Source organism: Vicinamibacterales bacterium, from assembly GCA_041659285.1.
Classification (GTDB): Bacteria; Acidobacteriota; Vicinamibacteria; order Vicinamibacterales; family UBA2999; genus 12-FULL-67-14b.
In genome coordinates this window covers 229441-344783 of record JBAZYO010000002.1, presented here as the reverse complement: position 1 = coordinate 344783, position 115343 = coordinate 229441, and the positions used below count along the sequence as shown (strand labels likewise).

88 protein-coding genes, 1 tRNA gene and 2 other RNA genes (2 of these 91 only partly in view) are annotated in these 115343 nt (G+C 63.5%); 50 read left to right on the top strand and 41 right to left on the bottom strand.

All coding sequences use genetic code 11. The annotated features are described in order from the left end of the window. Both WC815_04135 and WC815_04130 read right to left on the bottom strand, forming a co-directional pair. On the bottom strand, window positions 1-457 hold the 5' portion of the coding sequence (locus tag WC815_04135; protein ID MFA5907947.1) for a hypothetical protein. The gene continues 41 nt to the left of window position 1, outside the view; only the first 457 of its 498 coding nucleotides appear in the window; its start codon is at window positions 455-457; its stop codon lies off the left edge, out of view. Window positions 458-618: 161 nt separating this feature from the next. Next, window positions 619-1905 carry a hypothetical protein gene (locus WC815_04130; protein MFA5907946.1) on the bottom strand — a complete coding sequence of 429 codons (1287 nt, stop codon included), beginning with the start codon at window positions 1903-1905 and terminating at the stop codon, window positions 619-621. A 110-nt stretch (window positions 1906-2015) separates the two neighbouring features. Here WC815_04130 and WC815_04125 point away from each other — a divergent pair, with 110 nt between their 5' ends. The 14 genes from WC815_04125 to WC815_04060 all read left to right on the top strand — a co-directional run bounded on the left by WC815_04125 (window position 2016) and on the right by WC815_04060 (window position 23971). After that, window positions 2016-2492 (top strand): hypothetical protein, encoded by a 477-nt coding sequence (locus tag WC815_04125; protein ID MFA5907945.1) that lies wholly within the window; start codon window positions 2016-2018, stop codon window positions 2490-2492. Between the two features lie 1884 nt (window positions 2493-4376). Next, a complete protein-coding gene (locus WC815_04120) occupies window positions 4377-5288 on the top strand; it encodes a hypothetical protein (GenBank protein ID MFA5907944.1) in 912 nt (303 codons plus the stop codon). Between the two features lie 237 nt (window positions 5289-5525). Then, window positions 5526-6911, top strand: coding sequence for a hypothetical protein (locus WC815_04115; GenBank protein ID MFA5907943.1), 1386 nt, complete (start codon window positions 5526-5528; stop codon window positions 6909-6911). Further along, complete coding sequence (locus tag WC815_04110) at window positions 6911-9943, top strand: hypothetical protein (protein ID MFA5907942.1); 3033 nt, start codon at window positions 6911-6913, stop codon at window positions 9941-9943. The genes WC815_04115 and WC815_04110 overlap by 1 nt, the downstream gene beginning before the upstream one ends. A 956-nt stretch (window positions 9944-10899) precedes the next feature. After that, entirely contained in the window at window positions 10900-12234 is a 1335-nt protein-coding gene (locus WC815_04105) for a hypothetical protein (GenBank protein MFA5907941.1), read from the top strand. Further along, entirely contained in the window at window positions 12231-12944 is a 714-nt protein-coding gene (locus tag WC815_04100; GenBank protein MFA5907940.1) for a hypothetical protein, read from the top strand. The genes WC815_04105 and WC815_04100 overlap by 4 nt, the downstream gene beginning before the upstream one ends. Before the next feature lie 236 nt (window positions 12945-13180). Then, entirely contained in the window at window positions 13181-15436 is a 2256-nt protein-coding gene (locus WC815_04095; GenBank protein ID MFA5907939.1) for a hypothetical protein, read from the top strand. Between the two features lie 419 nt (window positions 15437-15855). After that, window positions 15856-17025, top strand: a complete 1170-nt coding sequence (locus WC815_04090) for a hypothetical protein (GenBank protein MFA5907938.1) — start codon at window positions 15856-15858, stop codon at window positions 17023-17025. Then, window positions 17025-17471, top strand: a complete 447-nt coding sequence (locus tag WC815_04085; GenBank protein ID MFA5907937.1) for a hypothetical protein — start codon at window positions 17025-17027, stop codon at window positions 17469-17471. Before WC815_04090 ends, WC815_04085 begins: the two co-directional genes overlap by 1 nt. Further along, window positions 17437-18213 (top strand): hypothetical protein, encoded by a 777-nt coding sequence (locus WC815_04080; GenBank protein ID MFA5907936.1) that lies wholly within the window; start codon window positions 17437-17439, stop codon window positions 18211-18213. The genes WC815_04085 and WC815_04080 overlap by 35 nt, the downstream gene beginning before the upstream one ends. Window positions 18214-18701: 488 nt before the next feature. Next, window positions 18702-19940, top strand: coding sequence for a hypothetical protein (locus WC815_04075; protein ID MFA5907935.1), 1239 nt, complete (start codon window positions 18702-18704; stop codon window positions 19938-19940). Then, entirely contained in the window at window positions 19937-21226 is a 1290-nt protein-coding gene (locus tag WC815_04070) for a hypothetical protein (protein ID MFA5907934.1), read from the top strand. The genes WC815_04075 and WC815_04070 overlap by 4 nt, the downstream gene beginning before the upstream one ends. 62 nt (window positions 21227-21288) lie before the next feature. After that, the gene (locus WC815_04065) at window positions 21289-23238 is read left to right on the top strand and encodes a hypothetical protein (protein MFA5907933.1); all 1950 of its coding nucleotides are present in this window, start codon (window positions 21289-21291) and stop codon (window positions 23236-23238) included. Window positions 23239-23344: 106 nt separating this feature from the next. After that, window positions 23345-23971, top strand: coding sequence for a 4Fe-4S single cluster domain-containing protein (locus tag WC815_04060; protein MFA5907932.1), 627 nt, complete (start codon window positions 23345-23347; stop codon window positions 23969-23971). 329 nt (window positions 23972-24300) lie between these two features. Here WC815_04060 and WC815_04055 read toward each other — a convergent pair whose 3' ends face one another. The 3 genes from WC815_04055 to WC815_04045 are packed head-to-tail and all read right to left on the bottom strand — an operon-like array spanning window position 24301 to window position 27679. Further along, on the bottom strand, window positions 24301-24810 hold the full coding sequence (locus tag WC815_04055; protein ID MFA5907931.1) for a hypothetical protein: 510 nt from the start codon (window positions 24808-24810) through the stop codon (window positions 24301-24303). Then, window positions 24777-25247 (bottom strand): hypothetical protein, encoded by a 471-nt coding sequence (locus WC815_04050; protein ID MFA5907930.1) that lies wholly within the window; start codon window positions 25245-25247, stop codon window positions 24777-24779. The genes WC815_04055 and WC815_04050 overlap by 34 nt, the downstream gene beginning before the upstream one ends. Then, window positions 25244-27679, bottom strand: a complete 2436-nt coding sequence (locus WC815_04045) for a DUF87 domain-containing protein (protein ID MFA5907929.1) — start codon at window positions 27677-27679, stop codon at window positions 25244-25246. Before WC815_04045 ends, WC815_04050 begins: the two co-directional genes overlap by 4 nt. Window positions 27680-30155: 2476 nt before the next feature. Between WC815_04045 and WC815_04040 the strand changes: the two genes are divergently transcribed. From WC815_04040 to WC815_03970, 15 genes are all read left to right on the top strand, one after another. After that, window positions 30156-30383: a hypothetical protein gene (locus WC815_04040; GenBank protein MFA5907928.1), complete on the top strand. Its 228-nt coding sequence runs from the start codon at window positions 30156-30158 to the stop codon at window positions 30381-30383. A gap of 661 nt (window positions 30384-31044) precedes the next feature. Then, window positions 31045-31299 carry a hypothetical protein gene (locus WC815_04035; protein ID MFA5907927.1) on the top strand — a complete coding sequence of 85 codons (255 nt, stop codon included), beginning with the start codon at window positions 31045-31047 and terminating at the stop codon, window positions 31297-31299. A 15-nt stretch (window positions 31300-31314) separates the two neighbouring features. Continuing rightward, window positions 31315-31986, top strand: coding sequence for a VWA domain-containing protein (locus tag WC815_04030; GenBank protein MFA5907926.1), 672 nt, complete (start codon window positions 31315-31317; stop codon window positions 31984-31986). Between the two features lie 3 nt (window positions 31987-31989). Continuing rightward, the gene (locus WC815_04025) at window positions 31990-32736 is read left to right on the top strand and encodes a PP2C family serine/threonine-protein phosphatase (GenBank protein MFA5907925.1); all 747 of its coding nucleotides are present in this window, start codon (window positions 31990-31992) and stop codon (window positions 32734-32736) included. A gap of 111 nt (window positions 32737-32847) precedes the next feature. Beyond that, on the top strand, window positions 32848-35517 hold the full coding sequence (locus WC815_04020) for a PEGA domain-containing protein (protein MFA5907924.1): 2670 nt from the start codon (window positions 32848-32850) through the stop codon (window positions 35515-35517). A 306-nt stretch (window positions 35518-35823) separates the two neighbouring features. Then, the gene (locus WC815_04015; protein MFA5907923.1) at window positions 35824-36711 is read left to right on the top strand and encodes an MBL fold metallo-hydrolase; all 888 of its coding nucleotides are present in this window, start codon (window positions 35824-35826) and stop codon (window positions 36709-36711) included. A 19-nt stretch (window positions 36712-36730) separates the two neighbouring features. Further along, on the top strand, window positions 36731-37408 hold the full coding sequence (locus WC815_04010; protein ID MFA5907922.1) for a hypothetical protein: 678 nt from the start codon (window positions 36731-36733) through the stop codon (window positions 37406-37408). Next, window positions 37345-37794 carry a His-Xaa-Ser system protein HxsD gene (hxsD, locus tag WC815_04005; protein MFA5907921.1) on the top strand — a complete coding sequence of 150 codons (450 nt, stop codon included), beginning with the start codon at window positions 37345-37347 and terminating at the stop codon, window positions 37792-37794. The genes WC815_04010 and hxsD overlap by 64 nt, the downstream gene beginning before the upstream one ends. Before the next feature lie 189 nt (window positions 37795-37983). After that, window positions 37984-39438 (top strand): His-Xaa-Ser system radical SAM maturase HxsB, encoded by a 1455-nt coding sequence (gene hxsB / locus WC815_04000; protein MFA5907920.1) that lies wholly within the window; start codon window positions 37984-37986, stop codon window positions 39436-39438. Between the two features lie 117 nt (window positions 39439-39555). After that, the gene (gene hxsC / locus WC815_03995) at window positions 39556-40611 is read left to right on the top strand and encodes a His-Xaa-Ser system radical SAM maturase HxsC (protein MFA5907919.1); all 1056 of its coding nucleotides are present in this window, start codon (window positions 39556-39558) and stop codon (window positions 40609-40611) included. An 84-nt stretch (window positions 40612-40695) separates the two neighbouring features. Further along, a complete protein-coding gene (locus WC815_03990; GenBank protein ID MFA5907918.1) occupies window positions 40696-42684 on the top strand; it encodes a GDSL-type esterase/lipase family protein in 1989 nt (662 codons plus the stop codon). A 301-nt stretch (window positions 42685-42985) separates the two neighbouring features. Next, window positions 42986-43885 (top strand): hypothetical protein, encoded by a 900-nt coding sequence (locus WC815_03985; GenBank protein ID MFA5907917.1) that lies wholly within the window; start codon window positions 42986-42988, stop codon window positions 43883-43885. Next, window positions 43885-44907, top strand: a complete 1023-nt coding sequence (locus WC815_03980) for a hypothetical protein (protein MFA5907916.1) — start codon at window positions 43885-43887, stop codon at window positions 44905-44907. The genes WC815_03985 and WC815_03980 overlap by 1 nt, the downstream gene beginning before the upstream one ends. 890 nt (window positions 44908-45797) lie before the next feature. Continuing rightward, window positions 45798-46016: a helix-turn-helix domain-containing protein gene (locus tag WC815_03975; protein ID MFA5907915.1), complete on the top strand. Its 219-nt coding sequence runs from the start codon at window positions 45798-45800 to the stop codon at window positions 46014-46016. Then, entirely contained in the window at window positions 46013-47125 is a 1113-nt protein-coding gene (locus WC815_03970) for a tyrosine-type recombinase/integrase (GenBank protein ID MFA5907914.1), read from the top strand. Before WC815_03975 ends, WC815_03970 begins: the two co-directional genes overlap by 4 nt. 24 nt (window positions 47126-47149) lie before the next feature. On the opposite strand, the gene ssrA is transcribed toward WC815_03970, so the two are convergent. Next, window positions 47150-47501, bottom strand: a transfer-messenger RNA (tmRNA) gene (gene ssrA, locus WC815_03965). Window positions 47502-47624: 123 nt separating this feature from the next. On the opposite strand from ssrA, the gene WC815_03960 reads away from it, so the two are divergent. Together WC815_03960 and WC815_03955 are read left to right on the top strand one after the other, a co-directional pair. After that, the gene (locus WC815_03960) at window positions 47625-47828 is read left to right on the top strand and encodes a type II toxin-antitoxin system VapB family antitoxin (GenBank protein ID MFA5907913.1); all 204 of its coding nucleotides are present in this window, start codon (window positions 47625-47627) and stop codon (window positions 47826-47828) included. 6 nt (window positions 47829-47834) lie between these two features. After that, window positions 47835-48230, top strand: a complete 396-nt coding sequence (locus tag WC815_03955; protein MFA5907912.1) for a PIN domain nuclease — start codon at window positions 47835-47837, stop codon at window positions 48228-48230. Here the strand turns inward: WC815_03955 and WC815_03950 are convergent. Next, on the bottom strand, window positions 48201-49304 hold the full coding sequence (locus tag WC815_03950; protein MFA5907911.1) for a hypothetical protein: 1104 nt from the start codon (window positions 49302-49304) through the stop codon (window positions 48201-48203). The two genes, WC815_03955 and WC815_03950, sit on opposite strands and share 30 nt — an antisense overlap. 21 nt (window positions 49305-49325) lie before the next feature. Beyond that, window positions 49326-49988: a hypothetical protein gene (locus WC815_03945; GenBank protein MFA5907910.1), complete on the bottom strand. Its 663-nt coding sequence runs from the start codon at window positions 49986-49988 to the stop codon at window positions 49326-49328. Window positions 49989-50207: 219 nt separating this feature from the next. Here WC815_03945 and WC815_03940 point away from each other — a divergent pair, with 219 nt between their 5' ends. From WC815_03940 to WC815_03930, 3 genes are all read left to right on the top strand, one after another. Beyond that, window positions 50208-51479, top strand: coding sequence for a hypothetical protein (locus WC815_03940; GenBank protein MFA5907909.1), 1272 nt, complete (start codon window positions 50208-50210; stop codon window positions 51477-51479). Then, the gene (locus WC815_03935; GenBank protein MFA5907908.1) at window positions 51476-53638 is read left to right on the top strand and encodes a transglycosylase SLT domain-containing protein; all 2163 of its coding nucleotides are present in this window, start codon (window positions 51476-51478) and stop codon (window positions 53636-53638) included. Before WC815_03940 ends, WC815_03935 begins: the two co-directional genes overlap by 4 nt. Window positions 53639-53916: 278 nt before the next feature. Further along, complete coding sequence (locus tag WC815_03930) at window positions 53917-55098, top strand: aminotransferase class I/II-fold pyridoxal phosphate-dependent enzyme (protein MFA5907907.1); 1182 nt, start codon at window positions 53917-53919, stop codon at window positions 55096-55098. Here WC815_03930 and WC815_03925 read toward each other — a convergent pair. After that, window positions 55076-56566, bottom strand: coding sequence for a hypothetical protein (locus WC815_03925; protein ID MFA5907906.1), 1491 nt, complete (start codon window positions 56564-56566; stop codon window positions 55076-55078). The genes WC815_03930 and WC815_03925 overlap by 23 nt on opposite strands. A 113-nt stretch (window positions 56567-56679) precedes the next feature. Then, window positions 56680-58401: a hypothetical protein gene (locus WC815_03920; protein MFA5907905.1), complete on the bottom strand. Its 1722-nt coding sequence runs from the start codon at window positions 58399-58401 to the stop codon at window positions 56680-56682. A gap of 17 nt (window positions 58402-58418) precedes the next feature. Between WC815_03920 and WC815_03915 the strand changes: the two genes are divergently transcribed. Beyond that, window positions 58419-59189 (top strand): class I SAM-dependent methyltransferase, encoded by a 771-nt coding sequence (locus tag WC815_03915; protein MFA5907904.1) that lies wholly within the window; start codon window positions 58419-58421, stop codon window positions 59187-59189. 2 nt (window positions 59190-59191) lie between these two features. After that, window positions 59192-61846, top strand: coding sequence for a hypothetical protein (locus WC815_03910; protein ID MFA5907903.1), 2655 nt, complete (start codon window positions 59192-59194; stop codon window positions 61844-61846). Window positions 61847-61901: 55 nt separating this feature from the next. On the opposite strand, the gene WC815_03905 is transcribed toward WC815_03910, so the two are convergent. From WC815_03905 to WC815_03825, 17 genes are all read right to left on the bottom strand, one after another. Next, complete coding sequence (locus tag WC815_03905) at window positions 61902-62726, bottom strand: hypothetical protein (protein MFA5907902.1); 825 nt, start codon at window positions 62724-62726, stop codon at window positions 61902-61904. Window positions 62727-63036: 310 nt separating this feature from the next. Continuing rightward, window positions 63037-64875, bottom strand: a complete 1839-nt coding sequence (locus tag WC815_03900; protein MFA5907901.1) for a carbon starvation protein A — start codon at window positions 64873-64875, stop codon at window positions 63037-63039. Window positions 64876-64986: 111 nt separating this feature from the next. Beyond that, a complete protein-coding gene (locus WC815_03895) occupies window positions 64987-65562 on the bottom strand; it encodes a 3D domain-containing protein (GenBank protein ID MFA5907900.1) in 576 nt (191 codons plus the stop codon). Further along, the gene (gene thiL / locus WC815_03890) at window positions 65549-66541 is read right to left on the bottom strand and encodes a thiamine-phosphate kinase (GenBank protein ID MFA5907899.1); all 993 of its coding nucleotides are present in this window, start codon (window positions 66539-66541) and stop codon (window positions 65549-65551) included. The genes WC815_03895 and thiL overlap by 14 nt, the downstream gene beginning before the upstream one ends. 111 nt (window positions 66542-66652) lie before the next feature. Further along, window positions 66653-66836, bottom strand: a non-coding RNA gene (gene ssrS, locus WC815_03885) — 6S RNA. Window positions 66837-66960: 124 nt separating this feature from the next. Continuing rightward, window positions 66961-67257, bottom strand: coding sequence for a cell division protein ZapA (locus WC815_03880; protein MFA5907898.1), 297 nt, complete (start codon window positions 67255-67257; stop codon window positions 66961-66963). A gap of 2 nt (window positions 67258-67259) precedes the next feature. Beyond that, window positions 67260-67535, bottom strand: a complete 276-nt coding sequence (gene zapB, locus WC815_03875; protein ID MFA5907897.1) for a cell division protein ZapB — start codon at window positions 67533-67535, stop codon at window positions 67260-67262. Between the two features lie 3 nt (window positions 67536-67538). Next, a complete protein-coding gene (gene pheT / locus WC815_03870) occupies window positions 67539-69614 on the bottom strand; it encodes a phenylalanine--tRNA ligase subunit beta (protein MFA5907896.1) in 2076 nt (691 codons plus the stop codon). Continuing rightward, window positions 69611-70669, bottom strand: coding sequence for a phenylalanine--tRNA ligase subunit alpha (gene pheS / locus WC815_03865; protein ID MFA5907895.1), 1059 nt, complete (start codon window positions 70667-70669; stop codon window positions 69611-69613). Before pheS ends, pheT begins: the two co-directional genes overlap by 4 nt. Window positions 70670-70708: 39 nt before the next feature. Further along, window positions 70709-71071 (bottom strand): 50S ribosomal protein L20, encoded by a 363-nt coding sequence (gene rplT / locus WC815_03860; GenBank protein MFA5907894.1) that lies wholly within the window; start codon window positions 71069-71071, stop codon window positions 70709-70711. A gap of 205 nt (window positions 71072-71276) precedes the next feature. Beyond that, window positions 71277-71483, bottom strand: a complete 207-nt coding sequence (rpmI, locus tag WC815_03855) for a 50S ribosomal protein L35 (GenBank protein ID MFA5907893.1) — start codon at window positions 71481-71483, stop codon at window positions 71277-71279. 57 nt (window positions 71484-71540) lie between these two features. Continuing rightward, on the bottom strand, window positions 71541-72194 hold the full coding sequence (gene infC, locus WC815_03850) for a translation initiation factor IF-3 (GenBank protein MFA5907892.1): 654 nt from the start codon (window positions 72192-72194) through the stop codon (window positions 71541-71543). Further along, window positions 72163-74094 carry a threonine--tRNA ligase gene (gene thrS, locus WC815_03845; protein ID MFA5907891.1) on the bottom strand — a complete coding sequence of 644 codons (1932 nt, stop codon included), beginning with the start codon at window positions 74092-74094 and terminating at the stop codon, window positions 72163-72165. The genes infC and thrS overlap by 32 nt, the downstream gene beginning before the upstream one ends. 122 nt (window positions 74095-74216) lie before the next feature. Continuing rightward, window positions 74217-74293 (bottom strand) — tRNA-Val (locus tag WC815_03840). Window positions 74294-74406: 113 nt separating this feature from the next. Next, window positions 74407-74679, bottom strand: a complete 273-nt coding sequence (locus WC815_03835) for an HU family DNA-binding protein (protein MFA5907890.1) — start codon at window positions 74677-74679, stop codon at window positions 74407-74409. Next, window positions 74679-75848, bottom strand: coding sequence for a S41 family peptidase (locus WC815_03830; protein ID MFA5907889.1), 1170 nt, complete (start codon window positions 75846-75848; stop codon window positions 74679-74681). Before WC815_03830 ends, WC815_03835 begins: the two co-directional genes overlap by 1 nt. A 41-nt stretch (window positions 75849-75889) precedes the next feature. Beyond that, window positions 75890-76999, bottom strand: a complete 1110-nt coding sequence (locus tag WC815_03825; protein ID MFA5907888.1) for a peptidoglycan DD-metalloendopeptidase family protein — start codon at window positions 76997-76999, stop codon at window positions 75890-75892. Window positions 77000-77071: 72 nt separating this feature from the next. Between WC815_03825 and ruvX the strand changes: the two genes are divergently transcribed. Further along, window positions 77072-77527, top strand: a complete 456-nt coding sequence (gene ruvX, locus WC815_03820) for a Holliday junction resolvase RuvX (protein ID MFA5907887.1) — start codon at window positions 77072-77074, stop codon at window positions 77525-77527. An 8-nt stretch (window positions 77528-77535) separates the two neighbouring features. Continuing rightward, entirely contained in the window at window positions 77536-78567 is a 1032-nt protein-coding gene (gene mltG, locus WC815_03815; protein MFA5907886.1) for an endolytic transglycosylase MltG, read from the top strand. Between the two features lie 91 nt (window positions 78568-78658). On the opposite strand, the gene WC815_03810 is transcribed toward mltG, so the two are convergent. Genes WC815_03810 through WC815_03780 form a run of 7 tightly spaced genes read right to left on the bottom strand, consistent with a single transcriptional unit; the run spans window position 78659 to window position 84250 of the window. Then, window positions 78659-79522 (bottom strand): NAD(+)/NADH kinase, encoded by an 864-nt coding sequence (locus tag WC815_03810; GenBank protein MFA5907885.1) that lies wholly within the window; start codon window positions 79520-79522, stop codon window positions 78659-78661. Then, window positions 79507-80256: a TlyA family RNA methyltransferase gene (locus WC815_03805; GenBank protein MFA5907884.1), complete on the bottom strand. Its 750-nt coding sequence runs from the start codon at window positions 80254-80256 to the stop codon at window positions 79507-79509. Before WC815_03805 ends, WC815_03810 begins: the two co-directional genes overlap by 16 nt. 33 nt (window positions 80257-80289) lie before the next feature. Next, window positions 80290-81228 carry a polyprenyl synthetase family protein gene (locus WC815_03800; protein MFA5907883.1) on the bottom strand — a complete coding sequence of 313 codons (939 nt, stop codon included), beginning with the start codon at window positions 81226-81228 and terminating at the stop codon, window positions 80290-80292. Further along, the gene (gene xseB / locus WC815_03795; GenBank protein MFA5907882.1) at window positions 81225-81473 is read right to left on the bottom strand and encodes an exodeoxyribonuclease VII small subunit; all 249 of its coding nucleotides are present in this window, start codon (window positions 81471-81473) and stop codon (window positions 81225-81227) included. Before xseB ends, WC815_03800 begins: the two co-directional genes overlap by 4 nt. Continuing rightward, a complete protein-coding gene (gene xseA, locus WC815_03790) occupies window positions 81457-82899 on the bottom strand; it encodes an exodeoxyribonuclease VII large subunit (GenBank protein ID MFA5907881.1) in 1443 nt (480 codons plus the stop codon). Before xseA ends, xseB begins: the two co-directional genes overlap by 17 nt. A 47-nt stretch (window positions 82900-82946) precedes the next feature. Beyond that, window positions 82947-83777 carry a TIGR00282 family metallophosphoesterase gene (locus WC815_03785; protein MFA5907880.1) on the bottom strand — a complete coding sequence of 277 codons (831 nt, stop codon included), beginning with the start codon at window positions 83775-83777 and terminating at the stop codon, window positions 82947-82949. Next, complete coding sequence (locus WC815_03780; GenBank protein MFA5907879.1) at window positions 83774-84250, bottom strand: Hsp20/alpha crystallin family protein; 477 nt, start codon at window positions 84248-84250, stop codon at window positions 83774-83776. Before WC815_03780 ends, WC815_03785 begins: the two co-directional genes overlap by 4 nt. A gap of 140 nt (window positions 84251-84390) precedes the next feature. Between WC815_03780 and dnaK the strand changes: the two genes are divergently transcribed. The 5 genes from dnaK to WC815_03755 all read left to right on the top strand — a co-directional run bounded on the left by dnaK (window position 84391) and on the right by WC815_03755 (window position 89024). After that, window positions 84391-86121, top strand: coding sequence for a molecular chaperone DnaK (gene dnaK, locus WC815_03775; protein ID MFA5907878.1), 1731 nt, complete (start codon window positions 84391-84393; stop codon window positions 86119-86121). Window positions 86122-86182: 61 nt separating this feature from the next. Then, window positions 86183-86566, top strand: coding sequence for an Hsp20/alpha crystallin family protein (locus WC815_03770; GenBank protein ID MFA5907877.1), 384 nt, complete (start codon window positions 86183-86185; stop codon window positions 86564-86566). A 91-nt stretch (window positions 86567-86657) separates the two neighbouring features. Continuing rightward, entirely contained in the window at window positions 86658-86921 is a 264-nt protein-coding gene (locus WC815_03765; GenBank protein MFA5907876.1) for a DNA-directed RNA polymerase subunit omega, read from the top strand. Between the two features lie 91 nt (window positions 86922-87012). After that, window positions 87013-87360, top strand: a complete 348-nt coding sequence (locus WC815_03760; GenBank protein ID MFA5907875.1) for a hypothetical protein — start codon at window positions 87013-87015, stop codon at window positions 87358-87360. An 83-nt stretch (window positions 87361-87443) separates the two neighbouring features. After that, complete coding sequence (locus tag WC815_03755) at window positions 87444-89024, top strand: long-chain-fatty-acid--CoA ligase (GenBank protein ID MFA5907874.1); 1581 nt, start codon at window positions 87444-87446, stop codon at window positions 89022-89024. Between the two features lie 48 nt (window positions 89025-89072). Here WC815_03755 and gatA read toward each other — a convergent pair whose 3' ends face one another. The 3 genes from gatA to WC815_03740 are packed head-to-tail and all read right to left on the bottom strand — an operon-like array spanning window position 89073 to window position 91684. Next, window positions 89073-90527 (bottom strand): Asp-tRNA(Asn)/Glu-tRNA(Gln) amidotransferase subunit GatA, encoded by a 1455-nt coding sequence (gatA, locus tag WC815_03750; protein ID MFA5907873.1) that lies wholly within the window; start codon window positions 90525-90527, stop codon window positions 89073-89075. A gap of 4 nt (window positions 90528-90531) precedes the next feature. Beyond that, the gene (gene gatC, locus WC815_03745; GenBank protein ID MFA5907872.1) at window positions 90532-90825 is read right to left on the bottom strand and encodes an Asp-tRNA(Asn)/Glu-tRNA(Gln) amidotransferase subunit GatC; all 294 of its coding nucleotides are present in this window, start codon (window positions 90823-90825) and stop codon (window positions 90532-90534) included. A 13-nt stretch (window positions 90826-90838) separates the two neighbouring features. Next, entirely contained in the window at window positions 90839-91684 is an 846-nt protein-coding gene (locus tag WC815_03740; GenBank protein ID MFA5907871.1) for an MBL fold metallo-hydrolase, read from the bottom strand. 252 nt (window positions 91685-91936) lie between these two features. On the opposite strand from WC815_03740, the gene WC815_03735 reads away from it, so the two are divergent. Beyond that, on the top strand, window positions 91937-92950 hold the full coding sequence (locus tag WC815_03735) for an efflux RND transporter periplasmic adaptor subunit (GenBank protein ID MFA5907870.1): 1014 nt from the start codon (window positions 91937-91939) through the stop codon (window positions 92948-92950). A 1-nt stretch (window position 92951) separates the two neighbouring features. Next, window positions 92952-97367 carry a multidrug efflux RND transporter permease subunit gene (locus tag WC815_03730; GenBank protein ID MFA5907869.1) on the top strand — a complete coding sequence of 1472 codons (4416 nt, stop codon included), beginning with the start codon at window positions 92952-92954 and terminating at the stop codon, window positions 97365-97367. Between the two features lie 20 nt (window positions 97368-97387). Here WC815_03730 and WC815_03725 read toward each other — a convergent pair whose 3' ends face one another. After that, window positions 97388-97825, bottom strand: coding sequence for an FKBP-type peptidyl-prolyl cis-trans isomerase (locus WC815_03725; GenBank protein ID MFA5907868.1), 438 nt, complete (start codon window positions 97823-97825; stop codon window positions 97388-97390). 328 nt (window positions 97826-98153) lie between these two features. Between WC815_03725 and WC815_03720 the strand changes: the two genes are divergently transcribed. Next, complete coding sequence (locus WC815_03720) at window positions 98154-101102, top strand: carboxypeptidase regulatory-like domain-containing protein (GenBank protein MFA5907867.1); 2949 nt, start codon at window positions 98154-98156, stop codon at window positions 101100-101102. 146 nt (window positions 101103-101248) lie between these two features. Further along, the gene (locus tag WC815_03715) at window positions 101249-104134 is read left to right on the top strand and encodes a carboxypeptidase regulatory-like domain-containing protein (protein MFA5907866.1); all 2886 of its coding nucleotides are present in this window, start codon (window positions 101249-101251) and stop codon (window positions 104132-104134) included. Window positions 104135-104216: 82 nt separating this feature from the next. Here WC815_03715 and WC815_03710 read toward each other — a convergent pair whose 3' ends face one another. From WC815_03710 to WC815_03700, 3 genes are all read right to left on the bottom strand, one after another. Then, window positions 104217-106367, bottom strand: coding sequence for a tetratricopeptide repeat protein (locus WC815_03710; protein MFA5907865.1), 2151 nt, complete (start codon window positions 106365-106367; stop codon window positions 104217-104219). Between the two features lie 63 nt (window positions 106368-106430). Beyond that, window positions 106431-108608: a glutamine synthetase III gene (locus tag WC815_03705; GenBank protein ID MFA5907864.1), complete on the bottom strand. Its 2178-nt coding sequence runs from the start codon at window positions 108606-108608 to the stop codon at window positions 106431-106433. Window positions 108609-108884: 276 nt separating this feature from the next. Beyond that, a complete protein-coding gene (locus WC815_03700; protein ID MFA5907863.1) occupies window positions 108885-109760 on the bottom strand; it encodes an SGNH/GDSL hydrolase family protein in 876 nt (291 codons plus the stop codon). A 40-nt stretch (window positions 109761-109800) separates the two neighbouring features. On the opposite strand from WC815_03700, the gene WC815_03695 reads away from it, so the two are divergent. From WC815_03695 to WC815_03685, 3 genes are all read left to right on the top strand, one after another. Then, complete coding sequence (locus WC815_03695) at window positions 109801-111528, top strand: AMP-binding protein (protein ID MFA5907862.1); 1728 nt, start codon at window positions 109801-109803, stop codon at window positions 111526-111528. After that, the gene (locus WC815_03690; protein MFA5907861.1) at window positions 111521-112471 is read left to right on the top strand and encodes a metal-dependent hydrolase; all 951 of its coding nucleotides are present in this window, start codon (window positions 111521-111523) and stop codon (window positions 112469-112471) included. Before WC815_03695 ends, WC815_03690 begins: the two co-directional genes overlap by 8 nt. A gap of 186 nt (window positions 112472-112657) precedes the next feature. Beyond that, window positions 112658-115343, top strand: partial view of a TonB-dependent receptor gene (locus WC815_03685; GenBank protein MFA5907860.1) — the 5' portion only. The gene runs 206 nt beyond the window's last position; 2686 of the gene's 2892 nt are visible here — the first part of the coding sequence; the start codon lies at window positions 112658-112660; its stop codon lies off the right edge, out of view.

The following is a 115343-nucleotide window of genomic DNA, read 5'->3' as shown; positions in this document are numbered from 1 at the left end:
TGATCTTGCCTTCCTTGTCCATGCGGATGTACTCGTTGCTGATGGTGTTGAGGTCGTCAGACAACGTGTTGATCACCACCTGGTAGACGAGGCCATCGCGCTTGTTCAGGACGCGGATGCTCTTCGGGTTGATGATCTCAACGGCCGTCTCGGAGCCCGGCTGGCCGGTGACGGGCATGAACTTGCCGTCGAACATCGTCACGTAGCTCCAATCCTGCGCCGGATTGCTGGGGTTGCTCACGGTGAGCTTGCTGCCGCCCTTCTCGTGGCCCTCGTAGGTCATGACGTTGTTGGGATTGGTCGTGTTATCCCAAACGCCGAATCGCGCCGTTCTCGGATCGGTTTTGTCTTCGACCTTGGGCTTGGCCCCCGCCTGGCCCTGGGCGAAGCTCGGGGCGGCGGCGACGAGGGCGGCGGTGAAGATGGCAGTGCAAACGAGCAGGCTTCGGTATCGCATCGATTCAATCCTCTTTCTGGAGCGTCGGGCTCGGAAAAACTAGGCCAGCATACTCATTGCGGCAAGGGGCTGCAAAGCGCAACGTTTAGACCTCCTCGTCGGCTGGTCCTGCTGATGTTCCTCGATGGCACGATGCCGCAACAGCTCGCGAGCCTGGCCTGTCAATCCGGACTCTTGTAGCGATCCGCCATGAACGAGTAGTAGATGTAGCCGAATCGCCCGTACCAGTCGCGCTCGTTGAAGTGCTCTTCCTCGCACTTGCCCAGCTCTTGTAGCGACGCCTCCAAGCCCGCGATCCACTCTTCGTATTTGCTCTTATAGGTCTTGCGCAGCCTGGTCGTCACCTTCTCAATGTCGGGCTTCGCATCGAGCGACCACGCCAGCCCGCCCACGCCGAACGACGCCGATGCCGTGTCACCGAAGGCGATCGCCTTCTTCGCGTAGTCCAACGTGCCTCGTGCGATGCCCTGACCTTTGTCGAGCGAGAAACGATAGAAGTTGATGTCCTTTACCGCCTTGTCGTAGCACGCCTTGCACTCCTCGGATTCCGCACAGGCCGACGGAATCTCCGGCGACCCCGGTGGGCTGTAGTCCGGGTCGAATTGGCGGTCGTCGGGCGTCAGGGCGTCGTGCGCGTTGCTGAACTCCTCCCAGGTCTCGTAGATGTGGACGATGTCTCCGCCCAGTTTGGTGCCTGTCTCAACACCTTCTTCGAGCTGCTTGCCGAGTTCCTCGGACAACATGGCGCGGCCGATGGACTCCATTGTTTGGGCAGACGCTGTGGCCGGAGCCAAACCCGTAACACCGCACACCAGGACGACGACTCCTGCTTTCTTGCGCAGCAGGGCAAACAACAATCCGGCGATCACGACGAGCAGGCCGGCAATCAACCAGATGGCGAGCGATCCGCCAGGGCTGGTGCTGGCACCGGGAGCGCCTGCCGTGGCATCCGGTTGAGCGGCGGTCCGGCCGCTGTCGGGCACAGCCGCGGCTGCAGGGCCGGGCTTCCACTTCGATTTCGGCACGACCACCGACGGCATCGGGCGCTTCACTTCGTCGCCGATCCAGACCGTCATGCGGTAGGGTTTGCCGGCGCCGGCGCCGGACACGGCCAAGCCGAATTCGCCCTGGGTTCGAAAGGCCACTTGGACGCGGCCGGCGGCTCCGGTCGAAACCTCGCGCTCAGTTTTCGACCACTGCGTCTTCGTGACGCGGAGCTGGATCTCGTCCTTGGGATCGTCGGCCTTCAATGTGACGAGCACTGGCTGGGTCACCAGGAGGTTGCTCGCGTAGTAGCGGCTGCCATCCGGGGCCGTCGTGCCGACGACATAGGCGAGCCGGCCATTCGTCAGCCCGGCCACCTTCTTCAATGCCAGCGGTTTGGCCGGCGGTTCTTTCGGCGCGCCGAAGGCGGTGACACCGCAGGCGAGACCGATGGCGACCAGCATCGCGCCGGTTCGATTTCTTGTTCTTGTCTGCATTGCCGAGTGCTCCTTAGAGACTCAAGACTCGAAACTCCACGCGTCGATTGAGCGCGCGGCCACGGCAGGGCACATCCTTGGCCCATCTTAGTCTGGCGACCCGCTCGCTGCTGTCAATTCGTGGGACCCGAGCGCTGACAAAACCGCCGCGCGAGCGTGGTTACGTTGTCGGCAGCTTCCTGCTCGAGCTGGCCGGCAGTTCTGGGGGAGTCATCAAGAGCGTTGACGACGAAGGCGTGACGGCCGAGATTGTAAATGAGGTGTCGCCCAATTCGCTTATTGGTGACGTGTCATGCAACGTCTGCGTTACGTGTTTCAATGGTGAAGGGCTGGTCCTGTTCGCGTCGGAGCTCAGGGTGGGACCTGGCCAGATCGGCTCGGTCGAGTTGCCCCCAGTGAACTTCCCCAAGGGTGGGCCGTTCCACATTACTTTCCAGGTACTCGACGAGAAGAAGAACGGCAATGTCCGTCCCTGCAGTGCCGTTCCGTCCGCGCGCGTCTTCGACAGGAAGTCAGGGAAGACCGCGTACTACCTCCCCATCGTCACCAATTGATGGCGACATGTCGCTACATGGCAGGATGTAGGCGGGGCATGGGACGACGATGCCATCGTCGGAAGGATGGAGTCTAGACGGCAGAAACTGCGCCGCCGTGTGGCCCTTCGACTCGGCCTGAGCGAAGTCGAAGGCCTCGCTCAGGGCATTCTCCCTGAAGGTGGCTTGGCATGAGCGAACGCCCTTCGACTCGGCCTGAGCGAAGTCGAAGGCCTCGCTCAGGGCACTCTCCCTGAAGGTGGCTTGCCACGAGCGAACCTAACGGTTCGCCGGAGGCGAAGCGTTAGGTGAGTCGAGTGGTGGAGGCGGCGGGAGTTGAATTTGAAATCAGCGGTTTTCGTAACTTGCTGATGGCGCTCGGCTTCTGATGCTAACGCGTTGATACGGCGGTGTTTGCCACCGCTCGCCGCTTCCACTGCCGTCCTCAGGAATCCTCGGAAATCGACCCACATCTTGGAGGTATTTTGGAGGCGGCGGGACACCGTGCCCGCCGCCGAGATCGGGACAGGTGTCCCGCCGCCAATTTGGAAGAAGGAAACGCCGAATCACGTTCCCGCCGCCCGGCGCGCGGGAAGGTTCCCGCCGCCTCCAAGTTGGAGAAATCGTGGAGGCGGCGCGCGTCAGTCTACGTGGTTCTGCCTCTCTAGATCACGAACGGCTGCATGCAGGACGGCGAGGGTCGGTAGGCCAGCTACTTTTCGCTCAAGTAGGCCATCGCTTCGTACGTCTTTGATTCACCGCACTTCGGACATGATGACCCTTTCCAACAGCCTACACCGCTGAAAACGAGGTTCCCTTTGAAGCAACCCTTATGTCCACAGTTCTTGCATTTGTAGTAGGTGCCTTCGGTTCTTCCGCACCTTGGGCAGGGACCTATGGAGTCCATTCGAGCCGTCCGATCTTCTTTAATTGGTCCGTTTTCCTTACCGTGGCACCGCGGCCAAGTTCGATGGAGTCGTTGGCCACGGGATAGCGAGACTGCTCGATCCTTCACCTACGGCACGCCGAAGCCGCATCGCGCTGGTGGTGTGACGGGACGGCCCGAAGTGAACGCGCCTTCGAGAAAACACCGAGCCCGTCACCGTCACTACCGTCGGCACTATTACTGATTAGGCTAATTCAGTCCAGCCAGACAACAGACGCGCTGATTCCAGTTCGGCGTAACCATTTCTGAAGAAGGTATCCTTCTCTCTAGCTGCCGTCAGGAGTCCTGACGTTCACTGCGGAAGCTCAAAAGCGCAAAGCTCATGCAGTACAATAGACGGCCAAGCCCTCAAGATTTCTCACATAGTTGGGGAATCGGCTGTCGTTAGCTCAGCCACAGCGGGTCTCGCCAGACATACGCTTTCCCCTTTCGTCATCCGTCTTACCGGTCTTGTGGCAGGTCAAAACACTAAGGGTCACTAGTGGGCGGAAGCGGGGCGAGGTTGCAACTTACATTTCGCGCTGGTTATCGACAAAACCGTAGATAGCCAGTTCTTCCATATGGTAGCTTTTGCGTAAAGCGAGACCCATCATATGGCCGAAAACTCTTCCGCTCGCGCCGGCCCGCAGCCTCTGCCCGATTCATCTTTCCGCCCTGGCGATACGTCGGGCGGTGCTCCACCAGAAGGGTCGCTCTTTGATGAGTCTGTGGGCGGGTCGCAGGAGAGCGCCCCCGAGACTTCCGAACCTGTTTCGGCTCAACCTGCCAGCTCTGGTATGCGGTGTGTCTTCATGGGCCCGTCGAAGGTTGGGAAGACTACCTTGCTTGCCTCAATCGACCAAGCCGCGCATACGAGGTCTCCCTGGAGCGAGGCACCCAAGCTGACTGTTGTGCCAGGCGCATCAGACGCTGATCCACAAAAGCGCCGTTACTCGCTGGCTGACGCGGTTAAGAGAGCTGTGCAAACAATCCTGACGCCGAGCGCCTACATGTCCGCTACCGATCAGGCGTGCACCTACGAGTTCACCATGACAGCGACTGTTGGCCAGCGCACATACGGAGCTGACGTTGTGACGCACGATGGTCCTGGCGGGGCTCTCTTCCCGCCGATAGACGGCGAGCCCAATGCGCAGTTGGCGGACTGGGAGATGGAGCTGATTGAAGGCGCGAAGACCGCGGATGCGATCGGTTTGTGTCTCGATCCAACCGATATGGATCATCTTGCCGCCTGCCATCTCTATCTGCCGAGTCTATTAGGAAGGATTAGCTCATCCTTTGAGCCTCAACCCCGGCTCCCGTCTACGATCTTCGAACGGATTCTCGAGCGATTTGGAATTGAAAGGCCGATCGATTTTACTGAAACCGCGCGGCGGCACATGCGAGCAAGGCGTTTCATTCTTCTCTTCACGAAGGCAGACCTCATGGTCGAGCAGCACTTGCAAAGCAAGGTTGGCGTTGGCTGGGTCGACGTTGACGAACGCCCGGTCAGGCTGGTCGAAATGATCGACGCTACTCGGCAGGCTTGCGAACTTCTGGGCGAGGGTGTCCTTCATCGAATTCTCGACGCGCTTCCTCCCGACGGCCAACTAGGCGTTGCTTTCACTAGCGCTTGGGGTTTCGACCCATTGACTGGGTACCCATTCATGGAGCCACGAGGAAACGAGCCGCTACTCACCGAGGGAACCGATCGTCACGAACGTCTGCGGGACTGGACGCCGTACGGCGTGAGGGAAGCCATGGTTTTCATGTTGACTGGAGAAGCGCATGCGCCGGTTTCGCTCGTTACAGCCGAAGCCCTCGACCAGCAACTTCGGACGCGAGCCATCGCGGTTCGCAAGAACTGGCCCTGGTTCAAGGCCGCTACTCAGTAACTCCTTCATGAGAAAGATCGGTATCTAAAGATGTCGTTTTTGATAGAGCAGTCATTGCCTGCCGAGGCGTCTCCGCTTGACGACGTGTTTGGGCGATCCCCGGACGGCGACAACTCCAGCCGATCGCAGGACGTGAGGCGAACCGTCCGACTTTTTACTGCGGCTCCCCAGCGTCGGCACATGCGGGAGGTCCCCGTTCTGGCTCGATGGTTCCAACTGGCCGTCTGGAATACTTCTTTGCTGACGACGAACGCCAGCGTGCAGATGTCTCACGCTGCGGACTTGCTCTTGGTCGTGTTTATCTTCGAATGGGCGATGTGGTCGTTGCTTTTCAACTCCGTCATCTATTTTCGACCGCTCCATCTCGGCTGGTTGTCTCCGGGCGCAGCCGGCCTCGGTTTACTCTTTGCTTGGGCGGTGTTTGTTTGGGAAAAGAGCGTTATTACGGCCGATCTCCCATCAAGTCGCTTACGGCGGGCCATGCCACACAGCTTGCGCCCGGCAGCGTGGCGAAAAGTGACAGCACTTGGGACTCGATGCGCGCTGATCATTGCGTCGGCGATGGCCACCGCGCAATCGCTCGAGCTGTTCATTTTTAACGGCGCTATTGAAAATCGCCTACGGGATGAGTCGGTGCTTGCGGAGTCCATACGCCAAGCGGAATCTCAAGCACATGATCGAGCTCAGACGGCGTTCAAGTCGCTCGGCGCGGTTGAGCAAACGCTACAGGGCGCTGAGGTTGCTCAGGCGAAAACAACAGCAAGCAGCGAGTTCGAGGTCGCCAAGAGTCAACTTGAAGCCGCTAATTCCGCGAAGCAGCTGGCGCAGGACCGCCTCAACGCTGCAGACAACAACTACGCATTCTGGGACCGCGAGTTTCAAGCAAGACAGAGGGCTGCGAATTCAGCACCGGCCGACTTGCAGATAGCGACAAGACTTGCCGCTAACGATGCGGCAACAAGACGCGACAGCGCAGCCGAGATTCTAAGGACCCGACGGACTGTGCTTGACGGTGCTTCGCGACGACTGTCTGACGCGCAAGCAGTCGTCAACGCGGCGGCATCAAAAAAGACAGATACATCGAATAGGTTTCAGAAGGCGGTAGAAGCGGAACGCGCGATTGAGGACTCCCGGAGCAAAGAACACCAGGCGGCAGCCGATAGGCGAAAAGCGTGGCTTGACACTCTCCAAGCGGCCAAATACGGCTCGGAGTTGAACAACCCAACGGCATCGGGCGCCGCAACTGCTTTCGCTTGGAAAGAAGCTGATTTTCTCGACCGACTGAGAATCCTTAGCGATCTCACGGAAGGTATTCCGCCGCAGTGGCCATTTGCGAGTGATGACCTCCGGAAATCTGCCGTTCAGCTATTTCAAATCCCCGATCCGGGTGCGAGCCAGAATGCGGTCGCCGACTCGGCAAGGCAAGCGTCGCTATTCCAAACAGCGTACTTGCTTTCCTACATCGTCGCATTGATCATCCCTCTTCTGGCTCTGGGCTTCAAACTCGTACTCATTGGCCCTGAATTGGAGGCCTATTACTCTTGTTGGAGCCAAGCCCGCTCTGGAAATGTAGAAGCACTGCGTGTCTTGAATGCCCAGGGCTTCGATCTTGACGACCTCTGATGTCCTCGCGTCTTGCTCCCTTCGTGGCCTCGCTAAGGACGATTGAGTTTGCTCGGCTTGAGTACGGAAAGCCATGCGAGTCTTCGAGCGGGCCGATTAAGAAACTTGAGGAGTGCCGCACGCTTGCTCAGTCTGCCACCTTTCCCGAATGGATAACGGCCCTCTGCCGTCCGGTGGACCTCGGTCTCGGATTGCAGGAGGGAGCGGAGGTTGCTGCCGAACGTTTTGGGCATGGCACTGTGGTGCGACCTGTAAAGACCCCTCAAGGGGCTATCGCTCAAGTTGCGTATCGCCTGCGCCGCCGTTCGGAGGACGGTGAATCAAGACCTGGCCGCCGCTACTGGCTGGGTCGCTACCTCTACAGCGCTGAGATAACAACTCCACTGACGGCGCTGACAGCTCTCGATTGCAATCCTTTGATTGCACTGACCGACTACGCGCAGCAAGCTTCGTCTGTTTCAGTGGACGAATCTCATGCACCCATTCCACCCCATACAGAATTTCTTGAGCAGGCCATCGTGTTCTGCCTCGCTGGAATCCCCATCGGCGTGCAGGCGCCCCTCGATGAGAAGGAGTTCTTCGAACTTGCGGCGTTCCTAAGATTCTGTTTGCCACCCACCCTGCAACCGTTGTTCTCGACCGGTTGGGGCGTATCCCGCGATTTGTCCCAGGAACTTCACTGCTCAATTGCTTTGAGTTTTCCGGATACGGTGGCCGTCTATCAACCAGAAAGGCGTGCGTGGATCCCACCGAAGACCTCGCCGCCGAATCATGGGTCTGGCGCGGGCAAACGACCGTCTCTACGTGACGAACACCTGATGTCGGGTCACATGTATTTGCGCGAAGCTTTCGAATGGAGCCCGCAGGGAAGGCCGCTCACGGAGAACGGTCCGCAACGGTTGGATTCATTTGGTATCTTCGACTTCAGTCCGAGCCTCGCCGATCTTGTTACCACGCCTGGGCTGCAAACTCCGGTGATTGCGAGCGCGTTTCAATCAGCCGGCCTGCGCGCACTAGACTTCGCGAGACTGACTGAGCTGTCGCGATGGCTTGACGGAGAGCTCGTGGATGAAGGACGCCTTTGTCGAGCCCCAGATGACTATTTCTTTCACGATTATCGAGAGCGCGTGGTCAAATTGGCGGTTTCTGCACTAAGTCAGGATAACCAGCGAGCAAAGGGCGATCTGATGGTCTGGGGGGCAGCTGAAGGCCCTTCCGCATCCTATTTGACGAACCTCCTCGTCGGTTGTGACGAACGCACGAACACTCGCGCAAAGCTTCTCTTGGCGATTTCCAGGGACGCGCCCGCTGCTATGTTGCAAACACTCGGCGAGGCTGCGGCGGTTGGTGAGGTGGCGGATCTTCCCGATCTTGCGCAACTGAAGTTTGAAAAAAAGCTAGATCTTACGCTGCGCGACTTTTCGAGGCTTGATGTTCACATCGAACTGCTGACCGGCGCTCGAGCTCTCCCTTACACAAAATGGGCGCAGAGACGTATGGGACTACTGGCGCTCGTGCTTGGCAGTTCCTACCCTGATGAAATCCACCAATACATAAGCAGACTCGACACAGACCACGGTCCCCTCTGGAAGCTCGCCGCGCGACTGACCCGACGCGAGCAGCCAATCGAGACCGATGTCGGCCTACTAGTAAAGCTTAACCCGACCCAGCGGGAGATGATTGAACGCTCCATCCGTGAATATTGGCTACGAGGCGAAGCAGTAGTGCGAACGAAGCTGCTCCCTTGGGTTGCGCTGGCTACGGTCCGATCTGATGATGAGCCGATTTGGCAGCTGGCACACGGGCGCGACCCGAGAAATCATCGCCCTGCCACGGAAATCGCCAGACTGATCGACCCTGAGCGAATTCCGGCGTCGTTGCTGTTTCGTGTCGCTGAACTCGCATTAAGTGAGTGGCAGTTTTTCGAGCCCATCGTTCGACAGGCGCCCGGCGGTTGGGCGAGGGTGTTCGAGCATTGGCCCGCTGAGGTTCGCCATCTTCTGTTGGTTCAATCGCTCGGATCGTCGTCGGTCGATTCTGTGCCTAGTTTCTTACCGGAAATGTCCCTCGCCCAGTTTGATCAACTTCTGGCCGACTGGTCGCACTCGAGACTTCCAGCAGACGTTGTCGCGAATGCACTCTCCACGATTCTCAGGTCCGGGACACCTACTCCGTTGCCGGGACGGAGTGTCATTCCACCTTCGGTACTTGGAATTTGTCGGCAACTGCGGCAAGGAGTGTGGTGGTTCGGTCAAACGCCGTCCGACGGGATAACCGACATCGCAGCCGCAGTAGTGAGGAGGCTGGGTCTGCAGTGGCCGAAGAACACGATTACCACTCTATGGAGAGAGGCGAATTCCGGCTGGCGCGTTCGATCGATGCTTCAACTGTTTCCTACGACGGAACTGCGTCCCTCAGCCAAGCATCTTGAACATCTCATTCCGCATCGAACATGGCTGATTGAGCATCTTCAGAGACTGCCAGCTAGACGGGAAGACTACGGGATCGCTACCGTCGGTTTTCATGCGTTGACTTTCGACACTCAGAATGGCCGTTACGCGTGGAAACAGGAATACAGCACTAGTGCGATTTGGGCCGCTTTCGCAGGCGTACCGACCCAGCAGCAGGGTTCGCTGGCTCATGCAATCAGCGCGTACGGCAATCGCGATATTCCTTCGAGCCTCGGCTTGGCCCACCGCTATCTGGAAGGCTCACGATTACAGGCTGACAGATCCATTCAGTTTGCGGCACGACGAGTGTTGGACGCTGTCGTTCGTCCACTCCTTCACGCCAGGCTTGGTTCCGCGCAGTCCGCTGATCTGCTTGAGGTTTATGGCCTTAAGTCCGAGTGGACTCTGCAAGAACGATTATCGTTCGGGCTCGGAGCTATGGAGATTGTGCTTGATAAGCAAGCGGCCGACACCGATGGCGTTGCTGCAACCGCGAGATCCGTTTCCGTCTCACCTCTCCTCGACCACTTACTGCGTGAGGTCGCTGCGGAGCTCGTTCAGCCTCGGGTTGCGCGATGGTAGCCGCAGAATTCCAGTTTGCTGAGCAGCGCGTGGGAGGCGACATGGTAGTCGCCTGGTCCCCCCACTTCCTCACGAGAATTATGACCGCTTCTGAACTGTTGCCGCTCCAGTTGGAGCCGCGCCTAGTGAAGTTCGCGACGCTGTCTCACCGGATTAACGATCAAGGGGTCGCTTGGGATTGGGACCGATGGCAATGCGTTCGTGTTTCTTGCTATCGAGACGATTCCGAGTCACCAAGTAGAACGCTGACATTCAAGCGCCAGGACGCTCCTTTTGTTGACTGGCGGATTCTTCTCGATGATCAGGCTGACGCTTTCGAGCTAGTTGCGTCGCTGAATAGCGGACCGGACGACCAACCGAGTCCGACCGTTCGTGTGCCCTTTCCGGCTTTTCGCTCTCGCTCGAGCCTCCGCTTCCGATTTGATGAAGACACAAACACGGTCAGTATCAGCGGTGAGCTCAGCGGTTCCTCGCTACACGAGTTGAATCTCGAACTCTTGGAGAGGATTCCTGGAATCCAGAAACCCTTTCAGAGATTGCCTTCACCGACCAGGACTACTCGAGGTTTTCAACTACCGCGTGAGTTGCGCGGCCTGATCGCTCTGGTGCGCCAGCGCGCCGACGGCTCCAAGCGCATTCTCAGCGCATGTCGGGTGGAGCCCCCGCATGGACCGCTAGAGGAACCACGACTCAGCTCACGGGAATGGCGCTTTCTTTACGCCCTGCTAGATGTGCCAGAATCATCGACTCAAACTTGGCCCGAGCGCACCCATCGGCGGCTGTCTAGATTAGCCACGGTAGGCAGCGTCCTGTTGGAGAATCGGCCAGAAGAAACGGCGCGGTTTCTTGAGACGCAACCGATAGGCTCGGTCCGGCTCTTGGTTCTAAGGGCGCTCGGTGCACCAGTCACAGTAAGAGACATAACCGCGCTCGGGGACTCTTCGTTGGAGAGCTTCGTGAAGGCACGTTGGCCTCGCGTCGCTGAGGCCCTCACTAAGGCGAAGTCGATATCGGAAGCAAGGTGGCTGTTCACTCATGCTGAGCATCTACGGCTGCGTGAGATTGCCAATTGGGCTTCAGGTGCAGGCCCTGAAGGTCTTGACGTTGCCGCCAATCGAATCGATATCAGAGACGAGTTGAAAGAGTATCAGGGCGCCGCGCGCCCAGAGAGTGACTTGGCGAGAGAAATCCGCCGATCACTGAGCGACCTGGACAGCGGCGTCAAGGCGGGGAGGCTAGCACCGGAGGTCGTCCAACGGATCATCGATGCGAGGATGAATTTTCTCAATGCGGAGCGACAGCCGGTGGATCCATTTGTCGAGAATCCTCCTGTCTTGAGTCGACAGCACAACGAGTGGCTTGCCGCGCGGGCTCTCGTGGTTCAGTGGCGAACGCAAGCGAGTAGGCTGCTGCGTTTTTGCCAATCGGGGATCTGGTCTGCGGAGGGCGCAGCCCTTTCAATTGAGACGTTGTTGGCCGGATACACTGCTCTGCCAGCGCCGAGTTTCATCGACGCGGTTCCGGCGGAGTTTCCCGAATTCGAGCAGCTTTCCTCAGAAGTCGCATCTTCGTTTGGTTGGCCCGATCGACCAGCCCTAGCCCAACTGCGCGACCTGATTACTACCAAAGTGACCGGGAAAACCGCGCAATGGGCGGGGATTCACGACCAACGTAGGCGCGCCTCGGCCCTGCTGATCAAGTTTCCAAAGCTCGCGCAGGACTTCGGCTTGAGCGCCACATGGGATCGTCTGCCGGCGTTGGAGCAAGCAGCCTGCTGTTCACCGTTCATCTCGGTCGTTGAAGCAGCCGGAAGACTGGCCGAAGAATGGAGGCAAAGGCCCCTTGCGATTTTCAATGGCCTGTCTCCGCTCGACCTGCTAACCCAGCGTGATCATAGGGCCATAGCCGATGGGTACGCGCGTGTCGTGTTCATCACGAAAAGACTAGCCCATAATCCAGACGACGTTACTTTGCCAGATCCTCTAAGAATGGCGATCGAGCCCACTCTGGATGCTTACGTGCGATGGTGGACCGATCTGGCGGCCCTGGGCTTGTTGCTGAACTCGCTGGAGTGGGACAACACCGACTTCGATCGCCTGGTGACGTTTGCTGCTGTGCGCATCCAAAGGGGCGACTTTGGAGTTGAGCTCCTACGGAGGGTGGACAGGCGCGATGAACTTGTCGACCTAATTGCAAGGCTGCAACAAGTAGCAGTCCGCGAGGTTGGTACGGAAACGATTACCAAGCGAGACCTTGACCGCTTTTACGATCTGATCGGATCCGATGTATGACGAGTAGTTCGCGGAAGGCGACAATTGCGCTATGGGGAGCGAGTAGCGTCGGTAAAAGCACGGCGCTGGCGGCGTACAGCGGTCACTACGAGCCCAAGTGGGTTGATCGCGCAGATGCGAATACGCTCAGCACCGAGCGGAACCTGAGAAGCCTGTGGTTTTCGCTAAAGAAAAACGAGCTAAGCGGCGGTACATCGTCGGCTACGCACTACGAGTTTCGACACGTCGATGGGGGCTCGATTGTGTTCAGGGATATGGTCGGCGGCGTTGCGGCAAAGCCCACCGCGAGAGCCGACGTTGATGCGCTGCGGAATGAAGTAGCAGGCGCGCTGCTCTTTGTTGACGTCACCAGGCTAGGAATTGCAGAAGTTCGACAATCGGCGCTGAACGCATTGGCCGAACTAGGAACAAAGCCCTGCGCCCTGGTGCTGACAAAATGCGAAGCCGTGCTTTCCGAAGAGGAGTTCGGTCGGTTTACAAAGTCGCCTTTGAGCTGTGAGCAGATCGGATCGCTCGTTTTGCCGTCTGGGCTTATGAAGCGATTTGAATCTAATGCCATCTTCCCGATCACCGTTTACGGCTGGCACAACAATATGCCCGCGCAGTACCTGGACGAGTTTGGCCGTTTCGTGCCGTTCAAGATCGAGCCGAGCCTGGTCGATCGCCCTTTCGAATTCGCGGTCGAGCGAATCTGGAAGGCGTTCCCGTGAGACAGCTGAGATTTCGCGGCCTTGGCTGGTTCGGCAAAGTTCCACCTGGAGACTACGGCTGGGCCGTTGGGCGAACGGAGATACCTGACGAGCTCGCCTCGCTCAGCGAGTCGATTCCTGCCGTTTCCGATTCTGCCAGAAGCTACGTTTCTATCGTCGGAGAATTCGACGATCGTCTATGGACCTCGCGGGGGTTCCATGGCGGAGTCGACGGAGCCTCACGTCCAGTGACTTCTGTGGAGATCGCAGTGTGTATGGATGCTGGCGCCGTTGGTCGTGGAGAGTGGCCCGCGATCGCTCGTGCCGTCTCACAACGAGTAGCTGTAGGCGTTGATGAAATACCTCAGACCTATGACTTATTGCTGAATAACTGGGATGGCGAACACCAGCTTGTTGATCTCGAGCTCCTTACATCGGCTGTCCTCGGAATGCCGACGGAGGTTGAAACCCCAGGATCTGGTGCTCTACTTGTTGCGGCCGGTGATCGGTTTCGCGCGTTGTGCTTCGCATCTCGGCCGGTCAATTCGCCTCATCCAAACGAGTGGACCGCGCTTCTCGCTGTGAACTTCGCAAAAGGGCTTTCAAGCTCGGAAGACCAGATTCTTCAAGAGGCGGCGCGCCAACTCGGTTTGACTCGCCTCGATCTCGAGATTCTGATGTCTGAACCAGTAGCTTTGGCGCGACAAGCCGTTCTCTGGGCATCCCGACACTCGCCAGACGATAGGCCTGAGGGCTTCGAAGTCAATGATCATTTCCTTCTGACGCTGGCACGCCTCGGCCGCTCTCGGATGTCGGTCGCGGAGCTCGTCGCGTCAATGCATCGTGACTTCGCTCTTCGGTCGTTGCCATTTAGTCTCGTCCAGGAAATTGTCCCTAGCCTGAGCGACGCTGCAGTCGACCTTCTGATTCAGCGTCCAGTCTCGGTTGATGCGCCACAGTCCGTGTGGGAAGAACTCGCACGCGCAGGATTCCTGGAGCACGAATCGCTTATTCCTCCAAGCGGTTGGCTGACTCAGGTACGTTCGTCGGATCAGCTCGCGCAGGTGGCAAAGCGTATTCTCACGCGAAGAGGCCTCGATGATGCTCAAGCGTCCTGGGTGATTGACGCTGCGCCAACCAGTGACATTGACTGGCCCGAATCGGAGCGTACGTCTGCGGCCGCACGTATCGGCGCCGAAGTCGGGTGTTCTGCGCCACGGCAGAGGCTGTTGCGGTGGCTGACGAAGTGCCGGACAAAGGACGAGTTCCAACAATGGGCTGAAGCCGCGTCGCTTTGGGGGGGCTGGTCTTCGACGCTCGCTGCATTCGTAATGTCCGGAACCGTTCCGCCCGTCGAGGTCTTGACAACAGAGGACTGGAGCGCTGGCCTCGGAGCGCGCAAGCTGCTGTCTACCGAACCGCAGTTACTGATTCCATTGCTCAAGCAATTGGTCGTTGCGGGTCGCTTCGACGAAGCCATCAGTGTTGCCATCGCAGGCGCGCCGCTGTTCTCGGCAGAGTTCTCTCCAGTTGCGCTTCAAGCTCTGTGCGCGCGAGTTGGACGAGACACGGCGCCGAGAGTCACTTACGTCGACGATATTCTGGCAGCGGCACAGGCTGGCCTGTGTAGACCGAATGATGTCGTGCCAGAAACTGCCGCCACGCTTATGGCTTTGAGCCAAGTGTGGCCGATTGCGAAAAGCGCGACGGCCGCGTTGCGGAATGAACCGGTTACGCCAGACTCCGACGAATATCCGGACGAATGGAAGCCAGTTCTGCGGCGCGTAGTCGAGCCAGCGCTGGTTCAGAGTTGGATGGCGGCCCTCATAACTGAAGATCGCAAAGCAGCGATCAGGTGGACGGCGCGACTGCACGATGTGGCCCCAGCAGCTGTTGAGTGGCTCATCGGCGATGCTGCTGCGCCTCTCGACATCACTGAAGTTACTGATGGCTCGAAGGATTGGCTACGGCTCTTCGCTTCCGGAATTAGCATCAATGAACGGCTCGTTCGTCTCGCCAAGTCCAGGTCACGGGGCAAACGCCTTGACGAGCGTGGCGCTCTGACGCTGTTGAATGTCATGGCGCCGGAATTACCTACCAGTGCGGTCGCCTTCGCGATGCATGCGATGACAGGTATCGGGCCTATCCCAACCCTAGATGACGTCCCGATCGAGATCGTCGGCGTATTTGCGCGTGCCGTTGATCCTGAATCCCTTATCAATTCGCTCATGGGATCCGCAAAACCACGACCTTCGGTGCCGTCGGCTGCACTCGAAGCGATTGTCTTCGCAGTGCGCGATTCAGGTCTTCGCCTCTCAACTGGGTACACGACAGCGCAGATTATGGCGCAAGTGCCTCTGGCGCGTGCGCTGGGAACTTTGCCAGGTTGGGAACCGCTGAACCCAGATCCCGCAGTGAGAACCCAGTGGGCACTCCAGTTGCTCAAACAAGCCGACATAACCGTTGAGGACCTAGCCGCAGAGATCGAGCGTGCGGAGGAGGGGCAGCCTTGACTGTAAAGACTCTGCTTTCTGACACGAATGGTCTGGCGACCGTGCTGTCCCATTTGCGAGACCAGCAACCGGCCGTTCAGAATTGGATGGTTATCTGCGGACAGTCGACTCGCGAGGCTGCGCTCTTGATGTGGCGCCCATGGATGGGAGCCGGCCCGACCAATCCCATAGGGTCGGTAACACGCTTCGACTGCACCGCCTCTGAATTTGTAACGCACGACGGATGCGGTCTGCTGCTTATCTCTTCGGCTACGGAAATCAGCGACGACGAGTTGGAGCTTTGGGAATTGGCGGTGAAACATCGCCGGTCGAGGATTCGCTTGATCGCGACGGGAGCGACTCCTAGCTCCATCCAGAGTCCCACCTCTAGTGAAGCTCTTCATGACCAGCGGGCTGTTGAGCCGCCCTTTGCTGTCCCTTTGACGATCATCGTTCACGGACAATCGGTGAGGCGATTCAGGAGCACGTTACCGTTTCGCTTTACTGTCAGTAGCGCCGCGAACCGAGCGGCCATCGCAATTGAAATCGAGGACGGCGGATTCGCGATCCTCAGCGGAGGCCAATATTCGGTGGCAACCCAGGCAGGAATGCCGATCGGTGCATGCGAACTGGTCCTTGACGGCGAGCCGAGGCCAGATGGGCGAGACCAACTGAAATTGTCTACGACTACGCCTTTGCGAAGTGTGACTCCGTCGACGGTGGAGTCCCTGCCGAAGACAAGGTTCAACCAGCAGAGTCCGGTCAACCTGTACATTCTGATCGATCGCACCACTCTCGATCGCGACGCGTGGTTGAAAGCATTCGATGCTGTAACGTCACTTGACGCAACGCCTTCTGCTGACTCAGCGTTCTGGAACTCTTCTTGGCGTCGCTCGTTCGCGGCTGCACTCATCGCGACCCAGACTAGGCTTCATGGAACGGTTCGATTTGGCCTCTACTGGTTCGCTGACAGGGAGCGCGAGGATTGTGTTCCTCACCCCGCGTTGCCACTGTCGAGATCGGCGTCTGGCGAACTGGGCGAGGTCGGCCCCGATGTGCTCCGAGTCCTGCTTGAGAGTCCAGAGCTGGCATACGCGACTGGTATTGACTTCTTTGACGCCGTTGATGAAGGACTCGAGTGCATAAGGCGCGTGATCGACGCCCGCGCAGCGAACGAGCAGTCCGCCGTGCTGATAGTAGGCGATTCGCCTCCTCCTCCAGCAGGTGACCACGACCCCCTATGGGTTCAGTTGGCTGCTGGGCCTATCCGGACCAGTGCGCGACGTTCCGAGCTATTCCAATCGGTGATATCTCACCTACAGGAACGTCGAATCCCAGTCGGGTGGTTGTTCTTGCGCGATGCACGACCGCCTCAGGCTAGCCGTCCCCTGCAACCGGGCGACGACAGGCTCGCAGCGTTCTCGCAGTTTCGCGATTGGCGAGAAAAGACGTTTCGCGCGTTACAAGCGTTCGACTGGCTTGATGTCGAAGGTTGCGACGACATCGGAGAAATGCAGAGGCCGCTTGGCATCTTGCTGAGTCGTCTTGCTACCGTTGTTCCACCACGGTTGGTTATCCAGCCTCGAAATGGCGACGCCATGGAGATCTAATGACAGCCACAGAACTACGGAGCCTCCTGCGAGTTGCGCCCAACGCCGCCCGGCGTGCGTCCGCAATAGCGACCCTGGACGGTTCCGCCGATCTTCAACTCGCGTTTGAAGTACTTCTGGAGACGGGCCAGTTGCACCGGGACGAGGCGGTGTCACTGCTTCATGAGTTACAGGCGCTCGCTGCGCCTTCGGCTACTCTCGCTATCATCACCCCTGATCTCGAGCGACTTCGCAGTGACGTGAGCGCCCTGATGACGTCGCACGGCTCAGATGTCCCACTGCTCAAAGAAGCAGAGAACATCGATCGACAACTTCAAATGGCGCATGATCAGATTGAGCTAGATACTCTTGCGTGCGCCCGTCTGTCCGAGCGAATCCAACAAATGAACGTGCTTATCAAGGACGCCGAAAATGTATTGGGAAGACCTGTCTCGGCAGCTATCTGAGGCTGCTGCAGCCGCCATTAATCGCCAGTCCGAGTTAGTGAAGTTCGAGGCCGATGTACTGGGCGACCGTCGAGCACGGCTTGAGAGACTCTCAGGTGGCGCGGCCAGATCTGACACGCAAGGTCGGGATCGCGCCGAAGCTTTATCCGAAGCGATCAAGAAACGCTCTGTCCAACACGATACCCGGGCGCGACTCGAACTTGAAGCCGAGATGATGGAGCACAAGTGCAATGCGGCGAGCGACAAACTGGCGGCCTACTGCGTCGAAAACACCATTGCTCTTCGCTCGGACCGCGATGGAGGGCTTGAGGCGTGGACCGAGTGGCTTACCAACTGGCACATTGGAGCGAAGCGGGCGTGGGAGCCTGGGAGTGATCCTGAAAGGCAGCTGATATCGCGAGGGGTGGTCGATGCCGCCGAATCGCTCTGGGCAGACCTGACTGAACGTGTCGAGCGAGACCCTCCGCCGCCGCCCACTGTGGAGCTGTCCGAGAACGATATCGCGGCACGATGCCAAACGTACAAGAACCAAGCCGATCGATCGAGCGATGATTTACTCCGGTTTGTCGTGGAGCCATCACGGCATCTTCGCATCGTCGAAGATCTTCCAGATCCCGAACAAGGGAAAAGCTTGTCTGAGTTGCGCGAGATCCACAATGTACTCAGCTTTCTCGAAGTTCTTCTCGGCCGATATGCGCAGAGTGCCGCACTTGAAGAGCAAACCCTTGAAGCGATCGATTAGAGGCGCGCGATGTTACAAGAGGAAGCGACAGTTCGGTTAAGCCAGGCCATGGAGCTACAGGGCGTCGCGCGCCTCGGGTCGCTCCTGGCCCTAGTCAGCGATATTAGGGGAGATGTTAAGCGGCAGTCGAGGTTCGCTCCATGGAAAATGGAATGGGCGCGAGCGCTGCAGCATTCCTTGCACGAGAGACTAGACGCAACAACTGGTTCTAGTCAATTACCGGGCGAGCTCGTGCGACAGCTTCACGACGCCGTTAACAGGGGTCCCGAGCGATTCACAGAAATTGAACAAGAGTGCAAAGTCAGGAGAGAGGAACTTGATGTTCTTCATTCGCGCAGCGAGGTCTTGACCCTGAGACTCAGGTGCTTTGAGTTGCGCGCACAATGCTTCGACCACTTGAAAACCATCTTTAGTTCAAAGCGAGCTTCGTGATGGCGGTTATACCAGATGAGCTTCGAGACATCGTCGTACATCGTCTAGAGGAGGCGTTGCGCGATCGCGACCAGATCATCGATGAGTTGCGCTCGAATGCGGGTGATTTGGAGGGTCTGATCGGCGAGCTGGATGCTGACGCCGAGCGAGCCAGCGCCGCAATTGCGACGCTTCGGAGTGGCTTGAGTGAAGCACGTGAGCAACTCGAAACGGAGCGTGATGAGGCGACACTCCGATTAGAGAGCCTAGGCAGCGAGTTGACGAGGCAGCGCAAACGGATAGAGGCGAACCTGTCGGAGATCGCCGCCCGCCACGCGAGAGACATGACGGAGATGCAGGGGCGGATCGAATCACTGGCTGCCGAACGGGTTCGCAAGGACGTCGCCTCTCGTCGTACCGCAGAAGACTGGTTGCGTGAGGCCAATGAAATCGTGCAGGATCTTCCGCAAGCTCAACTGGATGCTATGGACTTGGTCGGGGAATACTCCGCCGCACGAGCCAGGATAGTCGAGGCGGCGGCTCTCGTTGCGTCGGAATCGGTGGGCGCCGCCGAACTGGCTTCTGCGTCGGCCGGAGCGCTTACTGGCGTCCTTCGGCTTCAGGGGACCTTGAGATCGCGGACGAGGCGCCTCGATCGCTGCCGTGCCGATCTGGCAGCTGCGGCGCACTGGCTGACACAACTCGCCCAAGGGGCTGCCACAACCGCCCTGCCTGAGCAGAATGCGGAGATTAAAGTACTGCTCGGGCCCGAGTTCGGAATGGTAGCAGCTATGGTCGACCGTCACGTGCGACAGCCGGCTGCGGCACTCCTCCGTTGGAACGGACACGGTGCGCTTCTCGCGAGGATCGACGCGATCGCTGGACTGCTGAGCCAGGAAATTATCCAAGCCCGACGCGACCTGCCTGACGCCATCACCCATGAAGCCGAAAGATACGAAATTGGCTGGCTTTGGGATGATTTGGAATTTCGCTTCGGCCGCATTCGTGACGAAGGAAGGCACACAGCGGGTGCCTGGGGCGACGCTTCCGATCGCAAGTCCCCATACTCGTTCTTCCTGACGTCTGACCAAGGCGAAGTAACCGTTGTGGTTCCATGGGTAGGGCCGCTCCAGATCTGGCACGGGGGGCGAGCGCAACTTCAAGTGCAACCTCCGATCACCGCTCCCGAAAGTGTCTGCCGGCTCGGCCAGCTCACCGGGCGTTGGGTGATGCTCGATGATGCGCTTGCTAACCCCGCTCATTCTCGTTCATCCATTGAAGGGCTGTTCGGTTCTGTTAGAAAGGCGATGCAATGAGTTGGGAAACGAATGGCCGGACATATCACTCGTACTCAGAATACGAGGAGGCACTGAACGGCGGGCGCGAGCAGCGTCTCCGCTCGCTGGTTAATCAACTTCGCATTCCGGACGCCGACTCCGCGAGTGTTGAACGTCGTCTTGCCACTGCACACGCCCAACGAAAAGTGGTCGAACGTGCCATGAGGCAGGCGGATCGGGACATCGCAAGAATTGAAGAGGACACACGTGGGCTATCAACCGATGCTCGGGAGTCCTTCAGTGCAATCAGGAACAAACAACTTCGAGTGCGCGAGGACATGAAGCGGTCCTTTCGTGAGCTCGACCAACAAGTCGATGGAATCGAAGCCGAGCGAGTCTATCAACTACGCTATGTTGACGCCAAGGTAGCCGACGAAGAGCGTCACGAAGCTGCGAGCCTGGCCGAGCAGAAAGAGAGAACGGCCCAATTGCTTGCCTCTGCCGCAAATGCGCTCGCCGTCATTTCGAATGATCGCGCCGTCGAACTCGGGCTCGACCTCGATGTAGTGCGCAGCCTCCGTGCCAGAGCGAATGCGGTGAGCGATGCTGAGGCGATCGTAATCGCGCGCGAAGCCTCGGACATGGCCCGCGAGCTCGTCGCAGAGTTCCGTTGGCGCGAAGCTCGAATTGAGGCACTGCGAGAGGCGCTACAGGCTGAGGTCATGGTCTTGCGTCAGCTGCTAGAGTTTTCAGACGAAGATCGGAAAGAGCTTGTCGGGACGGGCGATTCGGCCCTCGATGTTCCGCTGTGGCGGGAACTCAAGCGGATAGAGGCTGAGATTCCGCAGGTGAGGCTATACGATTCGGTTGATCAGCGATTTGACGACATCGCGCGAGCCCTTGACGAAATCAGTCCCAGAATCGTCGAGCTGACGAGTCAGGTAAAGAACTTCGACAAGCTCGATACCGCGCGCTTCAATCTTGTCCGAAACAATCTCGCATCCGAGCTGAGTGAGGTGATCGGCGAGCCACTGAAGAAGGTCGGCGAGCGCCCCGGAGTTCTCGGGCTTCAACCGATTGAGGTTCACTTCGAAACCATGGGGGGCGAAAAGGTTGACTGCCTTGTAGGGATTGACAGCTCATTGCACATTCATCACCATGGTCACGCCGACCAGCGCACCTGCGCAGAGGCCGCGAAGCGCTTGGCGGCAGCCATTCCTCGATTGATCAAGATGAACGCGCAGCCGACGCTAGATGTCCACCGCGGCGCAGCGACGAGCGGCACAGTTGCGTCAGATAAGGCTACGAAGAAGCAGGTCAAGTGACGACTGGACCATTCCGACCAGAGATTGCTGACCTACTAGACCGTTGCACTGGCGGAGGTGCGGTGGTTCTTGTCGGCCCGGTCGACGTCGCCAGCGCTCATCACTTTTACGCAGGTATCTCGCGGGCGCCGGCACTGTCACTGCTGGAGGCGCTCTTGCTCATGCTCGGTGGCACACGCCCGGACGGAGGGCGCCGCTACGAGGAGATTGTGGTTGTTAACGCTGGCATCGGCGTCGATCCGCTCGATAAGCCCGAGGAAGAGGTCATCTCGCTTCGCACGCCGACTGGTGGCTCGCTGAAACACGGAGAGAACTGGGAGACGTGGTGGTACCGGCGCCCTGCGAAGCAGCGTAGGGACCTTACGCCTGACGACGCCAGCCGGCCGTCGCCGAGACGTAAACGTTGGGCAGAGCCCGACGCTTCTAATGAAACCATGTTTCCAGTGCAATTGCTCGCAGAATCGGGTGCCAAATTTCCAAATCGCTTCAGACAGTTGCGGCAGATCGTCGAGCGACTCTCTACCGAATCTCACTCTGCACTTTTGCTTGTCGAGTTGGCTTCACTCAACTATTACCGCCCGTCACAGGAGGTAATTGAAGGTCACAGTCAACTCTCTGGAGAAGCCCTCAAGTATCTAATGTGGCTGAAAGATTGGATCAACGGCAGATCCCTAAGGCCCACGTCTCGCCTCGATGTGATCTTCTATAGCCGCAATGGTGCACAGCTTGACGCTTTCATGAACAACGGACTACCAGAGCGACCTGCTCAGCGCGAGCAGTCAGGCGCAATAAACTGGCCTCAGTTCGTCTACAACGGCCGCAACATTCATGTGATCCGATTTCCTGGCGGCCCCCATCCATGGGGGGACATGTTCAGCGCCCGTGACGCTCGGTTCGAACGCATCGACGGCTGTCCCAGCGATGCGCAAACGGGTCAATCGGCTTTCCCTGGCCGGACGCTTCGGGCATTACTTCGAGGACGCAGTCCATCTGGAGAGCCAGTCAGACTTCGCTTCGGCGCGCCTAATCCGGTAGTACCGAGTCGCACGACCTCGGTGCTCGATATCGACGCAGCATTTTGGGCCAAGGTTGATGTCGAGGCCATCGAAGCGGCCCTCGACCGCAGGTACTTTGGCGCCAGGCAGACCCAAGCGGTGACTGGTTTTCTCGCCGAGCTTAGATGGCGGCGCAAGCTTTGCCAGACTGAACCGACACGGCTCGAGACGAACGAGGTCCGAGCCCGATGGAAGCAGAACAGTTCGCTTGTTCTATGGGGTAAGGGCGGCGGAGGCAAGTCGTTTTTTGGCGAGACCATCGCCCCGTTACTCTTCGGCCACGACGCGTTGCTGTTCGAATGTCAAAAAACTCGTTCGACGTGGCAATTCCAGGCCCAGTTTTTCGGTGCACCTCCCGGCTACCAAAATTCCGACACGCTGACCGCGGCTGGCGCACATCTGGTTGGCAATCGAGGTTACGCCGTCGTCATCCTCGATGAATTTCAGGAAATCCACCCTGAGAACTTTGCCGACGGTGTCAAGACGATCTACGGTTTGGTGCAGAACCGGATTTATTCCGCCAGCACACCGCAGTTGCACGGGAATCAACCGATTCCTCTGTGGAACACGATTTTTGTAGCTACCGCAAATCTTGACTCGTGGCCGCCCGCTAGCGTCAGTGAGACCGATAGGGGAGCGATCATGCGCCGGTTCCGCGCGTACGAGATCCTGGAACTCAACGATGAGCAGGTCACGGAGTTCGTGAGATGGAAGCTGTGTCGGGTCATCGAAGATCAGCTGTCTGGCGTGACCTTCTGTCACTGTGAGCCGCTTCTCGGTGAGATTCGACGACTTGGCCTCGCGGAAAGGACTCCTGATTTGCTCGCAAAGAAACTGCAATCAGACGAAGGACCGATCGCAGCAGTGTTGAGCGCCCTAGCGCGTTCAGGTGTAACAGTGGGCAATGCGCCAGCATATTTTGACGTGACCGCGCTCGTGCGGGAGGCCCTAGAATGATGGCCCGTCGCATTGCGGCTGATTCCTCCGATTCCGGAAACCACAGCAAAGCTCTTCTTGTGTGCCCGCTGTGACAACGCCCTTGCGAGTGCCGAGCATCTTTAGCGTGCCGCTTCTCTCGAAGGACAGCGGTCCCGGCCTTCGCTGGCTTCTCTTCCTGCAGGGTTGTCAACGCCCCTGCACCACTACATGCCTAAACCCTCATTTCCTCAATGCGAAAGGTGGCGCCCTCATGGAGATGCGGGAGCTTTCCGTCATCGCCGGGCAGGTCGCCGTGGGGACTTGGGGCGACGTTGAAGGCGTCACCGTGCTTGGTGGAGAGCCCACGGACCAGGCGAAGGCGCTGGAGCCTCTTCTCTCTTACGTTCGAGAACTCGGGCTTTCGGTGATGCTTTACAGTGGTAATCCGATGCGATGGTTCTACCAGCCGGAGAATGAAGCGGCGCGTCGGCTATTGGACGTGTCGGATATCCTCGTCGACGGTCCGTTCCTGAGTGAACTTGCGAACCCAGAGCTCCGATGGCGAGGCTCAAGAAATCAACGTATCATCCGCCTCACGGCTCGCTACTCAGTGGCAGACTTGGAGTCTGAGATGCTGAACCGAGGTGTCACGTTGAGGATCGCGAGCCGCACAAGTGCAACCGTTTCTGGCTTGCAGGAACGCAGCCAAGCTCGAGCCGTGGAACTTCAAGTTCGCGATCTCGCAAGAGGGTTACAGAGCAATCGGCGCTGACAACCGCAACAGTCTCGCGAGGGGTGTCGGCAGTAGCAGCGATTCGGAAGGCCGGTTCCGAAGGCCGGTTCCGAAGGATTGTGTGTGGTATCGACCAGAAAGGAGAAGCCTCGATCATTACCTTTCTCCCTTGGGAACAGGTTCGACGGTCGCCTAGAGCCAGCTTGCAACGGCCATAAACTCAAGCCTGTAACTAGTCAACAGAACGCCTATTAGCATCGCAGCCGGGAGGACCAGGACGGCCACGGCTGTGCGAAGGCTTCGCCGAGTCCAAAGCGGCATACGAGTTACGAGACGAGCTAGTGCACCGAATTCAAACCGTTTCAATCCTAGGGCATCCGTCGCATTGCCGTGCGCGCCACGAGACCACACCCGGCGCTACTTGCCAAGACCACGACCAACTGCGCTGCCGACACGTTCCCTCCAGCGAGGCTCGAAGCAACCAAGCTCAGTACCAAAAACAATAGTCCGTTGAATCCCAGAAAGGCAAAGGTAGCGCCGGCATACTTTAGCGATGATGTGCGGTAAGTGTTCCAGTCGTGAACGCCAGTGAGGAATTCCGTGAACACTACGAATGTGCGTTGGTACATTCGACCAACCAGCGCGACCGTCCACCAAACGACCGGCAAGGCTACGCTGAAGACAAACGCGAGAAAGAACCGACCGAAGAAGCCGGAGCTTCGACGCTGGTAGGGGTACCCGCTTGCGTCACGCCTGCCACCGCCTCCGACGAAGGGCCGCAGCATGATGGAGAATCCCCAAGCTGCGATTAGCAGCGCAAGAATCGGACCGACTAGGCTCTCCGTCATTGATCCTTCGATTTGGCCTTCGAGTTCCATATGCCCCACGTATCATCCACGCCGGTGGCGCGGAGATCATCAGGTCCTTCAATGCCGTGCGCGCCAAGCGAGTGCTCGACAAGCCGGATGGTGCCTTTATCGAGTCCTGCATGATCCTGGCGCCTTAAGAAAGCGACGGGACTTGTCCGAATCTCAATATCTTCGAGTTGTTGCTCACGAGCTGGATCGAATTCTGGTCGCTGCCGCATTGAACTCCTCTCCGAGATTCTGTCGAGGCGCTGAAAGTGCTCTGAGCTGGACAACCTGGGCAGAGACTCTGGGCCTTTTCTCGGTTTCGCTTCGGAAGCTGTTTGCGGTTCTTTGGCAACAAGCTTGTCTGCGCTCTCTCGGGTGCGCTGGTCGATTTCTTCGCGTCGTCTGCCGGGATCGCCTCGTTCGTTCTTGTGCTCCGAGTCGCGTCGGGCGTCGTTGCTCATGGCCTGGCCTCCATTAGCCGGTTGTAGTTTCCATCCACGTGTGTTCCTCCGAGCTCGGAATAACGCCGGATGAAGAAACAGTAGCCTAGCCGCTCTTGGAGGCTGGTCACTCGAGCGCCAATAGATTCGGCCGCCAGGGTCGCCAGAAACGCCCGACATTCGGCGTCAGTCTCGATCTTGCTAAACCGATCCAGTCGTGCGAGATCTGCCAGCGAGCCGTCCATTTCGTAGCCGTAACAGAACGGATGACGACAGTCTGTGCAACTGTTTTGTTGATCGGCGGCTTTCCGTTCAAGGTAGGTCAACCAAACGTGACGGAACGCCTCTGCTGTCAGACTCTTCCAATTACCGCCGATGGCGGCAAGAGCAAGGTCACGCTCAATCGCCGCGCGCTCAATTGGCGTGAGTCGATAAAAGTGCGCTCTTTCACGAAAGTAACGATGCACCAAATGAGCGCCAATGCAGTAGGCATCCCCGCCCTCAGGGCGTCCCGGAAGACTCGTAACTGCCTCCTCATCAGGTCGAGCTCCAAGCGTCCAGGCCAGAAGTAGCCTGCTAAATGCGCGGTATCGAATTGAAACGGGGTCGTCGAGAATGTCCGCAACTTCCTGCGTTCGGTCGCACTTGGTTGGGCACGAGATGCAAGCTGGGAAGCGCTCCAGCGCGTCACGATGCTCAGATTGAAAGCTTCGTGCCGCCATCGCAACCTCGTTGTTGGACACAGGTGCGAAGCCGTTGATGAATTCTGGTTTGCTCTCGGCTACTTCGATAACAACAGCTTCCGCCAGGCCTGCGCCAAATGCTACCGCTGTCAGAGCGGGCAGGCGCGCGAGCTCCTGTTTCTGGAACGCAGAGAGCACCATCGTGTCTCCTACCACTGTTCGATCGTCGGCGGCCTGCAGGCGATGGACCAGCTTCAGCCCGGTGTTCTTGATCGCATCCGGTGAGAGCTTGGCCGGAATCTGCTCGGCGATAATGAGTCCTTCTCCATATCCCCTGATTTCCGAGAGGATGTTGTTGAACGTGTCGACAGCCTTCCCCGTGACATTGCCCACCTCGGGGTTCGTGGCTGTCGTGTTCACATTCTTAAGTATTCGGTGTGCTTCTTCGATCAGTGTGACATGTGCCAATCGACCACCCACTGAACCATGCACCTGCCTATGCTCATAGATGCCGATCAAGAGGAGTCCCATAAGTAGAGATTTTTCCTGATCGTCACCGAGGGCGCCGAGTTCGAGCACAGTGGGATGACTGACCAATAACTCAAGCGGCGTCGACCGAATGCCCCCGAGCATCAAGCCCTTGGCGCCGGCCAAAAGACTCCTGATTCGTGTCTTGAGAGCGCCACGGATGTCCATGGTAAGTTCCTGCGCGTAGCCGATGGCGGCGACAACAGGATCGATTTCGTCGAGTAACTCTCCTAGGGTCGGAAAGAGCAGATGGCGCGCGACGATCCTCTCGTTCCGGTTCGTGTTTCTCGCGAGATCCCAACCCCGTTTTTCATACACTCTGAGGATCGCTTCTTCGAGGATGTGCGGCATCGGTCCGTACATCGAGAAGCTACTCGTGAATACCGACTTGAGCGAGTCAAGGTGTGTCGAGACGGAGTAGCCATCTGGGCAAATGAACGGGTTCAGTCTGAAAGGCGAAGTGACTTCATCACCCAGCGTGAATATTTGCAGCGCGCTCCCGAGTTCCTTATCGCGCAAGAGAGTGCGGTACTCCATCTTGGCAGGCTCGATTACCAAGAAAGGTATCCGGTTTCGTACGCACTCCCGGAGGAGCGCCATGCAAGTGTTGGTCTTTCCCGCCCCGGTCATCCCAGCTACTAATGTGTGCGAGGCAAGTTCATCAAGTGCAATGACCAAGTTGTGATCAGTCCGAGTGCCGCGGTCCAGAACCTGTCCGAGCGTACAGGAACGTTCAGGATTGCGAATGGCGGTTGTCGTTGCCGTTGCGAACCCTGCGGACGGCACTGCAGAGAAGCCCGGGATCGACTCGCAAGGGAATCTGAAAAGCGTGGCAAGGTTGCTGGACGGTAGTGGCGTGACCAGCGCCTGGTCACCAAGCATGAACCTCGTCCGTCCTTCAGCCGCCGATTGCAGATCGAGGGTTCTTGGGAGCTGTAACGCTCTCAGCGGTTCAGGAAGTCCTCCGGGACCGCCCAGGAGTCCTTGCGACAACGCCGCGGTCACGTTGAGGGTGTCCTCGTCTGGCGCCCAAAGGACGCCACTCCACTCCCATAGGCCTTCACTCTCACCAGTTGTCGTGCGGGCTAGGACGATCTCCAGCCACTCGACGGCCAGCTGCGCCTGCCTGTCCACTCGCTCACGACGAGTCGCTTTGGTGACCGTCTGGCCTGCTTGAACTGACGCGTCGAGTCCCTCACGAACATGAACTGACCATTCGCGCGACTGCGATGTCATGGTCATTACCCGACGCACTGTTTCGAGCCGGGAGATGGGAGCCAGCGTTACTGTCAGTCCCCAGTCTCGCCCACGCAACGCGGTCGCCAATAAACCGATATCCGGCGATTCGTGGAGTGTGGTCTGCGTTAGCGACTGGAGAGTCCCAACCAACAGTGCCGCAGACGCGCTAGTTGGGAGCGCTGGGAGGTCCATCGGTGCGAACTGACTACCGGGGAACTGACCCGTCATGAGTCGCTCGAGCACTCCGGGGGGCGCAAGTGGGGAGACGCCAATCCCGATGTGAAGCTCTCCGGCTCGTGATTCGACTCGCAACACAATTGGCAACGTCAGCCCGTGAAGGGCGGTCAACAAAAGGCGTTGCCGACTTGTGTCCGCAGGGATTGAGCGCCCGTGATCATCAACTCGTCTTGGAACTCTGATCACGCGCAGGAAACTCACAGGCGGGCCGATGACGGTCGTCAGCGCCGAAGGATCAACTGACTCGTCTAGCGTTGATCGACGCAGATGCCCAAGAATGACGTTGAAGTCATGAGCCTCGCCAGTTGCGCCTGGATCGTGTGTCGACGATTTGGGCAACGGATGTGAGGCGACGTCACGTTGGCTACGTCCCTTCAGGAATGACATGAGGCTAATTGTGCTTGGGTAGATGACGAAGGACTAAACGGAGCAAAGTCCGGACAACGCCACGCAACCGCGCGCTACGGTCGAGCACCCGAACCGCAAGCCAGGGTCCCACCCAGCCGTAACAAGTAATTAATCCTCTGCCGATCCTCGAACGCGCCAAAACGCCGGTCCTGAACCGGCGAAGATCCGCGACCTCAGTCGAGGTTGGACCAAAGACGGTCGATGCGATCGCGCAGACCTTCTTATCGGCAATCAGCACAGGTTCGTCTACTCCGTAGAGTTCTCCGCGTTCGTCCAACGCGCCTCTGAGCCAGATCCGCGTCGCCACGAACCCGTGGTTCCGACGGCTATAACCGTGGCAAACAAGATAGTCTCCCTGTGAAACCTGGCCAATCATCTCGCCACTGAACGTAACACCCAAGATAGTCCCTTGGTCATTGCGCAAACGGAGGCTCGTTCTTGGCACGTTCCGCCCGCCTCGGTCGAGTTGCCTGGGCGAAAGCTGTTCCTCCCTCGGCGGCAAAATCACAACGCCGGCAACCTGCCTCTCAAACAGACTCAATCACCGCTCCTGCCAAAGCGAACTTGCCAAGTGTTGAGCACATGCCTGCACCGAACGAATCGCGATCGGTTGTGTCTCCATAACTGGATTGCCTCTCAATTCAGAGTAGAGGCGTTCAACGTAGCGGCTGTCTATTCTTGGCCAGATCCCAGGAAGGCTCACGCCGCGGAAAGTCTCACACAATAGGCCCGCTGTGCCATGTTGATTCGAATGCGGGCTGTCGGGCGTCTGCAAGGCGAACTGTAAGGTCGAGCGCACGCTGCAATCCCGCCTCGATCGCCGAGCGCGGCGAAGCTCCAATTGCCAACGTATCCTCGCGTCCAGCGTCGGCGAGGTCATTTTCCTTTGGGGCAACGGCGTCCCGTGCCTTTGCAATGAGAACAAACATAGCTGGAGGTAAACACACCACCACCCTTTCTTCCCTTTCCGCCGCATTGCGGGCATGCGACAGACTCGTGATTAGAACTTCCGCACACACACTTGGCCATGGACCCTCCTTCTAGGGTGCGATTTAAGATGGCGGCGCAGCGCCTAATGAAGCAAGGCGTTAAGGCACAGGATCTGACGTGAACCATAGGTCGCCGGTTTTGAAAACGCTCTCCCAACGTCGCATGTCTTCATAGATCGTCAGACCTTCCAAGAGCCCGTCCGCGCCTAGTTGCGCAAACAACAAGAACCCCCTGCCCGTCGGGTTTGTCCACTCCATGGTCTGACGGCTCGATCCGTCTTGAACAGATCGCACTGAGTCCGGACGGCCGAAAGCGGCTCTCAAGGCGCTGACATCTGGGAGAGGAGTTCTTAACCGACGTGCGCGACCACGTTTGAGGGGGGGAAGTCGATCAGCGGGGGTCTCGCGATCCAATTCAATCATCTGGTCGGCCGCCTCCAGTAGCGCGCGGCGTCGCCCCGCGGCATCCTTATTTTCCTGCACGGCCGCTGTCTGGATCACGCTCGGTTCGGAATCGCTCGTCCGACAAGCTGCAGCCATCAGAACGCTAAGCAACAAAATTGTTCCGCTGCGCATCATCCCCCCCCCACACTGGCAGTGTTTCCCAGATTTCGCGTGAGCCTAGCACTAACGGTGCTCCGCTCGTAAGAGCCCCTAAAGAAGAGTGAAGTGACTCAGTTAACAAGCCGCTCGCCAACTTGTTCGGTCTGGCGAGACTGCGTCCATTAGGTTTTGGGCCTCTTTTTGTCTTCTTGGTCCTTTTTGGGTCGTCTGGACTCTTGTGGGCTTTGAACCGCTGAGCTGGTATCATGCGCGCCTCATCTCGTTTCCGCCAAGGGGGTTAAGTGGAATACAAAGTCGTTCCATTCAAGGCCAGCATTGGTAACACAGACAATTCTGGCGCTGCGGCATCGCAACTGGAGAATCTGATCCGAGAGCAGGCGAGCGGCGGCTGGGATTATTTGCGTCTCGAGCACGTGGACACTTACGTAGCAGGGACGAGTGGATGCTTTGGCTTTGGTGCAACGCCAGGTGCCAACACCTCGATAGCGATGGCTGTGTTTCGCAAGTGACGTGGGCATTGCTCGCGAGCATTCGGTTGTATTGGCGATGGCGGCCATTGATTTCAGCGCGGCGTTGCGTTTTCAAAGCGACTTGCTCGCAACACGTGTATCGTCACACGGCCGAGAACGGGTTTCTGTCTGGCTTGAGCGCGTTACGCGAACGCTTACGTAAGTGTCGTCCAGGCTACGTCGGACTTCAGCTTCACGATGTGTCGTGCATTCGTCTCGTTGACGGGACAGTCATCTTGGAAGATGAAGTGAATCCAGCCGTATGGCGTGACCTATGGGAAGGTGCCTCCCCGAGACCTAACTCGCAAGCTGACTACCTGAACCTCTCGACTTCGAGACCTGGTTGAGAAAGGTCACGGACGACTATGGGCTGGAGCTACCGCAAATCGATTTCCGCAGGACCATTTCGCCTCAACATTAGTAGATCTGGCGTTGGTTATTCGGTTGGTGGAAAGGGTTTTCGCACGGGAATTCGTTCCTCCGGAAGGAAATACACATCTGTTTCGGTGCCTGGAACTGGTCTTCGCTATATCAAGACTGGCGCCTCTGGATGCTTAGTTCTAATTGCCACTGGTATAGGGCTCCTAACTTGGGCAGTGTTCAATTGACTATGACAACTTCATACTTACGCCTTCTGCGAACTTCGTCTTCCGAACGCTTCATGATTCGACGCGACGAGAGCGACATCGCAGCGCTCGACATCCACTATCTGGACAACGGAACGGTACAGGCGACGTTGATTGCCTTTCAAGGGTTACTCGAAGAGAGCGACATCTCTGAACTCCTGATGCACATCGATGAAGTGCTCCTGCCGGAAGTAAGTCTCGACGACAAAAAGTTGGTGTTCTCGGTAGTTATCGGTCGGGCCTTGGGTTCTTTCGAAGCAGTGCAAGACCCTCCCGTGCAGGAAAGCTGAATCAGGAGCGCATTTATGACGGATCAGATTCCATTCGGTACGGATGACTTTGCAGAGAACCCGGAACCCCGATGCCCGTCCGTACTCATATTGGATGTTTCGGGCTCGATGGGTGGCGCACGCATCGCAGAGCTGAACGCCGGGCTGCAGGTATACCGGGACGAGCTTGCTGCGGATTCGCTCGCTGCTAAACGAGTCGAAGTTGCAGTTCTAACCTTCGGCGGTGCCGTAGAACTGGCTAACGACTTCTGCACGGCCAGCTCATTTGTTGCTCCTACCTTGACCGCCCGCGGTGATACGCCGATGGGGGCGGCGATTAATCAAGCTTTGGATCTGTTGGCAGCGCGGAAACAGTTGTACAAGACCAACGGAATCGCCTTCTACCGCCCGTGGATATTCCTGATCACTGATGGCGGGCCGACTGACGAATGGCAAACGGCGGCACAGCGAGTCCGCGAAGGCGAGAGCAAGAAGTCCTTTTCGTTTTTTGCTGTCGGCGTTCAGGAAGCTCGAATGGACGTGTTGACTCAAATCGCGTCGCGCGAGCCTCTTAGGCTCGACGGGCTGCGCTTTCGCGACTTGTTCCAATGGCTTTCTAATTCCCAGCAGTCCGTGTCCAAGTCAACCCCGGGCGACGAGGTTCCACTGACCAATCCCGCGGCGCCCGGCGGTTGGGCGGCAGTGTGATCGATGTGGCGCCACATCTCTGCCTCGGTCGTCGGAAGTTCGCACGCGAGTAGCAATACTCCTTGTCAGGATCATACGCAGGTTACTGAGCTTGCTGATGGGAGTATTCTGCTGACATGCTCCGACGGAGCTGGCAGTGCGGCATTCTCGGAGCTCGGATCCGCTATCGCGTGCTTAACTCTTGCGGATGAACTGTCCCTGTACACCCGCGACGGCGGCCGCCTTGAGCGCATCGACCGGTCCACGGTATCAATGTGGGTTACTCGAATAAGGGAAAAACTGGAAGTCCAGGCGAGGGCGCTCGGCGTGGATCTGCGGGAGTTGGCCTGCACGATTGTTGCCGCCATTGTGAGCAGTGACGGGGCCACATTCTTTCAGATCGGCGATGGAGCGATCGTCACCGTATCCGAGGATGGTCCTTGCGAAGTTGTATTTTGGCCCGACCAAGGCGAGTACGTTAACACCACTTTCTTCATTACAACGCCAGATGCGACGGAGCGGCTGCAGTTCGAGCGACGCTCGATATCTGTCCGCGATATCGCGGTGTTTACCGATGGGCTTCAATCGGTTGCACTCAGATACGACGAGAAGAAACCGCACGAGCCTTTCTTTGCCCCAATGTTTGCTCGGTTGAGGGCCGATGAAGATTGGCAGGCGCTTGCCGATCCTCTCCGAGGGTTTTTGCTGTCAGAAGCGCTCGCCAAGAGAACTGACGACGACAAGTCACTGATCTTGGCCTCCAAGATCTGACCGTTGAATATGGCGCGTGCGTTTGTTGACGACAGCGGTAAGCCTATCAAGCTCGGAGGGGAGCTCGGCAGGGGGGGCGAGGGAGCCGTCTTCGAACTCCCGGGCTCTTCGTTGGTCGCGAAGATCTATCACACTGCGACGGATCAGCAGAAGGCACACAAGCTGTCGGCGATGGTCCGGCTTCGAACACCCAACCTGACCAAGTTCACCGCGTGGCCAGAAGGCCGGATCGTCGATCGTGCTGGCCGTGAGACTTGGGGCGTGCTAATTCCCAGAATTCAGGACCACAGGGAGATCCATCACCTCTATAGCCCCGCCCACCGAAAGTTCGAGTTTCCGTCTGCCGACTGGTCATTCCTGATCCATGTCGCTCGCAACTGCGCTGCTGCGTTCGAAACGATTCACGCTGCCGGTCACTTGGTCGGCGACGTCAATCAAGGTGGCATCCTGGTCGCAAAAGACGGAACCATCAAGCTAATCGATTGCGATTCGTTTCAGATTCGAGACGGCAGCCTCCTATACAGATGCAATGTAGGCGTTCCGCACTTTACCGCTCCCGAGCTTCAAGGTAGGCCGTTTAGAGACCTTGAGAGAGTCCCGGCGCACGATTCCTTTGGACTGGCCACCATAATCTTTCATCTGTTATTTATGGGCAGGCATCCGTTTGCCGGGCGGTACCACGGAACGGGTGACATGCCAATCGAAACTGCGATTCAGCAAGGACGGTTTGCATATGGCGCTGCCGGGGCCAAGGTGCAGATGACTCCGCCGCCGCACGCGATTCGCCTCACCCATGTAACTCCTAAGATTGCCGATTTGTTTGAGCGCTCCTTCCGTGCTCCGATCGGGCAACCTAGTCGTCCCGGTCCGGCCGATTGGGTAGCGGCCCTTGACGATCTGAAAACAAAGCTGACCCGATGTTCGCAGTTCGCTGGACACAAGTTCTACGCGGCGCCAGGTGACAGCCAACGATGCCCCTGGTGCGAGATTGACAAGTCTGGCGGCCCAGACCTGTTCATTTCAATTACGGCCGGGCACAGACTGCAGAGCAGGTTTGACGTCGCAGTTTGGGCAAAGCAACTGGATCTAATTGCCGAACCTAGCGATTTTGTGCCGACGCTGTCTCCTGCAACGGTCTCGTCACCGGTGGCGCCCGTGGCTGCGCAGGTGTCAGCGACTCTCACCTCCGTGGCCGGCACACTGGCCATTGCCGCGCTATTCGGTCCGGCATTTGGGCTTCAATCGGGATCGTATGTGTTTCTATTTGGCGGCGTCTGGGTTGCGATACGCACTCTGTCTCCTTACGCTCGGTTACAGAGATCGAGCAAGAAGGATGCGGAAAGTGCAAAAGCTGCGTACGAGCTCCTCGATAAACAGTGGCGCGCTAAGGTCAGCGGTCCGATTGCTTCTTTTCGCAACAAGAAGAGCGAACTGCTGAAGCAGCGGTCAATTTACTTGGGATTGCCTCAGGCCTTTCGAAACGAGGAAGCCGATCTCGAAAAGAGGAAGCGCGAGACGCAGCTCAAGGCTTTTCTCAGAATGCACTTTATTGAAGACGCCAAAATAAGCGGTGTGGGTGCGGGGCGAATCAGTGTTCTTCGTTCGTTCGGAATCGAAACCGCCCTGGATGCGACGGCCGAGCGTGTTAGCGCCGTTGACGGGTTTGGCCCGACGCGAACGTCGGCAGTGGTTGCGTGGCGCGTTTCTGTGGAGCAGCGGTTCAGATTCGACGCAACCAAGGCGGTCGACCCGTCTGAGCGGGTCGCTCTTTCCCAAGCACAGGCGCGCCGACGGAGCGCAATCGAGAGCGCCCTCGAAAAGGGCGTGCTTGAACTGACACTTGTCGCGGCCAGCGTCGCGCGTACAGCTGACACCGAACGGAAGAAGCTCGAAGCTGCCAATGACCAGGCGCGCGCGGCGTCTGCGATGGCAGCTGCCTTGTCCGCGCCGGTGTCAAAGCCGACTCTGTTTGCATCGATCGCTGTCGCTCTGTTGGTCTTTGCATACCTAATTCCTCGTTCCACCGAGCCCGCCCCCTCCCCCAGTCGCGCATCTGTCGCCAGTCAAGCGGATCCGGTCCCCATCCCGAAACCGGCAACGCCGGCGGCAGCAGTCGCGCCAATCACCGTGTCATTTCAGTCGGATCCACCGGGAGGACAGATCTATCTGGACAAGCAGCTTCTCGGAACAGCGCCAGTCAGGAAGATGTTTACTGGAGAAGAAACCAACAGCCCGCACGAGGTGATTCTCGTCTCAGGCGCTGAAGGAAGTGGAGCGTTCAAATTCGTTCCGAGCGCTCTCTTGGACAAGAACATCGTGCTAGGTATCAGTCGACCGGAGGTTGCGAATCCCGCGCGTCGGGATGATGTTCGCCTGACAGGCGTGGTCGCCCTACGGCTGCCTCAGGAACTGCTTGTATCGCTTGATGGAAAGGACTTCGAGCGCGGTCAGTCTTTCGATTGGTCTCTGCCGATAGGCTCGCATCGCCTTACATTTTCGTGGCAGGGTACCCACGTCCCCCCACGCGAGTTTAGAGTGCGCCTGTCTGAAACGACCGAGGTCGCCATTCCGTCGCTGGTCTCTGTTGAATTGATCGCTATACCAGAGGGAGCGTCGGTTCTCATTGACGGCTCTGAATTTGGACAGACGCCGACGACGCTTTCTGCGCCGCCCGGCCGCTACTCCTTGGAATTTAGGTGGCCAGAAGCTCCGAGGGCTCTCAAATACTCACTGGAATTGCGCGATGGAGTGGGGCCTGTGCGAGTGGTCGCGCCGCGCTGAGCCAGTGTTTTCGCAGGTCTAATGGCACGGCGGCGACGAACATGGGCCTTTAGAAGGGCCGAAATAGCCTCCTTGGCAGGCGCGAAGCGATCAAAAACTGCTACGGAATCGAGAAATTTGCTAGTCTTGGCCGTCCATTACTGCTGAGATCGGTCCGCGACGAGCTACCTGTCGTGTTCGGTAGGCGATTGCTGACCTTGCCAAGACATGCCGACAGTGGCCGCCTCGCTCATAGCGCTTGTGTTGTCGGTTGCCCTGTCCCCTGCGACGGCACCTAGGCCGAACAGCAAACTCACGCTCCATTTTATGGATGTCGGTCAGGGTGACGCGGCTCTATTGATCTCCCCGCAAGGGGAAACGGTCCTCTTCGACAATGGTGCCCTTGGGTTGTGCGCGCGGCCGTTGCAGTACCTGCGGAAGCTAGGAATCACGTCGATCGACTATCAAGTTGTCAGCCACTATCATGCCGATCATATCGGCTGCACTGCGGAAGTTCTTGGCGAGTTCCCTCTCGTCCACTCTTCTTTTGATCGTGGAGGCGACTACAGAAGTGGCGTGTTCAACCGGTATGTTCAGGCAGTAGGTGTGAAGCGCCGCACCGCGATTGTGAGCGACGCGCTCACACTCGACGCGTCTTCTCCCAATCCCGTTCGCGTGACGTTCGTTGCCGCAAACGGCAACGGAGTCAGCACTCGCAATGAGAACGATCTGAGCCTTCTTGCCCTCATCAAGTTCGGCGATTTCGAAGCCGTCATCGGCGGCGACCTGAGTGGGTATTCGCAGAGCGGGTATGCAGACATCGAGACGTCGGTGGGTCCGCACGTCGGGCCTGTTGAGGTTTACAAAGTGCATCACCACTGCTCACGCTACAGCACCAATCCTGCCTGGCTTCAGGCCGTAACGCCGCGTATTGCCATCATTTCCGCCGGGGTCGGTAATGGCTATGGCCATCCGACCGAGGAGTGCCTCGCTCGGCTACATACATTCGGGGCTAGAACCTATTGGACATCCGTCGGGCGGGGCGCGATACCGCAGTATGGGTCGGACATCGTCGCTCAGGGGCCAATCGTCTTAGAGGTCGGCACTAACGCCAAGAGCTTCTCCGTCGGCCCCGCCGATGGGCTTCGTGATGAGTACTCAGTGCTGGAAGGAACGGCGCTGCCGCGAACGTCTGTTTGGAAACGTGACCACTAGTGACCGGAAGCGACATCACATGCCAAAGTACTTTCGTCAACTGACCTCTCGCCCATTCAGCCTTATCAGCGCCCTCAAGAGAATTGCGGTGAGCGGCCTGATCGCGTCGGCCGGTCTGAGCGCTACTCCTCAAGCAGCAGCGACGGCTAGCGTGGTCGACAGCACTATTGCCCCCTCGATTGTCGATCGCTCTAGGAAAATTGCTAAGTTGATTCTGAAACTACCAGGCACTGCAGCGAGTTTCGTAGCGCAGCATCGCTCGCATAGATCGCATAGCTCACATAGGTCCCACTACTCCGGTAGTGGTGGTGGTGGCGGAGCCGTTGCGGCGCCGGCGCCTGTTCCCGTCGCTCCTCCAGTGCGCGCCGTGCCGCCTCCACCGCCTGTGACGCCCTCGACATCGTTGGCTGCAGTGGCCGTGCCAACGAATACGGTAACCGGCGAAGTGGTATCGATCGACGCGCAAAAGCGCCTGTTTGTATTCAAGCAATCAAAAAACGTGTCTCGCACAATCGGTTATCGCGATGACACCAAGTATGAGACCGAGGCCGGTGCGTCAATCCGATTCGATGACTTCTCGGGCGCAAGCAATGGACAGCTGCCCATAGTCAAGGGCGACAAGGTGGAACTGTCATGGCGGATGTCAGCGGACGGCAGGATGCCGATTGCAGTGACCGTGTTAAAGAAGAAGCAATAACCCGGCTTCCGGATCGAATGCCCGCCCTGGCAATCGGCCGTCGCACGAGTTGTTTGAGCCTGGCGACCAGTGTCTACTCGCTTAGGTCTGTGTTGGCCGCCGCCTATAAGCTGTCGAGCCGCTTCGCCGTGTTCGTCGACTCCGATGGCGAAGGGCGGCTCGCCGCATTCTTGATTAGTTCCGACGAGGCGCGGGTCTCTGATGACCTGACGGCGTTTGTAAAGGAGTTGGCGGATCAACAGCTGCGTGCTGTGCTTGAAGCGGAATTCGGCGCGCTCCGCACCTTGGTAGTCGCTCAAGCCTTTTCGGAGGGAAACCTCTTAGACCCAGATCGTGAAACCGCCGATGACGAAACTGACAATAGAGGCACTCGACTCCGTCGGTGAACAGGAAGTCGTGGTGCAATTGGACCCCTCCCTATATGGGTTTCAGCTGCTCTCCGCATGTTCGGCCAAAGCCGCTGGAGTGTCAGTCGACCGACACGGAGCATTGACGGTTGGCGGGGCGGATCCCCGCGCCTATGATGTGCTACGCCAGTTCTGCTCGGAACTGCTCGCCGCAAAACTCGAAGCCCTATGAAGCCTGCGTTTTTCCGCCCGCTGGAACTATTTGAGAGCGCTACGAGTTACCGACTGCTGCCGTTTCGATTTCATAGACAGGATGACTGCGTTCTACTGACTAATGAAGTCGGGGAGTTTGAGTTTGTTGACAATGCCGAGTTCTCGAGCCTAGTAGCACGCAAGCTCGAGAGGGGAGACACCTACAATTCGCTGAAAGCGAAGCACTTTCTTTCTGATGGCGATGTACGGGTCCCGTTGGAACTCCTAGCCACTAAAGTGCGGACAAAGCGAGAATTCCTTTCCGGTTTCACTCGCCTTCATATCTTCGTCGTTTCGCTTCGGTGCGATCACACCTGTCCTTATTGTCAAGTGTCGAGGGTGACGCAAGACCGCAACCGATTCGACATGTCCGTTGACACCGCTAACAAGGCGATCGACTGGGTGTTTAGTTCGCCTGCCCCAGAAATGAAGGTCGAATTCCAAGGCGGAGAGCCCACTTTGAATTGGCCTCTCGTTGAGCACATCGTGGTCGCTGTTGAGGCGAGGGCCGCGCTCGAGACACGTCACATTGATTTCGTGCTCGCGACCAACCTCTCCGCTTTGGATGATCGCGTCCTGGCGTTTTGTCGGGAACATCGCATCCATTTGTCGACGTCTCTCGATGGCCCCATGGACCTTCACAACGCGAATCGTCCGCGGCCTGGCCGAGACAGTTACGAGCGCTTCAAGACGAACTTGAGTCGCGCGCGCGCGGAGCTCGGTCATGACCAAGTGTCCGCACTGATGACGACGACTCCCGCGTCTCTGGGACGAGTCAAAGAAATCATCGACGAGTACGTGTCGCTGTCTTTTGACTCGATATTTCTGAGGCCGATTAGTCCTTATGGGTTCGCGAAGCGCACGGGCCTGGACCACTCATACGGCGCTCAGACGTTCCTGGCATTCTATCGAGAAGGTCTGGAATACATCATTGAACTCAACCGTCGGGGCGTGCCGTTTATCGAAGCCTACGCGCAGATTATTCTCCGCAAGATCCTCACCCCATTTTCGGTCGGATACGTCGATTTGCAGAACCCGGCGGCACTAGGGACGGGCGTCGTTGTCTACAACTACGACGGCGATGTCTACGCCTCTGACGAGGCTCGCATGCTTGCTGAGATGGGAGATAAGTCATTTCGTTTGGGCGGGGTGTCAGATCGGTACGAGGATGTGATGAGCTCGCCGCGCTTACAGCGTTGGGCCGAATCATCTTGCTTGGAGGCGATGCCAGGATGTTCAGAGTGCGCCTATTTGCCCTACTGTGGTTCCGACCCTGTCCAGAATTGGGCGACCCAGGGCGATACCGTTGGGCATCGGCCAACGAGCGAGTTCTGCGCCAGACAGACAGGCCTCTTTGAGTATTTCTTCGATGTGTTGCGCAACGGTGACGAGTTCACGCGCAAGTTGTTCTTGGCGTGGGCCTCGATGTAGTCGCCAATGATTACCCTAGGAGTAAACGGCACCCCCGAGGGTCTCGGCCAAGACCTGATTGGCCGGGTGTCGTTGTCACCGGTCCCAGCGGAACTGCGTGTTGACGCAGTTAGAGTCATGGCAGCTTTGGTTGGAACCGAAGACCTGAGCGGCTACCTGGCGGTTATTTCGGAAGAAGGCGGCCCGCGATCGCTGTCTGTGCCGCTCGTGCACGGTGTCTCCATCGCGCATCTCGACGACCGCGACATTGTTCATATCAATCGGCGTGGTTACGTCCGAACGGTAATCAGGAACCAGTCCGTCTCGAATTCGCTGTTCGCGACCGATCGCTGCAATAGCCTTTGCCTCATGTGCTCGCAGCCTCCTCGAGAAACTGACGATCGAGCTAAGGTGGCGGAGCTGACGCGCATCGTTGGCCTAATGGATCCCGCGACAAAAGAGCTCGGCATAACAGGCGGCGAGCCCACTCTATTGGGTGAAGGCCTCCTGGAGATAATTGCCACTTGTAAGGCTCGGTTGCCCAATACGGCGCTGCACATTCTGTCTAATGGACGCCGGTTCTGGTATTCCTCCTACGCGCGCAAACTGGCCGCTGTCGAACACCCCGATCTTATGGTCGGGATACCGGTCTATTCAGACATCGATTCCTTGCATGACTATGTCGTACAGGCAAAGGGAGCGTTTGACGAGACGATTATCGGCCTGCAGAACCTGGCGCGATTTGACGTGCCCGTCGAAATCAGGGTGGTCATTCAACGCCATACCGCCCCGCGCTTGCCAGAGCTTGCCGAGTTCATCTATCGGAATCTGACATTCGCGTCGCATGTGGCTTTCATGGGATTGGAGATCACCGGTTTCGCGAAAGCAAACTTGGACCAGCTGTGGATACCGCCGGAGGACTATCGGGTCGGACTCGAAGCTGCTGTGACTCGTCTGGCGACGGCGGGGTTGAACGTGTCCATTTACAATCATCCACTCTGCAGTTTGCCGGAATCCCTGTGGTCTTTCAGCCGGCAGTCAATCTCGGACTGGAAGAACGAGTTCCCGCCGGAATGCGAGCCCTGCGAAGTCAGACCGTCCTGCGGGGGATTCTTTGCATGGAACTTGAATCATCCGCAGGCTTGTAAGGTACGACCCGTGACAACCGAATCACTCCGCTCCACCGCTTCTTAGCTTCGCATGCAGGAGAAGCCAACCCGGCAGAGTTCGACGCCTCCGATTGAGAGGCGAGTCGTCCTGTTGCTTGCCACTTTGCTTGTGGCCAATCCGTTCGTTCTTTATCTCCTGATCCCGAATGGCGCATTGGTGGCGGCGATCTGTGGCGCGGCAATCGCCGTCGTCCAAGTCTCAGCTGGGACATCGCGAAGGTACGCGACGGCGGTGGTGTTCAATCTTCTAGCAATAGCATCGATACTAGTCCACGCGGAAGTGTTGTTGATCTACCGCTTTCCCGAGAAGGTCATCGAAAACCTTTATGTCATTCGACAGGGCTACTACTTCAACAGGCCGCTCTTGAACCAGGTGTTCAGTAGCCCGGAGTTCTCGGTCGCATATCGCACAAACGGGCAGGGGTTCAGGATCGGCGTTGGACAAGAGCCCTCACTGTGGGTTGACAAGGTCGACTGGCTGGTCCTAGGCGACTCCTTTACCCAAGGCGCTCAGGTGGAGTTTGAGCAGTTGTACTCCACCAAGCTAAACGTGAGGTTCCCCGACAAGATCGTCCTGAACGCCGGCATCAGTGGGATGGGGATCGCTCATGAATACAACTACTTCGTTGACCAGGGCCGTAAACATTCCCCTGACATCGTGATTCTTCAAGTGGGCAGCTTCAATGACTTTATGAATGTTGAAGCGAATATGGCGAGTTTTACAGATCGCCTAATGGAGCACTCGGCATTCACAAGATTCTTGTTGCACGACTGGAGATACGGCGATTCGGCGGAGTTGCCCCTTGGCCGCTGGACCGAACCCTTTTATCCAGATGTCCAAGGCAACCGTGACTACAACATCTTCTATAACGACGCGTCGCCTTCGCGCACCCGCGATCTGGAGGCCTTTCGGAAATATCTGAAGCTGTTGAAATCCGCCGTCACCGAAGCGGGGGGCACTCTTTTGGTAGCACTCTTGCCGACCAAAGAGCAGGTGTCAGACGATTCTTTCAACGAAGTGACAAGCAGCTTCAAGATTGCCCCGACATCTCTAGACATGCGCCGGCCGAATGAGCTTATGGCCGCGCTGACGAAGGAGTTGGATTGTGAATTTGTCGACCTCTTGCCCGCATTCAAGAGTGCACCCGGCGACCTTTTCTTTCGCCTCGATGAGCATCTGACCCCTCTAGGACACTCCGTGGTTGCCAGTGCTATTGGCGAGTTCATACAGAAACGGCACGGAGCGCCTTCGAGCGTCTTGATGAGCCGGGAGTTCACTGGCGACCGCTATCCTTCGCCATCTGGAGACGGCGATCTGGTCGCGTACCAGTCGGTTCGTGCCGGCAGCTCTGAGCTGTTCGTTTCGACGCCGGACTTTACTGGAGCGAGGAGGCTGACATCGAACAGTATTGATGAGTCCCATCCGATGCTATCGAGCGATAACTCGCGAATCGTGTTCACCGAAGGTGCGGCGGAATCACAGCGAACGAAAGTCGTGATCATGAGCCTCGACGGATCATCGCGAAAGGTGATTACGGCCGGCCAGACCGAGTTTGGCGCCATTCCGCGATTTTCACCGTCAAACCTGAAGCTGGCATATGCGGGTTGGGGCACTGATTCTTCGGGCAACCTAACGAATCCACAGATCATGGTCCTCGATTTACTGACTGGTTCGACGAAGGCAATCACCGACTCTCGGCGTGAGAGCTGGAGACCGGTGTTCGCTCCTGACGAATCTTCGATTGTCTACATTTCGAAAGACAACGCGTTCGACCTCTTTTCCTATGACCTAAACACCGGTACAGAGACTCGGCTCACGACGACTCCATTCGACGAGTGGGACCCGCAGTTCGCTCCTGATGGGCAGCGGATTGTCTACGCGGCTCGCGTTGACGGTAATTGGGACCTGTTCGTGTTGGACCTAGAGACGGGACAAGACACGCGGCTTACCAGAACGAAAGGCGACGAATGGGATCCTGCCTTTTCGGCCAATGGACGTTCTCTGCTTTTTGCAGGTAAGTTTGGCTTTCTGGAGGCAATTTTTCAACGGGAGCTGCATCCAGTTGGCGACATTCTGAAAATGCACAGCAAGCCTTAGCCTCTGGTCCCAGCCGGGCACAATCATGTCCAGTGTGGAGATCGTCGCCCAGCGCGTCTCTGTGCATGCTCCGCCGTCAAAACGGTTGTGCTTGCTAGACTGCGGCGCTCGCGTTATAAGGAATCCATAGCGTGGGTGGTCGTCATCAAGACCGCCGCCCAGCTAGGATCCCCGCAAGGGATCTCCGGTCGCGTTCCCGCCGTGGGCCATTGCCCAGGCGCCCGCCCGCGCGAGCGTTCTCTGATCGACGACACCGTCCATCGGTTCCCGCTGCACCGAATTTGTCGACCGGAGGTGTGCCATGGACTTCGATCCCCGCGACAGTACGGACCCTCGCGAGCGCGACGAGGGCATCTACGGTTCTCGATCCCGTGACCATGTCCGCGACCGTGACAGCAACGATCGCGATGCCGGCGCTCACGATCACGACCCGCGCGATCCTTTCGTGCGAAGCGTTGATCTGCCGTGCGGAATGGAGCGCGAACTGGTTCAGGACGCGCGTGATCGGTTGTGTCAACTGAACGGCGACGAAAGCCGAATGCTCGCGACGATCGGCGCGGTTCGAGTGGTAGCCGAAGGCGACTTTGAGCACTTCCGCGACGCGGATGACAGCCTCGAACACCTCCGTGAGGACGGCCTGATCCGGTCCGTCTCAGTGGGCCAGGATCAAACGGCGTTTGTGCTGACTGATGCGGGATGGGACGTCCTGGATTCACACCGTCGCGAGAACGATGACGACGCTCGCCAGGAGTTTCATGCCGGAGTCTCGCGCCCTCGTGAACTGCAACATGACTCGCAATTGTTTCACGCCTACCTCGAGGTCGAGGAAGGGCTTCGCGGGAAGGGAGCGCAGGTCCAACGGGTCGTCCTGGAAGTCGACCTCAAGCGCGAGTACCAAGAGTTTCTCCAGCAACATAACAAGGGTCGCAAGGACAGCGACGGGCGGCCGGATCGCGAACAGCACGAGATCGCCGATTGGGCTCGCCAACACGAACTGCCGTACTTCGACGACCAGGTCCACTTCCCTGACTTTCGCATCGAATACGAGCTCGACGGCCGCGACCGGCACGAAGACGTCGAGGTGGTGACGGAACACTACCGAGGTGGGCACGCGGCCTCGCGTGCGCGGGCGGGATTCACCTGTGTGGGCTCTAAGGGGCGAGGCGGCCGGCCATTCAGTCCGCGCGATTGGGAGTGGTGATGACCAAGATGCGCGACAGCGTCACCGCCCCCCGAATCGAGGCAATCGAAGCGTTCGGATTTACCGAGCGCCAGGCGCGGTTCCTCGTGGCCGTGATGGTCTATTCCGGCGCATTCCTGGAGCGCCAGTACTGCGCCTTCGCGGGCATCGCACATGGCCAGAAGACGCACGACTTCATCCGCAGGCTCATCGACCGGAAGTGCGTGACCGTGATCACTCCTGGCGCGCTTCATCGTGGCCGGCTGTTTCACGTGCACTTCAAGCCGCTCTACGACGCGATCGGCGAGGTGAACAACCGCAACCGACGACCGGCAACACTGGGCCGGATGGTCGAACGATTGATGCTTCTCGACGCGGTGCTGGCGGATCGGCGCCACACCTGGCTCGGCACCGAGCGCGACAAAGTGGCGTACTTCAGTTCGCTGATCGAGAGGCCAGAGTGGGTAGAGGGTGAACTACCTCATCTCACATTTGGCGAGGGCGCGCAGAAGACGATTCGGTACTTCCCAGACAAGTTTCCGATCGGTCTGGATCGGGACTACGGGGGCCGCCACGTGTTTCTCTATCTCGTCACCCAAGAGGTCCCCGCCCCGTTTCGGATGTTCTTGTTCCGTCACTCGCGCGTACTGTCGATCGCACACTACTGGACGATTCGGCTCGTCGTCCCGCGTCGCTTTCGCAACGCGAAGGCGCTCTATCGCTATGCCCTCCGCGACGAATGCTCGACGCCGCTCAGATTGTCGCAGGCAGAAGAACTCGAATGCGTGTTGCGGCATCGCGCGGGCACAACAGACGGCATGGAAGAACCTCGATACTTCGACCTCGCCGAGGCCTCACGGCGGTTCGCCTCGAGCCGCTTTCGGGCTCGGTATCGGATGTGGCAGATCGACCCTGCACGGGCCATCACGGGGGTCTCTTCATCGAGCCTCCGCGACCAATTGGAGCGCGGCGATGGGCGGATCGAATTCATGGAGTTGCCGCATCAGTACTTGCGTCTTACCTCCCTGATCGGTGTCGCATGAAATCGCTGATTGGGGGAACGCCTGGGGGACAAGTGAATGGCCCGTCAGGTTGTCCCCCTCCATGCGGCAGACCCGCACACGTTCTCTCCGCAGATCGCCTGCGCGCGGGCGCGGGTGAAGAGCGCTAACTTCAATCGCACGCAGGAGTTCGTATCGACGGACTGGCATCTAGGGGCGGCGCATTGTGCCGCCCCTGTTCGCGCTTGCTGCCGGGATAGGAGAGCAAGCCGGAACGTGAACGACCCCCGCGCCACGCGCCGAGGGTGGCCCCAGCGTCTGATGGCGGGGTCGTTCACGTTCCGGCTTGCGTGTCCGCTGACTTGGACGGCAAGCGCGGGAAGCAGTGGGCTGACGAATGGGCGCGAAACGGGCTGCCGAGCATCACGCGATCGATTCTCGAACTGTGCTCGGCGCCGTCAATGCTCTTCGCTCCGCTTCGACCCTGCGTCCCGCAGGGCCTTCGGGCATTGACGGCGCTCTGCGCGCAGTTCGATGTGGGCTCTTACGTGATGCTCGACATTGCACTGTCCGCGATCGGATTGTTCAGTTTGCCGCGGGTCAACAGGTGGGAATATTGTGAGGTTATCTTTGCGGTGTTGCCAGATACCGACTCCAGAACGCGTTCAACGCATATGGAGCAGACATCCGATCGTCGCCCGATACCGCACGATCGCTGATCAGCTTCAGGCAATTAGTTAGACCGTTAGGTGGTCCGAGGTTTCAGTGACCACCGACCGCACGGCATATCGCTCGTGCGGTTCGTCGCAGGCTCCCAAGCCGCGCCCGCGCCACTAGTCGAGTGACCGCTGTAAGCCGGTCTACCTCGCGCGGTAATTCCTCACCAACATCTGGTCTCTGATCGGGCGCGCACGCGCGCCGGAGGAATGTCCATGACGGCTTGGATGCGTGGCCAACAACCTGTGCTGCTCACGGTCGATGAAGCGGCCGACTTGCTACGGACAACCAGGCGCGCGATCTACGCCATGATCGAGCGCCGCCAATTGCCCGGCATCGTCCGCATCGGGCGCCGTGTGCTATTCCGCGCGGCTGATTTGCTAGACTGGCTCAATCAGAAGTCGGCGCCATCGCAAAGGAGTGAACAGCGATGAGCGTCACAGTCAGACCCTACGTGAACGGCGGATGGGAAGTCGACATACGCGTCGAGCTTCCGGACGGCACCATCATTCGCGAGCGGAAGAAAGCCTCAGCAACGGGCAAGGGCGCGGCCCAACGCTGGGCCGAAGCGCGCGAACGGGTGTTGCTGGTCAATGGCAAACCCAAGCGGGCCACGAAAGAGGAGGTGCTCGAGACACCAGCACTCAAGGAATTCGCGCCACGATTCGTGGACGGCTACGCAAAAGCCAATCGGTTGAAACCAAGCGGGATTGCGGGAAAGAAGTCGATCTTCAAGTCCCATCTGGTTCCGCAACTCGGCGACAAACGATTGGACACGATTTCGACCGAAGACGTGCAGCGGTTGAAGTCCGCTCTTGCGGATCGCTCGGCGAAGACCGTCAACAACATCCTGACGACCTTGAGCGTGATGCTGAAGACGGCCGTCGAGTGGGGCTCGATCGAACGCGTTCCGTGCGTGATCAAGTTGCTGCCGACACCGAAGAGCCAGGCGAGCTTCCATGACTTCGAGGAGTACGAACGACTCGTCGAAGCAACTCGCAGCAGTTTGCAGGATTACCTGGTCGTGCTGTTGGGCGGCGAGGCGGGCTTGCGATGCGGCGAAATCATGGCACTGGAGTGGACAGATGTTGACCTGAACAAACGGCAACTCTGTGTCGCGCGATCGGACTGGAAGGGGCACGTCACGGTACCGAAAGGTGGGCGGCTCAGGTATGTGCCTCTGACCAAGCGGTTAACAGAAGCCTTGAAGGAAGCGCGTCATCTACGCGGTCCTCGGGTGCTCTGCGAAACCAAAGGTCAGCCACTGACGCAGAAAGTGGTTCAGGTGATGATGCGCCGCGCGGCAAGGAAGGCGAACGTGAAGCCGGGTGTCCATATCCTGCGCCACACGTTCTGTTCGCATCTGGCGATGCGTGGGGCGCCGGCGAGGGCGATCCAGGAACTCGCGGGACATTCGGACTTGGCCACTACGCAGCGCTACATGCACCTGAGTCCGGCCGCGCTCGATGCGGCCATTCGGCTCTTGGAGACCGGCGGCGAATTCCGTGGAGGAATAGTGGAGGCGGCGGGAAAAACGAGCTGATTTGCTCGTTTTCCTAAGGAAAAATGGTGGAGGCGGCGGGAGTTGAACCCGCGTCCGAGAACACGTCGTCGCAGATCACTACGTGCGTGTCTCCATTCTCGTGTCGCGACCGGTTAGAAACGGAGCCAAAAGCCCCGGCCGCCATCCCCGATGTTTCTCACTGCCACGCCTCAAGGCGGAACGTGGCGGCCAGCCTACTAAATGACGATCAATCCCGAGCCGTAGGCGCTCTCAAGTTGATCGCTCACCGGTTATTAAGCGGCGAGAGCGTAGTCTGCGTTCGCAGTTACGTTGTTTTTCCACGGGATTTACGAGGTGCATGGGCCTCGGCACGCGTTCCGCGATCCCGCACCCCCGTCGAAGCCAGATCGCCCCCCAGGAGAGAAAGACCGCTAACTACCTCTCCAGTGTAGGCCCTTCCGGGTGGGATTGAAAGCTCGACGGCTCCCCGCGACTTGACAGCTACACACAAAAATACGAATCTTACACACAGGCTCCCATGCGTACCAATATCGACATCGACGACGAGTTGATGCGGCAGGCAATGCGAAGCAGCGAGGCCACGACCAAGCGGGGCGTGGTCGAGGAAGCGTTGCGCCTGTTGATCCAGACTCGCAGCCAGGGCCGCGTCCGCCGTTTGCGAGGCAAGGTGGCGTGGGAAGGGGATCTGAACGCCTCGCGGCTGCAGCGCATCGGCAAGTAGCCGGCGATGGTCATCGTCGATACCACCGTCTGGATCGACTATTTCAACGGCACCGACAATGCTGAGACGAACTGGCTCGAACTGCGCCTCGACCAGGATCGGCTGGGCCTGACCACCATCATCCTTTCGGAAATCCTGCAGGGCATCCGCGACGAGAAGACCGCGGTGCTCGTCGAAGCAGACCTCCTGCAGTTCGCGATCTTCGAGGCGTCGAGCCGGACGCTGGCGGTGCAAGCCGCCAGGAACTACCGCACGCTGCGCCGGCGCGGCAAGACCGTACGGAAGACCATCGACGTCCTGATTGCGACGTTCTGCATCGAGGAGCAGCACTCGCTGCTGCATCGGGATCGCGACTTCGACGCGTTCGAGGAGCTACTGGGGCTCTCGGTCGTTCACGCCTGAATCGCGTCGAAGGTGCCAGAGCACCCAGGCCGCCGACGCGGCGGCGGGAACCAGCAAATACGACGATGACGGCAGCCAGGCAGTGGAGGTGCCCACCTTGGCGGTGAACAGGCCGTTGGTGACAGCGGCGACCAGGCCCACGCTAACGGGAACGCGCGACAGTGCGACCGTCGCCAGGGGGACGATCACGAAGAAGGCATTGGCCAGGGCGCGCTCGGGGTTCTGGACGTAGTTGAGCGCCAGGAACGGCAGCAATGCTCCGGTGGCAAGGTGCCGCAAGTCTCGCGGCGCGGTCCGATACCCGGCGGCGGCATACAGCCACGCGAACCCGAACGGCACGAACAGGAAGAAGAGCTTCCGCAGCAGGCTGGGGTTGTTCGCCCACCAGAGCGCCAGCCACGACCCTTCTGAAAACCTGGCCGCCGCGTTCTTCGTGATACCCCAACCGAAGTAGGTGTCCATGATCCAATGGAAGGCGAGCAGTGTCAGCATCACGAGAGCGGCCTGCGCCACCCACAGACGCCAGCCGGCGCGCCGCCGATTCACCAGCGCCGCCAGGGCCGTGGCGGCGCTGACCAAGGCGACCGTCTCCTTGGCAAACACGCCGACGAGTCCCAACGCCAGTGCGGCGAAGGCCCGGTTGGCCATCCAGCACCAGGCAAGGGCCGCGGCGATCACAAAGACCATGGGGTCGGCGGTGTACGGGTCGTAGGCCGTGAACGTGAACCCGAATGAGGTTTGCACCAGCACGGTGGCGATGGCGGCCGCCGGGAGACCGTTGGCCAGTCCGGCCGTGGTCACCGCCACGATCGAGCCGGCGATCGTGTTCGCCGCCAGTTGATACCCGCGCCAGCGCCGTTCTGAATCAACGGGGATGTGCTCGAGGAGCACCGGAACCAGCACCCGGTAACAGTACACAGACCATCCGCAATTCGGTTCGAGGCCGTGCTGTCCCGCGTATTCGTACTCCTGTCGATCGGACCGCTCCGGCGCCGCCGGCGCCGCCGCGTGTATGCCCAACGCGAGCACCGCGTTCAGCGCGGCCACCGAGCCCCAGAGTCTTGTACCCCTCATGTGGCGGGCAGCATACCCGATTCAATAGCCCTGGACGCGGCCGAGAAAGATGGTGTGGCGCGGGCCGCCCTTCTTCAGCCGGGCGCGGACGCGCTCGACCTCCACCTTGAAGCCGGCATACCTCAGGCGCTGCTCGAACCGCCGATCCTCCCACGCCGACCACACCGCCAGCACGCCGCCGGGCTTGAGCGCCGCCTTGATCGTCGCAATGCCGCGATCGTTGTAGAGGCCGGCGTTGGCCGATTCAGTGAACGCCTCGGGACCGTTGTCGATGTCGAGGAGCACCGCGTCGAAGCGTCCGGGACTCGACCGCAATGTTGCGATCACGTCCTTCGTCTCGACCTGGACGCGTTTGTCGGCAAGCGGCTTGTTCGCGAGCGCGCCCAACGGGCCGGCGTGCCATTCGACGATCGCGGGAATCAGTTCCGACACGACCACGGTCGCATCCGCCGGCAGCAGATCGAGCGTCGCGCGCAGCGTGTAGCCGAGACCCAGCCCGCCGATGAGCACGCAGGCGCCGCTCAAGGAGGGCAGCCGCTTGCACGCCATCCCGGCCATGGCCTCTTCCGAGCCGTGCATCCGGCTCGACATCAGGATCTTGCCCCCCGCCATGATCACCAGCTCGGTGTCGCGGCGCGTGAGCGCGAGCAGCGTGCCGTCAGGCGTCCGGGCTTCCGCCAGCAACTCCCAAGGCTTCAGTTGGTCACCACGCTGAAAGTGTACTTCTGAACTCCCGGGCGCCCGATTCGCGGTTTCTTGAGGTGGCTCAATGCTTTCCGGGCTTCCGTCCACCTTGACTTCACCCCGCCGGCGTCCGCATAATGCCCACTGTACGGACGTTTCGAGCGAATCCCAGCCGCTGCCTGCGTCCCCCTGCAGACCCGCTCCGGGTCGGGTGACAGAATGTCGTTTGAAGATCGTGTGCGGTCCTCCGTTGATCAGGCACTCGATACGCTCGTCAAGCAGGTGATCGATGACGCCGCGGAAGAGCGCGAGGCGGCCACGCGGGCCGCGCGCGAATCCGCCTTTGCCGAAGCCGAGCAAGCGGCCCAGGCACGCGTGGCCGACGCCGAAGCGCGCGTGCGCGCCACCATGGAGCAAACCATCGAGGCCGCCCGCGCCGAAGACCGCGAGGTGGCCGCGCGCGAGATTCGCCGCGAGGTCGAGGCCGAGGTCGATCAGAAGTTGGCGGCGGCCCTCGCCGACGCGGAAACCCGGATGAAGGTGGCCCTCGCCGATACCGAGGCGCGCGCCGCGGAGTCGCTGAAAGACGCCGTCGCCAGCGCCCGCGCCAAGGAACGTGACGTGGAAATGGCCGGCGTCACCCGCCTGCTCGAAAGCATCCGCGGACTCGATGGCGCATCGTCGCTCAGCGAGGTGCTCGACGCGCTGGCCCTCGCGGCGGCGCGCGAAGCCGCGCGCGCCGCGGTGGTGGTGTTGCGCGCCGATCGCATCCTCGGCTGGAAGATGGCCGGCTTCGGCCCGCGCGACGCGCAGCCCAAGTCCATCGATCTCGCGCTCACCGAGTCCGGCGTGATCGGCATGGCGGTGGGCGCGGCCCGGGTCGTGACCACGAGAGACGGGCAGAGCGCGGCGGCAGGGCCCGGCTTCGAGAAGCTGCCGGCGGACCGCATGGGGCTGGCCGTCCCGGTGATCGTCGGCGGCCGCGTCGTCGCCGTGGTGTATGCCGACGGCGTGACCATGGATGGCCACGAACGCCCCGTCCCGAGCGGATGGCCCGAAGTGATTGAAGTGCTCGCCCGGCACGCGGGCCGTTGCCTCGAAGCCCTGACGACGCAGCGGGCGGCCGCCGGGCCGCCGCGCATCCACACCCATGGGGCGACGCCGGGCTCGTCCGCCCACCCCGCCAGCCCGGCTGCCCCGGCCAACCCGCCCAGCGCGATGAGCCAAATCGCCGACGGCGTAGCCGACGCCGCGAGGCGCACCGCCCGGTTGCTGGTGTCGGAGATTCGTCTCTTCCATGAGCCCGCCATGCACGAGGGCCGGCGCGAAGGCAACCTGCTGGCCCGGCTCGCGCCGCAAATCGAGAAGGCCCGGCAGGCCTACAACGAACAGGTGCCGGTCGGCGTGCGCGGGCAAACGGACTTTTTTCAGCAGGAGCTGATCCGCACGCTGGCGGGCGGCGACGCGACGTTGCTCGGTAACATGGGGTGAAGTTGACGAAGTTCCCGGTGACGGCTCGCACCAAGGTTCCCACGGTCGTGCTGTGCCTGGCGGTGGCGGCTGGCGCTGCACTCGCGGCGCAGCAGCCGACGGCCGCGCTGCGCGCGGCGGCGGGGATCCCGGCGCGCCTCGTGCCCACCGCCCATCCTCCGGTGCCTCACGAACTCTCCACTATGTGGTTCGCGCCCGCGTCTCAGGCGCCGCTCAGCCCGGTGCTGGCGAATTTCGTCAAGGGCGTCCGGCTGCTCGAAGACAGCGACAACGCCGCCGCCGCGTTGCCGCTGGTCAGTTCCGACGCGCTGGCCAAGACTCCGCTCGCCGACTACGCGCGTTACTACACGGGGCTCGCCTTGACGAAGCTCGAGCGCTTCGAGGCGGCGGATCGCGTGTTGGCCACGCTGGTCTCGAGCCAGATCGACGGCCACCTTCCGGAAGACGCGGCGTTTCGCCAGGCCGAAGTCCGAGAGGCGCAGAAAGACTTCAAGGGCGCCGTCGCCATCTACGACACGCTGGTCAGCCGCAAGCTGGCCCGGCCGCAGCTGGCGTGGCTCAAGCTTGGCCTCGCGGCCGACGACGCCGGCCAGCCGGCGCGATCGGTCGAGGCCCTGCAGCGCGTCTACTACGACTACCCGACCAGCGCCGAGGCCGACGAGGCGGCCGCCGAACTCGACAAGCTGGACGTCGAGGTCGTGGCGGACCTGGTCCCGAAGGAACTGGCTCGCGCCGAAGCGCTCTTCAAGGTGCGGCGGTGGACGCACGCGCGCGCGTCATACGACGGCATCAAGCCCTTTGTCACCGGCGCCGAACGCGACCGCCTCGACCTGCGGCTGGCGGCCTGCGACATCGGTCTCGGGCGCTACCGCGAGGGGCACGACCGCCTGAAGCCGCTGCTCGACGGACCGCTCGGCGAAGAGGCCGGCTTCCATAGCCTGGCCGCCGTCCGCGGCCTCAAACTCGCCGACGAGCACGTCACGCGGTCGCGTGCGTTCGTCGCCAGGTACCCATCCAGCCCGTTTGCCGATGAGGCCCTCAACAACCTCGCCTCGGCGTTGATCATCGACGATCAGGATGAGCAGGCGGATGCGGTGTTCCGGGAGGTGGTGGAGAAGTACCCGGCCGGCCGCTTCGCCGAGCGCGCGGCGTGGAAGGCCGGCTGGTGGGCGTACCGGCAGGGCCGCTTCCAGGAAGCGATCGAGTTCTTCGATCGTGGCGCCGCCCAGTTTCCGCGGTCCGACTACCGTCCATCGTGGCTTTACTGGAGCGGGCGCGCCGCCCTGCAAGCCGGTGATGCCGAGACCGGCGTGTCGCGCCTCAAACTGACCGCCACGGATTATCACAACTCGTACTACGGCCGCCTGGCCGTGAAAGCCCTCGCCGGCCAGCGTGGTGGCGCGATTGCGCCGTCGCTGCAACGCCAGGCGCCCGCGGCGCCGAACGCGCCCACCGTGCCGCGGATTGCGATGTTGCTCGCCACCGGCCTGAACCGCGAGGCGATGAACGAACTGCAGTACGCGCAGCGGGTGTGGGGCGACTCGCCGCAGTTGCAGGCCACCATGGCCCTGGCGCATCGCCGCCTGGGCAACGTGCGCGCCGGCATCAACGCCATGAAGCGCGCATATCCGCAGTACCTGGCGGCCGGCGGCGAGACGCTGCCCAACGAGATCCTGCAGGTGATCTTCCCGTTGGACTATTGGCCACTGCTGCAGAAGTACTCGGCGCAGCGCGGTCTCGACCCGTACCTGGTCGCGGCCCTGGTCGCCCAGGAATCCAACTTCGACCCGGGCGTGGTGTCGCACGCCAACGCGTATGGCCTGATGCAGGTGATGCCGGCCACCGGCCGCAGCCTGGCGCGGAAGCTGGGAGTGCGGCCGTTTTCGACCAAGCGGCTGACCGAGGCCGAGGTCAACGTGCGGCTGGGCACGCATTTCTTTGCCGACTCCATCCGCAAGTTCGGCGGCGTGCACTTCGCGCTGGCCGCCTACAACGCGGGCAACAGCCGCGTGGCGGAGTGGCAGCGCGAGCGGCCCGGCATGTCGCAAGACGAATTCATCGACGACATCCCGTTCCCCGAGACGCAGAACTACGTGAAGCGCATCCTTGGCACGGCCGAGGACTACCGCTACCTGTACGGCTCCGACCGCCAGCGCTGATTCCGGATCTTCAGAGCCGCAGATTACACAGATTACGCAGATGCCACGGTCGGCGGGCGCGGCGAAGCCGCGCCTGTCGAGCAGAACGCTCGCGGCGACGAGCGAGCCCGGGCGAACATGTGGCTCGTTCGTCCCGCGAGCGTTCTGCTCGACCCGGGCCGCTCCGCGGCCCCGCCGACCCGGCGCGCGTCAGTCGAGGCCGGCGTCATCTGTGTCATCTGCGTCATCTGTGGCCCTGGTGATGTCGTCGTCATCCGCGTCGCGATATGATCCCTCCAATGTCCAGGATTCGCAGTGCGAAGCGCGTCAACGCGTTTGCCGACTCGGTGTTCGGTGAGATGACGCGGCTGGCCAATCTCCACAAGGCCGTCAACCTGTCTCAGGGCTTCCCGGATTTCAATGCGCCATCCGCAGTGAAAGAGGCGGCCTGCGCGGCGATTCGGGACGACCAGAATCAGTATGCCCCCCCGTATGGCACGCGCGAGCTTCGCGAGGCCATTGCCGGCGACGTCGCCAGCCGCCAGGGCATCCCGGTGAATGCCGACGAGCAGGTCACGGTGTGCTGCGGCTCCACGGAAGCGATGATGGCCGTGATGATGGGCTGCATCGATCCGGGTGACGAAGTGATCGTGTTCGAGCCGTTCTACGAGAACTATGGCCCCGACGCCATCATGGCCGGGGCGCAGCCGAAGTTCGTCCGCCTGCGGCAGCCGGACTGGAGCTTCGACCCCGACGAGCTCGCCCGCGCCTTTTCCAATCGCACGCGCGCCATCGTCATCAACTCGCCCAACAACCCGACGGGCAAGGTGTTCTCGCGCGCCGAGTTGCAGGTGATCGCCGATCTCTGCCAGCGGTGGGACGTGCTGGCCATCTCCGACGAGATCTACGAACGCATCGTCTTCGACGGGCAGCCGCATGTGTCGATCGCGTCGCTCCCAGGGATGGCGGATCGTACCGTCATTACCAGCGGGTTGTCGAAGACCTACAGCGTGACCGGCTGGCGCGTCGGCTGGGCCATCGCGCCGGCCGCGCTCACCGGCGGCATCCGCAAGATCCACGACTTTCTCACCGTGGCCGCCCCGACGCCGTTCCAGGATGCCGGCGTGGTCGCATTGTCGATGCCGCCGGCGTCGTACGTGGCGCTCGCCGCCGACTACCAGGCCAAGCGCGACCTGATGCTCGACATCCTGGCGCGGCACGGCTTCACCAGCTACCGGCCAGGCGGTGCCTACTACGTGATCGCGGACGTCGAGAAATACGGATTCGACACCGACACCGAGTTCGCGCAATACCTGGTGAAAGAGATTGGTGTCGCCACCATCCCCGGCAGCAGCTTCTACATCGATCCGGCGTCGGCGCCGAAGACGGTCCGGTTCTGCTTCTCGAAGCGGACCGAGACGCTGCTCGAGGCCGATCGCCGCCTGGCCAGGCTGCCGGTCAGCGCACCTTATAAAGCCTGATTCCGTCGTCCTCGACGATCAGCTCGAGTGCGGGGGCCAGCGCCACCGCCTGCAAGGCGTTGCCGCCATGGCGATCCGCGAACTCGGCCGCGTGCACGGTGACGTGCGTCACGCCCAGTGCCTTCAGTTGCGATAACGCCTCGATGCTCGGGAAGCCCGCGAGCGTTCTCGCCCGTTCGCGGAACGCGGCCGACTCAAAGCCGCTGTAGCCGTTGACGAGCGGGGTGAACGATCGCGTGTTGTTCAGCAGGTACTTCCCGTTCCGGCTGAACGTGTTTTCCGAGTAGAACGGGAACTCGGCCAACACCACGCCCGGCTCGGCCGCGAGCCGATCGTAGATGGGCGCGACGCGCGTGAATGGCGTGAAGCCGACCGGTGCGCGGATCGCCTCGGCAGAGGCCACGACGCCAATCGCGACCGACACCGCGGCCCAGGAGCGGACCCGCGCGGTTCCGCCACCGACCCGCGCGAGCCACGCGCGCTCGATGTGGGCCACGCCGAAGCCGGCGAGCACCGAGATGGCTCCCAAACCCAGCCAGCCCCAGCGGGCGGCATTGCGAATGCCGGCCAGCAGCGGGAGGTACTGGTGGAGCGTGGCGTATCCAGGGAGGCCAGGGCCGAACGAAAACGCGATCCCGAGTATGCCGATGGCGAGCGACATGCGAGCGCGGACGTCGCGAAACGCCGTGCCCGATCCCAACGCGACGCCGGCGAGCACGACCGCCGTGATGCCGGGGAAGAGCGCCGTGCGTGACTCGAAGAACTGGTGGCTCCACCACGCGTAGTGCAGCCGCCCGCCCGTCACCAGGTAGTCGCGCCACCCGGCCGAGTACGCCGCCACTTCGCCGATCGAGCGGGTGAGTCCCTGGTCGCGGCTCAACTGGTAGTACGGCCACAAGAAGGGCGCCAGGACGACGGCAATTACCACGGCCGCGAGCGCCAGCTCGATGCGCACGTGTCGCCGGCCCGAACCCCACCAGTCCGATGGACGCCCGGCGGCGGCGGCGGCCACGGCGAACGTGCAGAAGACCAGCAGGTAGTTGGAGCACAGGGCCTGGAGGATGAACGCCGCGGCCAGCAGCGCGGTGTCCCGGCGTTTGCCGCCGGCCAGGACCCGATCGAGCGCATACAGGATGAGCGGGAAGAACTCGACGTGCTGCGCCTGCACGTGCGGGAATCGCGTCAGCACGTGGGCGTTGAACGCATAGAGCAGGCCCGCGATCACGCCCGCGGCCATGCTGCCGGTCCAGCGATTGATGACCAGGCACATCACCCATCCCGAGAGCGCCAGCCCGAGGATGATCAGCAGGTTGGAGACGACCAACGGCGGGGCACCCAGCCACAGCAGGGGAGCGCCGATCAGGGATGGCACCAGCAGGTGCTCCGAATAAGCCAGCGTGTGCGCGTCAGGGTAGAAGATGGGCGCTTCGAACAACCGCAGCGGCGCCCGCGGCAGGATGTGCGCCACCCAGGAGATGGCCCACGTATTCAGCGAGGCGTCGTCGTTGTCGAATCGGGACAGGTGGGCGAGATCGGTCGCCAGTGGCCACGAGTGGGCGACCGCGAGTACGGCAAACAGGATTAGCGCGGCCAGCCGACGATTTCGTAGAGCCAGACTTCCCCGTCCTTTTCGAGTGGTCGCAGGTAGTCCTTGTAGTCCACTTCCACGCGGGAAATCAATTTTTCTCGAGTCCGGGGATCCATCAAGTCGAGATGGAACACCGCGTAGCGCGCGCCGATCTGTTCGAGAATCGCGAACGACTCCCGGCTGGGAAAGGTGCTGAGCGGCAGCACGGTGTCGCGGAAGTCTTGCGGGATGTGGTCGCTGTAGCCGTTGATCAGGGGCTGCCAGTTGGCCGCCGACATCAGCATGTATTCCGCGTGCCTGGGGAATGCCGGGCGCTCGTACCAGTAGGGGAACGCGATGACCGGTCCCCGGGGCAGCCGCGCGAGGGTCTCATAGGCGTGCGGCAGCGGCTGGGCGTCGCGCATACGCAGCGGCGCCTGCGTGAGGTCGGCCACCGCCAGCAGGAGGAAGGCGCCGCAAATCAGGTTGGCGTGCCGGCCGCGCATCCACTTGGACAGCACAATCGACGCCAGCACGACGAGGCACAGCGTCACGACGATGCCGGTGCGAGCCGGGGCGCGGAGGAACGAGAAGACCGGGATGGTGTTGTGGAGCAGCGTGTAGAGCCCGGCCCTGGGACCTAGCGTGGTCCAGAAGGCGACGGCGCCGATGACCACGTAGAGCCACACGAGATCGCGGCTGAAGCGGCCAACCGGCTCCCCGTGCCAGAAGGCCGGCACTTCAGTGCCGGCCGTGGGCGCGGTTGCCGCCGCCGCGGGCGCCTGGCGCAGGCCGATCCACGCCCCGGCAAGGCCCAGCGTCAGCGCCAGGATGCCCGGGAAGAGCACCTCGCTGAAGTTCTCCATGTAGGGCGGCTGCAGGTACGGCACCAGCCAGCGATGCGCCCACGCCGAGGACGCGAACCACGCGCCGAAGTTCGCCGAGTAGCGCAGCGTCTCTTCGAGCGGACGGGCGAAGCCGGTTTCTTTCTGGAGTTCGAGATACGGCAGGAACAGCGGCAGCGTCAGGCCGATGCAGACGGCCGCCGCCAGCGCGATGACGGTCCAGTAGCGCGGCTCCCGCCAGCGCCCGCGCGTCACCGCCAGCAGGATCGAGCCGAGGCCGACCATGCCGCCGGCGAAGATCCCGTAGTAGGCGCAGGCCAGGCCGGTCATCCACAGCACCACGCCGAGTTCGACGGCGCGCCACGGCGTGGTCCGATCGATCAGCCGATGGAACGACAGCATGCACCACGGCAGGAAGCCGACCATCAACAACTGGATGTGCGCCTGCCGCGCGAACACGAACGGGCAGTACGCGAACAGCACGCCGGCGACGGCCGCCGCGCGCCGATCGCCGGTGAGATATCTCACCAGGTAGTACCCGCCCATTGTCGACAGCGCGAAGGCGAAGATGAAGAGGACGTTGTGCGTCGTGTACGGGTTCCTGGTCAGCGCCCACACCGGCGCCGCGATGGCGCCCTCGACGAGGTTGCCTTCCGAAAACGCGAGCGCGTTGTCGTGGGGATAGAAGATATTGGCGCGGTAGACGCTCAGCGGGTCGGTGGTGAGCGCGTGCGCCACCCAGCTGACCACCCAGATGCTCCACCGCCCGTCGTTGGTGTCGAGCCGCCCGGCGTGATCGAGCTTGAGGGCGTATGGATAGGTCAGGAGGCACGCCAGCACGAGGGCCGCGAGCCAGGCCGCGGTGGCCTCAGACGCTCCGCGAAGGCGCATGAGTTCGCTATGGTAGCATGGCGTTCACCGCCTTTTTCCCCGTGGATCGCTTACTCGAACTCACCTATCGCGCGGAGCAGTCGCACTTCTGGTTCCGCGGCTTCCGCCAATACATGAAGCCGGCGATCGAGCGCGCTACAGCCGGCGTGCCCTCGCCGCGCATCCTCGACTGCGGGTGCGGCACCGGATCCAACCTGGAGATGTTGCGCCCGTACGGCCGGGCCTTCGGGTTCGACCTGACCAACATCGGCCCGGCCTTCGCGCGCGAGCACGGCCACCACGTGGCGCAGGCCAGCATCGCGCAAATCCCGTTCGCCGGCGCGGCGTTCGATCTGGTGACGTCCTTCGACGTGTTCCAGTGCCTGCCGGATCCGGTTGAGCGGGACGCGATTGCCGAGATGTCCCGGGTCCTCAAGCCGGGCGGCTGGCTGCTGCTGCACGTGGCGGCGCTGGAGATTCTGCACGGCCGCCATTCGGTCCTGTCGGAAGAAGTCCGCCGCTACACGCCGTCGCGCCTGCGCATGATTGTCGAGCGGGGCGGCTTCCGGATCGAGCGGCTGACGTTCGACCACGCCAGCCTGCTCCCGATCATGTTGCCGGTCCGGATGTGGCATCGCCTGTCGGCGGGCGACGGGGCGGTGCCGGCAGGCGAGGGCGAGATCACGGTGCCCGCCGCGCCGGTCAACGCCGCGCTGACCGCCCTGGTGTCGCTCGAGGCCATCGCGCTGCGTGCCGTCAACATGCCCATCGGCAGCTCGCTGATGTGCCTGGCGCAGAAGCCGCGCTGATTATGTCGGCCTACGCCGCCCGCGTCCCGCCGGCGGCACTGGCCGCGCTGGCCGGAGCCTCCGTCTGGGTCTCGCTCGGACACTCCGCCGTCCTCGACGCGGGCACCATGGCCAGGGTTGTGTCGCTGCCGCCGCTGTCGTGGCTGGCCGCCCTGGTGGTGATCGGCATCGGCCTTGCCGCCATCACGCGCCTGCCGGTCTCGCGCGCGTGGCCGCTCGCGCTCTCGCTCCTCGTCTGGTTGCCGTACCTGCCGGGCCGTGTGCCGGCCGCGTTCCTGATGTGGCAAGGCCCGCTCGAAGGGCTGGTCTGGATCGCGATCGCCGCGGGGCTGCTGTTCGCGGGCCCGCGGCCGCCCTTGCGGATCACGCGCGCCTGCGCCGACCCGCGGCGCGCCCCCTGGATTGCCGCGGCCGTGGCCGCAAGCGCCTATGCGTCCGGCGCGTGGAGCCTCGCCGACCTGCTGCCGGGCGGCGATGAGCCGCACTACCTGGTGATTGCGCAAAGCGTGCTGCTCGACGGCGACCTGCGCATCGAGAACAACCACGAGCGAGGCGACTATCGCGCCTACACCGACCAGACGCTCAAGCCGGACTTCATCCAGCGCGGCAAAGACGGAGAGATTTACCCGATGCACGCCCCGGGCATCTCGGCACTGGTGTTGCCGGCGTTTGCGGTCGCCGGCTATCCGGGGGCGGTGGCCGCCGTCATGGCGATGACCGCCGCCGCGTCCGCGGTCGCGTGGCAGGTCGCGTGGCTGCTCACCGCCAGCGCGTCGGGCGCGTGGGTGGGGTGGGCAGCCGTCTTCCTGACCACGCCGTACTTCTTCCACGGCTTCACCATTTATCCGGACGGTGCCGGCGGGCTGTTCACCATCGCCGGCGTCTGGCTGCTGGTGAGGCTCGAGACGAAACAGGTCGTGACCATGCGGCACCTGGTGATTGGCGGCGCCGCCTTGTCGGTGTTGCCGTGGCTTCACGCGCGGTTCGCGCTCATCGCCGCGGCGCTCGGCGCGGCGATCGCGCTCCGCTTGCTGCCGGGGGGCAATGGCGTAAGGCGCGCGGGCGCGTTCCTCGTGTTGCCGGCCCTGGTCGCGGCCTCGTGGTTCCTCTATTTCTGGATCATCTGGGGCACGCCCAATCCCTCCGCGCCGCAGGGCCGGGACCTGATGATGACGGCCGGCCAGATCTGGATTGGTGCCGCGGGCCTGCTCTTCGATCAGCAGTTCGGCCTGGCCGCGCATGCGCCCGTGTACGCGATGGCATTCGCCGGATTCGTCCTGCTGGCCCGCGACCATCGTCGGCTTGCCGTCGAGCTGCTCCTCGCCATCGTTCCTTATGTGATTGCGACGTCCTCGTTCGCGGCGTGGTGGGGGGGCGTCAGCGCGCCGGCGCGCTACCTGGCGGCGTTGATGCCGGTGGCGGCCCTGCCCGTGGCGCTGTGGTGGCGGGAGCGGTCATCGGATGCGTGGCGGGCGTTCGCGTTGCTGATCCTCGGGCTCAGCGTCGTGATGGTGATCCCGAAACTCATCGTGGACGGCGGCCTGCTGGCCTACAACGACCGCGCCGGCTACGACCTGTTCCTGGACTGGGCCTCGCGCGCGGTGGACCTGCCGCTGGCCTTCCCGAGCGTGCACCGCCAGGGGTTGTTGGCCGCCTGGGTGGCGGCCGCGGTGTGGATGGCCGCCGGAGCGGGCATGGCGGCCGTTGCGTGGCTGCTCACGCGCCGCCAGGCGGGCCGGGGCGTCACCTGGACGGCCAGTGCGGCCGTCGCCGCGGCGGCACTCATGATCGCGTCCACGGTGGTGTGGGCCGGACACGGCGCGCCGGGAGCGCGGCCGGGCCCATCGCAGTGGACGTTTCTTCGCTCGTGGAGTCCGTCGGCCGCCCAGGTGGCGTTCCAGCTTCAGCCGGGCCGGCGCCTGAGCCCTGAAGACCTGGCTCGCCGGCTCGAGGTGACCAACCTCGCGCGCACCTCGCCGGACAGTGCGGACGTCACCGTGCTCCGGGCGTCGATGCTGCCGGCCGGCGACTACGACCTCGTCGCGCTTGGCGAGGGCCGTCTCCACGGTGAAGTCGTCGTCCGGGTCGGCCGTACCGATCAAGCCGTCGAGCGCTGGCGACTGGACGGCCGGCAGGCGGGCTTCACCGGGTTGACGCTGAAGCTCCCGGTGCCGGTTCACTCCGTGACGATTCGCGCCGATGACGAAGCCAGGGCCACGGCCGGCGAGTTGCGCCTGCGCGTGCGGTCGCTGGCGGTGCCGCCGATCGCGCCCGGCCACGCCCTGCGCGCGATTCGCTACGGCCAGACCAGCGCGTTCTTCATGGACGACTCGAGTTACATGGAGGCCGGCGGATTCTGGACCCGCGGCGAGGAAGCGACCACCCTGGTCCTCGACACCGACGCGTCAAACGCATACGCCGAGATGGTGCTGCTGGTGCGCTCGGGAGCGGTGCCGACGACGATCGACGTCACCACCGGGACGTGGCACCGGCGTGTCGGCTTCGCCGCCAATCAACTGCAGGCCGTCTCGCTGCCGGCGCACGATGGCACGGCGAGGCTCGTCACCATTCGCACCGGCCCGTGGTTCCGCCCCAGCGATCTCGACCCACAGAGCCGCGACACGCGCCGCCTCGGGGTGTTCGTCACGGTTCCGTAATGGTCCGGCTAAAGCCGGACGCCACATCGAATGTAGCCTCCGCCTTTAGGCGGAGCTAGTAGCGAATGACGCTCCCGAAGTACAGCCCCGTGAACTTCAGCGTACCGCTATCCAGATCCACGGCGTAGGAGATGTTCACCCGCCGGAAGCCGGCTTGCGCGCCGATGAACCGGTTGAAGTTGTAGGTCGCGTTCAGGTCGAAGTCGGTGTAGCTGCCATCGCCCTCGAGCTGCTCGGCCAGGCTGTCTGGCACGCGGAAAAACGACATCTCGCCGGTGAGCGCCAGGTTCGCGACGGGGTAGGCCCGGGCGATGAAGCCGAACGTGGGAATAGGCGCGGCCGCCCTCGTGAACTCCTCGCCGATCGGGCTGGTCAGCTCGACCTTCACGTTCGTGTACTTCAGGTCGACCATCGCGCCGACGAACCCCTTCGTGAAGTAGAGGAAGTCGTACTCGTAGCCGAACCGGTAGGTGTCGAAGTTCGCCACCGTCTGCACCGGCAGGCCGACGTTGAAGCTCTGCCCGTTGAACACGAACGACCGTTGCACCGTCGCGTCGGCCTCGTAGTGAATGGGCAGGCGCTGGAAGCGGAAGCGGTGCTTCTTGGCGGGGCGCAGCACCAGGTCGAACTTGCCGAGCTTGTGCTTCTCGATGCCGAGGTCTTCAATCAGGTTGACGTCGGAGCCGAGAATCTCGATCGACTCGGAGTTCACGATCAGCGACGGCTCGGCGTTCCACCAGCCATAGGCGGCCTCGATGTGGTACTCCTCGCCGACGACACCGGTGGACGGGCGCCGGTACTGCGCCAGCGCCTCGGACGCCGACCCGGCCAACCCCAACCCGACCAGACACACCATCACGGACACACGACAGACGGCCATTCGCATAAGAATCTCGACCCCGGATTGGTTGACGACGGTTCACGGTGCCCGCGCGTGACGGGCTCGCCCTGGGGGAGGACGAAGTGTCCGCTGGGAGAGCGGACACTTCAAAATAGCAGCCTACGGCGAAAGTGAGAAGTGAAAAGTGAAAGGTGTTAATCCTTCTTCTCACTCTTCACTTCAGACCATTCACTTCGGTAACCGTCCAGGTTCCGTGCGTCCAACCCTCAACACCCGGGAGGAACGGCGTAGCAGAGCTCGAACCAGGCGCGGACGCCGGCCATGAACTTGCGGACGGCGCTCAACGCCATCAGCCCTTGGCCTCGGCCGTTTCGGGCACCGGGCCGCCGCCGAGCACGAGCGCCCACTTCTGGATGGCCGCGCCGAGCACGATTACGGCCAGCACCATCATCACCGACGTGCAGATGGTGAGGATCCAGCCCTCGGTGTTGCGCGCGGCGTTGGCGCCGATGGCCAGCGGGTAGTAGTTGTCGCGGACGTTGAGGAAGCCGCCATACAGCGTGTTGACGCCGAGGAAGGCGAGGGGGAACAGCGTGACCCAGATGTACTTCGCGTTGCCCATGTTGATCAGGATGCTGGTGCCGACGGCCAGCGCCACCATGCCGAGCAACTGGTTGGCGACGCCGAACATCGGCCAGATCGTGCTGATTTGCCCGGTGTAGATGAAGTAGCCCCAGGCCGAGACCAGCATCGCCGTGGCGATGGCTCCGCCCACGAGGTTATTGGGTTGCGCAAACGGTTTGTAGGCCCGCCCCATGAACTCCTGCAGCAGGAACCGGCCGACACGCGTGCCGGAGTCGATCGTGGTCAGGATGAAGAGCGCCTCGAACATGATCGCGAAGTGATACCAGTAGGCGAGCAGCCCCGACATGCCGGGGAGCTTCGAGAAGATCTGCGCCATGCCGACCGCCAGTGACACCGCGCCGCCGGTGCGGCCGGTGACGATTTCGCCGACCGAGGCTTCGATTTCAGCAAGATGCACGGGCTGCAGGTGCTCGCCCTGGAACGTCATCGCCGCGAAGACCGCAGGCGAGGTGTTGATGGCGAAGTAGTCGGCGGGGGCCATCGACGAGGCCGCGATCAGCGCCATGATGCCGACCACGCCTTCGACCAGCATCGCGCCGTAGCCGACCACCCGGATGTCCGACTCCTTGTCGATCATCTTCGACGTGGTGCCCGAGCTAATCAGCGCGTGGAATCCCGAAATGGCGCCGCAGGCAATGGTGATGAAGCAGAACGGGAACATCGGTCCCGGGATGATGGGGCCGCCGCCGTGGATGAACTCGGTCAGTGCGGGCATCTGCAAGACCGGGTTGACGATGATCACGCCGATGGCGAGCAGGGCGATGGTGCCGATCTTGGTGAAGGAGCTGAGGTAGCCGCGCGGCGACAGCAGGATCCACACCGGCAGCATCGACGCCGCGAAGCCGTAGAGGCAGAGCGCGGCCACGATCTCGGTGCGCGACAGGCGGAAGAAGCTGCCGAGCCACGAGTCGGGGTGGTTGAGCGGTTCGCCGCCGGCCACCGCCAGCAGCAGGCCGATCACGCCGATGACCGTGGCCTCGGTGATCTTCCCCTTGCGCCACACGTACATCCACATACCCATGAACACGCCCAGGGGGATGGTCATGGCGATGGTGAAGACGCCCCAGGGGCTGTCGGCCAGCGCGTTCACGAACGTGATGCCGAGGCCGGCGATGGCGATCACCAGGATGAACAGGATGGCAATCGAGGCGATGAACCCGGTAAAGGGACTGATCTCCTGCTTGACGATGTCGGGCAGCGACCGCCCGCCGCGGCGCACCGACGCCCACAGCACGATCGAGTCGTGCACGGCGCCCGCCAGGCACACGCCGGCGACTAGCCAGATGAAGCCAGGCGCGTAGCCGAACTGCGCCGCCAGCATCGGGCCGACCAGCGGTCCCGCGCCTGTAATCGCGGCGAAGTGGTGGCCAAACATGACCCACCGCGTCGTCGGGTAATAGTTGGCGCCGTCGAACTTGGTATGGGCCGGGGTTTTTCGGGCGTCATCCAGCATCCAGATCTTGGTTGCCAGAAACGCACTGTAGTACCTGTAGGCGATGGCAAGGATGCACAACGCGGGGAGCAGGACATACAAAGCATGCATAGGGCGGGATAATATCAGGAGCCCGCCAGCTCAGCGCGTCAGAGATTGTAATTAGAGCGGGCATCCGCCCGAAAAAGTGGCCGGGACCAGGCCGGCAGGCAGGAGCTGATTCTACCGGGGGCCGTCGGCCGAGGGCACCGTGGTGGTGGCCGAGGGGATGGCCGGGACCACCGGCTCGGCCGGCTTCTTGGAGTCGGCCTCGCGCTTCCGGAACAGCGAGTCCACCATGCCCGGAATGCTGTTCTGGGGGTTCCAGCCCAGACGGAGCACCGTCAGCCGAACCGGCCGGCGCCCAAAAACCAGGGCTTCCTTGCAGCTCCAGAGGTAAAGATCGACCGTCCGGCCCCTGACCGCGGGACCGGTATCCATGACCGTCCACACACCGCTATACCGGGGATTCGGGGTTTCGAGCCGGACCACGCTGCCGACGGGCAGCAGGGCGGGGTCGGCCGCCGCCACGCCGGTACGGACGCCGACGCCCGACGCCGTCGTCTCACCCTTACAGTAGGCGGTGGCGGTGAACTGCATCCGCGAACCGGCTTGCGGCAAGACCGCAGTTTCCACCAGCGACGCCTCGCTCGCCGACGAGCGCGAGTCGCGCGCGGTGGTTTGATACAGAAACACGAAGGCCGCCGCGACACCGAACGTCGCAATCGCTTTCCGCCAGTAGGATTCAGCGATTCTCAAAGTGCTCGTACCCCTGAGGCAGCGGTTCTTCGCTTCCGTTCCGGTCCACGACCAGCACGCCCGGGTCCTTGGTAAAGCTCCCGATCTTCGTCATCGGCGGGTCGGCCACGTGGCGTCGCACGTTTCGCAACCGCCCGCCGCCCTTTTTCGGGACGGCGAACAGCAACTCGTAGTCGTCGCCGCCGGCGATGGCGGCGCGAATCGGGTCCACACCGCGCGCGTTCCACCACGCCAGGGCGGCCGGCTCAATCGGCAGGGCGCCGGCATCGAGCCGCACCCCGCATCCGCTTGCCGCCGCCACCTGCCGGACCGCATCCGCCAGGCCGTCGCTCAGGTCCATCGCCGCCCGCGCCGCGCGCCCACGGCCCATCGCCACGCCCAGTCTCACGCGTGGCTCAGGTCGCAGCTGCTTCGCCACGCAGCCGGTTCCCGGCTCCCCGGCGCGGAGCATTTCCAAACCAGCCGCGGCCCCGCCAATCGTGCCGCTCACCCAGATGTCGTCGCCGGCCACCGCGCCGCTGCGCGTCAGCCACCGTCGCGAGGCAACCGTTCCGCCCGCGGTGACGTCCACGGCGAGGGGACCCTCGGTGCGGGTAATGTTGCCGCCCACCACCGAGACCCCGTGCCGGCCCGCGAGGGCCGCCAGTCCGTCCACGAGCGCCTCGACGTCTGCCACCAGCCAGGCGCCCGGCAATATCAGCGAGACCAGGGCCCACTGGGGCGTGGCCGCCATGGCCGCCAGGTCGCTGAGGTTGACGGCGAGCGCCTTGTGGCCAATGTCGGCCGGCGCAAAGGAAGGGCGTGAGAAATGCACCCCCTCGACGACGGCGTCGGTGGTGACCACCAGACGTTCGTTCCGAACCGGCGCCAGCACGGCGGCGTCATCACCCGGTCCGACCAGCACTTGGGCCGATGGGCGGGGGAGACGCGCCAGAATGCGCGCCAAGAGGGCGTGCTCGCCCAGGTCTGCGACTGTCACTTAGGCGAACCGGAGCCGTTCGCTACTGCAGCGGACCCAAGAGCGAGCGAATTGGCCCGGCTGCCGGCCATGACTGCAGTGGGCGCGCCAACTGCGCGCCCTGTAGGAATATGAAATCCCGCTTTGCCGTGTGGGGAGGATTGCTGAACCTGCATAGCAGGTGGAGTCGCTGTAGTTACCACGTTTTAGGCTTCCTCTCCGCGGAGGCATGCACACCACGCGGCTTCGCAACTCGCTTGGTTTAAAACATCGGCTCAGACAAGCCCCCGAACCATCACGAGCAAAGCAGGAGATTCGATCTTAGGCTTCCCGGCGCTCGCGGTCAAGCAAGTTGGCGAAGAAAAGGCGAATACGTTCTGACGAGGAACCGCGCAGGCGGGAGAAAAGGCAAGAACAATCAGGGAAAGGCCGAAACCGGCCTATTCGGCCAGCGCGAGCGCCTGGTCCACCATCTTCTCGAGGGCTTCGGCGCGGGCGGTCAGGCTACCGGAGGTGTTCGTGAGGTTGGCGCGGGTCCGGAAGAACTCGTCCGTGATGTTGAGCGCGGCCAGCACGGCGAGCCCGACCGCGTCGCTCGACGGCGAGCTCTTGGCGGCCAGTTCCATGCGCGACTCGACGAAGGTCGCCAGCTGCTCGACGTAACGCGGGTCGAGCTCGGTCTTAATCGGGTATTTCTGCCCGTAGACCTCAACTTGGACGACCTTCGGTTCGGCCATGCTCAGAGGTTCAGGCCGTCGAGTTGCTGCAGCATCTCGGTGACGCGGCTCTTGATGAGGTCGCGCTCTTCGCGCAGCGTGGTGACTTCGGCGCCGGCGCTTTCGGCCGTGGCGATGCGGGCCTTGAGAGTCTCGATTTCGCCCTTGAGCTTGCCGTTCTCTTCCGCCGCCCGCGCCTGGTCGCCCTTGATCCGGACGATGGTGTTGACGAGCAGCTTGATCTTCTCTTCGAGGCGGTCGATCGATTCCAGCCCCGGTGTCGTCGTCTTGGTCGCCATCCGTTACCTCTGAATTGCCTGTAAGTCGCGCGTCAGCGCGTCGATGATGTGCTGCATGCCCGCCTGCACTTCTTCGTCGGTGAGCGTGCGCTCCGGCGACTGGAAGGTGAGGCGGAACGACAAGCTGACCTTGCCGTCGGGAATGCCCTTGCCCTGGTAGCGATCGAACTCACACACCTGGATCAGCGTGTTGGGCGCAGCCGAACGAATGGTGCCACGAACCGCCCCGGCAGACAAGGCATCGTCCACGAGAATCGAGACGTCGCGGACCACCGACGGATAGCGCGGCAGCGGCGTCGCGCGCAAGGTGTCGGCGGACGCGGCCGCGGTCAGCAGGTCGAGATTGATCTCGGCGACGTAGACGTCGTCGCCGGCCGGCAGGCCGCGCTTGTCGGCCAGGCCCGGGTCGAGCAGGCCAAGCAGGCCGATGGCCGTGCCGTTCACGGCCAAGGTCGCGGCGCGTCCCGTGACCAGCCAGGGCACGTCGGCCTCGGCGAAGGTGAGCGACACCAGGCCGACGGCGGCGAGCTGTTCGGCGACGCCCTTCATGTCGAAGAAGTCCACGTCGCGCCGGCCGCCGCTCCAGTGATCGCTCGTCGCCAGGCCGGTCCACGCGAACCCGGCGCCGCGCGTTTCACCAAGCGGGGAGAAGCGCGTGCCGATCTCGAAGAGCTGCACGTCGCGGCGGCCGTGCCGGCGGTTGTGGCTCACCGCGTCGATCAGGCCGGGCAGCAGGCTGGGCCGCATCACGGCGAATTTCTCCGACAGGGGATTGGCCAGCGCGACGGCCGCCTGTTCGCCGTGGAACGGCTGCGCCGCCGCGGCTTCGATGAACGCGAAGGTGATGGCTTCGGAGAAGCCCATGCCGAGCAGGGCGGTTCGCACGCGGCGATCGCGGGCAATGCGCGGGTCCGACGCGGCGGGCGCCTGCTGCACGCCTGGGAACGTCGAGGGCAGGTGTTCGAAGCCGTGGTGGCGTCCCACCTCTTCGATCAGGTCCACCTGGCGCTTGATGTCGATGCGCCAGCCGGGCACGGTGACACTCCAGCCATCCCCCGAACCACTCTTGTAGGGCCCCCCTTTATGGGGGGCCGTCACGAAACCGAGCGACGCGAGGATTCGCTCGACCTCCGCGTTCGGCACATCCATGCCGAGCAGTCCGCTGATCCGCGCCCGTTCGAGTTCCAGCTGGCGCGGCGGTGGCGGCTGCGGGAACACATCGGCGATCACGCCCGTCGCCTTGCCGGCGCCAATCGTCTCGAGCAGCGCGCAGGCGCGGGCCATCGCGCGCGCCGGCGCCGTGACGTCCATGCCGCGCTCGAAGCGCATCGACGCTTCGGTGCGCAGGCCCAGTTTCTTGCTGGTCGTGCGCACGGAGGCGGGGAGGAACCAGGCGGCCTCGAACACGATCTGCGTGGTCGCGTCGCTGACTTCCGAGTCGGCGCCGCCCATCACGCCGCCGATGGCCTGGGCCCGCTCGGCATCGGCAATGACGAGCACGCCGGAGCTGAGCGCGCGGGTCTTGCCGTCCAGCGTCCTGATCGATTCACCTTGGCGCGCGGTGCGGACCTTGATGGCCCGGCCGCCGAGCTTGTGGAGATCGAACGCGTGCATCGGTTGCCCGAGTTCGAGCAGCACGTAGTTGGTGATGTCGACGATGTTGCTGATCGGGCGGATGCCGCAGGCCGTGAGGCGCGCCTGCATCCAGTCCGGCGACGGCCCCACCTTCACGTCGGCAACCGCGCCGGCGTAACGGCCGCACAGGGCGGGGTCTTCGATCGTGACCGGGATGGTGTCGCCAGGCGAGAGCGCCGGGTCGGCGGGAACCTTCAGCGGCCGGTTGTAGGCCGTCGCGATCTCGCGGGCGATGCCGATCATCGACAGGCAGTCAGGACGATTCGCGGTGACGTCGAAGTCCATGACGACGTCATCGCCCTTCGACTCGCTGCGCTCGCTCAGGGCAGGCCATGTCTCGAGGCCTTCGAGCGCGAGGCCGCGTACCGACATCAGCCTGCCGATTTCTTCGGCCGACTCCGGCACGTCAACGAACTCGCGAATCCAGGAGAGCAGGACCTTCATAGCCCGAACTGCTCCAGGAAGCGCAGGTCGTTCTCGTAGAACAGGCGGATGTCTTCCACGCCCCACTTGAGCAGGGCGACGCGCTCGACGCCCATGCCGAAGGCGAAGCCGGTGATCTCGTTGGGGTCGTAACCCACCGCTTCGAACACCGCCGGGTGCACCATGCCGCTGCCGAGAATTTCAATCCAGCCGGTGCGCTTGCACATGGCGCAGCCGCCGCCCTTGCACTTGATGCACTGGATGTCCACTTCGGCGCTGGGCTCGGTATACGGGAAGAAGCTCGGGCGGAAGCGGACGCCGGTGCCGGCGCCGAACAACGCCTCGGCCATGGCCGCCAGCGTGCCCTTGAGGTCGGCGAGCGTCACGCCCTTGCCGACCACCAGGCCTTCGACCTGGTGGAACATCGGCGTGTGCGTGAGGTCGAGGTTGTCCTTGCGATACACCGGGCCGATGGCGACCAGCCGCACGGGAGGCGCGTGCTGCTCCATGTGGCGGATCTGCATGGCCGACGTGTGCGTGCGCAGCAGCGTCAACGGCTGACCGGCCCCAATCTTCAGGGGCTCGGCCAGGTACAGCGTGTCCTGCATGTCGCGCGCCGGGTGTTCCTCCGGCATGTTGAGCGCTTCGAAGTTGTGGTAGTCGTCTTCGATCTCGGGCCCTTCGAGCACCTGGTAGCCGAGGCGCGTGAAGATGGCGCCGACCTCATCCCGGATCAGGCTGAGGGGATGGCGATGCCCGAGCTGTGGCGCGCGGCCGGGGAGCGTGATGTCCACGGCATGCGCGGGACGGCGGGTGGCGGCGAGCGCGGCTTCGCGCTCCGCGACCGCGGCCTCCACTTCCTTCTTCAGCTCGTTGGCGCCGCGGCCGAAGGTCTTCTTCTGTTCGGGGGTGGCGGTGGCGAGGGCCTCCATGAAGGCCGACACCCAGCTGCCCTTGCGGCCGACCCAGCGGGTGCGCAGGGCCTGCAGCTCGGCATCCGTACGGACATCGGCCAGCTCGGCGCGGAACAGTTCCCGCGCCCGATCTGGACCGATGGAGGTGTCGATTGGGTTCATACGGGGCGATTGCATGGCGCCCCATAAAGGGGCGCCCTACTAGGCCGCCGGGATTGCGGCTTTCGCCTGCTCGACCAGCTTGGTAAACGCCGCCGGTTCGCGCGCGGCGAGTTCGGCGAGGCTCTTGCGATCCAGTTCGATGCCGGCGGCCTTGAGGCCGCGCATGAACACGCTGTAGGAGAGGCCGTTCTCACGCGCGGCGGCGTTGATGCGGATGATCCAGAGGCCGCGATAGTCACGCTTCTTGCGCTTGCGCCCGACGTAGGCGTAGACGCCCGCCTTCTCGGCGGCCTCTTTCATGAACTTGTAGAGCTTGCTCTTGTTCTGGAAGAAGCCCTTGGTGATCTTCGAGAGCTTCTTACGCTTCTGGCGACGTACGGTTCCGCGTTTGACGCGAGGCATGACTGTTCCTGTGTGCGATGTTGGGGGCCGGTGGTAACCGGACTTGCGCCAGTAGCTGAATGCCCTGGCCGGCGCTTGCAGGCCCCCCGTCTTGTAGGGCACCCCTTTACGGGGTGCCGGGACGTGGTGCCGTTGAGTGTCGCAGCGAAAATGCCCCAAACCGCTGCCGCGACGCGCCGATCGTTTATCCGGCTAAAGCCGGATTCTACTTATACGGAAGCATCAGGTTGATCTTCCGGGCGTCGCCCGGCGTGACCACCTTCGAACCACGCGCGTGCCGCTTCGACTTCGTGGTTTTGCTCGTGAGGATGTGGCGCTTGAACGCCGCGCCGCGCACGATCTTGCCGGTGCCCGTCTTCTTGAACCGCTTTGCCGCGCCGCGGTGGGTCTTCAGCTTCTGCTTCTTGGCCATGATCTCTCTATATTCCCTAAACCGTCCGGGCGGAACTGAAGTTCCGCCCGGACGGCGCTACTCGTTGGCGGCCGTCTCGGCCACGTCGGTCTTCTTGGCCGCCGGCTTCGGCTGGCCCTTCTTGCCCGTCAGGATCGTGTGCATCTGGTTGCCCTCCTGCCGGGGCATGGTTTCCGCCATCGCCACCTCTTCCAGGTCCTTGATGAGCCGCATCAGGATCCGGTGGCCAATCTCGGGATGCGCCATCTCGCGGCCGCGGAAGAAGATGGTCGCCTTGACCTTGTCGCCTTCTTCGATAAACCGCTCGATGTGGTGCTTCTTGAACTGGTAATCGTGTTCGTCCACTTTGGGACGGAACTTGATCTCCTTGACCTCGATCACCTTCTGGTGCCGCTTCGCCTCGCGGGCGCGCTTCTGCTCCTGGTACTGATACTTGCCGTAGTCCATGATCCGGCAGACAGGCGGAACCGCGGTCGGCGAAATTTCGACCAGGTCGAGGCCTTTCTGACGGGCAAGAATCAGGGCCTGGGGCGGCGGCATGATGCCCAGCTGCTGCCCCGCGTCGTCAATTACGCGAATTTCACGCACTCGAATCCGCTCGTTGATGCGGAGTCGGTCGTCACGACGGGTCGGGCGAGATCTATCGAAGGCGATAAGGTTCCTCCAGCGACAAAGATTACTAGGATAGCGCTTTAGACCGGACCTCGGCAAGCGCGTCGGTCAGGAATTGTTCCAGGGGCCTGGCGCCCAGGTCGCCTTTGGCCCGGCTCCGGACCGCCACGGCCCGGTCGGCCGCCTCGCGGTCGCCCACTACCAGCATGTAGGGGATCTTCTGGAGCTGGGCCTCACGAATCTTGTAATTCACCTTTTCCTGGCGGTCGTCGCAGCGGGCCTTGAGCCCGGCCGCCTCCAGGGTGGCGGCCACGTCCCTGGCGTAGTCCAGGTGCCGGTCGGCAATCGGCAGCACCACGACCTGCACCGGCGCCAGCCACAGGGGGAAGGCTCCGGCGAAGTGCTCGATCAGGATGGCGATGAACCGTTCGAAGCTGCCGAAAATAGCGCGGTGAATGACCACCGGCCGGTGCTCGGCGTTGTCGGCCCCGGTGTACTTGAGGTCGAACCGCTCGGGCGCCACGTAATCCAGCTGGATGGTGCCGCACTGCCACTTCCGGCCAATCGCGTCGGTGATGTCGAAGTCGATCTTCGGGCCGTAGAAGGCGCCGTCGCCGGCGTTAATCGTGTAAGCCTGCCCGGCCTTCTCGAGCGCTTCCTTGAGCGCGCCCTCGGCGCGATCCCACAACGCGATCTCGCCGATGAACTTCTCGGGCCGCGTTGACAGCTTGGCCGTGTAGCCCAGGCCGAAGTCGCCGTAGATGCCCTTGATCAACCGCAGCAGCGCTTCCACTTCGCTGGCGATCTGCGTCTCCATCACGAAGCAGTGCGCGTCGTCTTGCGAGAACTGGCGCACGCGCGTGAGGCCGCCGAGCACGCCCGACGCTTCGTTGCGATGCAGCGGCGTCTGCTCGTGGAAGCGGATCGGCATCTCCTTGTAGCTGTGCTTCTCGCTCGCGTACAGGAGGTAGTGGCCGGGGCAGTTCATGGCCTTGAGGCCCATTTCCTCGCCGTCGGCCGACTTCACCAGGAACATGTTCTCGCGGTAGTGCGACCAGTGCCCCGACAGTTCCCACAGCGCCTTGTTGTAGACGATGGGCGTCTTGACCTCGTCGTAACCGGCGGGGAAGAGGCGGCCGCGCATGTAGTCGGCGAGCGTGTTGTAGAGCGTCGTGCCCTTGCCGAGCCAGAAGCCGGCGCCCGGCGCCCACGGGTGAAACGTGAACAGGCCGAGTTCCTTGCCCACTTTGCGGTGGTCGCGCTTCTTGGCTTCCTCGAGGCGCGTGATGTGCTCGTCGAGTTCCTTCTGCGAGAAGAAGGCGGTGCCGTAGACGCGCTGCATCGGCTGGTTCTGCGCGTCGCCCTTCCAGTAGGCGTTGCTCGTGGTCGTCAGCTTGAAGGCCTTGAGCTTGCCGGTGGAGGGGACGTGCGGCCCGACGCAGAAGTCGAGGAAGGTGTCCTTGTCCTTGATCGTGTAGACCGACACTTGCGGCTGGCCGGCCGCCTTCTCCTCGATCAGCTGCACCTTGAGCGGCTCGCCGCGCCTGGTGAAGAAGTCGATGGCCTCCTGGCGCGGCCACGACTGGCGCTCGTACACCAGGTCCTGCGACGCCAGCTCCTTCATCTTCGCCTCGATGGCCTCGAGGTCTTCGTGCACGAAGGGGCGCTCGACCACGAAGTCGTAGTAGAAGCCGTCTTCGATGGGCGGCCCGATGCCGCACTGGACCTTCGGGAACAGCGCCGTGACGGCCGCCGCGAGCAGGTGCGCCGTCGAGTGGCGATAGAGCTCGAGGGCTTCAGGGCTCTTGTTGGTCACAATCCGGACGGTGGCGTCGGCGGTCAGCGGACAGGTGAGGTCCACCATCTTGTCGCCGATAAACGCCGCCAGGGCGGCATCGGCCAGGCGTGGCGAGATGGCCTCGGCGACAGCCCTGACGGGCGCGCCGGCCTCGACTTGCTTCGTCGATCCGTCGGGGAGGGTGACTGTGACCTGATTCATGGGGCGAACGTGTGAGCCTTCGTGTGGCTTGCCCAGCCGAAGCTTGGGACCGACATCATACGGCCCGCCTTCGCGCTTTGCGCTACGGCGGGGCAGCCTTCGCCTGCAATCCAAGCGAAGGCTGGTAGGCGCGAATAGATTCGAACTATCGACCTCCTCCGTGTCAGGGAGGCGCTCTAACCAACTGAGCTACGCGCCTATCTCGTGCGAAATTCGGCCCAAAGCCGACAGAAAAGTATAGCAGAGGCCGAGCCAGGAAGGCGGCACTTCTTGAGCGCCGAAGCCTTGGCGAAGGCGGTTAGTGCTGCCGGCTCAGTTGAGGGCTTTTTTCAGCGCCTTACCGGCGGAGAACCGGACGGCCCTGCGCTTGGGGATGCGAATGGCGCCGCCGGTGAGGGGATTGCGTCCCTTGCGGGCCTTGCGAAGCACGGTCTTGAACGTGCCGAAACCGACAAACGTGACCGGTTCGCCCTTCTTCAGGGCCCTGGTGACAGCCGCGAGAAACACGGCGACGATACGGGACGCCTGGGTCTTGGTGGCGCCGGTGTCCTTGACGATCCTGGCGATCAGGTCCTGCTTGTTCATCAGGCCGCGGCCTTGACGGCGAGCGATTCAATCGCCTTGTCGAGCGCGGCGTCGGTCGCCGGCGGCGCCTGGCCGAACTCGACGTCGGCCTGTTCCACCGGTACGTCGGGGATCAGGCCCTTCTCGTGGATGGCGACGCTGGCCGGCGTCATGTAGATCAAATGGGTGAGCACGAGGGCGCTGCCGTCCGGCAGCCGCACCAGCTTCTGCCGCGCGGCGCGGCCGAACGTGCGCTCGCCGACGAGGGTCGCGCGCTTGTTGCCCGACAGGGCGGCCGCAAACACCTCCGCCGCGCCGGACGTGCCGTTGTCGGTCAGGATCGCCGTCGGCAGCGTGACGGCACCGTCGCCGGCGGCGGCCGACACGGCTTCCTTTTCCTTGCCGCGATCCTGGCGATACACGAGCACGCCGGTCGTGACGAACAGCCGCGCCGCGGCGAGGCCGGTGTCGGTGTCGCCAAAGGCGGTGCCGCGCACGTCCACCACGAGGCGCGTGGCGCCGGACTTGGTGAGAGACGCGATCTCGGCCTTCAGTTGATCCGGCGTGGCCTTCGTGAATTCCGCGATGCGGACGTAGCCGACGCCGGTGGCCGCGATGCGCGACTTGATCGGCAGTGCCGGCAGGTCTTCGCGGGCCAGTTCGATGTCGTGCGGCTCGGCGGCGTTGCCGCGCAGCACCGTGAGGCGGACCTTGGTGCCCGGCTTGCCGCGCAGCAGCCGCTGGCCTTCGTACACCGTCGTGTCGCGGGTGGACTGTCCGTCGATGGCGCGAATGTAGTCGCCGGGCATGAGGCCCGCCTTCGCGGCCGGTGAGCCGTCGCGCGAGGCAATCACGCGCAGGTAGTACTGGCGCGTGACCTCGAGGCCGGTTTGCGCCGCGCCGCCGGGGTCGGCCTTGTCGTAGGTCTTGACCTGCGCGGCGTCGAGGAAGGCGCTGTCGGGATCCAGTCCGTCGGCGAGCCCGTGCATCGCACCGTGCATCACCTTGTCGACGTTCACTTCCTCAACGTAGTTGTTGACGATCAGCGTGACGACGTCTTCGAAGATGCGGAGATATTGATAGCTGTCTTCGCGGGCCAGGGCGCTGTTGCCCAGGAAGCCGCCGATGACCGCAAAAGCGATCACGGGCACCGACACCGCCAGCACGAGAACCCGGCCGCGAATCTTCATCGTGATCTCCTGGATGGCTTGACTGTCAGCAACTCGCCGCGTTAACGCCTCGGCCTCGCCAGCCATTGTATGGGATCGACCGGGCGGCCGTCGATGCGCACCTCGAAATAGAGCGCGGCGTCACCGGCCGGCGCCAGCCCGACCCTGCCCACGACCTCCCCGCGTTTGACCGTCGATCCCGTGGCCACGGTGGCTTCCGACAAGTGGCCATACAGCGTGAACGCCGAGGCGCCGTGATCGACGATGACCAGGACGCCGAATCCGGTAAACGGGGCCGCATAGGCCACCGTGCCCCCGTGCACCGCGCGCGCCGGCGATCCCTCGGCCGCTTCCACGTCGATACCGTTTCGGACGAGAGCCGTGCCGAAACGGCCGGCTGGAGTGCGGCCGAACTGGCTCACTACCCGTCCGTTGGCCGGCCACGGCAGGTCGCCGCGGAAGGGACGGATGGGAAGCGCCACCGTTTTCGAGGACGCGTCGGCGGCGGAGAGCGTCCGCTGGATCTGGCGTTGCGCCGCCTGCAATTCGCCCACGTACTGCGCCGCGAGGTCGCGCTGCCGATCGAGGCTGTCGATCAGGCGGTTGCGCGCCGCCACCGCGGTGTCAAGCCCGGCCCGCGCGCGGCGCGCTTCCTTCCGCGCGGCTTCCACGGCCGCGCGTTCCTTGTCGAAGGCGGCCAGCGCGGCGCGTTCCGCCGCGACGGTGCGGCGATGGGTCTCGAGCCGAACCCGATCGAGCTCCGCCACGGCGGCGACGCCGCGGCTCATCCGCCCGAAGGCGCGGATGTCGTCCGAGGCCAGCAGCAGTTGCAGGTAGCCGCCGCGTCCGCGCTTGGCGAGTTCGACCAGGCGCTCGCTGACGCCCGGCGTCTGCGCCACGCGCGCGGCCTCGAGCGCTTTCAGCCGGGCCGCCGCCTGCTCCTGCGCCTGCGTGACGCGCGCGACATCCGCGTCGGCGCGGATGATCTCTTGCTGGCTGATCTCGCGCTCGAGTTCGAGTTTGCGCAGATCGCCGAACACCGTCCGCGCCTGCGCGGCCAGGCGGTCGGCCTCGCCCTGCAGCACGCGGATGCGCTCCGCCGCCCCCGCGGTCAACGCCTTCGCGTCGTCGGTTGGCGTCTGCGCTGCCAACGTGGCGCACGTCAGCGCCATCGCTGGCACCCAAGCCCCAAGCCTCAAGCCCCAAGCCTCAAGCCTCATCTGGTTGCGAATTATACTGGCCGCGTGCGTGTCCTGGGCATCGACTACGGCGCGCGTCGCATCGGACTGGCGCTGAGCGACGCCACCGCCACGCTCGCCTCCCCGTGGCGGCTCCTGCAGCGTCCGCCGTCGGACGCGGCGACGCTGCGCATGATCGTGGCCGAGGTGGCCGCGCTCGCGGCAGACGATGACGGGCTCGAGGCGGTGGTCGTCGGGTGGCCTCGCCGTCTGGACGGCACTCCAAACGAACAGACACCCATTGTGGAAACCTTCGCGCGCTCGCTCGAAGGGCAGGTCAAGGTGCCGGTGGTGCTGCAGGACGAACGCCTGTCGAGCCACGAGGCGGCATCGCGCCTGGCGCTGCGTGAACCAGACTGGCGCAAGCGCAAGGCCAAGCTCGATGCGGCGGCCGCGGCCATCATCCTGCAGGACTATCTCGACGGCCGCCCTCGCGCGGCCTCTGACGAATCAACCGAATGATGCGATGGATGCGACGAATCGCGCTGCTGCTGGCCGCGCTCGCGGTGGCGGCCGGGGCCGGCGCCTGGTGGATGTACGCGCGCGTGCAGGAACCGTTTCGCGGCGCGGCCGAGGCTGAGACCTTTGTCGATATTCCTTCGGGCACGGGCCCCGCGGGTATCGGCGCCCGGCTCGTCAACGCCGGCCTCGTCCGTGACGCGTGGACGTTTCGCGCCGCCGTCCTGTTGAGCGGGCGCGCGCGGGAGCTGAAGGCGGGGGAGTATCGCTTCGACGCCCCGATGACGGCGCTCGACGTGGTGGGCAAGATCGCGCGCGGTGAGGTCTACACCCGCCTGCTGACGTTCCGCGAGGGCCTCACGATGGTCGAGATGGCGGCGGTGTTCGAAGAGCGCGGCTTCGGCGCCGCGGCGGATTTCACCAGGGCCGCGCAAGACGCCTCGCTGATCCGCGATCTCGATCCCGCGGCGAGGGATCTGGAAGGCTATCTCTTTCCCGAAACCTACGCGCTCCCGCGCCGCACGCCGGCGGCCGACGTGGTGGCGCAGATGGTGGCCGGCTTCAAGAAGGCCTTCGACGCCGACCTGCGCGCGGCCGCGGCGGCGGGCGGGCTCACGGTCAGGCAGGCGGTGACGCTGGCGTCGCTGGTGGAAAAGGAGACCGCGAGCCCGGACGAGCGCCCGATCGTGGCGGCCGTGTACCGCAACCGCATGAAGATCCGGATGGGCATGCAGGCGGACCCGACGGTGATCTACGCCCTGCAGAAGGCCGGCAAGTACGACGGCAACCTGTCGAAGGAAGATCTCCGGTTCGACTCGCCCTACAACACCTATCGCTACGCCGGATTGCCGCCAGGCCCCATCGCCTCGGCCGGCCGCGCCTCGCTCGCGGCAGCCGTGAAGCCCGCGGCGGTGGACTACTTGTACTTCGTCAGCCGCAACGACGGCACGCACGTGTTCGCCTCAACGCTGGCCGAACACAACCGGAATGTCTTTACCTGGCAGGTCGACTATTTCCGGAAGTTACGCGGGCGCAGTCGATGATTTGGTGCTCTCGTGATTTGGAGATGTGGAGATTTGCAGTCGGGAAATCACGAACTCACCAAATCACCAAATCGCCAAATCGCCAAATCATCTATCTCTCATTCCATTTGAGCTTCTGTCGAAGCACTTCGAAGTAGCTGCGCGCTGACGCGCGAACCAGGCGCAGCGGGCGCGCGGCGCGCGAGACCGCGATCTCGTCACCCTCGCCCAGTTCGAAGCCGGTCTGGCCGTCGAAGGTGACGTAGACTCTGCCGGCGTTGGTGCCGGTGGATTTCACGCGGACCTCGCGCTCGGCGGGAATCACGATGGGGCGATTGGTCAGCATGTGCGGCGCAATCGGCGTCAGCACGAGGGCGTCCATCGCCGGATGGACGATGGGTCCGCCGGCGGCCAGGTTGTAGGCGGTGGAGCCGGTCGGGCTCGCCACGATCAAGCCGTCGGCCTTGACCGACATCACGAACTGATCGCCGACCCACACGGCCAGGTCGATCATGCGCGACAGCGCCGTGCGCGTGAACACGATGTCGTTCAACGCGAGGTGGGTCGAGGTGACGCCGGCGCGCGTGGCGACCGCCCGCAGCATCATCCGCTCGTCGTGCGAGGCGCGGCCGTTCAGTACCGCTTCGAGCGAGGTGTAGATCTCGGGCCGGGTGATCTCGGTGAGAAAGCCCAGCGACCCGAAGTTCACCGCGAGCAGCGGGATGTCGCGGCCGGCTTCCGCGATGGCCTTGGCCATGGCGAGCAGCGTGCCGTCACCACCGAGCACCAGGATCAGGTCGAGGTCCTCCGGCAGCCGGGCCCGTTCGACGACGGTGCGTGAGGCCGGTGGCAGCAGGGCGGACGCTTCCTCCGTCCACACCGCATCCACGGCGTGGTCCCGCAGCCACTGCTCGACGCCCACCAGCGTTTCGCGGGCCTCGAGCAGGCCGGGCTTGACGGCTATGCCAATGCGCATTGGAGGTGCATCAGGAATTCCTGGTTGCCATGTGCCCCGGTGATTGGCGACTCGACCAGTCCGGCGCGTTTCAATCCTACTTCAGCCGCCGCGGCCGTGACCTCGTCCACGACGCGCCCGTGCACCGCCGGATCCTTCACCAACCCGCCCTTACCCACGTCCTTCCGGCCCGCTTCGAACTGCGGCTTCACCAGTGCCACGATCTCCGCGCCCGGGGCCACCAGCGCCGGCAGCACGGGAAAGATGTGGCGGAGCGAGATGAACGACACGTCGATGCTGACGCGCGTGATCGGCGCGCCCATGTCGGGCAGGTCGCCCGGCTTGAGGTGCCGCGCGTTGACGTGCTCGATTACAGCGACGCGCGGGTCGCTGCGGATCTTCCAGTGGAGCTGGCTGTGGCCGACGTCGAGCGCGATCACGCGCGTCGCGCCGCGTTCGAGCCAGACATCGGTGAAGCCGCCGGTGGAGGCGCCAATGTCGAGGGCAACCTGGCCGGTGGCGTCGATGCCGAAGGTGTCGAGCGCGAATGCCAGTTTGACGCCGCCGCGGCTGACCCACGGATGGTCGGGGCCGATGACGCGGAGGTCGGCGTCCACCGCCACCATGGTGCCGGCCTTGGCCGCGCCGTGGCCGTCGACGTCAACCTGGCCGGCCATGATCAGGGCGCGGGCCTTCTCGCGTGACTCGACGAGGCCCTTCTCGACGAGCAGCGTGTCGAGGCGTTGTCGTTTCACAGCCAAGCCCCAGGCCTCAAGTCCCAAGCCCCGTCACTTGTCGCGCTTGATGATCCAGGTGGCAATGTCATCGAGCCGTGAATCGAGCAGGCCGGCGCGATCGAGCGCCTGGCGCGCGCGGGTGTGGCAATCCGCGGCGAGCGCGCGGGCCTGGTCGAGGCCGAAAAAGGCCGGGTAGGTCGGCTTGCCGGCGGCTTCGTCCTTACCGGCGGTCTTGCCGAGCGTGCCCGCCGCGCCCTCGACATCGAGGATGTCGTCCACGATCTGGAAGGCGAGGCCGATCTCGCGGCCGTAGTCATCAATCGTGGCGGCGAGGCGATCATCGGCGCCGCCCATCACCGCGCCGGCCGCGGCGGCGGCGCGAATCAACGCGCCGGTCTTGCGCATGTGCATGGCCTGGAGGCCGTCGGCGTCGAGCGGTATCGCGCCGGTGCCCGGCTTTGGCGACACGGCGGCCAGGTCGATGGCCTGGCCGCCTACCATGCCGGCGGGGCCGGCGGCGCCCGCGATCAGCGCGAGCACGCGGAGCTTCCGGGCCATCAGCGTCGGGTGGTGGCCCTGCGGTTCGCGAGCGAGCAGGCTGAACGCCTCGGCCTGCAAGCCGTCGCCAGCCAGGATGGCCATGCCCTCGCCGTAGACCACGTGCGACGTCGGCCGCCCCCGCCGCAGGTCGTCGTCATCCATCGACGGCAGGTCGTCGTGGATCAGCGAGTAGGTGTGGATCATTTCGAGCGCGCAGGCGGCCGGCATGGCGGCGTCGCGCGCCGCCGCTTCGGATCCACCGAGGGCCTGGGCCACGCCCTCGGCGCTGGCCAGCACCAGCAGCGGCCGCAGCCGCTTGCCGCCGGCCATCAGGCTGTAGCGCATGGCGTCGGCCACCACCGCCGGCGTATCCGGCGGCGCCGGCAGGTGCCGTTCGAGCGCGGCTTCCACGTCACGCCGCCGCGCGTCCAGGTAATCCGTGAAGGTCACGGCTCGTCTTCGCCGGTCGGCAGGCGCAGCGACGCCGGCGCGGGCTTGAGCTCGCCGCGTTCGTTGACGATCTCGATGCGCTTCTCGGCCTCCTCGAGGCGCGAGTGGCAGAAACGCGAGAGCTGCACGCCGCGTTCGTAGAGCTCGAGCGATTTCTCGAGGGCGAGGTCGCCCTCTTCGAGCTTCTTGACGATGGTCTCGAGCTCGGCGATGGCGGCTTCGAAGTCTTTAATCGTTGGGTCCATGGGCGTTCGTGATCGTGGCGTCGAGTGATCCGCGTTCGAGCGTGACGCTGATGGCGTCTCCCGCGCGAACCGTGGACGCGTCCCGAATGATACGCGTTCGGGCGGCGTCCCAGGTGACGGCGTAGCCGCGGCCCAGCACCGCCAGCGGGCTCAAGCCTTCGAGCCGCGCCGCCAGCCCGCCGAAGCGGCCCTGGGAACTGGTGATCCGGCGGCGGGCGGCCGCCGCGAGTTGGGCGTCGCGCGCCACCAGGCGCGTGCGAATGGCGCCGAGCCGGTGGCGAGGGTCGAACTGGTCGAGCGCGCGGCGGAGCAGCTCGTGACGGCGCCCCCGGCGCGTCACCGACTGGCCGACGCCGTGGCGCAACGCCGAGGTGAGCTCCGAGACGTGTCGTCCGCGGAACGCCAGGCGGCCCGGAAAGCCTGAGTAGCCCGGCCGCGCTTCGAGCGCGTGCAGCCGCGATTCGAGCCGGCGCAGCCGGTTGCCCATCGCCGCCTCGAGCCGCTCGCCGAGGCGGTCGATGTGCCCGAAGAACTCGTCTTTGCGGCGGACCACGAGTTCGGCGGCCGCCGACGGCGTGGCGGCCCGCAGGTCGGCGACGAAGTCGGCAATCGTCACGTCGGTCTCGTGGCCGACGCCGGAGATCACCGGCACCGGCGAGGCGGCGATGGCGCGCGCCACCGCTTCTTCATTGAACGCCCACAGGTCTTCGAGCGAGCCGCCGCCGCGGGCGACGATGATCACGTCGACGTTGGTCACGCCGGCGACCAGCTTGAGGGCGCGCGCCACTTCCGCGGCCGCGCCCTCGCCTTGCACGCGCGTGGGGGCGATGACCAGGTGCGCGTTCGGGTAGCGCCGCCGCAGCACGCGCACCATGTCGCGCAACGCCGCGCCGTCGATCGAGGTGACCAGGCCAATGCGGCGGGGCAGCGCGGGCAGCGGCCGCTTGCGCGACGCCTCGAACAGCCCTTCGGCGGCCAGCTTCTTCTTCAGTTGCTCGAAGGCGAGTTGCAGCGGGCCGAACCCCTGCGGCTCCATGTGCTCGCAGATCAGCTGGTAGTCACCCTTGACCTCGTAAACGCTGATCTTCCCGCGCGCCACCACGCGCAGGCCGTCTTCGGGCTTGAACTTCAGGTAGCGCAGGGCCGAGCGGAAGATCACGCCCTTGATCTGCGCCGCGCTGTCTTTCAGCGTGAAGTAGAGGTGCCCGGTGTTCCACAGCCGCGCGTTGGAGATCTCGCCCTCGACCCACACGTTCTGGAATTGCGTCTCGAGCGCGTCACGAATCGTCGCCGACAGTTCGCTGACGGTCAGTACCTGTCTGATGGGTGCCACTGGCACCTCAGGCCCGCCTTCGCTCGCGCGCGTGTCGAGCGCGAGCTTCGGCGAGGTCTCGCCGGAGCGGCCTTTGGCCGCGGAGGCGGACACCCTAGGCACTTTCGTCTGTGCCGGTTCGTCGTCGAAAGGGAGCTTGCTCACGAGCGGAGGGCGGCCGACGCCTCGTCTGTCAGCTGGGCGAGTTGGTGTTCCGTGATCGCGACGCGTTCGATCGCGGTCGCCTTGCCGGTCTCGGGATCGACCGTAATCGTGACGCCGTGCAGACGGACGTCGCCGCTCGCCGGCTCGAAGCGTCCCGGCAGGCCGGTGACGAAACGCGCGATCACCGCGACCCGGTCCATGCCGATCACGCCGTCGTGCGGACCGGTCATGCCGACGTCGGTCAGGCACGCCGTGCCGCCGGGGAGGATGCGCTCGTCGGCGGTCTGCACGTGCGTGTGGGTGCCGATCACGGCGGCGGCCTGACCGTCGAGATACCAGCTGAGCGCCACTTTTTCCGACGTTGTTTCGGCGTGGACGTCCACCAACACCACCTGCGCGCCGTCCTGCTTGACACGGGCAATCTCGCGAGTGGCGGCGCGGAACGGGTCGTCAATGGCCTGCAGAAAGACGCGCCCCATCACGTTGACCACGCCCACCCGCACGCCATTGCGGGCGAGGGCGACGTAGGAGCCCAGGCCCGGCGTGCCCTCCGGGTAGTTCGCCGGCCGGATCAACCGCGGCTCGCTGACGATGAACTCGAGCGCCTCGCGCTTGTCCCACACATGGTTGCCCGACGTGATCACGTCCACGCCGGCGCCGAAGATCTCCTTCGCGTTGTCGCGCGTGATGCCGGCGCCACCGGCGGCGTTCTCGCCGTTGGCGATCACCAGGTCCACGGCATGCGCCGCGGCGAGGGCCTTCAGGTGCTTGCGCACGAGGTCGCGCCCCGGGCGGCCGACGATGTCGCCGATGAACAGGAGCTTCATTCGGAGGCCGCGGCGATGGTGTCGATGGGAACCAGGATGCCCTGGCCCCGGCGATCCTCGCGGCGGGGCAGCACGACGCGGAGCTCGCCCTGCGACAGGCGCGCGCTCGCCTGGGCCGCGTCCACGGCGCCCGCCACCCGTATGGCGCGGGCAAAGCGGCCGAAGTCACGCTCCACGAGATGGAAGCTGGCGGGCACGCGCTTCGAGGGCTCGGGCCGCTCTTTCTCCCCGACGATGAGCACGACGCCGGCCTTGATCAGGATGCGAAGTGCGTCGGCGGCGACGCCGGGCAGGTCGAGCACGATTTCCACGGTCCGGTCGGTCTCGAAGACATCGACCACCGGCATGCATTCGCCGGCCACCACGTGGCGGCGGTCGGGCCGGCGCCGGGCCAGGTCCTCGAACAGACGATGGACGTCCTGGGCCAGGTCGGCCTGGTTGAGGTCCATCGGTTCGGAGGAAAAGCCAGCCATCGCTCCGATTCTAGCGCGGTCCCGAAACCTTTGGCTCAGAACGACGTCAGAGCAATATGAGTGCTAGTCACTAATATAAAGTTATTGACTTGCACTCATGAATCGGGCAGAATGAAGAAGTCCGAGGGAGGACTCAGGAAATGGCAACCAAAGGCAGAGTGATCGGCATCGACCTCGGCACCACGAACTCGGTGGTGTCGGTCATGGAAAACGGGCAGCCCACCGTCATCGTGAACCAGGAGGGTGCTCGTACGACCCCGTCGGTTGTCGGCTTTGGCAAGGATGGCGACCGGCTCGTCGGTCAGGTTGCCAAGCGTCAGGCCGTGACCAATCCCGAAAACACCGTGTTCTCGGTCAAGCGCTTCATGGGCCGCAAGTTCACCGAGGTCACCGCGGAAACCCAGCGCGTGCCCTATTCGGTGACGCAGACCCCCAATGGCGACGCCCGTATCACGGTGCGCGGCAAGCAGTACTCGCCCCCCGAGATCTCGGCGATGGTCCTGCAGAAGCTGAAACAGGCCGCGGAAGACTACCTGGGCGACAAGGTCACCGACGCGGTGATTACCGTGCCGGCGTACTTCAACGACTCGCAGCGCCAGGCCACCAAAGACGCCGGGCAGATTGCCGGGCTCAACGTGCTCCGCATCGTCAACGAGCCGACGGCGGCGGCGCTGGCCTACGGGCTCGACCAGAAGAAGGACGAGACCATCGCGGTGTTCGACCTCGGCGGCGGCACGTTCGACATCTCGGTGCTCGAAGTGGGCGAAGGCGTGGTCGAAGTGAAGTCAACCAACGGCGACACCCACCTGGGTGGCGACGACTTCGACCAGTTGATCGTCGAGTGGATGACGGCGGAGTTCAAGAAGACCGACGGCATCGACCTGGGCAAGGACCGCATGGCGCTCCAGCGCCTGAAAGAAGCCGCTGAGAAGGCCAAGATCGAGCTGTCGTCGGTGATGGAGACCGAGATCAACCTGCCGTTCATCACGGCCAACGCGTCGGGGCCCAAGCACATGGCCATGAAGCTGACGCGGGCGAAGCTCGAGTCGCTGGTCGAGGGCCTGGTGCAGCGCACGATTGGGCCGCTCAAGCAGGCGCTGGCCGACGCCGGCCTCAAGCCGTCGGAGGTCGACGAGGTCGTGCTGGTCGGCGGATCCACCCGCATGCCGCGCGTGCAGCAGGTGGTGAAGGAGTACTTCGGCAAGGAACCGCACAAGGGTGTCAACCCGGACGAAGTGGTCGCGATTGGCGCGGCGGTCCAGGGCGGCGTGCTGGCCGGAGACGTCAAGGATCTGCTGTTGCTGGACGTGACGCCGCTGTCGCTGGGCATTGAAACGCTCGGCGGCGTGATGACGGTGCTGATCCCGCGCAACACCACCATCCCTTCGAAGAAGAGCGAGATCTTCTCGACCGCGACCGACAGCCAGACCAGCGTCGAAGTGCACGTGCTGCAGGGCGAACGCTCGCTGTCGCGCGACAACCGGACGCTGGGGCGGTTCCACCTGACGGGCCTGCCGCCGGCGCAGCGCGGACTGCCGCAAATTGAAGTGACCTTCGACATCGACGCCAACGGCATCGTCAACGTGGCGGCGAAAGACAAGGGCACCGGCAAGGAACAGACCATCACCATCAGCGGCGCGAGCGGCCTCAACAAGGACGAAGTCGATCGCATGGTGAAGGACGCGCAGGCCAACGCGGCCGAAGATGCGCGGCAACGCGAGGAAGTCGAGGCCCGCAACAAGGCGGAAGCCGAGGCGCACCAGGCGGCGGAGGCGGCCAAGGCCGCCCAGAACGCGCCGAAGCAGGAGAACGCGGCCGACGCTGTCAAGGACAGCGAGGTCGTGGACGCGGAGTTCGCGGAAACCCGGTAGTCGAAATAGTAAGCCCAATGTAGCCTCCGGCTTTAGCCGGAGCATTGTTGAGGAGTAACCAATGTCCATCGTTCGATTCGATCCGTTCGCTGACCTCCTGACCAACGGCCGCTGGGTGCCGGCGGTCGACATCTTCGAGAACGGCAACCAGGAGCTGGTGCTGAAGGCGGAGTTGCCGGACATGAAGCGCGAAGACATCACCGTGGTGTTCGAGAACAACACGCTGACCATCAAGGGTGAGCGCAAGTTCGCAGACGATGTGAAGCAGGAGCAGTTCCACCGCGTGGAGCGCGCCTACGGCACCTTCAGCCGCTCGTTCTCGCTGCCGTCGAGTGTCGATGCCGGCAAGATCGCGGCCGACTACAAGAACGGCGTGCTGACCGTGAAGCTGCCCTTCCGCGAAGAGACGCGTCCCCGGACGATCAACGTCGAAGTCGCGGCGTAACGGAACCTGACGGGAGGGAACGACAAGAATTGCCCTCCCGGCAGTATCCGAAGTAAGCTGTAAGGCTATGTCAGAGAATGAAGTTCCGCAGGTGGCAGAAGCCGCTGAAGACGAAGCGCCGATCGAGTACCCCAAGGCGACGCCTATCGAAAGCCGTTTTCTCTATGTCGACGTGTCGGCCCTGCGCGCCAAGCAGTTGCGCCGCGGCGCCCGCGTGCGCCTCGACCACGACACCCTGGACCAGTTGCCCGCGTCCAAGCTGATCAAGCCGGAACGTGTTGCCATGGAAGAGGTTAAGCAGAACCTTGTCCAGTGGGACCTCCCGGATTTCAAGGTCGTCATCGACCTGCGCTAGTTCGCCTCCGGGGCGGCACTGACCGTGCCGCCCTCCCGGCAGTCCCGGCCTCGGGAACCCCGGCCCTTGCCTTCTCGTCCATTTCATTAAGATGTTCGAACTCATTGCGCTTGCCGGTCTGCTTGCCGCGGGTCTCGCGTTCGCGTTCGTGATCGGCATCGTCTTGATGGTGTTCAAGGTCCTCCTCTGGACCGTGTTCCTGCCGTTCCGGCTCCTGTTCAAGCTGCTGTGGATCCCCGTGGGCCTGGTCATGGGCGCGGTCGGCCTCGCGGCGGGCGCCGCCGTGCTGCCCATCCTGCTGGTGGTGGGCGCCGCGGTCGCCGTGATCGGCCTCATCGCCGCCGTCCTCGCGCTGCTGGTGCCGGCCATCCCGTTCATCCTGCTCGGCCTGGCCATCTGGGCGTTGATGCGCCGCCAGCCCGCCGTCGTCTCCCAGTAGTCCCCTCACACCATCGGCGGTGCCGCAGCACCAAGGCACCTTAGGCACCTTAGGCACCTTGCCATGTCGTAGAATGCCCGCCGATGGAAGTCCCGCTCACGCCCCTCGAGTTCATGCGCCGCACGCGGCGGCTGCACGCCAACCGCGAAGGGGTGGTGGACGGCGCGCGGCGCTGGACCTACGGTGACTTCTTCGACCGCTGCGACCGCTGGTCCTCCGTCCTGCAGCAGTTCGGCGTGCGCCAGGGCGATCGGGTCGCCTACATCTCGCCGAACACGCACGCCCAGCTCGAGTCGTTCTATGCCGTGCCGCAGCTGGGCGCCGTGCTCGTGCCGCTGAACTTCCGGCTGATCGCCGACGACTTCCGCTACATGATCCAGCACAGCGGCGCGAAGGTGGTGTGCGTGTCGCACGACTACCTGGCCGCGGTGGACTCGATTCGCGACGACCTGGCGGGCGTCACCCACTTCGTGGCGCTCGACCCTGACGGCGGCCCACCGGCCGGATGGCTGGACTACGAAGCGCTGTTGCGCGATGCCAGCGGCGCGTTCGACCGGCCGGCCATCGGCGAGCGCGATCTGCTCACCATCAATTACACCAGCGGCACCACCTCGCGGCCCAAGGGGGTGATGATCACGCACCGCAACGCCTGGATGAACTGCGTCGGCATGCTCGCGCACACGCCGATGACGCCGGCCGACACCTACCTGTGGACGCTGCCGATGTTTCACGCCAACGGCTGGACCTTCACCTGGACGGTGACCGCCGCCGGGGCGCGGCACGTCTGCCTGCCGAAGTTCGACGGCGCCACCGTGTTTCGCGTGGCCAGGGACGAGCGGGTGACGCGCCTGTGCGCGGCGCCGACGGTGCTGATCATGCTGGCGAGCGCGCCGGAGGAGGTCAAGCACGGCGCGCCGCGCGGGGTCGGCGTGATGACCGCCGGGGCGCCGCCCGCGGCGGTCACGATCCAGCGCATCGAGAACGAACTGGGCTGGGTGGTCACGCAGATTTACGGGCTGACCGAAACCGCGCCGGCCATCAGCATCAGCGAGCCGCTGCCGGAGCACGCCGCGTTGTCGGCGGACGAGCGGGCGACGATCAAGGCGCGCCAGGGCGTCGAGCTGATCACCTCCGGCGAGCTGCGCGTGGTGGACGACCACGGCCGCGAGGTGCCCGCCGACGGCGTCACCCCCGGCGAAATCGTGGCCCGCGGCAACGTGATCATGGCCGGGTACTACGACGACCCCGCCGCCACCGAGAAGTGCATGGGCGATGGCTGGTTCCACACCGGCGACGCGGCGGTGGTGCACCCCGACGGCTACGTCCAGATCACCGATCGGCTGAAGGACGTGATCATCAGCGGCGGCGAGAACATCTCGTCGGTGGAGGTGGAGGCCTTGCTGCTGCGGCACGACGCCGTCCAGGAGGCCGCCGTGGTCGGATTCCCGGACCAGCAGTGGGGCGAATCGCCGCATGCGTTCGTGGTGTTCAAAAGCGGCCAGTCGGCCACGCCCGAGGTGCTCCGCGAGTTCTGCCGCGCGCACCTGGCGCATTTCAAGGTGCCGCACGCCTTCACGCCGATTGCGGAGTTGCCGAAGACGGCGACCGGCAAGATTCAGAAGTTCGTGCTGCGCCAGGGCCGCCCCAACATCACGGCCCAGTGACCACCCCCCGCCGTCTTGTCCGCCGTAGCCTTGGCGGAGGCGGAAGCTTTAGCGAAGGCGGGGGGCCTCGGTGTGGAACGTGGTGTCGCGCTGATAGGCATCGGCGGCGCGCAGCAACGTCGTCTCGTCGAACATCCGCGCCGTCAATTGGAAGCCGATCGGCAGGCGGTCCGCCGAGAACCCGCACGGCACGCTGATCGCCGGCAGGCCCGTCAGGTTCGCGCTCACCGTGAAGATGTCGTTGAGGTACATCTGGATCGGGTCGCTGGTCTTTTCGCCGAGCTTGAACGCCGGCGTCGGCGTGGTCGGCGTGGCCACCACGTCAACGGCCTCGAACACGCGATCGTAATCCTGCCGCAGCAACGTGCGCACCTGCTGCGCCTTCAGGTAATACGCGTCGTAGTAGCCGGCGCTGAGCACGTAGGTGCCGAGCATGATGCGCCGCTTGACCTCGGCGCCGAAGCCCTCGTCTCGTGACCGTTCGTACATCTGCAGCAGCGTGTCGTCCTTCTCGGTCGCCGTGCGATGACCGTAGCGGACGCCGTCGTAGCGGGCGAGATTGGACGAGGCCTCGGCAGTGGCGATCAGGTAGTAGACCGGGATGCCATAGCCGGCGTGCGGCAGTTCGATGTCCACGAGCGTCGCGCCGCGATCGGCCAGCGCGCCCATGGCCGCGTTGAAGGCGGCCAGCACCGGCGCGTCCACGCCCTCGCCGAGGAACGCCCGCGGCACGCCGACGCGAAGACCCTTGATGTCGCCGGTCAGCGACGCCAGCAGGTCGGGCATCGCTTCGGTCGACGAGGTGGCGTCATGCGCATCGTGGCCGCCGATCGCCTGGAACGCGAGGGCCGCGTCCGCCACGGTCCGGGTCAGCGGTCCGATCTGATCGAGCGACGAGGCAAAGGCCATGAGGCCGTAGCGCGAGACGCGGCCGTAGGTCGGCTTGAGGCCGACAATGCCGCAGAGCGCCGCGGGCTGGCGGATGGACCCGCCGGTGTCGGAGCCGAGGGCGAGCGGCGCCATGTCGCCCGCCACCGCCGCGGCCGAGCCGCCGCTGGACCCGCCCGGCGTGCGGTCGAGCGCCCACGGGTTCTTGGTGCTGCCGAGCGCGGAGTTCTCGGTGGACGACCCCATGGCGAACTCGTCCAGGTTGGTCTTGCCGAGCACGACGGCGCCCGCGGCGGCGAGGCGGGCCACCACCGTCGCGTCATAGGGCGGCACGAAACCGCGCAGGATCTTCGACGAGGCGGTGGTCGGCACCCCGGCGGTGCACATGTTGTCCTTGATCGCGACGGGCACGCCGTGCAGCGGCCCGAGCGGCGCGCCCGACTGCTGGTGCGCGTCGAGCGCCCGGGCGCGGGCGAGCGCGCGTTCGGCGGTCACGGTGTTGAACGCGCTCAACTTCGGCTCGACGGCCTTGATGCGCTCGAGGTGCGCCTCGCACACGGCGACGGCGGTGGTCGCGCCGGCCGCGATCTGGGTGGCGATGTCTTTGGCGGTCATCGGTCTACGCCATCACTCGCGGAACCTTGAAGAGACCCGCCGCGCGGGCGGCATCGGGCGCATTGGCCAGCAGGTCCTCCCGCGACAGCGACGGCTGCAGCACATCGTCGCGATCGACGGGGCGGTTGAGCACGTGCGAGGTCGGCGGCACGCCGGTGGTGTCGAGCGCGCGGATCTGCTCGACGTAGGTCAGGATGTCGGCGAGCTGCCTGGTGAACAGGTCGAGTTCGCCGGTAGTGAGCTCGAGACGGGCGAGCTCCGCGATCCGCTTCACGTCTTGCTGGGTCAGGGTGGACACGATCCCCGCAATTCTATCGCAGCGGCAGCAGGTCGCCGTCGTCGAGCAGCCAGCAGTCGCCGGTAAAGCCGCTGGCGGCGACCTGGGCGCGCAGCGCGGGCAGGGCGGTGTCGCGGGCGTAGCGGATGGAGAGGTGGTTCAAGACCAGGGTCTTGACGTTGGCGGCGCGGCCCACCTCCAACGCCTCTTGCGTGGTGGCGTGGATCGGCGCCCGCCGATCGGGCTCGTCGAGGAAGGTGGCGTCGTGCACCAGCAGGTCGGCGCCGGCCACCAGCGCGGGATCGATCGGCATGGCATCCCCGGAGTGCGCGAACACCACGTGGCGGCTGTCTTCGAGCAGGCTGTCGCGCTGGCCGGCCCGGGCGACCGTCTCGATCTCGGCCTGCGTCATCGACGCGAACTCCGGCCTGAGGCGGCGCCGCGTTTCAACCACCCGGTAGCCGAGCGCCGGTTCGCCGGGGGTGTGGCGGACGGCGAAGGCCTCGAGCACCCGGCCCTTGCCGAGTGGGATCGCACTGCCGGCCGTGACGGCGACCCAGGTCAGCGGGAACGGGACACCTGAGAAGGCGGTGCCGAGCAGCTCCCGTACCGCCTGCACCCCCACCGACCCCTCTGGATAAACGATGGTCAGGGGTTTGTCGGCCGCGCCCTTGCCGAACTGGCGGGCGGCGACCAACCCGGGCAGGCCGAGGACATGGTCGGAGTGGCCATGGGTGATGGCCAGCACGGACGGTGAGAAGACATGGGTGCCCAGGGCGAGCTGGAGCCCTTCGCCGGCATCGACCAGGAGTTGGAGGGGGCGGTGCCAGAGCCAGTTGGAGAACATCCCCCGGCTGAAACCGCGCAAGTCTTCGAGCATCTGAAGCATTGTGACCTGACCAGCGATTGCCGGCATCTCTGACTTGGGCATATAGTAGGGTTTCGCTTTTATTACGTCTCGAGGATTTCCCACGCCATGACTTCGAAAATAAGAACCATCCCGGCCTCGTTCTGGCCAGCTCGAGCATTCGCTTTTTGTTCGGCAGCGCTGGCGGCCTTCCTGGTGATTGGGTGTGGCGGGACCTCGGGACAGCCGGGCCCAGGCGGCCCTCCGGGCGGCGGCATGCCGCCGATGCCCGTGACCACCATCACGCTGGCCAACCAGCCCGTGGAGCAGGTGAGCGAGTTCGTCGCCTCGCTCAAGTCTCGGCGATCGAGCACGATCCAGCCGCAGGCCGAAGGACACCTCACCCGCATCGCGGTGCGATCGGGTGAGCGTGTCTCCCAAGGCGCGGTGCTGTTCGAGATCGACTCGGCGCCAGAACAGGCCGCCCTCGCGTCGCTGCAGTCGATGCGGCCAATGCGGGAGGCGGAGCTGTCGTTCGCGCAGCAGCAGGTGCAGCGCAACAAGGCGTTGCTGGCGGCCGGCGCCGTGAGCCAGCGCGAGGTCGAGCAGTACGAAACCCAGGTGCGCACGACCGAGGCGCAGATCAAGGCGCTCGACGAACAGATCAAGCAGCAGCGCAGCATGCTGGGCTACTACCGCGTCACCGCGCCGTCGGCGGGCGTCGTCGGTGACATCCAGGTCGTCGTCGGCGACCGCGTGACCAAGAGCACCGTGCTCACCACCATCGACGAGAACGACGTGCTCGAGGTCTACATCAACGTGCCGGTGCAGCAGGCGCCGATGTTGAAGGTCGGGCTGCCGGTCCGCCTGATGGACGACAGCGGCCGGCTGATTGCGACCAACCGGGTCGGCTTCGTGTCGCCCAACGTCGACACCGCCACGCAAACGGTGCTGGCGAAGGCGCCGCTGGTCGAGGGCCGCGGCCAGTTCCGCGCCGACCAGTTCGTGCGCGCGCGCATCGTGTGGTCCGAGGCTCCCGGCCTCACGCTGCCGGTGACGGCGGTGGTGCGCATCAACGGCCAGTTCTTTGCCTTTGTCGCCGAAAAGGGCGGTCCCGGCATGGTGGCCAGGCAGAAGCCCGTCGAACTCGGCGAGATCATCGGCAACGACTACGTCGTCCGCAGCGGCCTGGCGCCCGGCGAGCAGTTGATTGTGTCGGGACTGCAGAAGATCGGCGACGGCGCGCCCGTCCAGGTCGGCCCGCCGCCGGCGGCGCCCGAAGAGAAGAAGGCCTCCTAGCATGATTGCCGACGTCTTCATTCGGCGGCCCGTCCTCTCGACGGTCTGCTCGCTGCTGATCATTCTCGCGGGCGCGGTGTCGATCCCGACGCTGCCGATCGCCCGCTATCCCGAGCTGGCCCCGCCGGCCGTGACCGTGACCGCCTTCTACACCGGCGCCAATGCGCAGAGCGTGGAAAGCGCGGTGACCACGCCGCTCGAGCAGGCCATCAACGGCGTCGAGGGGATGACCTACATCACCTCGTCGAGCACGAACAGCGGCTTCAGCACCATCACGGTGACCTTCGACGTCGATCGCGACCAGGACCTGGCGGCGGTGGACGTGCAGAACCGCGTCAACTCGGCGCTCGGGCGCATGCCCGCCGAAGTCCGCACCAACGGCATTACCGTGACCAAGGTCACGGCCGGCTTCATGGGCGGCATCGGCTTCTTCTCGAAGGACAACCGCTACTCCAGCCAGTTCATCAGCAACTACATCGATCTCTACCTGCGCGACGCCATCAAGCGCGTGCGCGGCGTCGGCGACGTCATCGTCTTCGGCGAGCGCAAGTTCGCCATGCGCCTGTGGCTCGATCCCAACAAGCTGGCCGGCCGCGGGCTGACGGGCGGCGACGTGGTGGCGGCGCTGCGCGAGCAGAACGTGCAGGTGGCGGCCGGCGCGCTGGGCGATGCGCCGTCCGGGCCCGGGCAGATGTTCACGCTCAGCGTCCGCGCCATGGGCCGGCTGTCGGAAGTGCCGCAGTTCGAAGACGTGGTCATCAAGGCCGGCCCCGGCGGCGCGCTGGTGCGGGTGAAGGACGTCGGCCGGGTCGAGCTGGGCGCCGAAACCTACTCGTCGAACCTCCGCTTTCTCGGCCTCGAGGCGCAGGGCATGGGCATCACGCTGCTGCCCTCGGCGAACGCGATCGAGGTGTTCGACGGCGTCACCGCGGAATTGGCGCGGCTCGAGAAGAACTTCCCGCCCGGGCTCGAGTGGCGGGTCGCCTTCGACAACGTGGTGGTCGTGCGCGAATCGATCGTCGAGGTGCTGAAGACGCTGGCCGAGGCCATCGGCCTCGTCATCCTGGTGATGTTCCTCTTCCTGCAGAACTGGCGGAGCACCATCATTCCGGCGATCACCATTCCGGTGTCACTGGTCGGCACCTTCGCGTTCATCAAGCTGTTCGGCTTCTCGATCAACACGCTGACGCTGTTCGGCATCGTGCTCGCCACCGGCATCGTGGTGGACGATGCGATCGTGGTGATCGAGAACATCGAGCGGCACATGCGCGAGTTCAAGAAGAGCGCGCGCCAGGCGTCGGTGGACGCGATGCGCGAGGTGTTCGGGGCGGTGGTGGTGATTGGCATCGTGCTGGTCGCGGTGTTCGTGCCGGTGGCCTTCTTCCCGGGCGTGACCGGCCGTCTCTACCAGCAGTTCTCGCTGACCATCGCCTTCGCCGTGGTGCTGTCGGTGTTCAACGCGGTCACGCTGACGCCGGCGCTGTCGGCGCTGCTGCTCGACAAAGAGAGCCACGCGCACGGCGCCTTCTTCACGATGTTCAACCGCGTGGTTGACGCCGGGACCAGTGTCTACGTGGCCGCGGTGCGGCAGGCGCTGCGCTTCCGCTACGCGATGATGCTCCTGTTTGCCGGCGGGCTGTATGCCACCTGGACACTGTTCGGGATGGTGCCCACGGCATTCGTGCCGGCGGAAGACGAAGGTTATTTCATGGCCATCGTGCAGGCGCCGGCCGGCGCCTCGCTCGAGTACACGACCAACATCGCCAAGCAGGCCGAGTCGATCGTCTACGCCGACCCGGATGTGGCGGCGGCGTTCGCGGTGATGGGCTTCAGCTTCTCGGGCGCGGCGCCCAACAACGGCATGATGTTCATCCGGTTGAAAGACTACGGGGAACGGCAGCGGGCCGACCAGTCGCTCGATGCCGTGATCAACCGGCTGCGCGGCCAGCTGTTCGGCATTCCCGGCGCCATCGTCGTGGCCTTCCCGCCGCCGGCGATCCAGGGCCTGTCCACGTTTGGCGGCTTCCAGTTCGAGGTGCTCGACCAGACCGGGGCCAGCGACATCAATGGCCTGGCGGGCGCGACGTTCGGGCTGATGGGAGCGGGCAACCAGAGCGGCCGCGTCCAGGGCCTGTTCAGCAGCTTCCGCGCCGACGATCCGCAACTGGTCGTTGACATCGACCGCGACCGCGCGCGCAGCCTGGGCTTGCCGCTCCGTGAAGTGACCGATGCGCTGCAGGTGTTCCTCGGCTCGCAGTACGTCAACGACTTCGACTTCAACAACCGCGCGTATCGCGTGTATGCGCAAGCCGATCAGCGGTTCCGGGCCGGACCGACCGACTTGAAGCAGTTGTATGCGCGCGCGTCGAATGGCGACATGGTGTCGCTCGAGAGCGTGGTGCGGCTGCGCGAGACCACGGCGCCGCAGGTCATCAGCCACTTCAACCTGTTCCGCTCGGCCGAGATCACCGGCAACCCCATGCCCGGCCAGAGCTCGGGCCAGTCGCTGCAGGCGATGGAGGAGCTGGCCCGGTCGTCACTGCCCGCCGGCTACGACTTCGCGTGGGCGGGGCAGTCGCTCGAGGAGATCAAGTCCGGCACCCAGGCCGGCTACATCTTCGCGCTGAGCGTCGTCCTGGTCTATCTCGTGCTGGCCGCCCAGTACGAGTCGTTCATCCTGCCGTTCATCATCCTGCTGGGCGTGCCGCTCGCCGTGTTTGGCGCGCTGTCGGCGCAGCTGCTGCGCGGGTTCAGCAACGACGTGTTCTGCCAGGTCGGCCTGGTGCTGCTGATCGGGCTGGCGGCGAAGAACTCGATCCTGATCGTCGAGTTCGCCGAACAGCTCCGCGAGCGCGGGCGGTCGATTGTCGAGGCGGCGGTGGAATCCGCGCGCATCCGCCTGCGGCCCATCCTGATGACGTCGCTGGCGTTCATCCTCGGCGTGTTGCCGTTGGCGCTGGCCAGCGGCGCCGGGGCGGGAGCGCGCAACTCGGTGGGCACGGCGGTGGTCGGCGGCATGGTCGCCTCGACGTTCCTGTCGGTCATCTTCATTCCGGTGCTCTACGTCGTGATTCGGACGCTCGCACCCGGCCGCGGCCGGCGCTCGCACGATGAAGCGGAAGCAGGTGCGTCAGGTGCGTCAGGTGCGCTTGGCGTGACCGGTGCGGTGCTGCTGATGCTCGTTGTCGGCGCGCCGGCGTTTGCGCAGACCGTGGCGCCGGCGATGGAAACGGTCACGTTCGACGAAGCCATCGCGCGGGCGCAGGAGAAGAACCCGAGCATCGCGATTGCGTCGGCGAACATCCTGCGCTCCGAGGCCATCCTGCAGCAGGCGCGGTCGTCCACGCTGCCGCGGGTGGGCGCGACCGTCACCAACACCACGCTGGACACCGGGCGCTCGCTCGGCGACCAGACGGTAACGCCACAGAACCAGTCGGTGTTCGGGGTGTCGGCCTCGGCGCCGTTACTGGCGGCCGCGCAGTGGGCGGCCCGCACGCAGGCGATGGACCAGGTGGAGATCGCGCGCCTGTCGACCGCCGAGACGCGGCGGCAGGTTGCCATCGCGACCGCCTCCGCATACCTGGCGGTGATCGCGCAGAAACGGCAGATCGAGGTGAGTCTCACCGCCATTGAAACGGCGCGAGGACAGCTGGACTACAACACGAAGCGCCGCGAGGGCGGCGTCGGCAGCCGCCTGAACGAACTGCGTTCCGCGCAGATCCTGGCGAGCAACGAGGCGCTGCTCGAGATCGTCCGGTTGAACGTGCGCCGCGCGCAGGAGGCGCTGGGTGTGCTGCTCGCCGCCAACGCTCCCGTGGACGTGAGCGGCGAGCCGGCATTTGAAGTGCCCGCCGACCCGGCCGAGTCAGACTGGCTCGCGGGCCGCGCCGACATCCGGCTGTTCGGCGCGCAACGGGAGGCGAGCGACCGCGTGATGCGCGACAGCTCGAAAGACTGGTGGCCCACGGGCGGCGTGTCGTTCGATCCGCAATTGCTCACGCCGTCGGGCATTTTCCAGCCGTCGCGGACGTGGCGGCTGACGTTCCAGTTGTCGCAGCCGATCTACGACGCCGGCGAGCGCCGCGCGCTCAGGCGCCAGCGCGAGGCGAATCTCCAGGCCTCGACCTCATCGTTGGCGCAGCTGCAGATCCAGGCCCGTTCGGAAGTGCGCATCGCGCGGGCCGCGGTTGAGGCCCAGGAGCGCGCCCTGTCACGGGCGCGCCAGGCGGCGCAGACCGGCAACGAGGTCCTCAAGATCACCATCGTCGCCTTCGACGCCGGCTCGACGACGAACATCGAGGTGATTGACGCGCAGCGGACCGTGCGCGATCTCGAGACGGCGGTGGCGCAGGCGGAAGACGCCGTGCGCCAGGCGCGGCTGGAACTACTGGTCGCGTTGGGAAGGTTCCCGAAGTAACAGAACCGTTCTGAACGGTCCTACTGGACCGCCAGCAACTCGATCTCGAAGACCAAGGTTTCGTTTGCCGCGATCCCGCTGTTCGCGGGTGGGTTGCTGCCGTAACCCAGGTTGGGCGGAATGATGGCGCGCCGGAGGCCGCCGACCCGCATACCAATAGTGGCCTGGCTGAATCCGGTAATTGTTTGCCCCGAGCCGACGGTGAAGCTGAAGTTTCCGGTTTGGAGACCGCCGCCTTTGTTGTCGGCTGCCGACGCGCTGTAGTGATACAGGGCGTAGTTGACGTTCACCGAACGCCCGGTATTGGCCTCGGCGCCGGTGCCGACCCTCACGTCAACCGTGGAAAACGGCACGTTGGCGCTCGGGGCGGTCGGCGTGGTGGGGGTGTCGGCGCCGCCGCCGCAGCCGGCCACCGCGATCGCCAGGGCCAAGCACAACACGAGTCCGGAAAATCTCATCCGGTTATCTTACCAATCCCGGTGCCATCTGTTTCGCTTCGGTCACTCATGAGTGAAACAGAACGTCCATGGATCCAACAACTTGGCGGCCCATGTCTCAGTTTGTCGTTGACTCTTTTGCGCTGCGGGTCTAGCCTCCCATTCGCGCCGCTATTCGGGTTCATACCGCGATTGCATGTCGCCGGTGACGCCACCGGCGTGTACTTCTTGTCTCGACTCGGGGGCTCGTAGGGCCGGCGTTGTCCGCGGACATCGGACCGGTGTTTCGAAGGTTGCCGCTGGAGGGGAACGCATGACGCAGAGGAATTTAGTGCGGATAGTGTTGGCGATGGCCGGGGCATCAGTCTTGTCAACCGCCGCATATGCCCAGAGCGCGATTACCGGCACGGTCCGCGACGCCCAGGGGGCGGCGATGCCGGGGGTCACGGTCGAAGCCGCGAGTCCGGTTCTCATCGAGCGCGTCAGGTCCGTCACCAGTGACGGCAACGGCAGCTACCGCTTCACCGACCTGCGGCCTGGCACCTACAGTGTGACCTTCACGCTGCCCGGCTTCAGCACCTACAAACGGGACGGCCTCGAGCTGTCGTCGGACTTCACGGCCACCCTCAATGCCGAGCTCAAGGTCGGCGCGCTCGAAGAAACGATCACGGTGACGGGCGAGTCGCCGATCGTGGACGTCTCGAGCACGTCCCGCGTGCAGGTGCTGTCGCGCGAGGTGCTCGACGCGGTGCCGAGCGGCCGTACGATCTTCGCGATGTCGCAGCTGGTGACCGGGGTCGCCCTGAACCAGCCGGACGTGGGCGGCTCGCGGGCGATGCAGCAGACCTACATGTCGACACGCGGCCTCACCTCGGCCAACAACATCGTCCAGATCGATGGGTTGATGATCAATGGCCTGGACGGCGATGGCGCGGTGCAGCAGTACATCAACAACCAGATGATCCAGGAAATGAGCTACACGACGGCCGGTGCCGGCGCCGATGTCTCGCCCGGCGGTGTGCGCGTGAACGTGGTGATGAAGGACGGCGGCAACCGCTACAACGGTACCTTCTTCGGTGCCTGGAACGATGGCAAATGGCAGTCCGACAACATGACCGACGCGCTTCGGACGCGGGGCTTGCGGGCGGCTGACAAGATCAAGAAGATCTACGAATTCAGCGGCGGCTTCGGCGGCCCGATCAAGCGTGACAAGGCGTGGTTCTTCGCCGCCGGTCGCCTCAGCGGAGTCGATGCGCCGATCGCCGACACGTTCTACGTTCCGTCCGGGGCCACTCAGGCGGATTGCCAGGCCGGGCGCGTGGCCTGCGATCAGGGCATCGATGACCAGAACCTGAACAGCGTGACGTTGCGGATGACCTGGCAGGTGAGCGCGCGCAACAAGTTGTCGCTGTATTACGAGGAAATCGACAAGTTCCGCGGCCACGGCATGAACGCCGGCGACGATCCCCTGACGGCGTCACAGATCTGGACCTCGCCCCGGTATAACGACGCGGTGTTGAAGTGGACGAGCGCGATCAGCAACAAACTGCTGTTCGACGCCGGCTATTCGTTCAACTACGAAGAGTACGTCATCACCAATCAGGACGGCATCAACAAGGACCGGGGCACCGCCGACTGGTATGCGGGCGCGAGCCGGCGCGATGCGACGCTGGCGACGCTGCGGAGCGGGCTGGCGAACTGGGGCGGCCGGTATCCGGTTCGCTTCAACACCCAGGCCTCGATGGCGTATGTCACCGGCGGGCACAGCGCCAAGATCGGTTTCCAGTACAACTGGGGTGAATACATCAACACCCGCGAGACCAACGGCGACATGCAACAGGTCTACCTGAGCGGCGTGCCGAGTTCGGTGACCATTTACAACACGCCGCTGCGCTACAAGGACGCGCTGCTCGGGGACCTCGGCATCTACGCGCAAGATACCTGGACGGTGAATCGCCTGACGGTGAACGCCGGCCTGCGCTGGGAGCTGCTGAAGTCGGAAGTGTCGAAGCAGTCATCGGGTGCGGGCCGCTTCATTGGCGAGCGCAACTTCGACCCGATTCCGATGCCGGTGTGGAAGGACCTGTCGCCGCGCTTCGGCCTGGTCTACGACCTGTTCGGGAACGCCAAGACGGCGCTCAAGTTCGGCGTGAACCGCTACAACGAGTCCCGCACCACCTTCTTCGCCAATCGCTACAATCCCCTGGCGCTCTCGAGTGCCTCGCTCAGCTGGACCGACCTCAACCGGGACGACATCGCCCAGGGCGAGCTCGGCTGCACCTACTTGACGGCCGGCTGCGAGATCAACCTCGCGCAGATGCCGGCGTCGTTCGGCCGCGCGCAGCTCAACCGCGTCGATCCCGACTTCAAGCGCGTCTACAACATTGAGACCACGGCCGGCATCCAGCACGAGCTGCTGCCCCGGGTGTCGGTCAGCGCGAACTGGTACCGCCGGACCTTCCATCGGCTCCGGGTGACGGACAACCTGCTCCGGACGATGAGCGATTACATCCCGTTCAACATCTTCAATCCCATGGACGGGAAGGCCCTCACGATCTACGACGTGTCGCCGGCAGCGGTGAGCCGCGTCGACAACTTCGACACCAACGCCGGGTCGGAGCGCACGCACGTTTACACCGGCTACGACCTGACGGTGCAGGCGCGGCTGCCTCGCGGTGGGTCGCTGTTCGGCGGGCTGGTCAGCGAGCGCAACCTGCGCAACATCTGCGACGAGCCGGACGACCCCAACATGCTGTTGTACTGCGATGACGCGACCAACGACATCCCGTACCGGCCGACGCTCAAGATGGCGGGCACCTATCCGCTGGTGTGGGGCATTTCGGTGAGCATGGCGTTCCAGAGCATGGCGGGCCGGCCGATTGGCCTCACCACCACGGCTGGCAACAAGATCAGCGGTCCCGGCTACGGCGATACGGGCAGCCCGGTTGGGACGAATTTCCTGATTACCCGGACGACGCGGTATCCGGCCAATTGTCCGGCGCCGTGTCCGGCCGGCCAACTGGTGGCGCCGACGCTGACCTCGGCCTCGTTGACCGTGCCATTGGTCGCACCAGGCACCGAATTCCTGCCGCGCGTGAACCAGCTCGATCTGAGTTTTGCGAAATGGTTCCAGGTCGGCGGCACCCGCCTGCAGGGGCAGGCCGACATTTTCAATGTGCTCAACGGCAACATGGAGCAGGCCTACCGCTCCACCAACTTCGCCACGGCTGCATATAAGCAGCCGGCCAGCGTTCTGCAGGCCCGGATGATTCGCCTGGCGGTGCAATTGAAGTGGTGATCGTCGCAATTCAATGTCAGTCGGTTTGATTGTTTCGACCGGACGCGGGGCCATCCTGGCCCGCGTCCGAGTCTTGTTATCAGTGGAGGGGAAACAGAATGGCGCGAAGAATGTTTGCGAGGACGTTGTGTGCGTTTGCGGGAGCGATGCTCCTGTCAACCGCCGCATACGCCCAGAGCGCGATTACGGGAGTGGTCAAGGACACCACCGGCGCGACGATGCCGGGCGTGACCATTGAGGCGTCGAGCGACGTCCTGATCGAGAAGGTCAAGTCAGCGGTCAGCGACGAGAACGGCAATTACCGCATCGCCGATCTGCGGCCTGGCACCTACAGCGTGTCGTTCACGTTGACCGGGTTCAAGACCTTCAAGCGCGATGGCTTGCAGCTGCCGGCCGAGTTCACGGCGACGATCAACGCCGAACTTGCGGTCGGCTCGCTCGAAGAGACCATCACGGTCACCGGCTCGTCCCCAGTGGTTGACGTGACGACCGCGGCGAAGACGTCGGTGCTCAACCGCGAGGCCATCGACGCCATTCCGACCGGCCGCAGCATTCAGGGCATGGCCCAGCTCGTCGTCGGCGTCAACCTCAGCCTGCCCGATACCGGCGGTGCGCGCGCGATGCAGCAGACCTACATGTCCACCCACGGCATGACCACCGCCAACACCACCGTGCTGGTGGACGGCCAGATGACCAACGGTCTGCAGGGCGACGGCGCGATCCAGAGCTACTACAACGACGCCATGAACTCCGAGGTGAGCTACCAGACGAGCGCCATCGGCGCCGAGACCTCGTCGGGCGGTGTGCGCTTGAACATGATTCCGCGCGAAGGCGGCAACCGCTTCAGCGGCGACTTCAAGGCGGTCAACCGGCCGGGCAGCTGGCAGTCCAGCAACCTCACCGACCGTCACCTGGCCAAGGGCCTCACCAACGGCAACGCCATCGACCGCATTGTCGATTACACGGCGTCGGTTGGCGGACCAATCAAGAAAGACAAGCTGTGGTTTTTCACCTCAGCGCGCTACTTCTCGGTGAACAACTTCATCGCCAATACTTACCTGGACGATGGCAGCCAGGGCATCGACGACCAGTTCATCAGGAACGGCATGGCGCGCCTGACCTGGCAGGTCAGCCCCCGCAACAAGATCTCGGGCTACTTCGACGAAATCGACAAGTATCGCGGCCACGACATGCAGGCCAACTACGATCCGGAAACGGCGGCGACGGTGTGGAACTCGCCGGCGTATCACACGACCGCGATCAAGTGGACCTCGCCGATCTCCAGCTCGCTGTTCCTCGAAGGCGGCTACTCCAACAACACCGAGTACTACACCAACGAATACCGCGAGGGCATCGAGAAGCCGCGCGGCTCGGCCGAGTGGTTTGCCAACGCGGCGAAGAACGAACTCGACCTCGGCGGCTACACGCAGGCCGGCCCGACCAACACCACGGAGAGCCCGATTGCGTTCTACTGGAACGCGGCGGCGACCTACGTCAAGGGCGATCACACCATCAAAGTGGGCGCCAACAACCGCCAGGGTACCTTCAAGCACACGCGCGACGCCAACGCCGACCTGATTCTTCAGTATCGGAGCGGCACTACCGGCGTCCGCTGGAGCGTGCCGGACTCGGTGCTCGTTCGCAACACGCCGCTGTCGTACGGTGAGCGCCTGAACCAGGATCTGGGCATCTTCATCCAGGATTCATGGCGGCTGAACCGCCTCACGGCCAACGTCGGCCTGCGCTGGGAAACCCTCAACGCCAAGGTGCTCGCCGGCAAGTCGCCGGCCGGCCGCTTCGTTCCCGAACGGTCCTTCGACGAGATCAAGGACGTGCCGGCGTGGAATGATTTTGCCCCTCGCTTGTCCCTCGTCTACGACCTGACGGGCACCGGCCGCACGGCGGTCAAGTACTCGATCAATCGCTACAACCTGTCCAGAACCACGGGCATCGCCGCGAACTACAACCCGCTGCTCAACCAGACCCAGTCACTCCCCTGGCGCGACGTCAACGGCAACGGCCAGGCGGACGGTGCGTTGCGCTGCGAAGGGTACCCGAGCGCGACGTGCGAGATCTCGTTCACGGGCCTGGCGGCCAACTACGGCATCGCGGCGCTCAACGAGTACGGCGAGTATCCGCGCACGTGGAACCTCGAGCAGGGCGTCGAGATTCAGCACGAACTGTTCGGTGGCGTGTCGCTCAGCGGATCCTACTGGAGGGGCGACTTCCGCAACCTGACCAGCACCGTCAACCAGTCGTACACGGCGGCCGACTACGTCCCGTTTACTTTCTACAACCCAGTAACGGGAGCGCCGTTCGAGGTCTACGCGCGGACTTCGACCAAGCCGACGCGCAACCTCGATACCTACGATCCGGAGCGCAAGAACAGCTACGAGTCGATCAACTTCGAGGGCAAGTGGCGGATTCCTGGCGGCGGCCAGGTGTTCGGCGGCATCGCCATCGAGCGGGAACGGTTCAAGAACTGCTCCTCGCCCGACGACCCGAACTACGCCTCCACCACCGCCTCGGCCTTCAACGGCAAGGCGCTCTGCGATGAGTACGCTCTCGACATCCCGTATCGCCCGAGCTTCAAGATGTCGGGCACGAGGGAGATTGGCTTCGGGATCAACTTCAGCGTGGCGTTCCAGAACAACTCCAGCCCGGTGAGCTCCAAGGTCATGACCGTGACGCGCGGCTCGACCCGCTACCCGGCCAACTGCCCATCGCCCTGCCCGGCCGGCCAGGTCATCATGCCGACCGCCAGCTTCGCGCAGCCGTCGCTCACCTACAACCTCGAGCCGATTCGCGCCACCTCGGTGGAACGCATCATTCAGCTCGACTTCAAGGTGTCGCGCACGTTCAAGTTCGGCCGCATCACGGTGCTGCCGACGTTCGAGGTGTTCAACGTGAACAACTCGGATGCGATCCTCAGCTACATCACGACCAACGTGCTGGCGGGGAGCGGCTACCTCGCCCCCAACAGCATCATGCAGGGGCGGATGTACGGAATGGGGATCGTGACACGCTGGTAATACCAGGAGGGCGGAACTTCAGTTCCGCCCGGTTGTGAATACCGGAGAGGGGCGGCCATCGCGGCCGCCCCTTTTTGTCTTGCTACGGCTTGAGGCCGAGGGCGGCTCGCGCCTGATTGCGGTTGGCGCGCGCTTCCGCGTAGTCGGAGCGGGCGGCGAGGGCACGCTCGAATTCGTCCAACGCCTCGCGCAGCCGGCCCTGTGAAGCGAGCGCAATGCCCAGGTTGTTGTGGGCCTCGGCCCACCCGGGCCTGACCGCCAGTGCCTGGCGGAAGCGTTCGGCCGCGCCACCGAAATTCTCTTCCTGGAGCAGCACCGTTCCGATGTCGAAGGTGGCATCGGCCTCGGTGGGCGCCAGCTGGGCCGCCCGCTCCAGGTGCGCCATGCCCTCCGCACGCGCGCCGTTGTCGATCAGCATGTTGCCGAGATTGCGGTGCGCGTGCACGGAGCGCTCGTCGACGGCCAGCGCCGCGCGAAATTCGGCCATCGCTCCGGCGGTGTCGCCTTTTGCCGCCAGCGCAATCCCCAGGTTGTTGCGCGCCTCCACCGAGTCTGTCGCCTGCAGCGCCTTGCGGAACTGGTCGGCCGAGGCACCCGCCTCGCCTTTCTCGAGCAGGGCGTTGGCGAGGTTGTAGCTGGCGCTGGCGAAGCCGGGCTTGAGGGCCAGGGCCTTCTCGTAGGCGGCGATGGCCTCATCCAGCCGCCCGCCCGCCCGCAGCGACGCACCAAGGTTGTTGTACGCGGGCGCGTAGTCGGGCATGATCGCGATCGCGCGTTGGTGATGGGCCACCGCCTCGTCGTGACGGCCGGCTTGCTGCAACGCCGTGCCGAGATTGTTCTCGGTAATGGCGCGCATCAGGGCCGGCGACAACATGGGCCAGAACGACACGACGACGGCGGCGGCGGTCGCGGCCACCATCGCGGCGCGCCGGCTCGCCGCCGCCCTTCGCCAATAATCGCGAGCACCGATCACGCCCGCGGCGGCGAAGAGCAGCAGGAACGGGACCAGCGGATATCGATAGCGCGCGAACACGAAGAACAGCACCACGCTCCCGGCGTATGCGATGGCCATGGCATGGAGGACCCATAGCCGGCGGCGCTGCGGCCACGTGACCATCAGCCCGGTGACGGCCAGCGGCACGAGCACGCCGAAGTGACCAAGCCAGGCGCCGATCGCGAGCGGCCACGACCATTCGGCGTAGCTGTCCTGGCTCTCGGTGTCCAGCATCTCGGTGGCGTTCAGCAGGAGCATCACCTTGCGCCCGGTGAGGGCCAGCCAGTCGCCCGGCTGTGAGGTGATGTAGTCGACGACGCGTCCGGTCCAGTAGCTGGACACTTCGGACGGCGTGAGCGGCCGGCCGACGGCCTCCTCCGCGACTTCGGTCGCATCGATGCGTTCGAACTCCGGCGCGCCGCGTCCGAACCGGATCGAGGCATAGGTGCCGTCAGCGGCGGGGTTGTTGCCGATGTAGAGGTTCGACCCGAATTGCGACGTCGTCAGGTAGAAGCCACCACCGACCGCATAGTTTCGCGCGGCCACCGGCAACAGCACCACAGCGAGGCCGGCCACGAACCAGACCGCGTTCCGAACGGTTCTGAACCGTTCTGAACCCTTCTGCACGACCGCGAAGACCAGAATCACCGCGATGAACACCGCCGCATTCTCACGCGTGAGCGCCAACCCTCCCATGGCCAGGCCCAACCCAATCCACGAGGCCGGCGTCGAGGCGCCGGTGGCCACGCGGGCGATCAGCCAGAGTCCGAGGCACACGAAGAACATGTCGAGCACGGACTTCTGGATCAGGCCGTCGAAGAAGATGGCGGGGGCATACAGCGCGAGCGCGAGCCCGGCGATCAGGCCGACGGGCCTGGAGAACAGGCGCGCGCCGGCCAGGCCCAGCAGGGCGCAGGAGGCGGAGCCGATGAGCGCCTGGCACAGGCGCAGGATCAGCAGGTCGCGGCCGAAGACCGCGTAGACCGCGCCGACGAAGTAGGGGTAGAGCGGCGCCTGGTAGAAGACCTCGGTGCCGAGCCAGTCACCGGCCGCGAGCCGCCGTGCCCACTCGTCGTAGCCGTTGGCGTCGCCGAGCAGGACGTCGAAGAACGGCGAGGGTTGGATCTGCCAAAGGTGAACGAGCCGAACGGACAGGGCGACGAAGAACGTCGCCAAGGGCAGCGCGAGCGGCGAATCTGGTGACTTGGCGACTTGGTGATTGGGTGACGTCGGTGTCACCGCGTCATTAAACCACCAAATGCCAACTCACCAGATCGCCAACTCACCAAATCACAAAATCATCTACTTAACGAACAGCATCTCGCGATAGGTCGGCAGCGGCCACACTTCATGCGGCACCACCACCTCGATCTGGTCGCCGAGGTCGCGCAGCCGGGCCATGGCCGGGACGATGGTGTCGCGCATGTACTTGGCGTGCTTCTCGGACGAGGCGCTGCCGTGCTCGAGGGCGGCAGCCAGCTTCTCGGTCTGGGCGCGGAAGGCGTCCAGCAGCTTGACGATCTGCGCGAGCACCTTCTTGCCTTCCTTGCTGGGCACGCCGCCGGCCTTGGCCGCGACCACGCTCTGTCCGACCTGCTTCACGTATTCGAAGGCGGCCGGCAGGATGTAGCGGTTGGCCATCAGCACCATGAGCTGGGCCTCGATGTTGATGGTCTTGCAGTAGGTCTCGAGGTTGATCTCGTAGCGCGCGTGCAGTTCGGCCTCGGTCAGCACCTTGAACTTCTCGAAGGCCCTGACCACGCCGGGCTTGACGATCTCCGGCAGCGCGTCGACGGTGTTCTTGAGGTTGAGCAGGCCGCGCTTGGCCGCTTCCTTCTGCCATTCGTTCGAGTAGCCGTTGCCGTTGAAGATGATCCGCTTGTGCGCCTTGATGGTCTTGCGCAGCAGCGCGGCGACGGCGGCCTCGAGCGATTCGCCCTTGGCCAGCCTGGCCTCGAGTTCGGTGGCCAGCGCGTCGAGCGACTCGGCCACGGCGACGTTGAGGCAGGTGCCCGGCAGCGCGACGTTCTGGGTCGAGCCGACGGCGCGGAACTCGAACTTGTTGCCGGTGAACGCGAACGGCGAGGTGCGGTTGCGGTCGCCGGCGTCGCGCGGCAGCTTGGGCAGCGCCGCCACGCCGATGTCGAGGAAGCCGCCGGCCTTGGTGCTCTTGGCCCCGCCGCCCTCGACCTGATCGAAGATCTCGGTGAGCATGTCGCCGAGGAACACCGACAGGATGGCCGGCGGCGCTTCGTTGGCGCCCAGGCGATGGTCGTTGCCGGCGTGGGCAATGCTCATGCGCAGCAGGCCCTGCCACACGTCCACCGCGCGAATCACGGCCGTGCAGAAGAACAGGAACTGCATGTTGTCGTGCGGCGTGTCGCCGGGATTCAGCAGGTTGTTGCCGAGGTCGTCGCCGATGCTCCAGTTCAGGTGCTTGCCGGAGCCGTTGACGCCGGCAAACGGCTTCTCGTGCTGGAGGCAGGCCAGCCCGTACTTCGGGGCCACGCGCTTCAGCGTCTCCATGGTCATCATCTGATGATCGGTGGCGACGTTGGCGCTCTCGAAGATCGGCGCGACTTCGTACTGAGACGGCGCCACCTCGTTGTGGCGCGTCTTGATCGGCACGCCGCACTTGTAGAGCTCGGCCTCGGCGTCAGCCATGAAGGCCAGCACCCGCTCGGGGATCGAACCGAAGTACTGATCCTCCAGCTCCTGGCCCTTGGGCGGCCGCGCGCCGAACAGCGTGCGGCCCGCGTTCAGCAGGTCGGGGCGGGCGAAGTAGAAGTTGCTGTCGATCAGGAAATACTCCTGCTCGGGCCCGAACGTCGCGGTCACGCGGGTCGCCGTCGATCCGAACAGCTTCAGCACGCGCACGGCCTGCGCCGAGAGCGCCTCCATCGAGCGGAGCAGCGGCGTCTTCTTGTCGAGCGCGGCGCCGGTCCAGCTCACGAACGCCGTCGGGATGACGAGGGTCGCGCTGTTGTGGTGCACGAGCAGCCAGGGCGGGCTGGTCGGATCCCACGCCGTGTAGCCGCGGGCCTCGAAGGTGCTGCGGATGCCGCCCGACGGGAAGCTCGACGCATCGGGCTCGCCGCGGACCAGTTCCTTGCCGCTGAATTCCGCCAGCGCGCGGCCGTCGGCCGTGGGGCCGTAGAACGAGTCGTGCTTTTCCGCGGTGATGCCGGTCAGCGGCTGGAACCAGTGCGTGAAGTGCGACGCGCCGTGCTCGACTGCCCAGTCCTTGAGGGCCGAGGCCACGGCGTCGGCGGTGGACGCGTCAAGCGCCTCGCCCCGCATGATGGTGTCGCGCAGCGCCTTGTAGGCGGGCTTGGGCAGCCGGGCCTGCTGGACCTTGTCACTGAAGACGCGTGCGCCGAAGGTGTCTTTTACGTTCGCCGGGGTGTGCGCGACTCGCCCCTCGTGCATCGCCCAGGTGCGGATGCCCTTGATAGCCTCGCCCAGTGCTGCGGAACCCATGTGTATTTGCTCCTTAGGTATGAAAGACCGCAGGACGCGCGGTCAAGATGACAAATTATGTCCGATTTGCACCTCAGTTTGCAATATTTGACCAGCCAGAGGGCTTCGCAACACAAGAAAAATGCAAAGTGACGTCTGGAAACATCGAAAATGGCACAAATTGGTCGCCATGGACTATGGCGATCGACCAAATGAGCAAAACAGGAGTCCAGAAGATCAGAAGAAACGTTTTGGAAGACTCTTTCTCCTGAACTCTTGATCTTCTATGAAGGCGACTCAGGGGAAGAGCGATCGCTGGGCGCAGGTCGTCGAGGGCGCCCGGTTCGTGCCGTCGCGCAGTGCGGGGAGCGTCAGCTCGGTGAAGACCGCGTAGCCGCCGTCGTTCGGGTGGAAGCCATCGGCGGCGTAGTTCGACGCCAGATACAGCCGCGGCTCACACATCAGGTCCACCACCAGGACGTTGCGGGCGGTGAGGGCGTTCACGCGGTCCGACAGGCCCACCGCCACGCGCTGCATGAGGCTCTTCTCGGCCGTCGGGTTGCCGGACAGGTAGGGCGACCCGGCCAGGTTCGGCAGGTTCAGGGCGACGATGCGCGCGTTGGGGGCGCGGGCGCGGATGCGCGCCACCAGATCTTCCAGATCCGTGCCCCACTGACGGACCTGGGCATCGGCAAACCCGTTCACGTCGGACCCGCCCTTCGACCGCGCCGCGAACGCAATCGTGTTGGCGTCGTTGCCGCCCGCGAAAATCGTGACGTGGGTCGTCGCGGTCGGCACGAAAGGCGCCTCGCGCTCGATGAAGTTCCCCGCGAGCGAATCGATCGGGCGGCCCACGGACGCGGCCAGGTCGAAGACCGCCTTGCTCAGGACCGCTCCGGGAATGCTGAGGTTCTGGTGCTGGACGGTTCGCCCGCCCTCGGCCAGCCGGCGTCGAAGCGTTTGAACGTAGCCGGTTCCCGTCGGACAGTCGGAGAAGGGAAGGCACGGGGACGAACCGCCGAAGCCGATGCCGTCGCTGGCGCCGATCGCCGTGTAATAAATTGCCTGGTTCTGGTCAGTTGGTGACGGAGTGGTGGGTGTGTCCGCCTGGCTGCAGGCGGCTCCAAGGGCCAATACGGCCAGTAATGCAGCCGTCGTGAGGTTTCGTGTCATCTGATCGGTGTCCCTGTGCAAGAATTGCGCCCCTGAACCCATGACGAACCCTGCCCGGCCGTGGACCCGTTTCTATCATCCGTCAACGGCCCAGGATCTCGGGCCGCTGAAGTGGCCGCACATGCCGGCGGCCATTCGCGAGGCCGCGGCGACCTACGCGTCGAAGACCGCGTTTACGCTGGGGCTGCCGAACGGCTCGCAAGGGGGCCTGACCTTCGCCGAGGTGGACCGCTTGTCGGACCAGTTCGCCGTCTACCTGCGCGAGGTCGCCGGGTTCCAGGCGGGGGACCGGATCGCCATCCAGATGCCGAACTGCCTCGCCTATCCGGTGGCGGTGTTCGGGACCTTGAAGGCCGGCCTGATCATGGTGAACACCAACCCGCTCTACACCACGGCGGAAATGGTCCACCAGTTTTCCGACAGCGGCGCCACCGGCCTGATCGTGATTGACCTGTTCGCGTCGAAGGTGGCCGAGGTGCTGCCCAAAACGGCCATCAAGACCGTGCTGGTGGTGTCGATTGCCGACCTGCTGCCGCCGCTGAAGCGCCTCCTGATTCGCGCGGTCCAGAAGTACGTGAAGAAGATGGTGCCGCCGATCACGTTCCCCCACAGGTCCTTTCAGGCCGCGCTCGCGGCGGGCGCCGATCGGCTGGCCGCCGGCGCCGATCCGCGGCTCTATGCGCAGTCGTTGGATCACGACAGCATTGCCGCCCTCCAGTACACCGGCGGCACGACCGGCGTGGCCAAGGGCGCGGTGCTCACGCACGGCAACCTCGTCGCCAACACCGTCCAGAGCCTCGAGATGTGGAAGCCGTTTCTTCGCCTCGGCGACGAAGTGATGCTGACGGCGCTGCCGCTGTACCACATCTTCGCCTTCACGGCGAACCTGATGATCTTCTTCGTCGCCGGCGGCCGCAACGTGCTGGCGCCGAGCCCCCGCCCGCTGTCGAACCTCAAGACGGTGATGACCACCGAACCGATCACCTGGTTCACTGGCGTCAACACGCTGTTCGCGGGGCTCATGCACGAGCCGTGGTTCAAGGAGAAGACCGGCTGGCAATTGCGCGGCTCGGTGGCCGGCGGCATGGCGCTGGTGCCGGTGATCGGCGAGCGTTGGGAAGCGATGACCAAGACGCCGATCTACCAGGGGTACGGCCTCACCGAAACCTCGCCGGTCGCCACCCTGAATCCGTTCCAGCGGCCGAAGCGCGAAGCCATCGGCGTGCCCATCCCCGGCACCGACGTGAAGTTCGTCGATGCCACTGGCAACGACGTGCCGTTCGGCGGGGTGGGGGAGCTGTGGGTCAAGGGGCCGCAGGTGATGCAGGGCTACTGGCAGCGGCCGGATGAAACCGCCCGCGCGCTGCACGACGGCTGGCTGGCCACCGGCGACATTGCCAAGATGGATGACGACGGCTACATCCAGATCGTCGATCGCAAGAAGGACATGATCCTGGTCAGCGGCTTCAACGTCTACCCCAACGAGGTGGAGGCGGTGATCGCCGAACACCCCGGCGTCGTGGACTGCGCCGTGGTCGGCGTGCCGGACGATGAAACCGGCGAGGTCGTGGTCGCCTTCGTCGTCAGGAAGGACCCCGCGCTGACCGAGGACGACGTGCGCCAGCACTGCAAGAAGACGCTGACCAACTACAAGGTGCCGCGCCTGGTGGTGTTCCGCACCGACCTGCCGAAGACCAACGTCGGCAAGGTGTTGCGCAAGGATCTGCGAGACGACGCGATGACGGCGTTCCTGGAACGGCGTGGATAACGTTTGTCACGCGCTGGTGGGCGCCGCCCTCGGCCAGGCGGGCCTCGCCAGGCGCACCACCCTCGGCATGAGCACGCTGGTGATCGCCAACAACCTGCCGGACGTGGACGTGGCGGTGTTCGCCACCAACACACTGGCGATGTCGTTCCGCCGCGGCTGGACGCACGGCGTGCTCGCGCAGGCGGCGTTGCCGGTCGTGCTGACCGGCGCCATGCTGGCGTACGACCGCTACATCGTGCAGAAGCGGGCCGCCGCGCCACCGCCAGCGGTCGCGCGCGAGTTGCTGCTCCTGTCGTACATCGGCGTGCTCCTCCACGTGGTCATGGATCTCATGAACAGCTACGGCGTCCGGCTCCTGATGCCGTGGTCGGGCCGCTGGTTCTATGGCGACGCGTTGTTCATTGTCGATCCCTGGCTCTATCTGGTATTGGGCACGGGGTGGTGGATGGCGCGGCGGCGGGAAGCCACGGGGGCGCCACGGCCGAGCGCGCCTGCGCGCATCGGCCTCGCGATCGCCGGCGTCTACGTCGTCGCGATGCTGGCGTCGAACGCGATGGCGCGCGAAGTGGTGCGCGGCGGGCTGGACCGCGCCGGCCGCCCGGCCGGGACCCGGTTCATGGTGACGCCGGTCGCGGTGAATCCGTTCAGCCGCGAAGTGGTGATCGACGTCGGCGATCGCTACGAGAAGGGCAACCTCTGGTTCGAGCCGTGGCCGCACTTCCGGCCGGCCGGCTTCGGCCTGCCGACGGGCCTGGACGAGCCGGACGCCCAGGCGGCGCTGCAGACGCCGCTGGCGCGGGACTTCCTGCGGTGGTCGCGCTTTCCGTTCGTGCAGGTTGACCGCGGCACCGCGCCGCCCACCATCTGGATCAACGACTACCGCTACGCCAACGCCGGCGCGTATGGGTGGTCGGCGGTGAAGCTGTCAGGCCCTGCCCGCTAGATCTGTCGCCGCCGCCGCCGCGCCGAAGCGTCTGCTTCCCGGGTAGACAACCCGGAGACAATCCTTAGACATCGTTTGACACTCCGGTTACGGGATCGGCGCTACGCTCCGTTAGCTCATCACCCGTTTCGAGGAGAGGGGTTCCCCATGCTCCCTGCCGCACGCTTGGTTCTACTAAGTACGTGTGTGTTCTTCCTGACCCTGTCACCGGCGTTGGCTCAGCAACGAGGATCGATTTCCGGGAAGGTGCTCGACCAGGAGGGTCTCGCCCTGCCCGGCGCGACCGTGACCATCACCGAGGAACGAACGGGCTTCACGCGAACCGTCGTCTCGGCGGATAACGGCGCGTATTCGGTCCCGAATCTCGAGCCGGGCGTCTACCTGCTGACGGTTGAGATGGTAGGCCTCGTCGCTCCCAAACAGCCGCCGACGATTCTCACGGCCGGCTCCGTGCTCACGGTCGATCTGAAGATGCAGGTGGCCGGCGTCACCGAGGAAGTCCTCGTCACCGGGCAGGCGCCGCTGGTCGAGAAGACCAGCAATCAGATTGGCGGTTCGCTGTCCAGCCGCGAGATCGAGGACGTGCCGTCGAACTTCCGGAATTTCACCGCACTCACGCAGTTGATTCCCGGCATGACACCCAACCCGGCGGCGTCCACCTTCGAAGGCGGGCAGGTGGTGGCTAACGGCACGCCTTCGCAGCAGAACGTTTACCTGATCGACGGCATGTACAACAACGACGATCGGCTGGGCGGCAGCCAGGGCACCCAGGTGCGCGTCGTGCTCGACAACATCCAGGAGTACCAGGTGCTGTCGAATCAGTACAGCGCCGAATACGGCGGCGGCGCCGGCGCCATCATCAACATGGTGACTCGCGGCGGCACCAACCGGTTCGGCGGCCGGGTCTATACGTATTTCCGCGACGAAAAATTCAATTCCCGCGGCCACTTCCTGCCGGCCACGGCGCCCAAGCCCGACGAGCGGACGTTGCAGGCCGGGTTCGCGATCGGCGGTCCCATTATCAAGAACCGCGCCCACTTCTATTTCACGCTCGAGAAAGACAACGAAGACATCGCCGGACAGAAACGCTTTCCCGCGGCGGCGGCGCCACTCGCCCGTGATTTTGTCGGGGCCTTCGAGGTCAGGGCCAGCAACTATTTCGGCCGCGGCGACCTGCAGATCAACGATCGCAACTTCGTCAACGTGCGCTGGGTGCTCGAGACCGCCCCGACCCGCGGCGAGGGCTTCAACACCAACAACCAGACGCCTGATGCCCAGACCTGGGAGAGCGACTGGGATCACCTCGTCAGCGGCACCTACACCACGGTGTTCACCGATCGGGCGTCCAACGTCATCCGGGTCGGCCGCATCGGTGAGTCACTGACTACCGGCGCCCAGGCCTTCTTCGACGACGACGTCAAGGCGATTGGGTTCGCCGGGCGGGATCCCTTTTCAATTGGGCAGCAGAACACGCATCCGAGTTACATCACGGGCAAGGGCGGCGAGGGCTTGAACACCGTCATTCGCACGTATGTGTTCGACGAAGCGTTCAGCTACTTCGTCCCGAGCCTGTTGGGCGGCGAGCACACCTTCAAAGTCGGCGGCGGCGTGGGTTTCCATCAGATGCCGCCGCGCACGACGTTCAGTTCGGGGACGTTCCAGTTCCGAACCGACGCGCCCTACAACCCGAACGACCCGGCCACCTACCCCTTCCAGTTCGACGTGACGGTGGGCCCGCCCGATGACTACGGGTACCCGATCACCTCGAAGGACCGGCGGCAGTACCTCTTCGCGGAAGACAAGTTCCGCGTCAGCGACAACCTGTCGCTGAACCTCGGCGTGCGCTACGACCACCACAAGCACACGCCGGCGAGCAAGTTCGCGATTGCGCCCCGTCTCGGCTTCGCCTGGGATGTCACGGGCCGCGGCAAAACCGTCGTGCGCGGCGGGTTTGGCAAGTTCTACGCTTACGTCCCGGTCGTGCTCGACCTCGTGCACCAGCAGACCGGCGTGCTGACGAAGTTCCCGACGCTGACTGTCACTGACGTCAACAGCGCGGTGTTGCGGCCCATCATGATCAACGACTCGGCGGGGAACCCGGGCGTCGCCTCATTGAGCCCCGCCGGCCAGGCTGAAATCAATCGGCTGCGCGACCAGATCATTGGCGGCACGGCCTTCAATCGGGATCCGCGCATCGACAGTCCGGACCGGAAGATGCCGTACCAGTGGGCCTGGAGTCTCGGCATCAATCACGAGCTATTCAACAACACGGCGCTGGCGGTGGACTACGTCGCCAACGCCTCGCGCGATCAGCTGGGTGTGGTTGACATCAACGAGCCGGTCAACGGCGTCCGGCCGGGCGTGGCGGTGTTCGATCCCACGGGCGCGCTGATTCCAGCGGCGGCCCGCGGCACGAACTTCAGGCGCGTGCTGCAGACGCAGACGCGCGACGAGTTCAACGGGGACTACCAGTCGATGCAGGTCTCGCTGATCAAGCGGATGGCCAGCCGCTGGAGCGGCCGCCTCGCCTACACGTTGCAGCAAAGCCACTACGTCGGTCTCGGCAACCCCGACGCGCGGCGCGTGTGGCTGGACAACGACATCCGGGCCGACTACGGCACGTTCACCTCCGACCGGCGCCACGTGCTGGCGGCCAGTGCCACCGTAAATCCGTGGCGTACTCTCAGCTTCGCCACGGTCGTCAGCAAGATCTCGGGCGCGCCCATTAACGAGATTGTGGGCAGCGACCGCAACGGCGACACCGACAGCAATAACGATCGGCCGATCAAGGGCATCGATGACCTCACCAAGCCGATTCAGTCGGCGGTGGACGCCAATGGCCGGGCCGTGATCAATGGCCTCGAGGGTCCCG

Coding starts and splice junctions, on each gene's coding strand:
- gatA (MFA5907873.1), bottom strand. CDS start 90,527: ATGACCGCCAAAGACATCGCCACCCAGATCGCGGCCGGCGCGACCACC.
- WC815_04085 (MFA5907937.1), top strand. CDS start 17,025: ATGACAGCCACAGAACTACGGAGCCTCCTGCGAGTTGCGCCCAACGCC.
- WC815_03955 (MFA5907912.1), top strand. CDS start 47,835: ATGGTCATCGTCGATACCACCGTCTGGATCGACTATTTCAACGGCACC.
- WC815_03940 (MFA5907909.1), top strand. CDS start 50,208: ATGTCGTTTGAAGATCGTGTGCGGTCCTCCGTTGATCAGGCACTCGAT.
- hxsC (MFA5907919.1), top strand. CDS start 39,556: ATGGCAGCTTTGGTTGGAACCGAAGACCTGAGCGGCTACCTGGCGGTT.
- hxsD (MFA5907921.1), top strand. CDS start 37,345: ATGGCGGATGTCAGCGGACGGCAGGATGCCGATTGCAGTGACCGTGTT.
- WC815_04045 (MFA5907929.1), bottom strand. CDS start 27,679: ATGACCATGACATCGCAGTCGCGCGAATGGTCAGTTCATGTTCGTGAG.
- WC815_04130 (MFA5907946.1), bottom strand. CDS start 1,905: ATGCTGGTCGCCATCGGTCTCGCCTGCGGTGTCACCGCCTTCGGCGCG.
- WC815_03740 (MFA5907871.1), bottom strand. CDS start 91,684: ATGCTCGAAGACTTGCGCGGTTTCAGCCGGGGGATGTTCTCCAACTGG.
- WC815_03730 (MFA5907869.1), top strand. CDS start 92,952: ATGATTGCCGACGTCTTCATTCGGCGGCCCGTCCTCTCGACGGTCTGC.
- WC815_03910 (MFA5907903.1), top strand. CDS start 59,192: ATGTCGGCCTACGCCGCCCGCGTCCCGCCGGCGGCACTGGCCGCGCTG.
- WC815_03700 (MFA5907863.1), bottom strand. CDS start 109,760: ATGACACGAAACCTCACGACGGCTGCATTACTGGCCGTATTGGCCCTT.
- WC815_03825 (MFA5907888.1), bottom strand. CDS start 76,999: ATGGCGCTGACGTGCGCCACGTTGGCAGCGCAGACGCCAACCGACGAC.
- WC815_04110 (MFA5907942.1), top strand. CDS start 6,911: ATGTCCTCGCGTCTTGCTCCCTTCGTGGCCTCGCTAAGGACGATTGAG.
- WC815_03915 (MFA5907904.1), top strand. CDS start 58,419: ATGGCGTTCACCGCCTTTTTCCCCGTGGATCGCTTACTCGAACTCACC.
- WC815_03695 (MFA5907862.1), top strand. CDS start 109,801: ATGACGAACCCTGCCCGGCCGTGGACCCGTTTCTATCATCCGTCAACG.
- WC815_04035 (MFA5907927.1), top strand. CDS start 31,045: ATGATTCGACGCGACGAGAGCGACATCGCAGCGCTCGACATCCACTAT.
- WC815_03970 (MFA5907914.1), top strand. CDS start 46,013: ATGAGCGTCACAGTCAGACCCTACGTGAACGGCGGATGGGAAGTCGAC.
- WC815_03755 (MFA5907874.1), top strand. CDS start 87,444: ATGGAAGTCCCGCTCACGCCCCTCGAGTTCATGCGCCGCACGCGGCGG.
- WC815_04015 (MFA5907923.1), top strand. CDS start 35,824: ATGGATGTCGGTCAGGGTGACGCGGCTCTATTGATCTCCCCGCAAGGG.
- WC815_03985 (MFA5907917.1), top strand. CDS start 42,986: ATGGACTTCGATCCCCGCGACAGTACGGACCCTCGCGAGCGCGACGAG.
- hxsB (MFA5907920.1), top strand. CDS start 37,984: ATGAAGCCTGCGTTTTTCCGCCCGCTGGAACTATTTGAGAGCGCTACG.
- dnaK (MFA5907878.1), top strand. CDS start 84,391: ATGGCAACCAAAGGCAGAGTGATCGGCATCGACCTCGGCACCACGAAC.
- WC815_03705 (MFA5907864.1), bottom strand. CDS start 108,608: ATGGGTTCCGCAGCACTGGGCGAGGCTATCAAGGGCATCCGCACCTGG.
- WC815_04050 (MFA5907930.1), bottom strand. CDS start 25,247: ATGAGCAACGACGCCCGACGCGACTCGGAGCACAAGAACGAACGAGGC.
- thrS (MFA5907891.1), bottom strand. CDS start 74,094: ATGAATCAGGTCACAGTCACCCTCCCCGACGGATCGACGAAGCAAGTC.
- zapB (MFA5907897.1), bottom strand. CDS start 67,535: ATGGCGACCAAGACGACGACACCGGGGCTGGAATCGATCGACCGCCTC.
- WC815_03830 (MFA5907889.1), bottom strand. CDS start 75,848: ATGAAGATTCGCGGCCGGGTTCTCGTGCTGGCGGTGTCGGTGCCCGTG.
- pheS (MFA5907895.1), bottom strand. CDS start 70,669: ATGAACCCAATCGACACCTCCATCGGTCCAGATCGGGCGCGGGAACTG.
- WC815_03975 (MFA5907915.1), top strand. CDS start 45,798: ATGACGGCTTGGATGCGTGGCCAACAACCTGTGCTGCTCACGGTCGAT.
- WC815_04070 (MFA5907934.1), top strand. CDS start 19,937: ATGAGTTGGGAAACGAATGGCCGGACATATCACTCGTACTCAGAATAC.
- WC815_03715 (MFA5907866.1), top strand. CDS start 101,249: ATGCTCCTGTCAACCGCCGCATACGCCCAGAGCGCGATTACGGGAGTG.
- rplT (MFA5907894.1), bottom strand. CDS start 71,071: ATGCCTCGCGTCAAACGCGGAACCGTACGTCGCCAGAAGCGTAAGAAG.
- WC815_04100 (MFA5907940.1), top strand. CDS start 12,231: ATGACGAGTAGTTCGCGGAAGGCGACAATTGCGCTATGGGGAGCGAGT.
- WC815_03960 (MFA5907913.1), top strand. CDS start 47,625: ATGCGTACCAATATCGACATCGACGACGAGTTGATGCGGCAGGCAATG.
- WC815_03900 (MFA5907901.1), bottom strand. CDS start 64,875: ATGCATGCTTTGTATGTCCTGCTCCCCGCGTTGTGCATCCTTGCCATC.
- xseB (MFA5907882.1), bottom strand. CDS start 81,473: ATGGACCCAACGATTAAAGACTTCGAAGCCGCCATCGCCGAGCTCGAG.
- WC815_03835 (MFA5907890.1), bottom strand. CDS start 74,679: ATGAACAAGCAGGACCTGATCGCCAGGATCGTCAAGGACACCGGCGCC.
- WC815_03880 (MFA5907898.1), bottom strand. CDS start 67,257: ATGGCCGAACCGAAGGTCGTCCAAGTTGAGGTCTACGGGCAGAAATAC.
- WC815_03760 (MFA5907875.1), top strand. CDS start 87,013: ATGTTCGAACTCATTGCGCTTGCCGGTCTGCTTGCCGCGGGTCTCGCG.
- pheT (MFA5907896.1), bottom strand. CDS start 69,614: ATGAAGGTCCTGCTCTCCTGGATTCGCGAGTTCGTTGACGTGCCGGAG.
- WC815_03735 (MFA5907870.1), top strand. CDS start 91,937: ATGCCCGTGACCACCATCACGCTGGCCAACCAGCCCGTGGAGCAGGTG.
- WC815_04080 (MFA5907936.1), top strand. CDS start 17,437: ATGTATTGGGAAGACCTGTCTCGGCAGCTATCTGAGGCTGCTGCAGCC.
- WC815_03905 (MFA5907902.1), bottom strand. CDS start 62,726: ATGGCCGTCTGTCGTGTGTCCGTGATGGTGTGTCTGGTCGGGTTGGGG.
- WC815_04025 (MFA5907925.1), top strand. CDS start 31,990: ATGTGGCGCCACATCTCTGCCTCGGTCGTCGGAAGTTCGCACGCGAGT.
- mltG (MFA5907886.1), top strand. CDS start 77,536: ATGCGACGAATCGCGCTGCTGCTGGCCGCGCTCGCGGTGGCGGCCGGG.
- WC815_03725 (MFA5907868.1), bottom strand. CDS start 97,825: ATGAGATTTTCCGGACTCGTGTTGTGCTTGGCCCTGGCGATCGCGGTG.
- WC815_04010 (MFA5907922.1), top strand. CDS start 36,731: ATGCCAAAGTACTTTCGTCAACTGACCTCTCGCCCATTCAGCCTTATC.
- WC815_04055 (MFA5907931.1), bottom strand. CDS start 24,810: ATGGAACTCGAAGGCCAAATCGAAGGATCAATGACGGAGAGCCTAGTC.
- WC815_03770 (MFA5907877.1), top strand. CDS start 86,183: ATGTCCATCGTTCGATTCGATCCGTTCGCTGACCTCCTGACCAACGGC.
- WC815_03720 (MFA5907867.1), top strand. CDS start 98,154: ATGGCCGGGGCATCAGTCTTGTCAACCGCCGCATATGCCCAGAGCGCG.
- rpmI (MFA5907893.1), bottom strand. CDS start 71,483: ATGGCCAAGAAGCAGAAGCTGAAGACCCACCGCGGCGCGGCAAAGCGG.
- WC815_03930 (MFA5907907.1), top strand. CDS start 53,917: ATGTCCAGGATTCGCAGTGCGAAGCGCGTCAACGCGTTTGCCGACTCG.
- WC815_03920 (MFA5907905.1), bottom strand. CDS start 58,401: ATGCGCCTTCGCGGAGCGTCTGAGGCCACCGCGGCCTGGCTCGCGGCC.
- WC815_03810 (MFA5907885.1), bottom strand. CDS start 79,522: ATGCGCATTGGCATAGCCGTCAAGCCCGGCCTGCTCGAGGCCCGCGAA.
- WC815_03980 (MFA5907916.1), top strand. CDS start 43,885: ATGACCAAGATGCGCGACAGCGTCACCGCCCCCCGAATCGAGGCAATC.
- WC815_03950 (MFA5907911.1), bottom strand. CDS start 49,304: ATGAGGGGTACAAGACTCTGGGGCTCGGTGGCCGCGCTGAACGCGGTG.
- WC815_03785 (MFA5907880.1), bottom strand. CDS start 83,777: ATGAAGCTCCTGTTCATCGGCGACATCGTCGGCCGCCCGGGGCGCGAC.
- WC815_04030 (MFA5907926.1), top strand. CDS start 31,315: ATGACGGATCAGATTCCATTCGGTACGGATGACTTTGCAGAGAACCCG.
- WC815_03780 (MFA5907879.1), bottom strand. CDS start 84,250: ATGGCTGGCTTTTCCTCCGAACCGATGGACCTCAACCAGGCCGACCTG.